The organism is Pseudaminobacter soli (ex Zhang et al. 2022) (assembly GCF_014595955.1).
In the GTDB taxonomy this organism is placed as follows: Bacteria; Pseudomonadota; Alphaproteobacteria; order Rhizobiales; family Rhizobiaceae; genus Kumtagia; species Kumtagia pseudosoli.
Map to the genome: position 1 here is coordinate 223,106 of NZ_JABVCF010000003.1, position 114,175 is coordinate 337,280.

The following is a 114,175-nucleotide window of genomic DNA, read 5'->3' on the forward strand; positions in this document are numbered from 1 at the left end:
GCGAATGGAGGTTGTCTCGTGCTCATCATACCGGTTCTCGATCTGAAGCAAGGGGCTGTGGTGCGCGCGCAGAGAGGCGATCGCGACAACTACAGGCCGATTGTCACACCGCTTGCCTCGAGCGCAGATCCGGTCGCGGTCGCTGCCGGACTTCGTTCGCTCAATCCTTTTCCAACGTTCTATGTCGCCGATCTCGACGCAATCGCGGGCGAGGCGCCGAACCGGACCGCCATCTCGGCGCTCGCAACGATGCAGCCGCCCCCGGAACTCTGGATCGATGCCGGGATCAAGGACGACAACACGCTTACGGAGACGCTGAAGGACCCGCTGGTGCACGCGGTGATCGGCAGCGAGTCGCAGCCGGACTTATCGGTGCTGCAGCAGTTTCGCGGCCGTCCGCGACAGATCCTATCGCTGGATTTCTTCGCCGATGGTTTCCGCGGACCAGCATCGCTCCTCGATTCACCCGATCTCTGGCCGGAACGGGTCGTCGTCATGACCCTGGCGAAGGTCGGATCGGGCGCGGGACCCGACCTCGAAAGGCTTGGCGAAGTGAAGGAAAAGGCCGGAGACCGGGCAGTCTTCGCCGCCGGCGGAGTCCGCAACGAGGCGGATCTCCGCGCGCTATTCGAACTCGGAATCGCCGGCGCGCTAGTGGCGACATCGCTTCATGACGGAACGATCACGCCCGAGCAACTGGCGATGCTCGGCGCATAAGCCGTGCCGTCATATCCGAAGAGCCTACAAGCGCTCCGGTACCACCAAAATCAGAGGCCCAGGATGTCTTTCAGCCGGCGCAGCAGACCCGCCTGCTCTGCCGGGGGTGTCGCCTGTGCGGGGCTGTTTCTTGTCTAGGCCGCAAATGGATGCTTCGCGCTGTCACGCTGAGCGGTGACTTCGGCAGCGGTCGGCTTGCCCTCGACGGCGCGCTGGATCGCTTCCTTGGTCGCCTGGTAGTTGTACTGCTGGATCTTGGCGTCGTCGGCGGCATCCCAGTGGATGAAGACGCCCACGCAGAGGAACAGGTCGTCGGCCTCATTGGCGGGGATGATTCCGTCGGCGACCGAATCCTGCACCGCTTTCGCAACGGCGTGCTGGGCGGGGCCGAACATCTGGACCGCCTGCTTGGCGCCCTTGATGGTCACCTTGTTGAACATCACCGTGTTGGGCTTGCAGGGCAGATTGGGCGCGATCACCGCCAGCAGGGTCGTAAAGCCGTCCTTGTTGTTGGTGAGCGCGTTGCAGAACGCCGTTTCGACGGCACTTCCGCGAGGTCCGATCAAAAGGTCGATGTGGGCAACTTCGTTGCCATCACCGACCAGGGATTCACCGACGCAAACTTTAGAGATTTTCGCCATGCCAATTTCCTCCACACAATTTCTTAAGCCCACGAGCGCCGCAAATAGAGCGGGTCGCCCCAATGGGCGACTATCCTTGTTGGCAGCATCCGGTTGCCCGGACCGGTTTGCAAGATAGCCGCGGAGGACGGACTCCGCTGAAAAATTCAACCATCGGCAATGTGTTTATGCAAGGCGCTCGCTAAGAAGGTGGACTAAAAGACAAGCCACCGTCAGATCGGCGGATGTACCGGGGTTGATGGCCCGCTGCTTCAACTGCTGGTCGAATTCCGTCAGGATCTGGACTCGCCGCTGGCTTTCCGCTGCCGCGAGCGCCGCGCGCACTTCACGGGCCTCCAGCATCACCTGCTCTGCGGTCGCGGGACCATACTTGCGCGCCACATGGCTGTCGGGGAAAGCGGAGAGGAAGGCCATGTAGGCGGAGACGGCCGGCCACATGCCCCCGTGCCGCTGCGTTTCCTCCACCGCCGGCAGACCGACTTCGAACACATCTTGGAAACCGGTCACGTATTGGCGGGCGATGCGGTCCCTGTCCGCCGCGGCAGCCATCGCCTCCAGCAAGCCGACCTTCGGCTCTTCGCGGACATCATGTTCGCCCGCTGAACCCAGGCCGCCGGGTTGCGCCAGCAGGATCGCTTCGAACACCGCGCGAGTGTCCTCCATCCCCAGCGCTTCGAGTACCCGGCCAAGATCTTGGCGGAGGTCTTCCCCGCCACTCGCCGCGGCCGCTGCAATCGGTCCACACAAGAGAATGATGCCGAGATTGGTGTTCGTCCCGACGGCTTCCCTTGTCGCTCGCACCGCCTCCAACACACGGCGGCCGATCGGCAAGTCGAGGTCGGTGAGCGGGCCCGACGACACCCGCGCGCTGAGAAGGAACTGCTCGGCGGTCATGTCGTGGCCGGCCGCAAAGACGTGCACGTTGCCGGGCTTGAGCGCCTCGATCTCCAGCCGGCAGGCCTGCTCGTAGGCCGCCCTGATCTGGTCGCGGGTCAGAGCCATCAAACCCGTCCCGCATCGGCTGGGACCCGAGGTGCCAGTGCTGCGCCCTGGATGCTCGCCTCAAGAGACCTGAGCAGCGCGGCAGCAATCGCGTCGGCGATATCGACCGTAACCACCGACTGCAGGCCAGACCAGGCAGGCATGCTGTTGATCTCCAGCACGAGTACCCCGCCATCCGCTTCGCGTATGATGTCCACCCCGGCAAGATTCGCACCCACTGCCGCGGTGGCCGCGACGGCGAGCCAGGACAGTTCCTCGTGGTGGCGCGCCGACAACCCCTCGGGAACGGCGCCGCGATTGACGTTGGTGATCCAGTCGTCGCCGCGGCGGCTCATCATCGCCACCGCCTCTCCGGCACAGACGAAGACGCGATAATCCCGAAAAGGGGGGCCAGGCCGGCGGATATATCGCTGCAGGTAGTAGACATCGCCGACCTCCTCCGGTGCGGGAAGATCGTCGGGCGCCTGGATCAGGCGGAGCCCCCTGCCCTGCGCGCCGAAGAGTGGCTTGAGCACCAGCGGGCCAGAGGCGAGTTCGCGCGCCGCAATCTCCTCGGCATCGGCCCTGCCCTCCACCGCGAAGGTCGCCGGGGTCGGCAGTCCGGCCTGCTGCAGCAGGAAAGTGGTCATCGACTTATCGACGCAGCGTTCGATCGCCTGGGCGGAGTTCCACACCGGCACGCCTAGGCGCCCGAGCGCATGCAGCACGCCGAGACGTCGCGTGATCGCCTCGAAGGAGCCGGCCGCAATCGAGCGGACGAGCACCGCATTGGGCAAAGCCTCCCCAAGCCCCGGGATCGCGAGCCCGCTCGGCGAGTTGCTGTCAAACGCTATCGCTGCCAGCGGCGCAACCACCACCTCCGCCCCGCGCCACCGCAGGCGCGAGGCAAGTGCGCCGGTACGGTCGGCTCCGTCGTTGACGATGAGGATACGCGGGGTCACCGGGCACGCCTCCTGCGGCCTAAAGGTGCGTTCTTCAAGGCTCGCCCATTCGAGTTTAGGTCAAGGTCGGCGACGACGAAGAGGGCTCGCACCTCAGGATGAGGACCGTTGGCGCCAAGGTGCCCCGTCCTGAGGTACGAGCCCTCTAGATCGCTGGCTAGTATGGTTTCAGCTTGAATGGGCGAGCCTCGAAGGAAACACGCCCTTTGCGAAAGCGATCTCAGCAAAGGCTACCCCAAGCTCCGCTCGAGCATCCCAAAATCTCGGCCCCCGGCCCTGAAGGTCTCGCCGTAGTCGATTGCGGTGACGATCACCTCCGCAGGGCTGAAGAGATGCGGGTCGATCGCGTAGAAGTCGCCCTTGACCCTCTTGAACACCTCCCTGAACGGCTCGCCATAGTCGCGCGAGGCGCGGCTCGGCAGTTTTTCGGCGAGCTCGTGCGCGGCATCGGCCTCGCCGCGCACGAAGAGCTGCACCGTGCCGCCATAGATGATCGCATCGTTGGTGCGGCCCATGGCCGCCAGGAAATCCGGATGCGGGGCCGGAATGGGCGCGGATCCGGCACCATCGACGATATCGTCAAGCGGAAACTTGAGCTCGTGAGCCTTGTGCAGCGCGACCTCGAGGACCCGGGCGACGATCTGGACACTGCCCGCGAGGCTCTGTGTCGGCGCATAGATGAAGGTCAGGTTCTGCGGTTGCACGCCGGTCGCCTTGGCGACCTTCTCGACCACCTTCGGCGGCGGCGGCTCGGCGGTTTCGAGCACCAGCACAGCCGAGGAGGACTGGTCGCGGTAGGTCAGCGTCTTATGCAGCGGCTCGGCATGCGCGAGCGCGCGGCCTGGGCCGGAGCCCATGGCGAAATAGCCTTCGGTGGAAAGATTCCAGCCGGCATATTGCGATCCGAGGCAGGCGAGCACCGGCTGCGACGATCTCACCTCGATCGTGTAGGGCCATTTCTCCGCCCCCTGATTGAAGCTGGCGGCAACGCTGCCAAGGCCTCCCATGCAGATCTCGGCAATGCGGATACCGGCCTCGATGCCGCCCGTGACGCGGGCGCCGGCGTCGATGAGGCGCGCGCCGGACGGTCCGACCGAAACCGCGATGCGAAGCCGCTCGGCGTCGCGAACCATGGCGTCCGCGATGCTAAGTGCGTTGTCGTTGAGGAAGGCGGAGCCGTCCTTCATGTCGGAACTCCAGTCCAGTGCCGCTCGAGTTTGGCGGCGAGCGCGCCGGCCCTGCGCCTGGCCGAGGCGGCGCTCGGCCCGCGGGCGAATATGGTGCACACCGGATCGCCGGCCATCAGTCTTGTGCCCGACGGCTGCCGATCGGCCGTCCATTCCGGCCAGACGATGGCGGGGAAGCTTTCCACCGGGCGAGCCGCATAGGCGATCATCGAGGCCATAGAGTCGGCGAAGCGTGGCAGGATGAACTCCTCGCCACGACAGGCGCGCAGATGTGCCTCCATCAGCGGCGCCTCTGCAGAATCGAAGATGTCGAGCGTGGCGCCCGGTCGGGGATTGATTTCGATCAGACACCAGCCCTCGGACGAGCAAATGAAATCGGCGCTGCAGAGCCCGACGAGACCGGCCTTTTCCGCTAACCCTGACAACCGGTCGGCAATCATCTCAACGTCTGCACAATCCAGCCGGCGCAGCCGTGCCGCTCCGCCATAGCGATAGGGCGCGGTCGGAGAAGGCGACGTCCACTGCCGGCTGAAGCCGACCATGCGCGCCTCGCTACCATCCGCCAGAAAAAGGGCGGACAGGCTCGTGCCGCGTACAAGCTGCTGGAAGTAGCGGCCATGCCCGATCGGAGTTTTCTCGGCGCGGCCTACATGGGCTCCTCCGGCGCTGCCGATCGCCTTGACCACCCAGTTCTCCGGGTCCGGCGGCGGTTCGAAGCGGAATTTCGGGTGCGGGATGCCCAGGGCGGCGCAATCCTCGGCGAGGGTCAGCGGATCCTTCACGCGGCGGATCGCAGCAGTACGGTTGCCGGCGAGCGGTAAGTGCCGGGCGATCTCGTCTACCACCTCCGGGATGCGCTCAAAGCCCGATCCGAGGATGACGGCGGAGACCTCGTCGCCATCGGCAAGACTTCGGAGCGTGTCCAAGACTGCAGCCGGGTCGATGCCAGCGCGCAGATCACCCGGCAGCAGCGAGGTACGTTCCGCCAAAGCCTTCGTGTCGTCGTCGCAGAAGAAATCGGCGACACGCGCGCGATAGCCGGCGCACCGGGCCGCGGCGGCAAGCGCGCGCCCGGATACCGACGCGATCAGCAGAAGGCCGGCGCTACTTTGCGATGTCTCGTGCAAGGGAGAACGCATCCTGGAAGTCGAAGGTGACCGGCTTCTCGGCCTCGATCATCTTCGTGAACAGGCCGAATTCGACCTTGTATTTCACATTGCCGATCGCCAGCGGGCCGATTCCGACAGCCGATGTCGACTCGAGGGGATCGGCATTGGCGTGGACAGCGAGTCCCTCGATGCCGGCAGGCGGCACGGCGTTCACGTCCGCCGCGATCAGCAACTGCTTTGCTTCGGCGAGTTGCGACTTCGATATGACCCGGATGCCGGCCTTGGCGGCCGCCAGGATGACTTCCGCCGATTTCACCAGTTCTGTCTTTTTCTCTTCAGTCGATCCGTCGGCTGCTTCCACCTCGACGCCGAAGCGCTCCTTGATCTCGGTCGCCACCTTCTGAATACGCTCCAGGCGATCATGCGCGACGACGGTGACCTTCGCGCCCTGCCTCGCGGCGATCACCGCAGTGCAAAAACCGACCACGCCGGTGGCTCCGAAGATCGCAATGCGGGTGTCCCTGAGATCCCGTTGGTATTTTGCTGCCAGCGCCTTCTCGACCTTGGCCAGCATCGCTGCCGCCGTGGTGAACGATCCCGCCGGATCGGCGAAGACGGAGACCTTGAACGGCGGCACCATGGCCCTATTGGCGCCGTCGAACATGTCGAGCGCGAGCGACACGTCCTTGCCACCGATGAAGATGCCAGTATCGACGCCCGCGTCCGGCGGGCGGGAGAAGATTGCATCCTGGACCAGCCCGGTCACTTCGGGGAGGGTCACCTCGGTGTGAGGGATCACCGCGTCGAAGCCCGCATCGAGCGCCATGTTCACGTCGAACGGGCTCATGTGCTTGAGCGGGGTCAGCATGTGCAGGATGTGTTTGCGTGCCATCGTCTTTTCCCTTCCTGCCGTCGGCCAACCCGCTTAGCTGCCTACCATATCGAGATGGTTTTCGGCGATCTTCGCGCCGAAATTCCTGCCGCGCACTATCCTGACCTCGGTTTCCGGAACAAGCTTATCCTCAATCGCTTCAAGGAACGCCAATGCCGCCTCCTCCGAGGGTGCGAAGGCAAAGCCGGTTGGCCCCCAGGAGCTCTGGCCGAGCCCGGCGACGCCCGCGTCGGCGAGCCCGTGCACCAGCGCGTCAACGCGACGGGAGGTAAAGGCGCCCCCCTGGGCCGGCGCAAAATGGGCTCCCACCATCTGCTGGATGGCCGAGATCGCGCTCGCAAAGGCATGAAAGTCTTGCTGGATGAGACCCGGCATCACGCCCATCACCACCTGAGCGCAGATCTCGCCGACGCCTTCGCGCGGGAATGGCGGCAGCCTGCGGAACGCCTCGATTTCGTCGTCGCCGTGGAGCCCCTCATGCCCCTTGTCGAGGACGAGGATGACCCGCCACTCGTCCGGGAACGGGATTCGCGCGATGACAGGCGGCGGCCCGCCGTCAGGCCCCTTCCCGGCGTCGATGATGACGCCGCCGTCGGAGAAGCTTGCTATCCCTATCCCCGAGCGGTTACCGCGCGACAGCAGCAGCGCGTCAGCGCCAGGATCAAGCGGCAAGCCGTGGAGGGTCCGCAGCGCCGCGGCCACGGCCAGCGCGATCTGGGTGCCGGAGCCGAGACCGGCGTGGCTGGGAATCGCTTCTTCGACGACCAAGCGATGCCGCGCGCGGATACCGAGGTGGTCGCAAAGCGTGGCAAGGTGTCTTCCGGCACGGTCAGAATCAGGACCCGTAACGCTCGTCTCGCCGGCGCGCGAGAGCGTCACCGCTGTCTCCGGCTCACCGAGAGGAAGTCCGATACTACCGAAACGACCTCCAGCATCCCCGCTGGGATCGAGGAAACCGAGATGAAGCCGGGAGGGCACTCTTATCTTAACTGTGTTCGACATCTGCCCCCCGATGGGTGCATGATAAGCGGGAAAATCAAGGTGCCCGGTGACATGATAACGGGAATCGGCGACGGGGCAAGAAGCTGACAGGCGAGGCTTAGGCCTTGGATGGTGCCAAGGTGGAAAACGAGCGGAGGCGGCAATGAGCGAGACGGCCAAGGAGCGGGTGTATTCCGAGCCCGAGATCACCGAGAGGCTCCAGAAGGAACTGCCGAAATGGACGTACGAAAAAGGTTGGATACGCCGCAAGTACAAGACCCATAGTTGGAAATCGACCTTGATGGTCATCAACACCGTCGGTCACCTTGCCGAAGCGGCCTGGCACCATCCGGACATCACGGCTTCCTATGCCTGGGTTGAGGTGCGGCTGATGAACCACGCGGCCAGGGGTATCACCGACAAGGATTTCGAACTGGCCAAGAAGATCGAGGAGATCGTCCACTGGCAGCCCGGAAACGAAGGCGGGGCGCTGGAAGGGACGCCGCAGACGGACCAGCGTTTTGCCTACATCAAGTACGATTGAGGCGGAGCACGGCCTGCGACCGGTCAACTCGGCTTTGGGGTTCACCGCCCGCACACTTTGACCTAAACTCCCTGGAAGGCACCAGAAAGTAGTACGGAATGGCGGTTGCTTGGATCGGCAACCGGGAGGCTTCGTTGGAGCAGGCAGTCGAGCAGGCCGCCTCGCTCCTTAAGGCAAGCAGGTGCCCGGTTTTCACTCTCGATACGGATATCCACGGCACGCGCGCCGCAATCGCGCTCGCGGAGCAGGTCGGCGGCGCCTATGACGTCGCCGGCGGCGAGGTCATGGCCCGCGAGACGGCGCTTTACACGGACAAAGGCGGCATCTTCGCCGATGCCAGCGAGACGAGGCGCCGCGCCGACGTGATCGTGGTCGTCGGCAGCCTGCCAGACTACGCTTGGCCGCTCATAGCGGAACTGGCCGAGACCGTCCCGGACCTTTCTCCATCCAATATCCGCCGCTTCTTCGTGATCGGGGACGTGGACAATCTCCCTCCAAATAGCGGCACCGCTACCAACCTCTCCTGCGGCAGCAGCGGCCTGGGGGCGACCCTTGCGGCACTGCGGGCAAAATTCGCCAAGCGGAAGACCGCCGCGCCGGTCGAGAATTTCGACCAATTCGCGGCCGCTCTCGCCGAATCCCGTTTTCCCGTCTTTCTGTTCTCCGGAAAGGGGTGCGATCTCCTGGAGATGGAAATGCTCCAGGGCCTCGTCTCCGATCTCAATTTGAAATCGCGCGCCTCGGCGCTCCACCTGCCCGCCAGCGAGAGTGGCTGGGGCAGCATGTTCGCCTCGGGCTGGATGACCGGTTTTCCGCCGCGGACCGGCTTCGGCTCGGGCCATCCCGAATATGATCGCTGGCGATTCGATGTTGCGCGCATGATCGAGGCGGGCGAAGCCGACGTGCATGTCTGGGTTGCGGGACGGCCCGACGCGCCAGCGCCCAGCCATGCTGGTCCCTCGCTCATAGCACTGGCGAAGACGCCCGAGGCGGTTCCAGGCGCCGCCGTGACGATCGCGGTCGGCACGCCGGGCATCGACCATGACGCTGTCGTCTTCACGTACCGTACCGGCACGTTCAGGACGGTCGATGCCACGGAGCCGTCCGAGGCTCCCGCAGCCGCATCGATCCTGCGCTCGATCGCCGAAGTCATCACGCCTGGGGTGCCGCTGCCATGCTGACCAGAATCACGGGCGGCGAGATCATCGATCCCGCGAATGGGCGCGCCGGCATCGGCGACGTCTGGATCGAAGACGAGAAGATCGTCGATCCGCCTCAATCCGGGCAAGCCGACCGGGTCTTCGACGCGTCGGGCTGCATCTTGATGGCGGGCGCGATCGACATCCATTCCCATATCGGCGGCGGCAATGTGAACACCGCGCGCCTGCTCCTACCCGAGCAGCATAAAGCCCATCTGCCGAGGCCGGACGCAACGCCGCTCTCCAATGCCGGCTGGTCGACCTTCCAGACCGGCTGCCTCTACGCGAAAATGGGGTTCACCACGGTGATCGAGCCGGCGATGCCTCCGGGATCGGCGCTCCACACGCATCTCGAACTTGCCGACATCCCGATCATCGACAAGGGAGCGCTGGCGATCCTCGGCAATGACGACTTCCTGCTGTCGATGATCCGCGACAACGCCTCGTCCCAGGCGATCGACGACTACGTCACCTGGACCGTCGCCTCGTCGCGAGCGCTCGGCGTGAAGGTGATCAATGCCGGCGGCTCGATGGCCTTCCGGGAGAATGTCCGCACCTTCTCCTTCGATGACGTCGTTCCGTCGTACGGCATCACCTCCCGCCAGATCGTCAAGACGCTGCAGGCCTCGGTCAACCGGCTCGGCATTCCCCACCCGCTTCACGTCCACTGCAACAATCTCGGAGTTCCCGGTGCGCCGGATACGGCGGCCGAGACCATGAGCGCGGCGGAGGGGCTGCCGCTCCATCTCGCCCACCTCCAGTTCTATGGTTACGCGAAAGAAGGAAAGCGGGATTTTGCGTCGGCCGCAGCGCAACTCGCCCATGTCGTGAATACCACGCCTGAGGTGACCATCGATGTCGGCCAGGTGATGTTCGGCCAGACGGTGACGATCTCCTCCGACGAGATGCGCCAGTTCTTCGCACGCGTCTCGGCAAGTCCGCGCAAGTCGGTCATCTACGATTGGGACGGCAATGGCGGCGGCATCGTGCCCTATCGCTATCGCCCCGACTATTACGGCGCCGTGCAGTGGGCAATCGGCCTGGAGCTCTTTTTGCTAATCGACGATCCGTGGCGGGTCTTCTTCACGACCGACCACCCGAATGGCGCGCCTTTCACCGCCTATCCGGAGTTGTTCGAACTGTTGATGAGTCGCGACCGGCGCGCGGAAGTCATCGCGGAACTGCCGCGGTCGGCCATGAAGCACTCGACCTTGCCGACGCTCGCCCGCGAATACACGTTCGAGGAGATCGCGATCATGACGCGCGCCGCGCCGGCGCGTCTTCTGGGTTTCGCCGACCGCGGTCATCTCGGCGCCGGCGCGCTTGCCGACGTCGCGGTCTACCGCCGCGATGCCAGCATCGCAAAGATGCTCGGCTCGGCAGCACTCGTGTTCAAGAACGGCGATCTGGTGGTCAAGGACGGGGAAATCACCCACTATCGGTGGGGCAAGGCTTTGCGGGTCAATCCTCCGGTGGAGGCGACGATGAAGCGGCGGCTCGATGAATATCATCAGAGCCGCTACGGCCTTTCACTCGACTGGTTCGATTTCCCAGATTCAGCGATCCATCGCGAACAGCCCTTCGGCGAGGTGCCATGCCGGACCTGAACGTCAACGGCGTCGCGATCGACGACACGTTCGCGGAGGCGTTCGGGATGCGCGCCACCGCCATCGTGATCACCGGTCCGAACCGGAAGTGGGCGCGGCAGGCGGCGATCACCATGACCGGCTTCGCCACCTCCGTCATCGGCTGCGGCTGCGAGGCCGGCATCGACGTCGAACTGTCGGAGGACGAGACGCCCGACGGTCGTCCGGGCGTGCGCGTCATGGTCTTCGCCATGAGCACGGACGAGTTGCAAAAGCAGCTCCAGAACCGCATCGGCCAATGCGTGCTGACGTCGCCGGGCAGCGCCTGCTTCGCCGGCCTCATCGGCCCAACCGAGCTCAAGATGGGCGCGGCGCTCCGCTATTTCGGCGACGGCTATCAGATCTCGAAGAAGCTCGGCGGCCGGCATTTCTGGCGCATCCCGGTCATGGATGGCGAGTTCGTCTGCGAGGCGACGACCGGCCTGACCAAGGAGGCGGTCGGCGGGGGCAATCTCCTGCTGCTCGCCCGCTCCAGCGCCCAGACGCTGGCCGCCGCCGAGGCCGCGGTCGAGCGCATCAATGCGGTTCCAGGCGTCATCATGCCGTTTCCGGGGGGCGTTGTCCGTTCCGGCTCGAAGATCGGCGGCAAGTACAAGGGCATGATTGCTTCCACCAACGACGCCTTCGCGCCCACGCTCAAGGGGACCGTCAAGAGCGCGCTGGATCCCGACATCAATGCCGTGCTAGAGATCGTCATCGACGGCGAGACCAGCGATGCCGTTGCGGCTGCCATGCGCGCCGGCATCCAGGCCGTCGTCGAACTCGGGCCGGAACAAGGCGCGGCTCGCATCAGCGCCGGCAACTACGGCGGCAAGCTCGGCAAGTTCCTCTATCATCTGAAGGACCTGCTGCCGTGAGCGTGCTGACCTTCACCCTGACCTCCGAGCCGCCGGAGCGGCTCGACCTTTCCGACTTTACCCCGCAAGCCCTCGCCGGCCTCTCTGTGAGCGAGATCGAAACGATGCGGGTCGGGCAGTCCCGGCGTGCTCTCCGCGTCGCCGACGTCTTCCGCATATCCGGCGAGCCGGGCGACACGATCATCTTCGAGGGAGGCAGCAGCAGGCTCGACGGCGTCGGCACCGGCATGAGCGAAGGCGCCATTCGCGTGATCGGCGAAGTCGGCGCGCGGGCCGGGCGCGCGATGCGCGGCGGAACATTGATCGTGGAAGGCGATTGCGGGCCGCATGCCGGCTCCGGAATGCGCGGCGGCCGGCTGAGCATTTCAGGCAATGCCGGCGATTACCTCGGCGCGCCCCTTGCCGGCGAGCTCGCCGGCATGGCGGGTGGCGTGCTTACCGTCGCCGGCCGGGCGGGCGATTTCGCAGGTGACCGCATGCGGCGGGGATTGATCGTGGTCCTCGAAGGCGCTGGCGACCACGTCGGCTGCAGGATGATCGCGGGAACGCTGGTCGTATGCGGCGGGGCCGGCGCGATGCCCGGCTATCTGATGCGGCGCGGGTCGATCCTGCTCGACCACGCCCCTGCCAGCCTTTCACCCAGCTTCGTGGAATCCGGCGCGCCCGACAGCGTGTTCGCCGCCCTCATTGACCGCTATCTTGTCCGGGAGGGCATACTGGACCACCCCATCCTCGGCTTGGCGCCGCGGCGGTTCAGCGGCGACAACGCCGTGCTCGGACTGGGTGAGATCATGTTTCCGGGGTGATTGGCTAACAAAACCTCGCGGCGCTACTGGCGAGATTTTGGGCTACTCGGCGAGATGTCTGTAAACTCAGCCTACTGGCCGATGCGTCGCTCCAGCGCTTCCAACCGCCCCCGAAACTCTTGGATCTCCGCGATACTCATGAGACCGGATTGCAGGGCATTCAGAATCTCGTTCTGCAGGCCGACGATCTCGATCTGCGATGCCTTTATTTCGGACCCGTTCTGATCGACAGCATGCTCGACCTCTTCAAGCCTGCTGCCCAATGTCCATCCTGCTGCCAAAGGCGTCCAGCCTCCCACCTATTGCATCGATCCGGCTAGCGATCGCAGCAAGCCTTGTTTCAAGGCCATCAAGTCGAGAGTTCGTCTGCAGCACGTCTCCTCGCTCCTCGGCGAGATCACCCTGGAGCTTCAGGCCCTGCCGAGAGATCTTGGTCAGTTCACTCTCGACCTTGTCGTACTTCGACGTGGCGGTGCCGAGCGCCTTCAACAATTGCTTCTGCATCTCGATCATCGAATTGAGCGTGTGCAGCAATTTCGGGTCGTGCTCGTTGTTCTGCTGGCCTTCTGCGCTCGCACACAATATGGCGGGGACGTGCGCGCCTGGCAATACTGCCCGCAAAGTCAAGCTGTTGCGGCTTTTAGTATGAACACTACCCCGAAATATGCGTGGTCGAGCGCTCGTAAAGCGTGGAGCCCGTGTCTGCGTCCACGCCCCTTATGCTGACCTCATAGCCCCAGAGATTTCGGATGTGCCGTAGCGTGGAATCGCGGGTCGCCTCGTCGAGAAGGACGCCGTTTTTGACGGTGTGCTGAAGCCGCAGCCGCCGGTCGCCCAGCAGGTCGACATCCATCACCTGGATGTCCGGCCGGGTCATGCCGATGTCGTAGCTGTTGGCGAGCGCGGTGCGGATTTTCTCATAGCCGCGCTCGTTATGGATCGAGGCGACCTCGTAATGCGGTTCGTGCGCGGAGTCGTCGAGCACAAAGAACCGCCATTTGCGGACCATGGCGGGGCTCAGGTACTGGCGAATGAAAGATTCGTCGCGGTGGTTGGCCCAGGCGTCCAGCAGCGTGCCGCGCCAGTCGCCATTGCCGGCTATGTCCGGAAACCAGTCCCGGTCCTCCTCGGTGGGCTCCGTCGCGATGCGGACGATATCCTGCATCATTTGGAAGCCGAGGGCATAAGGGTTGATGCCGCCGAAACGGGGATCGTCGAAACCCGGCTGCAGGACCACGTTGGAGTGGTTCTGCAGGATCTCCAGCATGGCGCCTTCGCTGATCTGACCCCGATCGAACAGAGTGTTCGTGATCGTGTAGTGGACGAAGGTAGCGCAGCCTTCGTTCATGACCTGCGTCTGCCGCTGCGGATAGAAATACTGCGCGATCACCCGCACGATTCGCAGGATCTCCCGCTGCCACGGCTCGAGGACGAGGCTGTTCTTTTCTATGAAATAGAGCAGGTTCTCCTCGGGCAATTTCAGGGACTTCTTCCGCTCCGCCGCAGCCTGTTTGACCGCCGACGTCTGCTCCCAGCCTTTCGGACGAGGCAGGGTGCGCCAGAGGTCGTCATAGGTGCGCTCTTCGTATTCCAGACGCTCGCGGATTCCCTCCCGCTCCTTCTCGGAGGACAGGCGCGGTGGCCGGCGATAGCGGAAGACGCCCTGTTCCATCAGGGCATGAGCAGCGTCCAGGACATGCTCGACCGCGGCCAGCCCGTGCCGCTCCTCGCAGCGGGCGATATAGCTTTTGGCGAAGTCCAGATAGCCAAGGATCGCGCTGGCATCGGTCCACTGCTGGAACAGATAGTTGTTCTTGAAGAAGTGGTTGTGCCCGAAGGCGGCGTGCGCGGTCACCAGGGCCTGAAGGGCCATGGTGTTCTCTTCCATCAGATAGACGATGCAGGGATTGGAATTGATGACGATCTCGTAGGCGAGCCCGCGTCTTCCCGTCCGATAGAGATTGTAGTGGTAGAGAAAGTGCTTTCCGAAGGACCAGTGCCGGTACATCAGCGGCATGCCGACCGACGAGTAGGCGTCGAGCATCTGCTCCGAGGAGATGATCTCCAACTGGTTGGGATAAGTATCGAGGCCAAGATCGTTGACGGCGATCTCCTCGATCGCATCGTAGACCACCCGGAGCTTCTCGAAATTCCAGTCGGAGCCCGTGAACAGAAGCGAGCCTTTCAACATCACCGCTCGCGCCCCTTCTGCTCGGGATGCTTGGCGAACAGCCGGCGGAAAACGGGATAAATGTCAGAAGGTTTCGCGATGCGGCTCATCTGGAAGTTCGACCACTTCTCGCTGATCGTGCGATAGGCCCGCCACAGCGAGGTCCCGTTGTCGGTCGAACCGAAGATATGGCGCTCGCGCTCGTCGATGATCTCGACATAGGCGAAATACTGACAGAGCTTCATGATCTCGTTCTGCAGGAGATCGATGCATCGCTCCGAGTCGCTCGCGAAATTGTCGCCGTCCGAGGCCTGCGCGGCATAGATATTCCATTCTCTGACCGGGTAGCGCTCGGCAATCACCCTGCGCATTTCCTCAAGCGCCGTGGAGACCACCGTTCCGCCGCTCTGGGTGCTGTAGAAGAAGGTCTCCTCGTCAACCTCGTGAGCCTCATGGGTATGACGGATGAAGACAATATCCGTGCGGTCGTAGCGCCGCTTCAGGAACAGGTGCAGCAGCACGAAGAAGCGTTTTGCGAGGTCCTTCTCCCGCTCTCCCATCGAGCCTGAGACGTCCATCAGGCAGAACATCACGGCGTTCGCCGTAGGCAGAGGCTGGGGGTCGAAGCGGTTGAAGCGGATGTCGATAGGGTCGACAAAGCTGATCACCTTGCGGCGGCGGACAAGCCTATCTAGTTCCTCGCGCAGTTCCGCTATGCGCGCCCGGTCGGGGTGAGGCTCGGCTTCCATCCGCGCGATCTCGGCCTCGAGCGCCTCCAACTGCTCGCGCTTCGGACGCTTCAGCGCGATCCGGCGGCCATGGCTATGGCGCATGGTGCGTCCGACATTGATGTTGGTCGGCGGCCCCGAAACCGTAAAGCCGGCCCGCCGCGGCTTGAAGGAGTGCGCCTCCTTCAGGTTCAGCTTGATCATGTCCGGAAGCTCGAGATCCTCGAAGAAGAGGTCCAGGAACTCCTCCCGCGACAGCACGAAGCGAAAATCATCCTCCGCGTCCTGCAATGACGCGCCCTGCCCGGATCCCCCACCCCCGCGGCCGCTCGGCTTCGGCAGCCGGTCTCCCGGCATAAATTCCTTGTTGCCGGGCAGCACGTGACCGCGCCGTCCGGTTCCGGGGGAATGCTGGAAGCTTGGTTCGCTGGTTCCGCGCATCGGGATCGAAACGGAATGATCGCCATCGACATCGACGATCTTGCCGCTTCTGATCTGGTCGCGAACGCTTGCCCGAAGCGCCTCCTTGGCCCGCCGCAGGAAGCGCTGGCGGTTTCCGAGGCTCTTGTCCTTCGGGTTGAGGCGGCGATCGATTACATTCGGCATGACCCCGTCCGCCGCGCCACCTCAGCCGGCCTTATTGACCCGCATGTACCAGTCGACGAGGCGCCGCACCTGGCGCTTGGTGTAGCCGCGTTCCACCATGCGCTGGACGAATTCCGTGTGCTGCTTCTCGGTGATGCCGTCCTTCTTCGAACCGAAGCTGATGACCGGCAGGAGATCCTCGACCTGGCCGAACATGCGCTTCTCGATGACCTCGCGCAGCTTCTCGTAGCTCGTCCAGGACGGATTGCGGCCGCTGTTCCTGGCGCGGGCGCGGAGGGTGAACTTCACTACCTCGTTGCGGAAGTCCTTCGGATTGGCGATGCCCGCCGGCTTCTCGATCTGCGAAAGCTCGCTGTCCAGCACATCGCGGTTGAGGAGTTGGCCGGTGTCGGGATCCTTGTAGTCCTGATCCTCGACCCAGGCATCGGCATAGGCGATGTAGCGATCGAAGAGGTTCTGGCCGTATTCGCTGTAGGATTCCAGATAGGCCTTCTGAATCTCGTGGCCGATGAACTCCGCGTAGCGGGGCGCGAGTTCGGACTTGATAAAGTCGAGATAGGCGGCCTCCGTCTCCTTCGGGAACTGCTCGCGCCGGATGGCCTGCTCCAGGATGTACATCAGGTGCACCGGATCGGCCGCGACCTCCTTCGTGTCGAAATTGAAGGTCTGCGACAGGATCTTGAAGGCGAAGCGCGTGCTGATGCCGGTCATACCCTCGTCGACGCCCGCAGCGTCGCGATATTCCTGCACCGACTTTGCCTTGGGATCGATCTCCTTCAGGTTCTCGCCGTCGTAGACCCGCATCTTGGTATAGAGCGAGGAGTTCTCGTGCGGGTGGAGACGGGTCGAGACGGTGAAGCGGCTGAGGATATCCAGGACCTCGGGTGCGCAGGGAGCGCCGTTAAGTTCGCTTTCGTGCAGGAGCTTCTCGTAGATGTGCTTCTCCTCGGCCACGCGCAGGCAATAGGGCACCTTCACCACGAGGATGCGGTCGAGGAAGGCCTCGTTGTTCTTGTTGTTCTTGAACTGCAGCCATTCCGACTCGTTGGAGTGCGCGAGCACAATGCCCTGATATGGGAACGAGCCGAAATTCTCGGTGCCGTTGTAGCTGCCTTCCTGTGTGGCGGTCAGCAAGGGGTGCAGGACCTTAATCGGCGCCTTAAACATCTCGACGAATTCGAGCAGGCCCTGGGTCGTGCGGTTCAGGCCGCCGCTGTAGGAATAGGCGTCGGGGTCCGACTGGCTGTAGTTTTCCAACTGGCGGATATCCACCTTACCGACCAGGGCCGAGACGTCCTGGTTGTTCTCGTCGCCGGGCTCGGTCTTGGCGATCCCGATCTGGCGCAGCCGCGAGGGCATCAGTTTCACGACGCTGAACTTGGAGATGTCGCCCTTGAGCTCGTCCATGCGCTTCGTCGCCCAAGGCGAGATGAGGCCGTTCAGGCGCCGTCGCGCGATGCCGTACTTGTCTTCCAGGAGGTCGCCCATGCTGTCCGGATTGAAAAGTCCGAGCGGGGATTCGAAGATAGGGCTGATCTCGTTGCCGACCTTCAAGGTGTAGATCGGGCGCATCTCCATCAGCTTCTTCAGCCGCTCGGCAAGCGACGACTTGCCACCCCCGACCGGCCCGAGCAGATAGAGGATCTGCTTGCGTTCCTCGAGCCCTTGCGCGGCGTAGCGGAAGTAGCCGACGATCCGCTCGATCGTGTCTTCCATGCCGAAAAATTCCGAGAAGGTCGGATAGATCTTGATCGTGCGGTTGGCGAAGATGCGGCCAAGCCGCTCGTCGTTGCTGGTGTCGATGAGGGTGGGTTCACCGATCGCATCAACCATACGCTCTGCGGCGCTTGCGTACATGGACCGGTCTTCGCGACATGCGAGGAGGTACTCCTGGAGAGTCATCTCCTCTCGCGCAGTATGTGAGTATATCTGCGAAAACAGTTCGAAGACGTCGGAGTCTTTCCCGCCCATCGGAAACCTCGCAAAGAGTGGGCTTGAACGCCCAACCCTACCGGAAGTGAACTGACAAGGAACCTTATGGTTCCCTCTCATCGGGCCGATGCAGTCCGATTTCGTTCTGCAATGACCGGCTCATCTGATGGCGATTATATGGCGAAATCACTCGCATGTCCGTCATCCCTTCGCAGGGATTGAGAGCTTTCCTCCCCACTCGCAAAGGTTTGATCTGCACGGATCAGCAAGATATGCACGGATCGGCGACGGCGGACCGGAATTTCTGGCGAGACTGCGGTGCGCATCGCCTGCATCACAATGAAGTGTCACGTGAGAGAAATGATCATTTCGCACCTGATTCCCTCTCTGGCGGGGATCAGTTCCACACTGCCCAACTCGGTAGCCAGAGTTTGCGTGATCAGCCGCATCCCGAACCCGGCCAGAGCACGTGAATTGCGCTGGCCACCCTTCGCGCCTACCACCTGAACGTGCTAATCACCGTTCAGTGGACCGCAGACGACGTTCCGGAGGGCTTCCGATGGCAGAGCAAGTCGTGAAAATCCGTGCCGCGAGTACGGCCGAGCCCGTTGCTGAACCAGCGCCCGCTTCCGCTCATGGCGCCGAGCTGGCTCGGAACGCCGGCACGCCGCTCAAGCCCGAATGGTTCGACAACGCACGCGTCAACCTGAGCGCCGTCGACCGACGCGCCGCGACGCTGATGACGCGCCGCACGGTCAAGAAGGAATGGCAGGCGGCGTGGCTGCTGAAGGCGATCACGCTGATCGATCTCACCACGCTGGCCGGCGACGATACGGAAGAGCGCGTCGCGCGGCTCTGCGCCAAGGCGCGGCATCCGCTGCGCGACGATCTCGTCGAGGCGCTCGGCCTCGATTTCGAGCTGAAGGTCGGCGCGGTCTGCGTCTATCCGACCATGGTCCCGACGGCGGTGCGCTCGCTCAAGGGCAGCGGCATCCCGGTCGCATCGGTGGCGACCGGCTTCCCGACCGGCCTGATGCCGCTCCGGCTGCGGCTGGAGGAGATTCGCTATGCAGTCGAGGAAGGCGCCGACGAGATCGACATCGTGATCACCCGAGCGCATGTGCTGGAGCAGAACTGGCAGGCGCTCTACGACGAGATCGCGCAGATGCGCGAAGCCTGCGGCAAGGCGCACCTGAAGGCGATCCTCGCCACCGGCGACCTCAAGACCCTGCGCAATGTCTACAAGGCCTCGATGGTCGCGATGCAGGCGGGCGCAGATTTCATCAAGACCTCCACCGGCAAGGAGGATGTGAACGCCACCCTCCCCGTCGGCCTTGTCATGGTGCGCGCCATCCGCGACTATCGCGAGCTTGCCGGCTTCGACGTCGGCTTCAAGCCGGCCGGCGGCATCCGCACGGCAAAGGACGCGCTCGCCTGGCTGACGCTGATGAAGGAGGAACTCGGCAATGAATGGCTGCAGCCGGACCTGTTCCGGCTGGGTGCCAGCGGCGTGCTGGGCGACATCTCGCGCCAGCTCGAGCATTTCGTGACCGGGCGCTACTCGTCCGCCGACCGCCACGCCGTCGCTTGAGGGAAAGAACGATGCCGCAGGTCAAGGAAATCTTCCGCACGATGGATTACGGCCCCGCACCGGAAGCGAACCAGGACGTCATCGCATGGCTCGCCGCCAAAAAGGATGGCTTCGGGCACTTCATCGGCGGGGAGTTCGTGCCGTCCAAGGACGGAGCCGCGTTCGACGTGTTCAACCCTGCCACGGGCGCCAAGCTGGCGCAGGTCGCGCAGGGAGGCAAGGCAGAGATCGACGCGGCGGTCGAAAGCGCGCGGAAGGCTTTCGGCCCATGGTCGGCGCTGCCCGGCGACACGCGAGCACGCTATCTCTACGCGCTGGCAAGGCTGCTGCAGAAGCGCGAGCGCTTCTTCTCCGTGCTAGAGACCATGGACAACGGCAAGCCGATCCGCGAGAGCCGCGACATCGACATCCCGCTCGTCGTCCGACACTACTACCATCACGCCGGCTGGGCCGAACTGATCGAATCCGAGTTCCCCAACCACAAGCCCGTCGGCGTCTGCGGCCAGATCATCCCGTGGAACTTCCCGCTGCTGATGCTGGCATGGAAAGTGGCGCCGGCGCTTGCTGCCGGCAATACGGTCGTGCTGAAGCCTGCCGAGTTCACGCCGCTCACGGCGCTCGCCTTCGCTGAGCTTTGCCGCGAGGCGGGGCTGCCGGCGGGCGTGGTCAACATCGTCACCGGCGACGGGCGCACCGGCGCGCTGATCACCGAGCATCCCGGCATCGACAAGGTCGCCTTCACCGGCTCCACGGAGGTCGGCCGCATCATCCGCAAGGCGACTGCCGGATCGGGCAAGAAGCTGTCGCTCGAACTCGGCGGCAAGTCGCCCTTCATCGTCTTCGATGACGCCGATCTCGATAGCGCAGTCGAGGGCATAGTGGACGCCATCTGGTTCAACCAGGGGCAGGTCTGCTGCGCCGGCTCGCGGCTCTTGGTGCACGAGGCGGTTGCGGAGCGGATGCACGCCAAGCTGAAGGCGCGGCTGGAAACCCTGCGGGTCGGCGACCCGCTCGACAAGGCGACCGACATGGGCGCCATCGTCGACGCGGTCCAGTTGGACCGCATCCGCTCGCTCGTAGAGCAGGGCCGGACCGAAGGCGCCGCATGCTGGCAACCGTCGATCGCAGTGCCTGAAAAGGGGCTGTTCTTCCCGCCGACGCTGATGACGAACGTGGCGCCCGCCGCAACGATCGCGCAGGAGGAGATTTTCGGGCCGGTCCTGGTCTCCATGACCTTCCGAACACCCGACGAGGCGGTGCAACTAGCCAACAACTCGCGCTACGGGCTCGCCGCATCCATCTGGTCAGAGAGCATCAATGTCGCGCTCGATTGCGCCGCGCGGCTGAAGGCCGGCGTGGTCTGGGTGAATTCGACCAATCTCTTCGACGCCGCCGCCGGCTTCGGCGGCTATCGCGAGAGCGGGTTCGGTCGCGAAGGGGGCCGCGAGGGCCTCTACGAATACCTTGCACCTGCATGGGAGAAGAAGGCCGAGGAACCTGCTCCTGCCCGAAAGGTGGATTTCTCGGTGACACCCGCAGCCGAGACGCCGGCCGTGGTGTCGGGCGTGCCGCGCTTCGATCGCACGGCAAAACTCTACATCGGCGGCAAGCAGACCCGCCCCGACGGCGGCTATTCCTACACGCTTTACGCCGCGAACGGCGCGGCCGTGGGCCAGGCGGGGCTGGGCAACCGCAAGGACATCCGCAATGCCGTGGAGGCGGCCGGCAAGGCGACCTCCTGGTCGGGCGTCGCCGGCCACAACCGTGCGCAGGTGCTCTACTACGTGGCCGAGAACCTCGAGGCCCGCACCGACGAGTTCACCCACCGCATCGCCTCGCTGGTGGACGGGAACGAGGATGCAGCGCGCGAGGAAGTCGCGGCCTCGGTGCGCCGTCTCGCCTTCTATGCCGCCCACGCCGACAAGTATGACGGGCAGGTGCATTCGACCCGCTCGCGCCATGTCACGCTCGCCATGAACGAGCCGTGGGGCACTATGGCGATCTGCTGCCCGGACGAGGCGCCGCTTCTCGCCTTCGTCTCGCTGGTCGCCCCGGCGATCGCGATGGGCAATCGCGTGGTCGTCGTCCCCTCGCCCGCCCATGCGCTGGTCGCCACTGACTTCTACCAGGTGCTGGACACCAGCGACGTGCCCGGCGGCGTCGTCAACATCGTCACCGGCGATCGCGAGAGCCTGGCCAAGACGATCGCCGACCACGACGACATTTCTGCCTTCTGGTATTTCGGCACTGCCGAGGGATCGAAGGAGGTTGAGCAGCGCTCGACCGGCAATCTCAAGGCGACGTGGGTCAACTATGGCCGCGCGGTTCGCTGGGCGGACGCGCAGCAGGGTCAGGGCCGCGAGTTCCTGCGCCGCGCCACGCAGGTCAAGAACATCTGGGTGCCGTACGGAGAGTAAGAGGCATCATTCGGCATAGACCCAGGACACACGCGACTTAGAGCTAGAATGAAGGTTGGCAGAACCGCGACGAGGAATTTGCCGAAATTAGATCTAGTTCAATAGACATTGGGATTCCTAGTTTAGCAAAGAGCCCTGTCGCTGGACCAGATCCGTGACAGTGGTCATGCTCGGACCCAATCCCAGTCATGAACAACGCGCCCGATCTCGATCAAGAGATGCAGAAGCTGGAGCGGCGCCTGCCACATTCACTGGCGCCTCTCATAAGGCGATTGCGTGATCCTGCAGCACGCTGGGTTCGAGTTCCCGTTGGCATCCTGCTAATAGCCATCGGGATATTGGGATTTCTGCCAATAATCGGATTTTGGATGATCCCTCTTGGCTTAGCGTTGCTTTCGCTTGATATCCGGCGGCTACGAGCGCCAATTGCGCGATTGATGCACTATATCAACGGAAAGCTCGAGAATAGGCAGTGACGCGCCTTCGCGGCCGCAGAGCCCTGCGGGTTGAGCAGCAGTTCCGGCGGGATCGAGACGATGTCGATGCCGGCGCGCTCGGCTACCTCGGCCTCCTCCAGGTTCATGACGCGCAGCATTGTCAGTCCTTAAGGGCGCGCAGGTCTGCAACGGTCGGTCTCTTTCTGCTCATTGTGGCCCCTCACGCGGCGAGCAACGATTTCAGTTTGGTCTCGGCAGCCGCGAGTTTTTCCGGCGGCGGGGCGGCACGGCGGGCGATCAGCATCTCGGCGAGCCTGATGTCCCGCGCGACGGTATTGCCAGGGCCAATTCCGGATGCGGCGACCAGCCGCCCGTCGGCAGCGAGATGAAAAAGGATGAAAGCGCCCTCGCCCGCATCGCGGCGGACCGTATGCTTCCCCTCGTCGACCAGGCCCGCGACCTGCAGGGTGAGATCGTACTGATCCGACCAGAACCATGGCACCGCCGCATGCGCCTCGCCACGGCTCAGCATGTTGCGGGCCGCGAGTGAGCCCTGATCGTTCGCGTTGCGCCAAGCTTCGAGCCGCACCCGGCGGCCGCCATAGACCTCGAGCGGAAAGGAGCAGCAGTCGCCGGCCGCCAAAATCGAGGGGTCGGCGGTAGCAAGCCTCTCGTCGACCCGGATGCCGTTCACGACGGCAAGGCCGGCACGTTCGGCAAGCTCGGTATTTGGGATTGCGCCGATGCCGATGATGCAGAGGTCGGCCGCTATCTCCGCCCCGTCCTGGAGGCTCACCCGAACTCCCCTGCCCTCGTCTCCGAAACTCGCCAGAGAGACGCCGCAGCGGATGTCGACGCCGTTCTGCCGATGCGCCGCTGTCATGACCGCAGCGATCTCTTCCGGAACAGCACGGGCGAGCAGGCGAGGCAGCGCCTCAAGCACCGTTACCGCGCCACCGCGCTTCCGGGCAGCGGCGGCCAGTTCGAGACCGATGAAGCCGCCGCCGATGATGACGATCCGAGCCTCGGGGCGAAGGCGCTTGGCGATTGCCTCGGCGTCGTCGTGGGTGCGCAGATAGACGCAGTGCCCCGAACCCTCCGCGAGCGGCAATCCGCGCGGGCGCGCGCCGGTCGCAAGCAGCAGTTTTTCGTAAGGCAGGCGCGACCCGTCGCCGAGCTCAACCGACTTGGCCTTACGGTCGATCGCCACCACCTGCGTCTGAAGCAGCAGCCGGATGTCCGCTGCGGCGAAGCGCTCCGCCTCGGCAATCGCCTTCATGCCCTCCGGCTCGGGAGCGAGTGCGGCCTTGGACAGAGGCGGCCGCTCGTAAGGCAGGTGCCGCTCGGCCCCAATCAGCGTGATCGGCCCGGCAAAACCTTCCTCGCGCAACGCGAAGGCGGCGCGCGTACCGCACTCGCCAGCGCCGACAATCACCATGCCGCGCTCGTTCATCACCTCAGTCCAGCTGGATCAGGACTTTCCCGGCCTCGACCTTCACCGGATAGGTCTTGAGGTTGACGCAGACAGGCGCGCGCAGCGCCTGGCCGGTCTTGTAGTTGAAGCGGCCATTGTGCTTCGGGCACTCGATGACATCGTCCATGACGAGCCCATCGGCGAGATGCACCTTCTCATGCGTGCACAGCCCGTCGGTCGCGAAATACTCGTCGTCCGGCGAGCGATAGATGGCGAAGGTCCGTCCCGCGTGATCGAACCGGATCACGTCCTCTTCATCGATATCATCGGCTGCACAGGCTTCGATCCACTCGGCCATCTTCCACTCTCACTTCAAAATGACGGCGGGACCTGCCGTCGGGACTCATTTCCGGCTCACCCCCGGCGTGAGGGTGGTCGGCGCTGCAATTCAGCGTACGAGGCTTACTCCGCCGCGGTGGGGAGCACGAAATTGTGGAACTCCTCCCGATATGGACGCGCGGTCGGCGGCAGCTCCCGCTTCAGATAATGGTCCTCGTACTTCAGCTGCCGCTTAACCACCGGCCAGACCTCCTTGTAGGCGTGCCACATCGAGGGATTGGCCTCGGGCAGGTCGTGCTTGATCAACTCGTGCAGCTTCGGCAGCGCGTGGTACGGCACCATCGGGAACATGTGGTGCTCGACGTGATAGTTCATGTTCCAATAGATCCACCGGCTGATCGGATTCATGTAGACGGTGCGCGTGTTCAGCCGGTGGTCGGTGACGTTGTCGGCCAGGCCGATGTGCTGCAGCAGGCCGGTCAGCACCATGTGCCACATGCCGTAGAGGCGCGGCGTGCCGATCAACATCAGCGGCAGGAACGACCAGGTGTAGAGCGCCACGACCACGGTCGCGATGTACATCGCGACGTGCCAGCGGGCCGCGGCCACAGCCTTCGGCTGCTCACTTTCGGGGATATAGCTCTTCTCGTCATCGCTCAGCTTGCCGAAGGCCTGCCGGAACAGGCCCGGTAGCGCGTAACGGAAATCCATGATCCCGACGAAAGCGAACCCGGTTCTCAGGAGGTCGGGCGGACGCATCACCGCGATCTCGGCGTCGCGGCCGACGATGATCGTGTCGGTGTGGTGGCGGGCATGGCTCCAGCGCCAGGCGACCGGATTTCGCATCAGCATGAAGCTGGCGATCTGGTAGACGACGTTGTTCATCCAGTCGGTCCTGAACGCCGTGCCGTGCCCGCATTCATGCCAGCGCGAGTCGCTCGAGGAGCCATAGAGCACGCCGTAGACGAAGAAGAACGGCACGCACCACCAGGTCCCCCAGAAGTAGATGGCGCCGGCCGCGGAGCCGAGGATCAAAGCAATCCATAGAACGGTGTCGCGGATGGCCGGGCCGTCCGTCCGCTTCATCAGCTCCTTCATGGTCTTGCGCGGCACCTCGGTGTGGTACCACTCGGCCGAGGCCAGGCCCGTCTCGACTGCCCAGCGGGTGCTTTCCCCGACCAGGCTATAGTCGCGCTTCGGCCTCTTCGCCGTATCGAATGCGGCGATGGTCATGCCATCCTCCTCGATCGTCCGCCGGGCAGGATCCGGTCCCTGCAGGTCAGGGAGCTCTTGTCAGCTCCATCGATCATACACGCGCTTGGGACGGCGGAGATCATTTCCGATCCCTCAAGCGCGCGAAGTTTCCGGACAGGGCCGGATAGTCATCCTCGGGCTGCCTGGCGATGGCCGTGATCCGCCGTTCGGCCTCGGCAATCGCCTCGGCGCCGTCGAGGACGCGGAACGTCGCCCCATAGGCGCGGGACTCGTCGTGCTCCAGCCAGATCATCTCGCCGCGCTCGCGGGCGAACCTGTTGCCGAGCACATGGTGCGTCGAGGGCTCGATACCCATCGCATACATGCCGGGCTGAAAGTTCTGCCACTGGTACATGCAGGGCAGCTGGTCCTTGCGGGTGGTGATCTCGAAGCCGAGGCCGATCCGGTCGTTGGCGACCATCACAGGCACTCGGCCATCCGCACCACCGGCAAGTTCGTGCTCCCAGACCTGCTCCCGAAAATTCATCGTCGGTGCGGGAAGGCGGCGATAGCCCACACTCTGCGCCCGATAGGCATCGCCCGCATGGTTGGCCCAGACCGCGTCCTTCACCGGCGCGACAAAGCGCGAGCCCTCGTCGAGCAGCGGATGGCCGACATTGATGTGGTAGAAATACATGTGCGGCGTCTGGTAGAAGCCGTGGTTCACCACGCGGTCGGAGATGCGGATCTCGCTGCCGCCGACATCCGCCTCGATGCGGCGGATCAGATGCAGGTCCTCGCCGAACACCGTCGACTGCTGGACGACGCCTTCCGCCCACAGCACGCACTCGTCGCCGTTCCAGCTTTCGCCGTAGCCGGTGAGCCGGGCGGGGATGGTGCTGACGCGGCCATGCAGGGTGTGGATGACAGTCGACTTGCGGGGATAGTTGTATTCGGTCGCCGGCACTTCCTCGCTGCCGAGGATGTGGTCGAGGCCGCAGGTCAGCAGCAGGCCCGAGAAGGAGCGCGTCCAGGCAATGCCATCCTCGCCCTCGCCCTCGTGCAGGCCGGGGTGGCGGAAGCCGGTCGGCGAGTGCCAGCCGATGGCGCGGCCGTTGTGTTCGCAATCGGCGATGTCGAGGGCGCGGTCGACCAGCACCGTAAAGCGCAGGCCGCTTCCCGTCCGGAACTCCAGCATGCGGATGCCGCGCTCCACGCCGTCGCCGAGCGTCATCAGCCGCACGCCCGCGAACTGCGACAGCATGCCCGAGCGCTCGGACACCTGCCGCCGGGTCAGAGTCTGGCCGAAGAGCTTAACCATCAGTGCGCCTTTGCTTCCTTGACCAGCGTGAGACGTCCACACCCGGCGACATCGCGGATCAGTCGATCGAGATTTCGGTAAGCTTGACGGTCCGGCGCTCGGCGATCGACCTGTAGGCCGCCTCCACCAGCGCCATCGTCTTGACGTTGTCGGCGACGGGGAGCGCGGGCTCGGTTGCGGTCGCGACGGCATGCTGCAGTTGCTCCATCACGCCGATGAAGGCGTGCGGGAACCACATCGTGTCCCAGGTCGGGGTCACCCATTCGCCACTGGTCGTCTTGGTCGAGGCGTAGGTCAGGGTCGAGGCTGCGCCTGTCGGCCAGCCGATCGTACCCTTCGCCACGCCATGGGTGCCGTCGACGCGCCAACTGATGTGCTGATCGTCCTTGTAGCCGGGCTCGCGCGGACCGGACCACACGTCTTCCAGCGAGACGGCGAGCACGCCCGAGGGAAAACGCAGCGTCGAGACGGTGATGCCGTCAGTATGATCGAACGTGGTGCGCGGATCCTTGCGGGTAAGCGTCGTGATCTCCTCGGGATCGCCGAACAGGAAGCGCAATACATCCAGGTGGTGCACGGCCATGTTGGAAAGCGCGAGACGATCGTAGTCGGCGAGAAAAGTCTGCCAGTGCGGGATCGCATGCATGTCGATCTGGGCAAAGACGATCTCGCCGAGCGCGCCCGAGTCGATGATCTGCTTGAGCACGCGCATCGACTGGTCGTAGCGCATGTTCTGGTTGACCGAGAGGATCTTGCCCGAAGCCTTCGCCTCGTCGCGCAGCCTGCGCGCCTCATCCACCGACAGGGCCAGCGGTTTCTGGGCGAGGATCGCCTTCACGTGCGGCTGCTTCAGCGCGTGGCGGATCAGCGCCGGCTGCTGGTCCGGCGGGAAGGCGAGGTCGATGATCTCGACAGTCGCGTCCTCGATCAGCTTTTCGGGCGTGTTGTGGACAAGGGGAATGCCCCAGCGGTCGGCTACCTTCTGTGCATTCGCCTTGGTGCGCGAGGCGATTGCCGCGACCTGGAAGCCGGCCTCCTTGTAGGCAGCCAGATGGCACTCAGCCATGATCATGCCGGCGCCAATGCACCCTATTCTGTACTGCCTTGTCCGGATTTTTACGTCCGGCTCGAAGCCCTTGGCATCCGCCATGCATACTCCCTGGACTCTTCCCGCATCCCGTCCATCACAGCGCAACTCCTGTGGCGAGGCCGCTATCCGCTTCTCCAGCGCCGAAACAGGGCGTCGCGCCATGTGCCTCCTCACGGGGAACATTGACGAGAGGGGTTGATGCTGTCAACATCATTTCCAATCAAAAACAATCATCAACCAGGGCAATCGCAGGGTACCGACACAGGGAGAGCCAGCTTTGTCAGCCACATCCCGCATCGCAATCCGTCGCAAGCCCAGGGAGCATGATGTTTTTTGATGTGACACTATGGATAAGGCCGCCGAGTCGCGTTCCGTCAGGAGCTTTCCCGCCGATGCCGGTTCCCCCATCCATTCAACCTTCATGGTCGATCAGAATCGCCCGTCCCAAGCCGTTCCAAAAGTGCGGGCTGGGACCGCTCCGTAAAACGCTCGTCTAAGGCCCGCATGCGCTCGACACTCCTGGATATTGCCAACGAAGCCGGAGTCTCGTCGGCAACGGTCGACCGCGTGCTGAACGATCGCCCCGGCGTCCGCGACCGGACCCGAGAGATCGTGCTCGATACGGCCCGCAGGCTTGGCTATATCGGCCCGGGAACGAGTGGAGCGGCGAACGGAACCGGCAAGCCGATCCGGCTCGACTTCCTGCTCCCCGTCGGCACGAACACTTTCATCCGCATGCTGCACGAGCAGTTCGCAGCCCAGGGCTCGGCCCGTCCGGAGCTCGACGTGCACATCCATTCGATCGAGGGCTTCAACCCCGACACGCTGGCGACGATGATGCATGGGCTCGAAGGCAGGACGCATGGCATCGGCCTGATCGCGCTCGATCATCCGACGGTCCGTGAAGCGATCCGCGCCCTGTCGGCCCGGGACATCAAGGTCGTGACGCTCGCCACCGACGTGCTGCACGTGCCGCGCGCCGCCTATGTCGGCATAGACAACCGGCAGGCCGGACGGCTGGCAGGCTATCTGCTCGGCCGCCTGCTCGGCACCAGAGTGCCGCGGAAGGTCGCCATGTTCGCCGGCTCGCTCTCCTATCGCGGGCACCAGGAACGCGAGATGGGATTTCGTCACGTGCTCGCCGAGGAGTTTCCGAACATTTCGATCGTCGAGTTGCGCGAGATGCTGGACGACCGTGAGCGGGCCTATGCGGAAGCCGCCGCCCTGCTCGACGCGCATGAGGACCTCGCCGGCATCTACAACATAGGCGCCGGCAACCAGGGCGTTGCCAAGGCGCTGCGCGAACGGAACCGAGCGGGGTCCATGGTGCTGATCGGGCACGAGTTGACCGAAGGCACCAAGCGCCTGCTGCTCGACGGCACCATGGACGCCGTGATCGACCAGAACCCTCGGGTGGAGGCGCGGGAGGCGCTGAACATCCTGACGCATGCCGTGCGTGGCATTCCGTATGAGGCCCACCTGCCGCGGCTGCATCTGATCCTCAAGGAGAACATCCCGGAGGTTTAGTAGGAAACGGGCCGATCCTCGGCTCGAACTGAGGCCTGCTGGCAAGGCCCTCGTCTCAAGTAGTCCCGATTTCAGGTGCAGGCTTCTGCGATCTCGCGACGATGATGATGCCGATAAGGGACACGATCAAGCCGCACGCCATCGCCCATGACAGCGGTTCATCGAACATCAGCCAAGCCCAGATCATCACGACCGGCGGGCTGAGATACAGAACCGCCGTGACGCGCGCCGGAGACGACTTGCGGAGCGCCAGATAGTAGAGACTCCATGCGCCGAGCGTGGCGACGAAGACGAGCCATAGGATGCCGCCGATGAACCCCGGCTCCAGGATCGGAGCCAAGCCGCCCTCGTGCCAGGCGAACACGGAGAAGATCGCCGCCGCCGACAGGCACTGGATGCAAAGGCTTTGATGCACTGGCATGAAATTGGTCGGGCTGCGCTTCTGCAGCAGGGTTGCCATGGCCAGAGACAGCGTCCCGAGAACAGGTAGGCCATAAGCCCATAGCGGCACATCGCCCATCTTCAGCGACCAGCCGGACGCGATCAGGACACCTGCCAAGCCTATGAACGAGCCAATCCACTGACGCCCGGTAAGCGCTTGTCCGAGAACCGGCCAGGACAGGACCGCAACCATCAGGGGCAGCATGTCCGTAATGAGAGCGACAAGGCCCGTCGGCACCCCATAGGAGATCGCGAGCGCGAATGCGCCCAGATAGGCGGACATTGCCAGAGCGCCGAACAAGATCTGCGGGAGTACGTGTTTCCACTGCAGCCTGGGTCCGACAATCAGAGCAAAGGGCAACAGCACGAGCCCGGAAACCAGGCTGCGCCAGAGGAGTATCAGGAAGATCGGCGCGTGGTCGCTCGCAAAGCGGATGCCGATAAAGCCGGCGCTCCAGCAGACAACTAAGGCCGCTTCCAGCAAGACCAGAACAACGAGCCCAACAAGCCGGCTTGCCGAGCGGTTAGAAAGAGCTACAGCCAGGCTCATTCGGGCCGGCTTTCGAACTGGTCCAGCATGGAAACCGCGATCTTGCGCGCGGTTTTCAGCCGCGCATCGTGTCCATCGAGGCCAGCCCGAGACATGGCGCCTTCGAGAAGAAACGAGAGGTGTTCGGCAACCTCATCTATCGCGTGATTGGCGGGCTGCATTGCGTGGAGGTGTTCCTTGAACAGTTCCTCCACCTCGTCCTTTTGCGCCGCGACGGAGGCACGAGCGGGATCCCCGATGGGAAGCTCGGCCGCGGCATTGAGCAGGCCGCATCCGCGAAACCCCCACTCATAAGCACACGCCGCATGATCCACGTAAGAATCGAACACGGCAAGGATGCGCTCCCTCGGCGTCGACGCCGCTTTCAGCCGGACATCGAGAAGTTCGTGCCACTCGGTGCGGCGGCCTTCGATATAGGCGTTCACCAGATCGGCCTTCGATGCGAAGTTGTTGTAGAGGCTCATCTTCGCAACGCCTGCGTGAGCGGTGATCGCATCGATCCCGGTCGCCCCAACGCCATCGCGGTAGAACAGTTCGGCCGCGGCATTCAGTAGTCGCTGCCGCACTGGAACTTTGTCGATCACGGCGGCCCTCCCGAAATAGATAGGCCGATCTACCTAATGCGAGGCGCCGATGCCGGAAGTTGTGCGACCGCTTCTGCCGCAATAGCGGCATTGGAAGGCATCGAAAGGGCCTGCCCCGCCACAGCGGACAGCAGTCCTCATGCTAGCGCCGCCGCAAACGCCGCCCAGACAGGCTCTAACCTCGATCACGCGTCCTCCATCTCAAAACTGCGCGTGTCGTCGTCGTAGGCAAAGAGCTCCGCATAGCGTCCCCATCTGATCGCGGCGCGAAGCGTGCTCTCCGAATCGGCCTCGCTCAGATGATCCTCCAGTTCGAGCTCGAACCGCTCGCGCGGCGCCGTGTGATCCTCGCGCTCTTCGAGAACCTGGCGGATGTGGGCCACGAGCGGCACGAAGCGAAGGAGATGCTCGCTGAAGAGGCGCTTGCGGTCGTCGATATCGCTGTCGGCAAATGCCCGGCCTGCCGCCGTCAACCGGATCACTCCGTCCTCAAGTTCCGCGAATTCCAGCATGTGCAGCGCCGCTGCGATGGCGAATAGATCCTTCATGCCCACGCCGAGCGGCGCCGCGAGATCGGCCAGTTCGGCGCGGCCGTCATGATCGGAGTGCATGATCTCGATGAAGCCGATCAGACGGCTGGTCGAAACGTCCGGCAAGGGCCTGGCGAATCCGGTGAGAAGCTCGCTCTGAGTGCGGATGAACTGCGCCATCCTCGCCGTCAGCATGGCGTAGATCTGATCGACCAGGACCTGAAACGCAGGGTCGAGCCGGTTGCGCGGCTGCGGCAAGGGAACGGGTATCTCAGCTGCAATGTGCCCGGGATTGGTGCCGAGAACCAGGATCCGGTCGCACATCAGCACCGCTTCCTCGATGTTGTGCGTTACCAAAAGCACTGCCCGCGTGGGAAGCTCGTGACACATCCACAGGTCCAGGAAATCCGTTCGCAGCGTTTCGGCGGTGAGTACGTCGAGAGCGGAAAACGGCTCGTCCATCAGCAGCAATGTCGGGTCGCCGACGATCGCCCGGGCAAAGCCGACCCGCTGCCGCATGCCGCCCGACAACTCACGCGGATAGGCGGACTCGAAGCCGTCGAGCCCGATCAGGTCGATGGCCGCGAGAGAGCGCCGTCGCTCCTCCTCGCCAGGAAGAGAAAGTGCGTCGAGGCCGAGTTCGACGTTCTCCAGCACGGTGAGCCAGGGGTAGAGCGCAAAGGTCTGGAAGATGACGGCGATGCCTTCCGCCGGTCCGGACAGAGGGTTGCCCCGATAGCGGACCTCGCCGGCGGTCGGCCGGATCAGGCCTGCCGCAAGACGCAGCAGCGTCGACTTGCCTGATCCGGAACGGCCGAGCAGGCCGAGGATCTCGCCTTCCCGCAGAGACAGGCTAACGTCTTTCAGAACCGTCAAGGGCTCTCCGGATGGGCTGGCGAAGAGCATGCCTACCTTGTCGAATTCAACGATCGGGGTGACGGCGTCCTTCGGCATGTCGCCTCTCAACCGAGCCGCGAACGGCGTTCCGCCATGACATAGAGGGGCCGCCACAGCAGCTTGTTCGTGGCCGTGACAAGGATCGACATGACGATCACGCCGAGAGCGATGCGGGGATAGTCGCCCGCTTCGGTCATCTGAGCAATGTATGCGCCAAGGCCGGACGCGCTGAGCTTGATCGGCCCCCAACTGACCGCCTCCGAGACGATGCTCGCATTCCAGGCGCCGCCCGCCGCGGTGATCGCGCCGGTCACGTAATAGGGGAAGATCCCGGGCAGCATCACGTCACGCCACCAGCGCCAGCGCCGGATGCGGAAGCTGGCGGCGGCCTCGCGCAGGTCGCTCGGAAAGGCGCTCGCACCGGCGATGACGTTGAAAAGTATGTACCACTGCGCACCGAGGATCATCAGCGGACTGAGCCAGATTCCCGGGGTCAGGTGGAACTCGATGATCGAATAGACTGCGATGGGGAAGAAGAGGTTTGCGGGGAATGCTGCAAGGAACTGGGCAATAGGCTGCACGCGCTCCGTGAGTACCGGATGCAGCCCGATACCTACGCCGACCGGCACCCAGATAGCCGAGGCTATGGCAATGAGGATTGCGACCCTGAGCAGCGTGAGGAAGCCGTTCGCCGCGGCTATCCTCACGTCATGAAGCGATAGCGCCGAGCCGACAATGCCGATGATCCGGTAGACCATATAGCTGCCGAAGTAGAGCAGAAGGGCATACCAAACGACGTTGATCAGAGGGCCTGTGAACGAGACGCGTTTCCCGCCCTTGCGGCTCCAAGCGACTGAGAATCGCATTCGGACACCCTTGCGCATGACCGCCGCGATCGGCGCAACGGCACGGTTGAGCAAAGGCGAGCGACGGAAGAGATCGAGGACCCAGCTCCGCGGCACCACCTGAGCCGCGGTCTGCTCGAAGCGGAACTTGTCGGCCCAGGCGACCATCGGCCGAAACAGCAGCTGATCGTAAAGCAGGATCGCGACCGCCATGGCCAGGATCGCCCAGCCCACCGCGGCGAGGTCCCGCTCCTCGATGGCGCGGGCGACGTAGGAGCCGACGCCGGGCAGCGCGATTTTTAGATCCCCGACGGATATCGCCTCTGCGGCAACGACGAAGAACCAGCCTCCCGACATCGACATCATCATGTTCCAGACGAGGCCGGGCATCGCGAACGGCACTTCGAGCCGCCAGAATCGCTGCCACGCTGTCTCGCGGAAGCTGCGGCTGACCTCGTCGAGATCGGCCGGAACGGTCTTCAGCGACTGGTAGAAGCTGAAGGCCATGTTCCATGCCTGGCTGGTGAAGATGGCAAAGATGGCGGCAAGTTCCGGACCGAGGATGTTGCCCGGAAACAGCGAGACGAAGAAGAGGACCGTAAACGACAGATAGCCGAGGATCGGCACCGACTGGAGCACGTCCAGCACGGGGATAAGCACCTTCTCGGCCCGCCTGCTCTTGGCGGCAAGGGTCGCATAGGTGAAGGTGAAGACGAGCGAGGCTACGAGCGCCGCCAGCATGCGCATGACGGTGCCGAGCGTGTAGAGCGGCAGCGCTGCCGGCGAAAGCGAGATCGGAACCTGCTGCGCCGGGACGAAAGGACCCACCATCTCCCGGGCGCCGAGACCGAGCAGGAGCACGATGCCGAGCAGCAGCAGCATCGCCACTGCGTCGCGCCATCCGGGGATCCGCTGTTGCCAGACGCCCCCGCTCAGCACCTCGGCATGGTGCTCCACGACCTTTCTCCCGAGCAGTCGGAAACCACCCTCCAGCGGAGGGTCGGCTCCTGGCCATTGACGGTGGTCTAGAGAGCTGTCGGCTGGCTTGAGGAGTTGCAGCCGCTTTGCGGCCCTACCCCTCTCAAACGGGGAGTGTCAAATCACTCCCACTCGATTGTGCCGGGAGGCTTTGAGGTCACGTCGTAGACGACGCGGTTGATGCCGCGGACCTCGTTGATGAGGCGGGTCGCGGTGGCGCCTAGGAAGCCCATGTCGTAGTGGAAGAAATCGGCGGTCATGCCGTCGACCGAGGTGACGGCGCGCAGCGCGCAGACGAACTCGTAGGTGCGGCTGTCGCCCATGACCCCGACGGTCTGGACGGGCAGCAGCACGGCAAAGGCCTGCCAGATGGCGTCGTAGAGCCCCGCCTTGCGGATCTCGTCGAGATAGATCGCGTCGGCCTCGCGAAGAATGTCGAGTTTTTCGCGCGTGATGCCGCCCGGGCAGCGGATGGCGAGACCGGGACCCGGGAAGGGATGGCGGCCGATGAAATGCTCGGGCAGGCCAAGCTCGCGGCCGAGTTCGCGCACCTCGTCTTTGAAGAGCTCGCGCAGCGGCTCGACCAGCTTCATGTTCATGCGCTCGGGCAGGCCGCCGACATTGTGGTGCGACTTGATGGTGACCGATGGCCCGCCGGTGAACGAGACGCTCTCGATCACGTCCGGATAGAGCGTGCCCTGGGCCAGGAAATCGGCACCGCCGAGTTTCTTCGCCTCTTCCTCGAACACCTCGATGAAGAGCCGGCCGATGGTCTTGCGCTTCTTCTCCGGGTCGACCTCGCCTTCCAGAGCGGAGATGAAGCGATCCGAAGCGTCCACCAGGATCAGCGGCAGGTTATAGTGTTCGCGGAACATGGCGACGACGTTCTTGGCCTCGTCCTTCCGCATCAAACCGTGGTCGACCAGGATGCAGGTGAGTTGATCGCCAACCGCCTCGTGGATGAGTAGCGCCGCGACCGATGAATCGACACCGCCGGAAAGCGCGCAGATCACCTTGTCGGTGCCGACCTGCCGGCGGATCTCGGCGACCGCCTGCTCGCGATAGGCCGCCATCGTCCAATCGCCTTTCAGGCCGGCGATCTTGTGGACGAAGTTCGCAAGCAGCCGACCGCCATCCGGCGTATGCACCACCTCGGGGTGGAATTGCACGGCATAGAACCGGCGGGCCTCATCGGCGATTGCAGCGAAGGGCGCGCCGGTCGACGTGCCAATGACTCGGAAGCCGGACGGGATCGCCGTCACGCGATCGCCGTGGCTCATCCACACCTGGTGGCGAGTGCCCTTGGCCCAGAGCCCCTCGAACAACGGGGAATCATCCTGGATGTCGAGAAAGGCGCGGCCGAATTCGCGATGGTGGCCGCCCTCCACGCTGCCCCCTAGCTGCGCGCACATGGTCTGCTCGCCGTAGCAGATCCCAAGGACCGGAACGCCGGCCTCGAAGATGGCCTGCGGCGCGCGCGGGCTGCCGATCTCGGTGGTGGAGGCTGGGCCGCCAGAGAGGATGACCGCCTTCGGCTGGAGCCGGCGGAAGGCCTCCTCGGCGGACTGGAACGGCACGATCTCGGAGTAGACGCCGGCCTCGCGCACTCGCCGCGCAATCAGTTGCGTGACCTGGCTGCCGAAGTCGATGATCAGGACATTTTCGGAAGGGGTGTTCGTCATGGCGGGCGTTTAGAGAAAGTTGGGGTCGGGCGCAATGGGAAACGTGCCCCCTCACCCCGCCTCCGCAACGCTCGGCGGACCTCTCCCCGAGGGGAGAGGAGGTCGCCGATCTCGGCGCTGCCCTCTTCTCCCCCACGGGGAGAAGGTGGCCGCGAAGCGGCCGGATGAGGGGGCTGTTCCGATATGATGTTGCCCCTTCAGTAGGGCCTCATCATCACCCCGACCTAGGTTGCAGTTCCCCACTCGCCAAGGCAGCAGCCATCTTGTCGACCGCATGCGCCAACTTCTCGTCGATCACGTGCAGGTATTCCGTCCAGTCGCCGACATGGCGCAGTTCGGCCTTGCCGTCGGAGATACCGCGCAGCGCCACCAGCGGAACCGACAGATGCTGGCAGGCTCGCAGCGCGGCGAAGGTCTCCATGTCCACCATGTCCTCGGGGATCGCATCGTAGGCGGCTCCGGAGATGATGTTGGCGCCGGTCGACAGGCTCGCCTCCCGAATGCCTGGGATGCGCAGCGGCAGCGGCAGCGTGGCCGGCAAATCGAGGAGGGGTGTAACGCCTTTGGGAAATCCGAGCGGCGAAGCATCCATGTCGCGATAGCTGACAGAGGAGGCTTGGTAGACTTCGGTCTGCTCGAGGCTGCGGCTACCGGCCGATCCGAGCGAGACGACGAGGTCCGGCTTGCGGCCGGCCGCCTCCAGGAGCGCAAGTTCGGCTCCGAGTCTCACTCCAGCTTCGACGGGGCCGACGCCCGTCATCAGGGGCCTGAACATGCGCCTGAGATGAGGGCCGTATTCCGGCTCCGCCGCCATCACGAACAGCACCTGATGTCCGGCGAGATCAGTCAGCATGCCTGCCTGCTCCGTTGCGCCAGTGAACTGGTCCGTATACCCGGGGAAAACGGCAATCCGTCAACCGGCTCAGCCCTCGATCCCCTCCCGCCCGGTGACCGCCATCATGGTGCCTGTCATCGTCGCGATCAGCCGGGCCTCTCCATTCGCCCCAAAAGCGTAGGCCTGCCCGTCCGCCACCACGATCGTCTTGCCCGGCTTGGTCACCGAGCCGCGGAAGAGGAAGCGTTCGCCCTTGCCCGGTGCGAGAAGGTTTACCTTAAACTCGATGGAGAGCACGCTTGCATTCTCCGGCATGAGCGAGAAGGCAGCATAGCCGCAGGCAGAATCCAGCGCCGCCGAGATGATGCCGGCATGCAGGAAACCGTGCTGCTGGGTGAGCGCGGGCGAAAAACCCATCTCGATCTCGACGATACCCGGCGTGACGCGCGTGAGTTCGGCACCGATGGTCTTCATCGCTTCCTGGCGCGCGAAGGAGGCGCGAACGCGCTCCTCGAAATCGGTGTTCGGAATGGCGACTGCCGGCATGTGATCCTCCCAGCGGAGGTTATGGCAAAACCTGAGAAGATCAGCAATCATTTTTGCTGCACTGCAACAAAAGATGATGCAATGCGCAATCGGATGATTACCCTGCTGCGCGCTGCAGCGACGCGAAATAGAAGCCGTCCGTGCCGGTGCGCAGAGGCGTCAGCACGATGCCCCGGTCCAGCTGAATCCGCGCGACATCAGATTGCCCCGGATGGGCTGCCTCGAACAGCACGCCATGATCGACGGGCGAGAACTCCTGGTTGTTCTCAAGGAAGTTCGAGATCTGGTCCTGGTTCTCTTCGCGGAATACTGAGCAGGTGATGTAAACCAGCCGGCCACCCGGCTTCACAAAAGCCTTCGCGGCTTCGAGGATGTGGGCCTGCTCCGCCTTTCGCGCGTCGAGCTGCTTCTGCGTCAGACGCCATTTCGCGTCGGGCCGGCGCCGCCAGGTGCCGCTTCCCGTGCAGGGCGCGTCGACCAGTACGAGGTCCATCCTTTCCCGAAGATCGCTTAACTGCTCCAGTCTCGAAAGAACCTGGATGTCACGGACGCCAGCACGGCGGATGCGGTCGAAGATGGGGGCGAGCCGAGGCTTTTCCGCATCATAGGCGAAGATCTGCCCCCTGTTTCCCATGTCTGCCGCAAGGGCCAGGGTCTTGCCGCCAGCGCCGGCGCAAAAATCCAGCACCTGCATGCCCGGCCGGGCACCGGCCAGATCGGCGGCAAGCTGCGAACCTTCGTCCTGGACCTCGAACCAGCCCTTCCGGAAAGCCGGCTCGGCCTGCACGTTGGGATGGCGACCGTTGCCGCGAATCGGCGGGATGCGAATGCCCTCAGGCGCCAGTGCCGTCGGCTGCGCGCCGGTCTCGCGGATTTCGGATAGAACGCGATCCCGATTCGAGAGCAGACCATTCACCCGCAGGTCGAGCGGCGGGCGTCCTGCTAGGGCGCGACCCTCCTCGGCCCAGTCTCCGTCGAAACTTGCTTCGAACAGCGGCACGCACCAGTCCGGCACGTCGGCGCGTATTTCTGAAGGAGCTTCCTCCAGCCGCCTCGAAGTCGCAGCCGTCACTTCCTCATCGCTCAGCGGCGGCGGAGCGAAGCGGTCGCCCTCGAGTTCGGCGTTAATAGCCTCCGGCGTCTCGCCCCACTCCAGGAGCAGCGCACCGAAGGCGAGTGCCCTTGGGCTGTCGCTGCCAAGCAGCCAGCCGGCCGAGCGTCTGCGCCGCAGCGCGTCATAGACGATGTTGCCGATCGCCGCCCGGTCGCCGGCGCCCGCGAAGCGATGCGAAAGGCCCCAGTCCTTCAACGCATCGGCTGCAGGGCGATGCCTTCGCTCGATGTCTTCGAGCACCTCGATGGCTGCCGCCAGCCTGCCGCCCAGTCGCATGTCGGTAATCCCGTGTTCGGTTGACCCGTCGGCGTTCTGCTACAGGCGCGCCGCTCCCGCGGCAAGACCCGGCTGCACTAACGCTCCAAACCGCGACATTGATATGTGAGACTTGAATTCTACGGCTGATCGACCCTATATTCCGGGCTGAAGTGGAGACGCTTTCCATGATGACGTCGGGACAATTGAAGGCTGCACGCGCGCTGCTGGGCATCGACCAGTCGCAACTGGCCGAAATGGCCGGCGTGTCGCTCGCCACCATTCAGCGCATGGAGGCCAGCGAGGGCACCGTGCGCGGCGTTGTGGATACGCTGACGAAGGTCGTCGACGCCCTGTCCGCCGCCGGGGTCGAGCTCATCGGCGAGCGCCAGAAGAGCGACGACGGCGGCCGCGGCGTGCGGCTCAAGTACCCCGCCTCACAAACATCAACCCGATAGACGAACCGCCGACGCACGCGCCGACGATCCGCCTCTCCTACAGGATCGCATCATGACCGCTCAGACCGCCGACCACGGAGGCCAGACCACCCCCAGTTTCGCCGACCTATACACACCGAAGCTGGTGACCGTTCTGAGAGAGGGCTACGGCTTCGAGCAGATGCGGCGCGACCTGATCGCCGGGCTGACGGTCGCCATTGTGGCGCTGCCGCTGTCCATGGCCATCGCCATCGCCTCTGGCGTGTCGCCCGATCGCGGGCTCTACACCGCCATCGTCGGCGGCTTCATCGTCTCCCTGCTCGGCGGCAGCCGCTTCCAGATCGGAGGCCCGGCCGGCGCCTTCATCGTGCTGGTGCTGGCGACGGTGCATGCCTACGGCGTCGATGGCCTGATCCTCGCCACCATGCTCTCCGGCATCATGCTGGTGGCAGTCGGCTATCTGCGGCTCGGCACCTTCATCAAGTTCATCCCATACCCCGTCACCGTCGGCTTCACGGCGGGCATCGCGGTGATCATCTTCGCCAGCCAGTTCAGCGAACTCTTCGGCCTGTCGCTGCCGGACGGCGAGCCGGGCGAGTTCCTGCCTAAGCTGGTCGCGCTTCATGGCGCACTGCCGACGCTGAACCCAGCCACGATCGGCATTTCGCTGCTCACCATCGCGGTCATCATCGGCCTGAAGCGAACAAGGCCGCACTGGCCGGGCATGCTGATCGCGGTGCTGGTGGCATCCGTGGTCGCGGCCGTGTTTGCCCTGCCCGTGGCGACGATCGGGACCAAGTTCGGAGGAATACCGCGCACCCTGCCGGCCCCTGCCCTGCCGGATTTGTCGCTCGAACGGATCATGGAGGTGATGCCGGCGGCCATTTCCTTCACCCTTCTCGGCGCGATCGAGTCGCTGCTATCGGCCGTCGTAGCGGACGGCATGACGGGGCGGCGCCATCGTTCCAACTGCGAACTGGTCGCGCAGGGCTTCGCCAATATCGGCTCGGCGCTGTTCGGTGGCATCTGCGTCACCGGCACCATAGCGCGCACGGCAACCAACGTCCGCTCCGGCGCGCACGGCCCGGTCGCCGGGATGGCGCACTCGGTCTTCCTGTTCCTGTTCATGCTGCTCGCCGCGCCGCTGGCAAGCTACATCCCGCTCGCTGCGCTCGCCGGCGTGCTGGCGGTGGTCGCCTTCAACATGGTCGAGCGCACCGCTTTTGCCGCCCTGCTGCGCTCCTCCTGGGGCGATGCGGCGGTGCTCCTCGTCACCTTCCTGCTGGTGGTCTTCCGCGATCTCACGGAAGGCATCGTCGTGGGCTTCTCGCTCGGCGCGCTGCTCTTCATCCACCGAATGTCCGAGGCGGTGGAACTGGAAGCCCATCAGCCGCTCGCACCGGAAGACCAGCGCGACGAAGGACGCCCCTATGATTCCGGCTCGGCCAGCGATCCGGACGTCGTCGTCTATCGCCTCTCCGGGGCCTTCTTCTTCGGCGCCGCCTCGACGGTGGGCGCGACGCTCGACCGCATCGCCGACCAGCGCAAGAGTTTTGTCCTGGACTTTTCCGCAGTGCCTCTTCTCGATTCCACTGCTGCCAACGTCATCGAGCGTATCGCCCGCAAGGCCGAGCACGCCGGCATCCGCTTCTTCGTCACCGGGGCATCGCCAAATGTGCGGCGCATGCTTTTGACCCATGGCGTGCGCCCGCCGCACGTGGTGTACGCGGCGACGATTGCTGACGCCACGTACGTGTTGAGGCAGCCAGAGCCGGTTGCGTAACCCATAAGCGAGAATCACCACGAGGCTGTTGTGGCAGTCCTGCCAAGGCAATAAGGTCGTTGCCGCTCGTCGAGTCTTCTCCGGGCACAATCTTCCCCGCAAAATTCGGGACTGCTGACCGCCATTTCCGCGGTCGCGCAGCCGATTCGACAAAGGACTGCTCCTTGCACACGCATTTCGTGACAATTTCCGGCTGTTCCGGTGGCGGAAAGTCGACCCTGCTCGCGGAGTTGCGCGCCCGCGGCCACTCCGTGGTCGAGGAGCCAGGCCGCCGCATCGTGCAGCAAGAACTGGCAACGGCCGGAAGCGCCCTGCCCTGGGTCGACGCGACGGCCTTTGCGCGACTCGCGGTCAGGACCGCGCTTGCCGACCGGCGGGCGGCGGAGGCGCATCGAGGATGGGTGTTCTTCGACCGCGGACTGATCGACGCCGCTGCCGCCCTTGAGCATCTCACTGGAGAACCCGTGCTGCAGGAGTTGGGCACGCTCCACCGCTACCATCGGCGCGCATTCCTGGCGCCGCCATGGCCGGAAATCTACGTCGCCGATGCGGAGCGGCGGCACGGCTTCGAGGCCGGCGTGGAGGAGTACCAGCGTCTGGAGAAGGCTTTTCGTGCGCTGGACTATGATGCCGTGTTGCTGCCGAAGGCCCGCGCCTCCGAGCGCGCCGATTTTGTGCTGGCCAGCTTGCAGAGCTGACGCCAACATCTCCCGACTTAAAGGGCCAGCCAGTTTACCCTTGCCGGCCAGCCGAGCCTCCTGGGTCAAGTGGCGAATCAGAAAGGCCGGGGACAACGCCCCGGCCTTTCCCGTTCAGATGCGAAGCCTGCCCTCAGGCAGCAGAACTGCCTAAGCGGCCTTGCGCAGGGTCTGAGCGAGGTCGAACCGATCGGCGTTCATGACCTTGACCCACGCCGCGGCGAAGTCCTTGACGAACTTCTGCTGCGAGTCAGCGCAGGCGTAGACCTCCGCGAAGGCGCGGAGCTGCGAGTGCGCACCGAAGATCAGGTCGATGCGGGTGCCTGTCCAGTTCGCCTCGCCGCTCTTGCGGTCGCGGCCCTCATAGAGGGTCTCCGAGCCGGGGAACGCCTGCCATACGGTGTCCATGCTGAGCAGGTTGACGAAGAAGTCGTTCGTCAGGACGCCGGGGCGGCTGGTGAGGACGCCGTGCTTCGATCCGCCGGCATTGGCGCCAAGCACGCGCAGCCCGCCGACGAGCACCGTCATCTCCGGCCCGGTCAGCCGCAGCAGTTGCGCCCGATCGACCAGCGCCTCCTCCGGCTGCATGAACTGCTGCTTGCCGGGGTTGGTGTAGTTGCGGAAGCCGTCGGCCCGCGGTTCGAGCGGGGCGAAGGAGACGACGTCCGTCTCGTCCTGCGAGGCATCCGCACGTCCAGGCGTGAAGGGCACCGTCACATCCGTGCCGGCATCCTTCGCCGCCTTCTCGACCGCGGCGCTGCCGCCGAGCACGATCAGGTCGGCCAGCGAGACTTGTCTGCCGCCGGCCTGCGAGGCGTTGAACTCCTGCTGGATCGCTTCGAGCTTCTGCAGGACCTTCGCAAGCTGGGCCGGCTGGTTGACGTCCCAATCCTTCTGCGGGCTGAGACGGATACGTGCGCCGTTTGCCCCGCCGCGCTTGTCGGAACCGCGGAAGGTCGAGGCCGACGCCCAGGCGGTCGACACCAGATCGGACACCGAGAGGCCAGATGCCAGGATCTTCGCCTTCAGCGCGGCGACATCCTTGTCGTCGATCAGCCGATGATCGACAGCGGGGATCGGATCCTGCCAGATCAGCGTCTCCTTCGGCACGAGCGGGCCGAGGTAGCGCGCCACCGGGCCCATGTCGCGGTGCGTCAGCTTGAACCAGGCGCGGGCGAAAGCGTCCGCGAACTGGTCCGGGTTCTCGAGGAAGCGCCGCGAGATCTTCTCGTAGATCGGGTCGAAGCGCAGTGACAGGTCGGTGGTCAGCATGGTCGGCGCATGCTTCTTCGACTTGTCGTGAGCGTCCGGTACGCTGGCTTCCGCGTTCTTGGCGCGCCACTGCTTCGCGCCGGCCGGGCTCTTCTCCAATTCCCATTCGTACCCGAACAGGTTTTCGAAGAAGTAGTTGCTCCACTTGGTCGGCGTCTGCGACCAGGTGACTTCCGGGCCGCCGCCAATGGTGTCGGCGCCGAAGCCTGTGCCGAACTTGCTCTTCCAGCCGAGGCCCTGATCCTCAAGCGCTCCGGCTTCCGGCTCCGGTCCGACCAGCGACGGGTCGCCGGCGCCGTGGGTCTTGCCGAAGGTGTGGCCGCCGGCGATCAGCGCGACGGTCTCCTCGTCGTCCATGGCCATGCGGAAGAACGTCTCGCGGATGTCCTTGGCCGCAGCGACCGGATCCGGGTTGCCGTTCGGGCCCTCCGGGTTGACGTAGATCAGACCCATCTGCACAGCGCCGAGCGGCTCGGCCAGCTGGCGCTCGCCACTATAGCGCTCGTCGCCGAGCCAGGTGCCCTCGGGACCCCAGTAGAGTTCCTCCGGCTCCCACACGTCCTTGCGGCCGCCGGCGAAACCGAAGGTCTTGAAGCCCATCGACTCCAGCGCGACGTTGCCGGCCAGGATCATCAGGTCGGCCCAGGAGATCCTGCGGCCGTACTTCTGCTTGATGGGCCATAGCAGCCGGCGCGCCTTGTCGAGGTTCACGTTGTCCGGCCAGCTGTTCAGCGGCGCAAAGCGCTGCTGACCGGCCCCGGCGCCGCCACGGCCGTCGGTGATGCGATAGGTGCCGGCGCTGTGCCAGGCCATACGGATCATCAGGCCGCCGTAATGGCCGAAGTCGGCCGGCCACCAGTCCTGCGAGTCCGTCATCAAAGCATGCAAGTCCTTGATCACGGCGTCTAGGTCGAGCTTCTTGAACTCCTCGGCGTAGTCGAAATCTTCGCCCATCGGGTCGGACAGGTCGGAGTTGCGATGCAGAACCGAAACGTCCAGCTGGGTCGGCCACCAGTCGCGGTTGCCTCGCCCACGTCCGCCGCCGCCGTGCGCGACCGGGCACTTGCCCGTGCTTTCCTTGTTTTCTGTATCCATGTCTGTCTCCGATCGTGCTCTTGAGTCTCTGGAGCTGTTGATGGGCCGCTGGCGCCCGGTCAAAGCTCCACGATTCTGGAATGATTCCAGACTAGACGCTTTCTTCGATAGGCGCTAATTTTCTTTACTGATTTTGCTGATAGCTTTTTCTTATGATCACCCTCTCCACCCGGCAGATGCTCTATTTCGATGCGCTGGCAAGGACTCGCCACTTCGGACAGGCAGCCGAGTTGGTCGGCGTCACCCAGCCGGCGCTTTCTTCACAGATCGCCGAGATGGAGGCCCGGCTCGGCTGCCGCCTGTTCGAACGCGGCGGACGCTCCGTGCGTCTGACGGAGGAGGCGGTCGCGTTGCAGCCGCGGATCGAAGCGATCCTCAGCCAGATCCGAGAAGTCGAGGCGCTCGCCCGGCGTGGCCGGCTCCCCATGGAGGGCCGCTTCCGGCTCGGCATGATCCCCACCATAGCACCCTATCTGCTTCCGCAACTGCTGTCGGAACTGAAGGACCGTTTTCCGCAACTCCAGGTCGAGATGCGCGAGGCCATCACCGACACGCTGATCTCGGAAACGACGGCTGGGCGCCTCGACGGCTTCATTGCCGCGCTGCCGCTCGATCACTCAGCGCTGGAGACCGAGTTGCTCTTCCAGGACCGCTTCTTTTTGGCGGTGCCCGAGCACGACGCCGCATTCATCGACCCGCCGGTGGCGCCGGAAAGTCCGGCCCTGGAACGCCTGATGCTGCTCGAGGAAGGCCACTGCCTGCGCGACCAGGCGTTAAAGCTCTGCAGCCATATCCGGCCGACCGCCATGGCCAATTACGGCGCCACCAGCCTGACAACGCTGTTGCAGATGGTTGGGCATGGCCTGGGCGTGACGCTCCTCCCCGAAATGGCGGCGGAGGCTAGCCGATCGATTCACGACCTCAAGATCGTGCCCTTCGCCGAGCCCGCGCCATCGCGGCAGATCGCGCTGGCCTGGCGCAGGAACGGCTCGCGTCAGGAAGAGTGCCGCGAGGTCGCAGGCATCATCCGCGAATTGAGTCCGACACTGTTTGAATGATCCCTGCCAGCGCCGCCTCCTCGGCGGCCGTGCGGGAGCGCAGCGAGGCGACCAGGCATGCCTCCGAGCGGAGGATCACGCCGTCGGCCAAAATCTTCAGGTGATTGGCCTTCAGCGTCGAACCGGTCGTCGTGATGTCGACGACGATGTCCGCCAGGCCGGCGGCCGGCGCCCCCTCGGTGGCACCCAGGCTTTCCACGATCCGATAGACCTGGATGCCGTGCTTGCCCGAGAAGAACTGCTGGGTCAGCCGCCAATATTTCGTGGCGATGCGCAGCCGGCGGCCATGGCGCTGGCGGAAATCGGCGGCGACGTCATCAAGATCGGCCATGGTGTCGACGTCGAGCCAGACCTCCGGCACGGCGACCACAACGTCGGCATGGCCGAAGCAGAGGCGCGCGGCGACCGTGGCTCGCTTCTCCCAGTCGGCGCGGCTTTCGCGCAGCAGGTCCTCGCCGGTGACGCCGAGGTCGACATTGCCTGCGCCCAGTTCCCCCGCGATCTCCGATGCGGAGAGGAAGGCGATCTCGACGTCGTCGCGACCTTCGACGCGGGCACGGTAGTTCCGCTCGCCGGCGAGGCTGACTTTCAGCCCTGCCTTCTCGAGAATTTCCAGCGACTGCTCGCGCAGCCGGCCTTTGGAGGGGACCGCAAGAGTCAGCATGGGCGAGGGCCTCCAAGGGAAGCACCGGGGGCGTCTGCTCCACTCACTCGGGAATGCGCCATCACCCCTGCCCTCCCCGCAGCGCCTCGATGCGGTCGAGCCACACGGAGAAGCCGACGCCGGGGATCGGCGCGGTGGCGCCGAGCATGGTGAGCAGCCGGTCGTAGCGGCCGCCGCCGGCAAGCGGCCGCGCCTCCCCCGGTGCCGCGATCTCGAAGACGAGCCCAGTATAATAATCCAGTGGCCGGCCGAAGGCGGCATCGTAGCGGATCGACGCCGCCGGCAGGCCCTCGGCCAGGATCGCAAGCGCCCGCTGCGAAAACGCGACCAGCGCCCGGTCTATGACCAGTCCCGCCTCGTCCGCGAAATCCTGGAGCCGCCGCGGCGCCTCGGCCAGCGGCGCGTCGATATCCAGGAAGGTTTTTAGTGCGCTCAGGGCTTCGTCGGGCAGCCTGACCTTCTGAAGTTCCGTCTTCTCGATCAGGCGGCGGGCGATTTCTTCCGGCGTGCGCGACGCGCTCGTCGAAAGGCCAGTCTTCTCCATCTCGGCGGCGATGTGGGCCGTCAGCGCGTCGAGGCCGGAGGCAACGATGTCTGGCCGGGAATTTTCCGCCTTTTCTTTTGCCGGAGGCCCGGAAAGGTCTGCGAGTGCGGCGGAAAGCTGCTCCGGTGCGCCGAATGCCCGGGCCAGCCGCTTCTGCCAGCCGGGGGGCAGCCCGAGCGCCGCAAGCACGGCTTCGAACACCGCATGGTCGCCCACCGTCACCGAGAGTTCTGCATCGGGCAGCGCATGCGCCAGCAGCGCATGAGCGTCAGCGATGGCGCGGGCATCGGCCCGCGCGATCTCCGGATCGCCCAGATCCTCGATGCCCGCCTGCATGAACTCCGCGGGACCATCGCGGCGTTGGCGGAACACCTCGCCGACATAGCCGTAGCGGCGCGGGGTGCCGGCCCGGCTGGCGATGTGATCGAGGCAGACAGGGATGGTGAACTCGGGCCGCAGGCAGAGCTGTTCTCCCGTCTCGCTCTCGGTGAGGAAGATGCGGCGTCGCAAATCCTCGCCCGCCATGTCGAGGAACGGGTCGGCCGGCTGCAGCACCGGCACGTCGACCATCACGGTTCCACGCGCGGAAAAAAGCGTGCGGATCTGGGTGGAGAGGGTGGTCATGGGAGCCAGACCGCGCGGTTTGTCGTTCCTTCGGGTGAAAGCGCAATCACTTATGCGCCCCTTCCCCGCTCCGCCTTCTGCGCCTCCAGCACGCCCCGGACCGCCTCGACCAACTGCCCCTCGCGCACCGAGAACTGCGCCGGGCGGCTTTCGCGCCATTCCTTGTTGTCGGTGACTTCTTGCGCCAGGCGCGCGCCTTCGACGAGGTCCTTGACCTGTACCTCGCCGGCCTCGCGTTCGGAGGAGCCCTGAATGATCACGCAGGGCGCGCCGCGCCGGTCCGCATATTTCATCTGCGCCTTCATGCCCGCGCCACCGAGATACATCTCGGCGCGGATGCCGGCCTGCCGGAGTTCGCCGACCATGCGCTGATAGCGGCCGAGACTCTCCGTATCCTTGTCCATCGCGAGCATCACGACCGGACCGGTCACGTTCGAGGTGTCCAGCTTGCCAAGGTTCTTCAGCGCCGTCATCAGGCGCGACACGCCGATCGAAAAGCCGGTTGCCGGCACCGGCTCGCCGCGGAAGCGCGAGACCAGGCCGTCATAGCGCCCGCCGCCGCCGACCGAGCCGAAGCGAACGATCTGGCCTTCCTCGTTGGGGATTTCGGCGAGAAGCTCGGCCTCGTAGACAGGGCCGGTGTAATATTCGAGGCCGCGCACGACTGAGGGGTCGATCTTGATACGGTCGGGGCCGTAACCAGCAGCGCGACACAACTCAGCGATCTCTTCGAGTTCGGTCACGCCTTGCATGCCAATCGGTGTGTCAACGACGGTCGAGCGCAGATCTTCAAAGAATGCAGAAAGATAGTCTTGATCTGACTGACCAGCGTTCGGCCGCAAATGCATGAACGAGCCAACTAGGCGGTTTATCTGCTCTTCGCTGAGCCCCGCGCCCTTGGTAAAATCCCCCTCGCCTTCCTTGCCGCCGTCCCAACGGCCCGCGCCTAGCAGCAGGCGCACGCCTTCCGGCCCGAACTTGTCCAGCTTGTCGATCGCCCGCAGCACGGTGAGCCGGCGGCCGGCATTCTCGTCGCCGCCGAGCCCGATTGCCTCGAGCACGCCGTCGAGCACCTTGCGGTTGTTGACGCGGATCACATAGTCGCCGCGCTTGATGCCGAGCGCCTCCATGACGTCGGCCATCATCATCGCCATCTCGGCGTCGGCCGCCACGCCCGGTGTGCCGACCGTGTCGGCGTCGAACTGCATGAACTGGCGGAAGCGGCCGGGGCCGGGCTTCTCGTTGCGAAACACCCAGCCCGAGCGATAGCTGCGGAACGGTTTTGGCAGCCTCTCCCAGTTCTCGGCCACGTAGCGCGCCATCGGCGCGGTGAGGTCATAGCGTAGCGACAGCCACTGCTCGTCGTCGTCCTGGAAAGAGAAAACGCCCTCGTTCGGCCGGTCCTGGTCCGGCAGGAATTTGCCGAGTGCGTCGGTATATTCGATCAGCGGCTGGTCGGCGGGCTCGAAGCCGTAGAGTTCGTAGACCTCGCGGATCGTCGCCATCATCTTCTCGACGGCGCGGATGTCCTCGGGCGAACGATCGATGAACCCGCGCGGCAGACGCGCTTTCATTTTTTCCGATCTGTCGGCCATGTTCTTTCGTACTCGCGACCTGGAGGAGAGCGGCCGTGTCCTAGACGATGGAGGGCACAGCAGCAAGTGTAACGGCTCCGCCGCGTGCGCGCAGCATATTGGCAACAAGGGCGTAGACCGCGGGTCGGATTCGACGGCCTGCATCTGCTGATTGCGCCGAACTGCCACGCCTCAACTCACGGCTCGAGGCGATCGTGCGCAAGCTCGTCCAGGAGGGAGCAGCGGACCGGCGTGCTTCATTTCTCTGTTCCTCCATCGCAATGCAGCCGGAGCCATCACCTGCCTTGCGTAACAGCTGGAAACTACACGGAAACATACAACGGAACGGTCCGGCACCGGTCGGTTGCCCGATCATACGATCTTCCGGGCATGCAAATCGGAAAGGCAATTATCGTGTCTACCCTGACTACAAGCGCCGGCGAGAAGCTTCGGGACAACCGTCTGGCGCGGCGGCCAGAGCGGGCGACGGCTGGCGGCATACTTCCCGGCTTCGGGTCCCGCGGCCAAACGGCAAATGCGCACGACCCGCTCGGAGGAACCGCGCTCACCATGCTCCTGGTGCTCTATCCTGCCCTCGCCTGCGCGATCGTCACGGTCGCGGCATTCCTGTTCTGCAGCCCGTGCGGAGCAGCATAGGGCTTGGGATGAGATCGCATCTCTGAGCCGTTATCTGGCGGGGGTGCCAGAGCCTCGCTCCCCTAACCGCGTACGAGCGAGGCAACTGGGGCCTGTTCCGGCACGGTGGTGCGTCCGGGGCGGGTCCCAGCCTCTTTTTGGGGCTGCTTCCAGCCCTCAAATGCGAGGGATAGGCCGCTCGAATGCGGAGCGCTGCGCTTCGACGGAGGCGCGGCAATGGCAGCCCTCGATGTGGTCGTTGACCAAACCCATCGCCTGCATGAAGGCGTATACGGTCGTTGGCCCAACAAAACTCCAGCCGCGCTTCTTCAGCTCCTTGGAGATCAAGGTCGAGGTCTCGGTTTTCCCCAAGCGGATGAGTGCGGCATGATCGAGCCGCTGCGGGCGCTGCGCGTCCGTGGGCTCGAACTGCCAGAACCAGGCCGCCAGCGATCCAGCCTCCACCACGAGTTCCTTGGCGCGCCGGGCATTGTTGATGGTCGACTCGATCTTGCCGCGGTGGCGCACGATGCCGGGATCGTTCAACAGGCGCTCCACGTCGGCCTCGCCGAATTCGGCGACCCGCTCGAAAGCGAAGCCGGCAAAGGCGGCGCGGAAATTCTCGCGTTTGCGCAGGATGGTTAGCCAGGACAGGCCGGACTGGAAGCCTTCCAGGCAGATCTTCTCGAAGAGCCGGCGGTCGTCCTTCACCGGGCGACCCCATTCCTCGTCGTGATAGCGGCGATAGTCGTCCTGGTCGCCTGCCCAGAAGCAGCGCACGACCCCATCCGATCCTTCAAGCAGTCCGTCCACCCAAGACTCCGTTCGTTAATGCCGCCCGGCGCTCATTGACCGCGCCTTTACCAGTCCGCTGAACCGGCCGGTAACCACACCGGAAGGTTTAGGGACACCGCCGCTTTTTAGGCAACCCGATTCACGATTCCGATTCCGTTCGCGCCACAGGCTCCTGACAGGACGGGGCGGGGAAGTCCCGCGCCGGATCCGATCGGAAGGTCAGTCGAGTACGCGTATGATGAAGCACAGATTTCTTGTCATGACTGCAGCCAGCTTGATGGGCCTTGCTGCGGCAGCCCCGGCGCAAGCCAATGATCGCTATCGCGAGCGGCCCCCCGTCGTGGTCAGTCCCGATCTCTCCGCCCCTTGGGTGATGCAGCTTGGCCGTCAGCCGGGCCGGGTGGTGAACGGGGGCTATGCCGTGCAGGTCCAGCCCGCGCTGCAGCGCAGTTCGCTCCGGGGCGATCCGCAGCCTGCGCGCCGCGCCGAGCGCAGAAGCCTGTTCGGTCAAGATCCGATGCGCACTGCCGCCGTGCCGGCCCCGCGAAAGAAGCAGATCGCGCCGCAAATGGACCCGATCTACCTGCCGCAGCACGTGGAGTATTCCGGCCCGGAGAAGCCGGGCACGATCGTGATCGATACGGCGTCAAAATTCCTCTACCTCGTGCAGCCCGGCGGGAAGGCGCGCCGCTACGGCGTTGGGGTCGGCCAGGAGGGGATGGTGTGGACCGGAACGCAGACGATCACCCGCAAGGCGGTGTGGCCCGACTGGCGGCCCCCGGCCGAGATGATCAAGCGCGAGCGGGCCAAGGGCCGCATCCTGCCGGTCCACATGGCAGGCGGGCCTGAAAACCCGCTCGGCGCCCGAGCGCTTTATCTCGGCTCGACGCTCTACCGCATCCACGGCACCAATGCGCCCTGGACGATCGGCACCAACGTCTCCTCGGGCTGCATCCGGCTGCGCAACGAGGACGTGGTCGATCTCTATGAACGCGTCGGCGTCGGGACCAAGGTGGTCGTGATGTAGCGGACTCCCTCGGACCGGGCCGCAGCAAGGGGATGGGGCGCGGCTGTCGAAGCGGTTGAGGAACTTGGTTCCGCACCGGAGACAAGGGCAGCGCGGGCAACCGCGCTGCCCTTTGCTATTGGATGCAACTGCCTAAGCGAGTTCCTTGGAAGCGATGGGAGCGACCGAGGTCAGTTCCCTGGGCTTCGGCCCGCCATAGGCCCAGTCCAGCAATTCCACCGTGTGGACAATCGGCAACCGGGCGGCGCTGGCGATCTGGGTGATGCAGCCGATATTGCCCGTGGCGATAAGTGACGCGCCGGTGGCCTCGATATTCTTCACCTTGCGGTCGCGCAGGCGGGCCGAGATCTCTGGCTGCAGGATGTTGTACGTGCCGGCCGAGCCGCAGCAGAGATGCCCTTCGAGCGGCTCCTTCACGAGGAAGCCGGCACGCGCCAGAAGCTCCTTCGGAAGCCGGGTGATCTTCTGGCCGTGCTGCATCGAGCAGGCGGAATGATAGGCGACCGTCAGGCCGGGCCTGATCGTAGGCTCGGGCAGGTCCAGTCCGCCGAGATATTCGGTGATGTCCTTCGCCAACTCCGATACACGCTTGGCTTTCTGGGCGTATGCCGGATCGAGCCGTAGCATGAAGCCATAGTCCTTGATGGTGGTGCCGCAGCCCGAGGCGGTGATGATGATGGCATCGAGCCCGCCGTGCTCGATCTCTCGGGTCCAGGCGTCGATATTGCGGCGTGCGAAATTGAGCGCCTGCTCCTCCTTGCCAAGGTGATGGACCAGCGCGCCGCAGCAGCCTTCGCCCTCGGGCATCACCACCTCGACGCCGAGGCGGGTGAGCAGGCGCACCGTCGCCTCGTTGATGCCCGGGTCGAGCACCGGCTGGGCGCAGCCGGTCAGCAGCGCCACGCGGCCGATCCGCTTGCCTGTTGCGGGTTGAACGCCCGGCCGCGACACCGGCGAGGCGGTCGGAATTGCGCCGGGCGCCAGCTTCAGCATGGCGGCGAGCGGCTTCAGCCCGGTGATACGGCCGAAAACCGCGCCGAGAGGCCGACCGAGCTTCGCCAGCTTCAGCGCTGCTCGGAAACGCTCGGGATAGGGCAGCGTGGCCGCAAGCACCGCGCGGATCGCGCGGTCGAGCGGCGGGCGCCGATAGGTCTTTTCGATGTGGACCCGCGCATGATCGACCAGATGCATGTAGTTCACCCCCGACGGGCAGGTGGTCATGCAGGAAAGGCAGGAAAGGCAGCGGTCGATGTGGGTGACGGTCTCGCGATCGGCTGGGCGGCCGTTCTCCAGCATGTCTTTGATCAGGTAGATGCGCCCGCGCGGGCTATCGAGTTCGTTGCCGAGGACCACATAGGTCGGGCAGGTCGCGGTGCAGAAACCGCAATGCACGCATTTGCGTAGGATCTTTTCGGACTCCTGCACATGTGGATCGGCAAGCTGCTCGGGGGTGAAGGTGGTTTGCATTCGTCTCGATCACACTTTGCCCTGGTCTGCGATGACAACCACCTGTCCCGGCCGGATATTGGCGATGGCTGAGGCAATCTCTCCAAGAAGAGGCAGGAGATCTTCAAAACGCTGCCTTGGCAGCACGACAAGCGCAATGCCATAGCGCTCCAGATTTTGCTGGTACTGCAGGTTCCTGTCGCATGTGACGAGGCATTCGATACCAGATTCGTTCAGTTTATTGAGCAACCGGCCGTTCTTGAGACCCTTCCATTCGTTGGGAAAGCGTATGGCGCGGCAGCCAATCGCGGCTAGCGCCCTCCCGAGTCGCGTCGGCACACTCTCATCGAGCTGCGCGATCAAGCCGCCTTCTTTCCGGCCAGTCGTTCGATGTCGGCTGCAGCCAGCCTGATGACCGCCTCGGCCTGAAGGCGATCCACCGTCGGAAAATCCAGCAAAAACTCGGCCAGACTGTCGCCGCTCTTAAGATACTCGAACAGAGTCGAAACCGGCACGCGGGTTCCCTTGAACACGACTGCACCGGACATGACCTCGGGATCGACGCTCACAACATCATCGATATCCATGAACATCTCCTGTGCTGCCCCTCTTCTACCCCATCCGCCCGGGGTTCAGAATGCCCTTCGGATCGAACTGCTCCTTCAGTCTTGCGGAAAGCGCGGCGAGTGCCGGCGGCTGCGGCTCGAACGCGGGAACGGCCGCGCGCACGGCAGGGCTGGCCCGCACCAAGGTGGCGTGGCCGCCGCCGAAGCGCCTCATGAGCCTGCGCAGGAAGTCCACTTCCGAATCGTCCTCCATGCGCAGCCAGGCGAGCCCGCCGGCCCATTCGTAGTAAGCTTCGACCGCCGTCTCCATGCGCAGCGCCATCACCATCTCGTGCGCCTTGCTCGGCGCCATCGAGACGCGCCATACCGGCTTCTCGCTGCCATCGGCGAAGGCCGTGACGTCGCGGATTACGCGCCAGAGGATTTTCGAGGCTTCCGCCGGAACCTCGGACAAGCCCGCTCCGGAGCCGAACAGGTCACGCAGGTGTCGAACCCGGTATTCCACCGATGGACCAAAACCCTCGATGCGCAGCAGGGTTGCCGCACCGGATGGAAGTGTCCCTGCTCCGATGCGCGCCGCGACCGTCTCCGGCAGATGGGCCGCTCCGGACACTTCGGCGGGCGAGCCCATCGCCAAAGCCATGGCCGACACGGCGGCATCATCCAGGAGACCGGTCAGCACGAGCGTGGTTTCGGTCTCGGCAGCCGGCAGCACCTTGAAGGTGACGTTGGTGACCACCGCCAGCGTGCCCCAGGACCCTGCCATGGCCTTCGAGAGATCATAACCGGTGACGTTCTTGACGACCCGCCCGCCGGACTTGAACGCCTCTCCCCGGCCCGAGACGGCGCTTACACCGAGTATGTGGTCGCGCGCCGCGCCTGCCTTGATCCGCCGCGGGCCGGAGAGGTTCGCGGCGAGCGCCCCGCCGATCGTGCCCCTTCCCTGAGGCGCGCCGAGGAGCGGGCCGTAATCCATCGGCTCGAAGGCAAGTTCCTGGTTGTGCTCCGCCAGAAGCCTCTGGATCTCGGCGAGCGGCGTGCCGGCGCGGGCGGAAAGGACCAATTCCTCCGGCTCGTAGAGTGTCACGCCGGTTAGGCCCGAGAGATCGATCGCATGCTCCGTTTGCGGCGGGCGGCCGATACTGCGCTTGGAGCGGTGGCCGACAACTTCGACCGGGGCTTCCTCGGCTACGGCCCAGGCGACGGCGTCCAGAACCTCGGCAGCGGAAGAAGGCGTGAAGGTGGTCATTGGAAGGTGTCCGCTAGTTTCGTCGACATGCCCGTCCGACCGACTCGCGAAACGGCGCGGCGATCGAACGACACGAACGTCTCGCCGCCCATACCTTGCCCGGCTCTGGCGATCACACCACCGGCGAAGTCCCCACCCGCAGCCAGGACTGCCAGGCCAGCTTCAACTGCTGCGCCGTCAGTTGCGACGTTTTCAGCGTCAGCGATGGCCCGGATCGCGTCTGCGATCCGCGATGGCGGATATCCGTAAACACTGTCGAGCACCCGGACCAACTCACACAAATATGGCAGAGAAACCGCAACAAGTTCGGCAGTGGAGAGGATGTCGAAGGCAATCCGGGCCTGAATTTCGTCATCGTGAACCACCACCCGAACCAGCAGATTGGTATCGGCGGTGATCCTCACTTCAATCCCGCCCAGCCCCTTCGGCTTGCCTCGTTCATCTCCTCGATTGTGGCGACCTTTTCGGTCTCACCGGCCAGCATGCCGAATACGTCGTCCCAGGTGCCCTTCGGCCGCAGGGCCCTGATGGTCAACTGACCGCCTGGCAAAGGTTCGACCTCAAGGCGCTGTCCCGGTTTCACGCCGAGATGCTGCAGCAGTTCCTTCTTGAGCGTGGCCTGGCCCTTCGATGTCACCGTCAGCGTGGTCATCGTCATTCTCCGCGAGCACCGGCCCAATGTAAGGCAATTCTGCCTTACTCAAAATCAGGCTCGCTCAAAACCTCGGAATATCTGGAAACGCCACCTGCCCGCGATGAACATGCATCCGGCCGAGTTCGGCACAGCGGCGCAATTGCGGGAAAACCTTGCCGGGATTGAGCAGATGGTTCGGGTCGAAGGCGCATTTGACCCGCATCTGGTGGTCGAGATCGGTCTCGTTGAACATCTCCGGCATCAGGTCGCGCTTCTCGACGCCGACCCCATGTTCGCCGGTCAGCACCCCACCGACCTTCACGCAGAGCCTCAGGATGTCGGCGCCGAACGCCTCTGCCCGCTCGAGTTCGCCCGGCCGATTGGCGTCGTAGAGGATCAGCGGATGCAGATTGCCGTCGCCGGCGTGGAAAACGTTGGCGACAGCCAGGCCGTACTTCTCAGACAACTCGCGCATGCCGGCCAGCACGCGCGGCAGTTCCTTGCGCGGAATGGTCCCGTCCATGCAGTAATAGTCTGGCGAGATGCGCCCGACGGCCGGGAAGGCGGCCTTGCGGCCCGCCCAGAAGGCGAGGCGCTCCTCCTCGGAGGTCGAGATGCGGCAGGTGGTGGAGCCGTTCCGGTGCGCGATCGCCTCCACCCGTTCGATCAGATGGTCGACCTCCACGCCCGGGCCGTCGAGTTCCACGATCAGCAGCGCCTCGCATTCGAGCGGATAACCGACGTGGAGGAAATCCTCCGCAGCGTGGATGGCGGGGCGGTCCATCATCTCCATGCCGCCTGGGATGATGCCGGCGCCGATGATGTCGGCGACGCACTGGCCACCCTGCTCGTTAGTGGGAAAACCGATCAGCAGGGCGCGCGCGGTCTCCGGCTTCCGCAAGATGCGGACCGTCACCTCGGTCACCACGCCGAGCAGGCCCTCCGAGCCGGTCATGACGCCGAGCAGATCATAGCCCTCGGCGTCGAGATGCTTGCCACCGAGGCGCACCACCTCGCCGTTCATCAGCACCATCTCGATGCCGAGCACATTGTTGGCAGTCAGCCCGTACTTCAGGCAGTGCACCCCGCCCGAATTCTCCGCGACATTGCCGCCGATCGAGCAGGCGATCTGCGAAGAAGGATCCGGCGCGTAGTAGAACCCGTCTGCCTCCACCGCGTGCGTGATGCCGAGATTGGTCACGCCCGGCTGCGCGACCACGACGCGGTTCATGAGGTCGACCTCGAGAATGCGGTTGAAGCGGCTCATAACCAGCAGGACGGCGTCCTCGAGAGGCAAGGCACCGCCCGACAGCGACGTGCCCGAGCCGCGCGGCACCACCCGGATGTTCCGTTCGTTGCAGTAGCGAAGGATGCGCGAGACCTGTTCGGTCGTCTCCGGCAGAACGACCACCAGCGGGATCTGCCGGTAGGCGGTAAGACCATCGGTTTCGAATGCTCGCATCTCGTTGATGGCGTCGACCACCCCCTCGCCCGGCACGATCAGCCGCAAATCGGCCACGATTTGAGCCCGCCGCGACAGTGTCGCTGCATCCGGCTTGGGCATCATCAATCCCGACATGGCGAGCCTCGGTGTGGTCAACAAGGTTTACCAGTCAGAAGGATCAATGGCAATTCGCCGGTCGGACGCCTTGGAATGCTGCGTTGCGATCTATGTTGCATTGCAATATATTTATTGTGCAACGCAATAGCACTATCTCTTGGATTCAACTTCAAGCCCCGCCACAAAGGCAAACCTGCAGCATCTCGGGAGAATATCGGTGAGCATCGAGCCGTCCGCGCTGGAAATCGCGACACCGGTCGCCGGCACGGTGATGGGTTTTAACGCCTATCCGGCGCGACCGGGTGCGATCGGCGAAGTGCATGCGCGGCCGCATCCACTGATCGACTCGCCGCGCGTCCTCGTCCAACTCTCCTTCATGACGGAGACCGGGAGTTCGAAGGATTGGGCGATCCTGGCCGAGTTGGCGCGCACGCTGGGCGTCGCTGCGCCGGACCAGCAGGCGCGTCATTATGCCATGAAATGGGGTAAGGGGACGCTGCGCTGGGAACGCCACACGGAGTTCTCGACTTACCTCTGGGAAGGACCGCTCGGCGAGCCAGACGGCAAGCACGGCGAGGATACGCCCTTCGGCAACGGCTTCTCCGCGCCCGGGCCAGTCATTTCCGGCATCCGGCTTGAAATCAGGGACTGGACCCCAGAGACCGAGAAGCTCATCGCGGATTTCGATCCGGAGAGCCTCTGCTATTCCATCGTCGAGAGCGGCCGGGCGGCCGCCATCACGGATTTCCGCCAAAACGGAGAGGGCCTGACGCGCATCCTCATCCTGGACCGCGGCTTGTCGCCGTCGCGCCGCGGTGCGCTAGCCCAGCGCCTCCTAGAAATCGAGACCTACCGAACGTTTGCAATGCTCGGTCTGCCACTGGCACAGTCGCTGTCGGGACGCCTGACGCGCATCGAGGAGCGCTTGGCCGAACTCACCGGGGCGATGCGGGCCTCGGGCAGGCGCGACAGCCAGGTCCTGCTCACGGAACTGACGGAACTCGCCGCCGAACTGGAGGCGCAGGCGGCCGCCAGTCTCTATCGGTTCGGCGCCAGCCGCGCCTACGACGGCATCGTCGGCGAACGATTGGCCGCGCTGGGCGAAGAGGCCGTGCCAGGATATGAAACCTGGTCCGGCTTTCTCACGCGACGGGTCGCGCCGGCGATGCGAACCTGCCGCTCGGTGGAAGAGCGGCAAGACAATCTTTCCCGAAAACTGTCTCGCGCCACGAACCTATTGCGCACCTGGGTCGACGTGGAAATGGAGCAGCAGAACCGCGACCTGCTCGCCTCGATGAACAATCGTGCCCGCCTGCAGTTGCGCCTCCAGCAGACGGTGGAAGGTCTCTCCGTCGCAGCGGTTTCCTACTACGTGGTCGGATTGGTCGCATATCTCACAAAGGGAACGAGCCTCTTTCATGGATGGATAAAGCCGGAGGCGCTCACGGCGATCCTGGTGCCCGCGGTCGTGCTTTCGGTGTGGCTTTTCGTACGCAGGATCCGAAAGTCGCATAGTGACGAGTTGCCCCACGCAAAATGATGCAGGTCACATCACTGAAAAGACTGAGGCTCACACTGGATAATTAGTTTGACCAGTCGCCTGCAGCCCTCCTATTGTCCGCGGGGACAGGCCATGGGCCACAGCTTGGGCGAAATCTTCTCCCCGATCGAGCACTCCCGGACTGCTGACGAAGTGGTGCAGCAGATCGAGAGACTCATTCTCGAAGGCGTGCTTCGCACCGGCGACCGACTTCCGGGCGAACGCGAACTCGCGCAGCGCTTCGAGGTGTCGCGTCCAATCCTTCGAGATGCCCTGAAGGCTCTCGAGGCACGCGGCCTCCTCTCCACCCGGCACGGCGGCGGCACCCAGGTGGCCGATGTCGACGGACAGATCTTCGCTGCCCCCGTTGCCGAACTCATGGCCAGCCATCGCAAGGCAAGGGCGGACTACCTCGAATACAGGCGCGAGATGGAAGGGATCGCTGCCGAATATGCGGCGCGCCGCATCACCGACGACGATCGGGCGCTGTTCGAGCGCATCATGGCCCGCATGGAGGAGGCGCACCAGCGCGGCGATTTTCGCGATGAAGCCGAGATTGACGTCGAGTTCCACAATGCCATCGGCGAGTGCTCGCACAATATCCTACTGCTGCACACGCTGCGCTCGTGCTATCGGCTGCTGTCGGACGGCGTCTTCGAGAACCGGCTGATCCTGTTTTCAACGCCTGGCGCGCGCGAACAACTGCTGGATCAGCATCGCGCGATCCACGACGCCATCGTTGCTGCAAACCCCACCGCCGCCCGGAAAGCCGCCATGGAGCATATCACCTTCGTCGAGCAGGCAACGTCCGAAGTAGAGCGCACCGGCGATTGGCTGCGCGTGTCACGGCTGAGGCTGCAGCAGCGGATCGACTCCGATAATGGCGTAGCACGCAAATCACCCCGCAAGACCAGGAAGACGGTTTCAAATTGACCACCCAAGCAAAGAAGCCGCCCCGCGTCGGCCTGTTCGTCACCTGTCTCGTGGACCTGTTCCGGCCGAGCGTCGGCTTCGCGGCGCTACGCCTGCTGGAGGACGCCGGCTGTGTCGTGGAAGTGCCCCGCACCCAGACCTGCTGCGGCCAGCCTGCCTACAATTCGGGTGACCGAGCGGACAGCCGGGAGATCGCCATCAACACGATCCGCGCCTTCGAGGATTACGACTACATCGTCGCGCCGTCGGGTTCGTGCGCCGGCATGCTGAAGAAGCACTATCCCGGCCTGTTCGCCGGCGACCGCGAGTGGGAAGCGCGCTGTGCCGCCTTCTCGGCGAAGGTGCATGAACTGGTGAGCTTCCTGACCGACGTGTTGCAGGCGAAGACGGTCGCGGCGCGGGTGGAGACGTCGGTGACCTATCACGACTCCTGTTCAGGGCTTCGCGAACTCGGTATCCAGCACCAGCCAAGGCAGCTTCTCGGCTCGGTGGGAGGCCTGTCGCTGATCGAGATGCAGGAGGCGGACGTCTGCTGCGGATTCGGCGGCACATTCTGCGTAAAATACCCGGAGATCTCCAACGCGATTGTCGGCAAGAAGATCGGAAACATCGCAGCGACCGGCGCGGAGACGCTGCTGGCCGGCGACCTGGGCTGCCTGATGAACATGGCCGGAAAGCTGAAGCGCGAGGGGTCGCGCGTGGAGGTCCGGCACGTGGCCGAGGTTTTGGCCGGCATGACCGACACGCCGCCGATCGGCGGGAGGGCCTGAGCCATGCAGGTCACCTCCCCGCAGTTCAAGAAGCATACCCGCGCAGCCCTCGCCAATCCTCATCTGCAGCAGGCACTCGGGAACGTGCGCGCCGGCTTCATCGACAAGCGCAAGAAGGCAGTCGACGCGCTGCCCGAGTTCGACCAGTTGCGGGACTCGGCGCGCGACATCAAGAACCACATGCTGGACCACCTCGACCTCTATCTGGAGGCCTACGAGGCGAAGGTCCGCGCATCCGGCGGTTATGTGCATTGGGCCGAGACCGCCGAGGAGGCTCGGGCGATCATCCTCGACATCTGCCGCTCGGCGGGCGCGCGCACCGTCACCAAGGGCAAGTCGATGATCACGGAGGAGATCGAGCTCAACGATTTCCTGCAGAAGAACGGCATCCGCCCGGTCGAGACCGACCTCGGCGAGTACATCATCCAACTCCGCGGCGAGCACCCGAGCCACATCATCGCGCCCGCCGTCCATCTGACTAAGGACCAGGTCGAGGCAGACTTCCGCCGGGTGCACGATCATCTGCCACCGACCCGCGACCTCACCGAGCACGAGTCGCTGCTCTACGAGGCGCGGCGCGTGCTGAGGCCCGCCTATTTCGACGCCGATGTTGGCATTACCGGCGCGAACTTCCTAGTCGCCGAGACCGGCACCTCGATCATCGTGACCAACGAGGGCAATGGCGACCTCACGCAGATCCTGCCCAAGGTACATGTGGTGGTGGCCTCGATCGAGAAAATCGTGCCGACCCTGGAGGACGCCGCCCAGATCATGCGCGTGCTGGCGCGCTCGGCGACCGGCCAGGAGATGAGCGTCTACACCACCATGTCGACTGGGCCACGCCGGCCCGGCGATCCCGACGGGCCCGAGGACTATCACGTCGTGCTGATCGACAATGGCCGGTCGGCCATGCTCGGCACCGAGTTCCAGGACATGCTGCGCTGCATTCGTTGCGGCGCCTGCATGAACCACTGCCCGGTCTATCACTCGGTCGGCGGCCACGCCTACGGCTCGGTCTATCCCGGCCCGATGGGCGCGGTGTTGACGCCGTCGCTGGCCGGCCTCGCCAAGTCCGGACACCTGCCAAACGCCTCGACTTTTTGCGGCCGCTGCGAAAGCGTCTGCCCGATGCGCATTCCATTGCCGAAGATGATGCGGCACTGGCGCGAGCGCGAATTCGAGCGCGGCCTCAATCCGGCGACACAGCGAACCGGTCTCAAGCTCTGGGCGATGTTTGCCCGGCGCCCGGCGCTCTACAGGTTTGCGACCTCGGTCGCAGTGCCGCTGCTTTCGATGTTCGGGCGGCGCACCGGCCGATTCAGGCACTTGCCGCTAGCCGGAGGCTGGACCCGCTACCGCGACTTTCCGGCGCCGGAGGGAAGGACATTCATGCAGCAACTCAGCGAACGCGACGCCGTCACGATGCAGGGGGCGAAATGAGCGCGCGCGACGCAATCCTCGGCAAGATCAGGCGCTCGCTCGGCGCCGACGCGAGCGACCCGGCTCGGCGCGCCGCAGTGACCAGCCGGCTGGAACTTGCGCCCTTGGGCGTGATCCCGGCGCGGGGGCAACTGCCGCAAGCCGAGCGCGTGGCGCTGTTTTGCACAATGGCGAAGAAGCTGCTGGCCAGTGTGGAGCGGGTCAGCGGCTACGATGCCGTGCCGGAGACCGTCGCCGGCTATCTTCGCAACAACAATCTGCCGGCCGCAGTCCGGATGGGGGCAGACGAACGCCTTTCGTCCATGCCGTGGGTTGAGCAGCGGGCACTGGAGATCAGTCGCGGCCCTTCCGACGGCGACGATGCGGTGGGCGTCAGCCATGCCGGAAGCGGCGTGGCGGAGACAGGGACGTTGGTCCTCACCTCTGGAGGCGACAATCCGACCACGATCAATTTCCTGCCCGACCACCATATCGTCGTGGTGAGTGCGGCAGACATCGAAGGCGACCTGGAATCGGCGCTGGCCAAAATCCGCGAGCGCTACGGCAAGGGCGAGATGCCGCGAACCGTCAACCTGATCTCCGGCCCGTCGCGCTCCGGCGACATCGAGCAGAAGCTAATTCTTGGGGCGCACGGACCGCGCGCGCTGCACATCATCGTGGTAGATGAGCCAGGCGTGTCATGAATCCCGATGAGTAAGGGCATCAGCCTGGCCGAGGCGTGGGCGCCCGAAGGCATGCGCCTCTACGCCATTGGCGACATCCACGGCCGACTCGACCTGCTCGAACGGATGCATGAGCGGATTCGCACGGAGATCGAGCGCGACAGGCCGGCCGATTGGCGGGTGATCCATCTCGGAGACTATGTCGACCGCGGCCCCGATTCGCGCGGGGTGATCGACTTCCTCATTGGCGCGAAAGCTTCCGATGCGCGCAACATCACGCTCGCGGGCAATCATGACCACGGCTTCCTGGAGTTCCTTGGCCTACCGTCGATGGAATCCCTGTTCATGCAAAATGGCGGCGTCCAGACCGCAGCGTCATACGGCGTTGCAGACCTCTCCTCGGGGCTCGTCCGCTTCCATTCGGAGTTGTTGCAGGCCGTACCTGTGGCCCATACCAGCTTCGTCTTGTCCTGCGGGTACAGCGTATCGTTCGGGGATTTCTTCTTCTGCCATGCCGGCATCCGCCCCGGCGTGCCGCTGTACGACCAAGACCCGGACGACCTGCTGTGGATTCGCTACCAATTCCTGCTCTACCCCGGGCTCCACCCGAAGGTGGTCGTGCACGGCCACACCATCACGCCCAAACCGGAACTGCTGCCGAATCGCGTGAATGTGGACACCGGGGCCTTCGGCTCCGGTGTGCTCACGGCATTCGTTGTGGAAGGGGCCGCGAAGCGGCTCCTCACCGTTGAAAGATAGATTCGATCAGTGGCGGGCGACGACGCCGTAGCCGTCGATGACGATCTGGTCGCCGGCATCCACGGAATAGACGCCAAGTCCACACATCAGGATGGCAATGAGCATTGCAAAGGAAAGCAGCGCGGAACGCAAGGGGGGACTCTCAGGGGTTTGACTGCTAGAGTTCTAACAGTACGCGGTTACTATAATGTTGCGGTTCGGAGCTCCGAGCCGCGGGCTTAGACCGCCTGAACGGCTCACGCCACAGTAATATCCGTCGGATTGGAAGAGTTTTCCCGTCGTGGCTTTTCCGCCACGGCTTCCGCAGGGGCTTAGATCAGGCTGACCCAGGTGCGCGCGATCGCAAGGCCCACGGCATCGGCCTGCGGACCGTGAGAGGCGGCGTCGCGCTCGAGCCGCTCCGGCCAATCCGGATGGCGATTCGCTATGGTGGCGGCAAAGGCAGTCGACCAGTCGCGGACGAGCTTCCGGTCGGCCTCGAAATGGAACTGGATGCCATAGATCGCGCGTCCGATTCGAAAGGCCTGGCTCTCGGCGACGCCGTTGCGCGCCAGATGCACGGCGCCGGGTGGCAGCGAGAAGGTATCGTCATGCCACTGGAAGATCGGGAATTCCTTCGGAACATCCTTCAGCATCGGGTCTGCGCCTCCGGGTTCCGTAAGCGTCACCTTGCACCAGCCGAATTCGCTGGATCCGCCGATCTGGTTGCGTCCACCAAAAGCCCGGGCGAGCAGTTGGCTGCCGAGACAGATGCCGAGCACGGCCTTGTCGCGGGCGTGGAAATCGCGCGCCAGCTCGAGCAGACCCGGGATGTAGGGATATTCCTCGTCGGCCAGCGCGTTCTGGCCGCCGCCGAGGATCACGGCTGCGTCGTGACTTTCCGCTGTCGTCGGCAGCGCGTCGCCCCGGTGCGCCATGCGCAGGTCGATCTCGGCACCGGCTTCGGCCAGCGCCGTCTCGACCTGGCCCAGCCCGGTGCCGTCGAAATTCTGAACGACCAGAACACGCATGCCCCGCCCCCGCCGTGACTCGTCTTTCGGGTGGCGCTTATCATGACCTTCGGGCAGATGAATAGAGTGGGACAGTTCGGGGCCTAGCCATGCCGCTTCAGAACCGCGTCGATCCGTTCGGGGACGTCCATGCCGTGCCCTTCCGGGGCCTCTTCACCGGCAACCGCGGCGTGATCCACGATCCCGAGACGAAGACGCTGCTGGAGCGCCGCTGGACGACCAAGGCCTGGATCATCTGCGAATGTGCGTTCAAGGGGCGGCACCGCGAGGTCATGGGCCGCAACACGCCGTCGGGCGCTGCCGGCTGGACCGAACTGTTCTTCCTGGACGAGGTCACTGCGCTCGGGGCCGGCCATCGCCCCTGCTTCGAGTGCCGGCGCGAAAAAGCGAAGGAGTTCGCCGACTGCTTCGGCAAGGCCTTCGGCATCGCGCGGCCAAAAGCGGGGGAGATCGACGAACGGCTGCATGCCGAGCGTCTCGCTTCCGGTGGCGGCCTCGCGGATCTCAAGCAAAAGGACATTGACGATCTCCCCGATGGCGCGATGCTCTTCCAGGGAGAACGCTGCTTCGCCAAGAAGGGCAAGGACCTGCGCGCTTGGAATTTCTGGGGCTACGCCAATTCCTGGGACTACTATGATCTTGTCCTCTACGACATCTGGCGGCTGACCCCGCCGACCACGATCGCCATCCTGCGCGCCGGCTATCAGCCGGTCTGGCATCCGAGCGCTTGATGAACCGCACTTGACCCCTTGCCCGGCTTCGTCGCATCCATCCCGACATGCGCGCCAACTATAGAATGCAGCGGCTGTTCGTGCCGCAGGACCTCGGCCCTGATGCCAGCATCGAGCCCAGCCCGCAGCAGAGCCATTATCTCCTCAACGTCCTGCGGATGACGGATGGCGCGGAGGTGCTGATCTTCAACGGCCGCGACGGTGAGTGGCGCGCGGCGGTGGAGGCCAAGTCGAAGAAGTCCGCACGCTTGCGGCTGGTCGAGCAGACACGGCCGCAGCCGCCGCGTCCCGATCTGATCTACTGCTTCGCTCCGTTGAAGCAGGGACGGCTCGACTACCTGGTCCAGAAGGCGGTCGAAATGGGCGCCGGCATCCTCCAGCCAGTCATCACCCAGCACACGCAGGTCACCAAGCTCGGGACCGACCGGCTGAAGGCCAATGCGATCGAGGCGGCGGAACAATGCGGCATCCTCGCCTTCCCCGAGGTAACCGAGCCATTGAAGCTCGACCGGCTGCTCGCCGGCTGGGAGAAGGACCGGCGACTGATTTATTGTGACGAAGACGCAGCAACGAACAATCCCCTGCCCGCCCTGCAGCAGGTCACGGAGAAGAAGCTCGGCCTGCTGATCGGGCCGGAGGGCGGATTTTCCGAGGAGGAACGGCGGAAGCTACGTGCCCTGCCCTTCGTCACCGCGATCCCGCTAGGCCCGCGCATCCTGCGGGCCGACACCGCAGCCGTCGCCGCGCTGGCGCTGGTGCAGGCGACGGTGGGGGACTGGTAGGGTCGGCTGGCTACTGCAGTTTCAGCCCTTCGAGATAGCGCACTTTGTCGCTGCCATCGTACAGAATGAAGAAGGCGCCCGGACGGGCAGGGTCGGCAGCGATGCCTTCCAACTTTGCCGGCGATAGCTCGTTGTCAGCGTCCATCTCCGTGACCGTCGCGAAGGTGATCCTCGGTTCGGTCTCAAAGAAATCGCCCTTCGCGGGCCTCCATACGCGCAACTCGAATGGGCGAGCCGGATCCTCCTTGTACAGGTTGGTAGCGCACGCGCTGTCATCCTTGAGGTCTGAGACACCGGCATCGCCGGTAACCACCAATACGGCGTCGCCTACCGTCTCCATTGCGCGAATGCCGATCAAACTTTGCTGCGTTGGCAATGGGTGCGGCTTCGCCTCGGAAAAATCTTCCTTGAGTAGGCCCGCATAAGGCGTCGATACTACAAGGGTCGCGGGACTGGGGCCATCTGCCTTCGTCGGAATGCGGATGCCGATCAGCAGTCTGTCGCCGAGAACCGTCGCTCCCTCGATGTTGAGCCCGCCGCACTGCAATGGCTTGTTCAGCACCTCACCGATGAGGTCGCGTCTAAAAAGCTTGTCGAGACTCGCCCACTTCGCGGGCACCACGTCTTTGGACTTCAGATCCGAAACCGATGCGATAGCGACCAGGTGAGACCCGGGATTGATCTTTCCACTCATTCTCTTGTTTCCGTGCGAGCCTAGGAAAAGGAGCGTGTCCCCGGTCGAGGCGATGGCCTCGAGATCGAGTTCCCTGGGCTTGTCGTCGAGGCCGTGCGCTTTGAGGAATTTCTTGGACGGCCATTCCAGCTTCAGGCTCGTGCCAAACGTGACCTGCGGCCGGCTTTCCGCGCCGCGCGTAACATTCAGCCGATGAATCCCGCGCCGCTCATCTGACACAACAATGCACCAGTCGGGGGCAGGACAGAACATCCCGCTCAGATTGTGGCTCTGCTCAAAGCGCTTCTTTTTGCTGTCATAGGTCGCGGAGTCATGTGGCAGCACGATCGTGCCCACTTCCTTCAGTTCTGCCGCGATGGAATGAAACGGTGCGCCGCACAGGAAAGTCGTCAGCATTGCTGAAAATATCCGCATACCACCATCCTCCCTCTCTTGAGCCTTCTTGACAAACTTCAACTATACATTGCACTTCTATCTAATACTAATCCCGCGCAGTATACGAAAAGACACTCGTGCTCCGCCATAGGCAGCTTCCGTCGGAGCGATGCCGCGCCCGGACCTCCGCAGTTTCGCGCTGATCGAACCTGCAGTGAGGGAGTTCGGCGGTCCATTGTTGTTCCAGAAAGAGATTCCACTCAGCGGAGTTGGCGGAAAATCACCTCATCAACTCTCCTGACAATCCGGTCAGGATTTTTCGCTTGATCCACAAGGGCCAGTTCGCCATCTAGCCGCCACGGCCAGCACGCCGTCGGAGAAAGAAGCATGGCGCGCGACACAACCGATTTTCGGCCGATCGAGACAGTGGACGAACTGGTGGACTATGTCGCGGCCGGCAATAAGCCGCGCGAAAAATGGCGGATCGGCACCGAACACGAAAAATTCCCCTTCTATGTCGACGGCCACGCCCCCGTCCCCTACGGAGGGGACCGCGGCATCCGCGCGATCCTGGAGGGCATGCAGAAGACGCTCGGCTGGGACCCGATCCTCGACGACGGCCGAGTGATCGGCCTGGTCGAACCGACCGGACAGGGCGCCATCTCGCTGGAACCCGGGGGACAGTTCGAGCTTTCGGGCGCCCCGCTCGAAACCATCCACCAGACCTGCCGCGAAGGCAACGCGCACCTGGCGCAGGTACGAGAGATCGCCGAGCCGCTCGGCATCCGCTTCCTCGGGCTCGGCGGCAGCCCCAAATGGACGCTGCGCGAGACGCCGAAGATGCCCAAGTCGCGCTACGAGATCATGACCCGCTACATGCCGAAGGTCGGCACCAAGGGTCTCGACATGATGTACCGGACCTGCACGATCCAGGTGAATCTAGACTTCTCATCGGAAGCCGACATGCGCCGCAAGATGCAGGTCTCGCTGAAGCTGCAGCCGCTGGCGACAGCGCTCTTCGCCAACTCGCCGTTCACGGAAGGGCGGCCGAACGGCCTGCAGTCCTGGCGCGGCGAGATCTGGACGGACACCGACAACCAGCGGGCCGGGCTGCTGCCCTTCTGCTTCTCGCCCGATTTCGGTTTCGCCGACTATGTCGAGTGGGCGCTCGACGTGCCCATGTATTTCGTCATCCGCGACGGCCAATATCACGACATGACGCAGTTCACGTTCCGGCAGTTCATGGCCGGAGCCGCGCACAATTCGGTCCCGGACGGCGTCCCTACCATGGGCGACTGGGCTAACCACCTGTCGACGCTGTTCCCCGACGTGCGCCTGAAGCGCTTTCTGGAAATGCGCGGCGCGGACGGCGGCCCCTGGCGTCGCATCTGCGCCCTGCCGGCCTTCTGGGTCGGGCTGCTTTACGACGAGGAGACGCTCGACGCCGCCGAGACCATGACGGCCGATTGGACCTATGAGGAGGTCCGGGAAATGCGCGCCGCGGTGCCGGCGAAGGGTATAGGCGCGGAATTCCGTGGCCGCAGCCTGCGCGAAATCGGCCGTGAAGTGCTCGATCTCTCCCGCAGCGGGCTGAGGCGGCGGGGCCGCAAGAACCGCGACGGCTACGACGAATCGACGTTCCTCTCCACGCTGGACGAGGTGGTCGCCCGCGGAACCACCAGCGCCGAAGAGATGGTTCACGCCTATCACACACGCTGGGGCGGTTCGATCGAGCCGGTGTTTCTGGAGTATGCGTACTGAGAGGCCAGCCTCCGCAGCGCAGCGCGCTAGTGTGCCTTTGATGGCGTCCCGATATCAGGAGCCGCGATCTAGCGACCGCGCAGACCTACGGCTGGCGAAGTCATCCTCTAACAATGGCGAGTGAGTAAGGAGCCAACCCAGGGAGGGTATGTTGGTCAGCTTCTCATACTCGGCCCAGCCGATCATAACCGCTGTCTTGTGACCATCGCGGGCGACGACCACCGTCTCGCCCGCGGCCACCTCTTCAATGAGTTGCGATAGACGGGCTTTCGCCTCCCGCAAATCGACTTCCCGCATGGGAGTCCCTCGCAAGCGCCCAATTCTGCAGCATCATATAGCAGCCGCCGTTCTCGTTGGGACCTGCGTTTACAACAGTGGCCCCCTCTTCAGAACTCGGCTACCCTGCCGCTAGGTCAGGGAGGCGCATGAGGAGACGTCAGCGATGGCAACCCTGTTCGACATGATGATGGAAGCGCAGAACGGCCGGGCGATGGAGTTGGTTGCCCGCCAATTCGAACTCTCGCGCCAGCAGGCCGAGTTCGCCGTGGAAGCTCTGATGCCGGCCTTCAGCCAGGGGCTGAAACGCAGCGCATCCGATCCTTATGGGATCGCCGCGTTCATGACGGCGCTCGCCAGCGGACAGCACGCAAAGTATTTCGAGGACGTCCAAAAAGCGTTCTCGCCCGAGGGCATCGTCCAAGGCAACGCCATTCTCGCCAACCTTTTCGGCTCCAAGGAGCTGTCGCGCGCGATAGCGGCGCAGGCGGCGCAGGCGACCGGGATCGCCCAGGAGATCTTCAAGCAGATGCTTCCGGTCGTCGCCGCGATGATGATGGGCGGGTTGTTCAAGCAGGCCACAAAGCCCCAGTCAGATGCCGGCACACCCAGCAACCCGCTGGGCGAGATGATGGCCGAGATGATGCGGCGGGGCGCTGCAATGATGGGCGCCAGTTCTCCGCAAGCCGAGCAGCCGCGTTTCGATCCCTTCGACAATCCTTTCAGCAGAGCCATGCAGGACATGTTCGGCGGCGCGGCCCGCCAGACCTCCGGGCCGTCCGCGGCTTCAAAGGAAGCTCCGGCATCCGGGTTCGAAAATCCCTGGATGCGGGTCTTCGCAGACATGATGCGCGGACAACCCACTGATTCGAGTGCGCAGGAACAAGCCGCCACGCAAAAGTCGGGCCCGAAGCGCCAGCACAATCCCTATGACGACCTGTTCGGTCAGATGTTCAAGGCAGGCCGCAACATGCAGAACGAGTATCAGAAGAATGTGGAGGCGATCTTCGAGCAGTTCAGCAAGGGGTTCAATCAAGGCAAATCGTAGCCACTGCTCAAGGAAATGCCCGGTCCACTCAGGGACCGGGCAACGGGCAGGCATCCGGCAGGGGACCGGGTGGGGAGCGCCTGCCGAGAACTATTGCTCGACCCGAGCTTGCACGATTTCGCGTAGCCGCGTGGTGGGATCGATCCCGAAGGGCGATGAGGACGCGACGTGCAGGTCGGAGCGCGTCAGGCCGATGTCCTTGAGTTCGGAATCGCTCATGGCGCCAAGGCGGTGAAAGTCACGGCGGTTGCGCCACGTGCGGTAAAGCTTCCCCACCACCGCCCATCCGCGGTTCGGCAGATCGAAGGCGAGCGCAGCCGTTTTATCTGGCTTGGCGGAACCGAAGGCTATCATGGCAATCCCTCAATGATATCCGCGGGCGCAGTCCGGCAAAGACACGCACGCCATTAAGACGGCAAAGCCGATCTGACATGACCAATAATCCTGTAAGGAGATTGATTAATCAAACGCATGTTTCTAATCTTTGTCATCAAACAACCTGATGGATGATCGTGGATGAATGCTCCGCTCGATCTGGACCAGCTCCAGACTTTCATCATGATCGCCGACACCGGAAGCTTTACGCGCGCGGCCGACGAGGTTCACCGCACCCAGTCGGCGGTGTCGATGCAGATGCGGCGGCTGGAGGAGCGGATCGGCAAGCCGCTCTTCGAGAAGGACGGACGCACCAACAGGCTGACTGAAGAGGGCGAGCGCCTGCTCGGCTACGCACGCCGGCTGATCCATCTCAACCGCGAGACGCTCGCGGCCTTCGACGAGGCGCGGCTCGAGGGCACGATCCGGATCGGAACGCCGGACGACTATGCAGACCGGTTCCTTCCCGAGATCATGGCGCGCTTCACGCGCTCGAACCCGCGCGTCGAGCTCATCGTCATATGCGAGCCGACGCCTGGCCTTGCCGAACATATCAAACGCGGCAATCTCGATCTCGCGCTGGTCACCCATCACGACGCGCGCGGCCAGTCGGAGGTGGTAAGACGCGAGCCGCTTCTGTGGGTCAGTTCAGCCAACCATGCCACGCACGAACAGGAGATCCTGCCGATGGCCTTCGGCAGGCCGACCTGCATCTGGCGGAAGGCGCGTGCGAGGTGCTGGAGCAGGTGGGCCGCGAGTACCGCATCCAGTTTACGAGCTTTTCCGCCACGGTCATCGCCGCAGCGGTGCTGTCGGGGCTGGCGGTCTCGGTGCTGCCCGAATGCGCGCTGAGACCCGGAATGCGCGTGCTGGGCGAAGCCGACGGGTTCGGCGCGCTGCCGGATTGCAAGATCGGGATCATGCGCGGCCATACGAGCCGGCCTGATCTGGTCGAGGCGCTGGTGCGTCATATCTCCGAGAGTCTCGATAACATCTCGGTGCCGGCCGCCGAGGAGATCGGATCGTTCGACTTCGCCGCCCTGCCCTATTCCCGGACGAAGCGGCACAAACCGAGCCACATCCTGCCGGGCTGGTAACAGCGGAACGAGCACCCACCTAAAGTCAAGCGCGACAAGTTGCCAAACCTCCTGTTCTGCGGGCCAGACATCGCGGCTTGACCGCGAACCGCGAAAGCGGATCAATCCCTCCATGCACGACCTGATGACCGAATCGAGAACCAACGCCGCCGAATTCACGGTGAGCGAGATATCGAATGCGCTGAAGCGCACCGTCGAGGATGCCTTCGGCAATGTGCGGGTGCGGGGCGAGATATCCGGCTATCGCGGGCCGCATTCCTCCGGCCATGCCTATTTCTGCCTGAAGGATGACCGGGCGCGGCTCGACGCCGTGGTCTGGAAGAGCGCGATGGCGCGCCTGAAGTTCCGGCCCGAGGAAGGCATGGAGGTGATCGCCACGGGGCGACTCACCACCTATCCGGGCAAGTCGAACTACCAGATCGTCATCGAGAACCTAGAACCAGCGGGCGCCGGCGCGCTGATGGCGCTCTTGGAGGAGCGCAAGCGGCGGCTGGCGGCCGAGGGCATTTTCGATGCCGGACGCAAGCAGCGCCTGCCCTTCATGCCGCGCGTGATCGGCGTGATCACCTCCCCAACGGGAGCGGTGATCCGCGACATCGTGCATCGCATCAAGGATCGCTTCCCGCTGCACGTCATCGTCTGGCCGGTACGCGTACAAGGCGACACCTGTGCTGCGGAGGTCACCGCGGCGGTGAGCGGCTTCAGTGCGCTGCCGGTAGACGGGGCGATACCGCGGCCGGACCTCATCATCGTCGCCCGTGGCGGCGGCAGCCTGGAGGATCTCTGGGGTTTTAACGATGAGGCGCTGGCGCGCGCGGTAGCGGCCTCCAAGCTGCCGGTGATCTCCGCCGTTGGGCACGAGACCGACTGGACGTTGGTCGACCTCGCCGCCGACGTACGAGCGCCGACTCCCACCGGTGCCGCCGAAATCGCGGTTCCGGTGCGTGACGAACTGGCGGCGCGCCTCGCCAATGTCGCGGCGCGGTTGCGCGGCTGCACGTCCCGCGCAATCGAGCGCAAGCGCACGTCACTGCGTGCCGCCGCGAGGGCACTCCCCTCTCCGGATCAATTGCTAGCGCTTCCCCGGCGCCGCTTCGACGAGGCGACGAGTCGGCTAGGCCGGGGCCTCGAGGTCAACACGCACCGTAAACGGGCCAGGCTCTCGGCGGCGCGGCTCTCGCCCGCCACGCTGTCGCGGCGCATCGCGGAGGCGCGCCGCCACCTCGACCGGGACCTGGCGCGCATCACGGCTGCGTTCCGTGGAAGCGTCCGGGAAAAACGGTCGTCCTTCTCCCGCTGCGCGGCGCGGGTCTCCGTGGAACGAATCGAGCGACGGAACGGCGTTGCGCGCCAGACGCTCACGGCTTTTGCCGACAGGCAGGACAGGGCGATGTTCAGCCGGCTGGAGCGCGCGCGCGGCCGTCTTGGCAATGCCGATCGGTTGCTGACGACGCTCAAGCTCTCCCATGAGGCCATACTGGAACGCGGCTATGCGCTGGTGATGGACCGTGAGGGCAGCGTCATAAAGCAAGCGGCCGCAATAGCTGTCGGCGACATGCTTTCGCTGCGCTTTGCGGACGGAGAGGCACAGGCGGTCGCGACCAGCGGCGAGGCCGCCGGCGCTAAGCGGACCAAGCCGCAGGAAAAGAAAGTGGCCGCGGCCGGTCAGGGATCCCTGTTCTAAGCGATTTGATTCGTCCGCATCCCAATTAGCAGGTCGGGCCCGAACCGCGGCCATAGGAACGGTGGGCCAGCCAGCCGGATTCACCTCGCCTCGATCCACTGATTCAGATAGGCCGGGTCGAATTCGGCACGCTCGGCGAGCCGCTCGAAATCGATGATGGTTACGCGCCCCCCTTCCCACTCGACTAGGCCAAGCTTCCGCAAATCCTGGAGCGTGCGGTTGACGTGCACGGTGGACATCCCCAGCACGTCGCCGAGTTCGGTCTGGGTCGCTCCGAAGGCGAAGGAGTTTCCGCTGACGAGGCCGCGCCCGCGCAGGCGGACATAAAGTTCGCAGAGGAGATGGGCCAAGTGGTCGATGGCGGGCCGCCGACCGAGGGAGGTGATCCACGCCCGATCGATGGCCGCATCGACCAGCGTCGTCAGCCAGAACAGGCGCGACAGATGGCGATGCTCGTCGATGAGCGCGCGGACAGCATCGTGAGGGACGAATGCCATCTTGCAATCCACGAAGGCAATGACGCTGTGGTCCATCCGCTTGATTAGAAGGCCATGGAGATCGACGAAGTCGCCGGGGATATGAAGGTTGGTGATCTGACGCCGTCCATCGGAGAGCACCTGGGCTCGGGCGGCGAAGCCTTCCAGGAGCAGACAACTGTGGGTGGGCCGACTACCCTCACGGACGATCTCCGCATTCTTTCCGAAGATTCGGATTTGAAGGGGTAGCGCAGTGAGCGCGGCGCGTTCGGCTTCGTTCAGAACGTCGTACTGTTCAAGCGCTCGAATGAACGGGTGAATGGTCTCCGCCAAAGAAGCCTCCGATCGCGAAGAGCGGCCAGAAGAACCGCTCCAGAAACGCGCTATGGGCCTCCGGGTTTCGGAGCACTCACATATGTTAAACCAGAAGCCTATTCCAAAGAAGCTTGCACGGCGTGCCCGTAAATTGCGCTGCAGCCGGTCGCAGCGCACCCCAATGTGCCCGGAACGCATCATGAGGAGTGGTACGGTTGGCTGGGATCGAACCAGCGACCTCCGGATCCACAATCCGGCGCTCTAACCAGCTGAGCTACAACCGCATGCCTGAAGGCGCGTCCGGCAGGCATTGCCTGCCGCCATGGCTTCGGTGGGTGGTCCATACGGACAAACGGACAAGTTTTCAAGCCGCAAAAGAAAAGGCCGGCGGAAGGGGGCCGGCCTTTTCCAATCTAGGGCCAGCGGGAGGAGGTGCTGGCCGCTATCCCGCGAGGCAGAGGGAGGAGGAACCGCCCCGCGGATTGCTCCGATCGCCGGAATCAAGCGACCTTGAGCTCGTTGACCGCCTTCTCGAACACGTCCCTCATGGGCTTGGACACGTCTTCGTAGGCCTTGGTGCTTGCAGTCTGCAGGTCCTTCGCCTGCGCCACGCCGTTCTCGACGCTCTTGCGCACGAAGGACGTCTGCAACTCGATCAGTTCGGACATGGACTTGGCGCCGGCGAGCGCCTCGAGATGCGAAAGGCCAAGCTCGGTGTTGGCTCGCATGGCAGCGATGGTCTTCAGTGACAGATCGGTGCTGGCGGCGCGCGCCGTCTCGAAGGTGCTCTCGAGCGCCTTCTGCGTCGATTCGGCGCCGGACTTCAGCCGGCTGTAGACCTCCTTGGACTGTTCCATTCCCTTTTCGGCGAAGGCGCGGAACTGGTCAGTTGCCTTCGAAGCATCGAAGGCAGGATACTCGACATTGGACGTAAACTCGGTAGGCTTGCTCGCAGTCTTGGACATTTTCCATCCTTTCATCGGACGGGCCCTCGGCACCGCCTCATCGGTTTGAGTGACACCAATATACGAGATGTTTTGCTGCATTGCAACATTTTTGTTGCGACGCACCATTCGCGGGGCCGGGTTAACCAAATGCCCAGAATTTCGGTGTCTGAGTTCGACCACTGTGGACGCGGTGCCGGGCGGCTCCTATTAACGAACGATTAACCGCCAGGAGTCCGCCAGCAGAGGGGACGCTGCCTCAGCATGCCAACGGCTGCCTACTCGTTCATCGATATCGCGGTGCTCGATGCCGTCCGCTCGCGCTTTGCCGCGGGCGACGCGATCGTGATCCTTTCGCTTGACCTTGGGGAAGTGATCTGGGCGAACGGGCCCGGTGCAAGCCTGTTCGGCCACGATGACATTGAAGCGATCGTAGGCGCGCAAAGCGGCCTGAGTTCAGCGGCCAAGCGGCAGATCATGGCGAGCCGCGGCTATCCGGAAATCGGCAGCAACCGCGCCATAATGGTCCGCATGGCCCAGGGGATGGGCAGTCGGGCGGTGCTGTTCTCGGCCAGCGCGGTCTCGCTCCCGGACGGAGACCGCGCGATCATGCTCGTGATGCCGACCGGGATGTCGAGCGAAACCGAGAACGACACAGCCACGCGCGCGATCAGCGGCTTCACGCAGCCGGGTCACCTGGTCGCCTTCCTTGACGGTACCGGCAATGTCGCGGCTTCCTCACGCGGCTTCCCGGAGTTGGAGATTGCGCCAGCGGTCCTGCAGCAATTGGTAGCCGACGTGGCGAGCGAGCCGGACCGGCTGGTCAAGCGCATCATCCCGTCTGGATCCGGCAGCCTGCCGGCCGGGATCGCGCGGCTGCGCGAACACCCGGCCTGCCATCTGCTGGTAGTCGTCGACGAAGCACAGTTCTCCAGCGGAGAGCCCGAAACCCAGGCGCGGGCAGACGAGCCCGAAATAGCGCCGGTCCCGCTCGAATATCTTGAAGAGATTCCGGCGGAGGCAGCCGGGCGCTGGGAAGCCGGCTCGACTGCGGCAGAGACCGTAGAGGAAGCTCACGCGCAGACCTCCGATGGAGCACAAGTCCCGCCGCCCGAACCGGATACCGGCGAGCACCTCGACAGATTGGATACCGGCACGTCGGAGGACGAAGCCGGTAAGGATACAGCGGCTTCTCCGGTATCCCAGGCTGTATTCGAGTTGAGTCCCGACGGGACAGAAGAGCCGGAGCAGCGAGGCGACCTCGAAGTCTTGGCCGACTCGAAGAACGCAGCCGACACGCAACTCGAAACCGCCCCGCCTGAATCGCTCGGCCCCTTGATGCCGCAATCAGCGGAAACGGCCGAAGAAGCCATTCCCGCCGTGGAGGCGCGAACCGCGGACGAGATCACCGCTGGCGTGGCGGAGCCTTCGTGCCAGCAGGTCCCAACGCCGAGCGAGGAGCCCAATACCTCGGGCGAAGAGCCGCAGGCCATCGGAAAAACGCCCTCGATTGCTGAGGAAGTACCCCCCCAGGAGGCGGTCGCTGAAACTGATGTCGCGAGTCCCGACGAACCCGCAGGCGAGGTACCGGCGCCGGCCATCGATCGGGGTGCGGCGCCGCTGCGTTTTGTCTGGAAGACCGATGCCAACGGCCGCTTCAGCGCCATTTCTCCGGAGTTCGTCGCGGCTGTAGGGCTGACCGAATCCGAGATCCTGGGCCGCGCCTTCGCCGAAATCTCGGATGGCCTGCAACTCGATCCGGAACGGGAGATCGCAGGCCTGCTGGAGCGCCGCGACACCTGGTCAGGGCGCTCCGTGCTGTGGCCGGTCAAAGGGAGCAATCTAAGAGTTCCCGTCGACCTGGCTGCACTGCCGAGCTATTCCCGCGACCGCACATTCGAGGGTTTCCGCGGCTTCGGCGTGGCGCGACCGGCCGATGCGGTGATCGCTCCTGAAACGGAAGATCCGGCGAAGCCCCTGGCCGAAACCGAGGCGCCTTCGGCTGAAGCCGAGGCTGCGTCAGCCGAGCACCCGGGGCGCGGACCGTCATCTGGAGAAGGTCAACCGACCGACCCGTTCCGCGGCGAGGTTCCGGCACTTGCGATCGCTCCCCAGCCTGATCGCCGCGTCTCCGACAAGATCATCCGGCTCTACGAACACCGCCCGCCGGCCGCCGAAAAGGGCCTTTCGCCAGTCGAACGAACCACCTTCCGAGAGATCGGAGAGAGGCTGCGCAAGGACGGCGGGATAGACGAGCAGGACCGCTCCAAGTCTGCGGACAAGCCCGAGCCCGCGAGTTCTCCTCGTGCGCCGGCCGCGGCCAGCAGCCACGCCAAGCCCCATGAAGGGCCGTCGGCGGACGAGGTGATTGCGGCGGTAGCCCCACCGGAAATCGCTCAGACCACCGAAGCTGCCTTGCATGAGACTGCACCGACCGAACCGGCCATGGCAGAGGCCGAGGATCTGATCGCGGACGAAGCTCCCGCTGTCGTGTCGTCCGAATCCACCGATCAGGACGCCAGTTCTGGCGATGACAGGCCCGGCGAGGCAATCGCAGAAGAGTCTCCCCTGCCCGAGCCTGATAGCCTCCAGCCAATCGAAGAAGATCGGGAGTCGGATGCTGAGGCCGCGCGCAGCGACAGTGCCGATCGGCTTGCCGAGGATGTTGTCTCTCCAAGCCCCCACGCTGAAGGTGACGAGATCGAAGCCCCGGTCTCATCTCCCGAGGCCCGGTACGGAACGGAACCGGCAAGCGATCCTGTCGATGTGGCAGAAAGCGCCGCGCTGGAACAGCCGGAGCCGGCGAGCGTCCCCGACCAAGATGTCCCGCCTGGCGAACCCGCAACCGAGGCGGAAACCGCACGCGACGGTAGCGCTGGGCAAGAATCGATCCTCTCCCATCTGCCTGTGCCGATTCTCGTCCACGCCGCTGATGTGCTGCACTATGCAAACGAGGAATTCCTGACGCTCACCGGCTACACCTCCCTGGAGCAGCTTGAAGAGGCAGGCGGGCTCGGCACGCTCTTTGCGGAGCGCTATGGCGACGCGTCGGACGAGAGCGACCGGATGCTGCGCATGCGCACCGCCGACGGGCTCGAATTTCCGATCGAGGCGGTGCTGCGCTCGGTTCCTTGGAATGGCGGCCACGCGCTGATGCTGCTCGTCCGGCAGACGGGGGAAGAGGCTCCGTCCGGCCCGTCAGCGCATGAATCCGATCTGGATACGCTCAAGGCCCGTCTCGCCGAGATGCGCGCCATCGTCGATACCGCTACCGACGGCGTGATCCTCATCACCCGTGAAGGCGCGATCCGATCGATCAGCCGTCCCGCCGAGGCCCTGTTCGGCTATGATTCCGACGAGGTGAGCGGCAAGGCGTTCATTTCCCTCTTTGCGATCGAGAGCCAGCGCACGGCTCGCGACTATCTGAACAGCCTTGCGCAGCAGGGCGTCGCCAGCGTGCTCAACGACGGGCGCGAGGTCATCGGCCGCGAGTCGCAGGGGCGCTTCATCCCACTGTTCATGACGATCGGCAGTCTGCCTGACAGCAGCGGCTATTGCGCCGTGGTGCGAGACATCACGCCGTGGAAGCGGGCCGAAGAAGAACTCACGCAGGCACGCGCCCTCGCGGAGAGGGCGTCGTCGCAGAAATCGGAGTTTTTGGCGCGCATCAGCCACGAGATCCGCACGCCGCTCAACGCCATCATCGGCTTCTCTGAACTGGTCTTGGGCGAGCGCTTCGGCCCGATCGGCAACGACCGCTATCGGGACTACCTCCAGGATATCAACCGCTCCGGCAACCACGTGCTGGAGTTGGTCAACGACCTGCTCGACATCTCCAAGATCGAGGCAGGCGAGCAGGAGATGTCCTACGAGGCGGTCTCGCTCAACGAGACGCTGGCGCAGACCGTCGCGATGATGCAGCCGCAGGCCAATCGCGAGCGGGTGATCATCCGCTCGAGCTTCACATCCCGCCTGCCCGAAGTCGTGGCTGATCCGCGCAGCGTGCGCCAGATCGCGTTGAACCTGCTGTCCAACGCGGTGCGCTACACGCAGGCCGGCGGACAGGTCATCATCTCCACCGCGCACGAGCCCTCCGGCGACGTGGTGATCCGCGTGCGAGACACCGGGATCGGCATGTCGCCCGCCGAGATCGAGCAGGCGCTGAAGCCCTTCAAGCAGATCAATGCGCTCAAGCGGCCGCGCGGCGACGGGACTGGGCTGGGCCTGCCGCTCACCAAGGCGATGGTGGAGGCCAACCGCGCCCGCTTCAGCATCAACTCCACTCCCGGCGAAGGCACGCTGGTGGAAGTGACTTTCCCGGCGACCCGGGTGCTGGCGAACTGAAACTTTTTTTCTGATTCTTCTGGCCCGTTCGCTGCGGCCTTCATGAGCGCTCAACAAGCCGCTGAAAAGCTTCGCATTCTTGTCCAGTTTAGAATTCTTCTAAACTATTGATTTTATTGCGGTTCTCTTGACGGATCGGCGGGAATAGACGATAGGCGGGACTGCAACCTCAATCCGTCCCCGGGGCCTTGAACCCCTCGCCGATCTGGAGAGAACAATGTCCAAGCTAAACACGCGCTCGAGGATCGCCGCTTGCGCGGCGCTCATCTTCGGATCGCTCGGTGCGAATTCCGCCCTCGCCGACGAGGTCGTCAACATCTACTCCTATCGTCAGCCCGACATCATCAAGCCGGTGCTCGATGCCTTCACCGCCGAAACGGGCATCAAGACCGAGGTGCTGTTCCTCGACAAGGGACTGGAGGATCGAATCCTCGCCGAGGGACAGAACTCCCCGGCCGACGTGATCCTGACGGTCGACATCGCTCGTCTCACCACGGCTAAGGACAAGGGCGTCACGCAGGCATTCGACGATCCGACGGTGAATGCCAATCTTCCGGCCGAATATCGCGATCCGGAAGGACATTGGTACGGCGTCACCAAGCGCGGGCGTGTGGTTTACGCCTCGAAGGACCGCGTGAAGCAGACCTCGATCACCTACGAGGAGCTTGCCGATCCCAAGTGGAAAGGCAAGATCTGCACGCGCTCGGGGCAGCATGACTACAATCTCGGCCTGTTCGCCGCCGCGATCGCGCACTGGGGCCCGGAGAAGACCGAACAGTGGATGAAGGGGCTCAAGGCCAATCTGGCCCGCAAGCCCGACGGCGGCGACCGGCCGCAGGCCAAGGCGATCTATGCCGGCGAGTGCGATATCGCGCTGGGCAACACCTATTACGTCGGCCTGATGCGCACCAACGAGAAGGATCCCGAGGAGAAGGAGTGGGGCAACGCCATCAACGTCCTCTTCCCGACCTTCGAGAACGGCGGCACCCACGTGAACATCTCCGGCGCAGCCATGGCCAAGTACGCTCCGCATCGCGACAATGCCCTCAAGCTGATCCAGTTCCTGACCAGCCACAAGGCGCAGCAGACCTATGCCGAGCAGACCTTCGAATATCCGGTCGAGCCCGGTCTTGAGCCTTCGGAGGTGGTGAAGGCGTTCGGTTCGCTGACTTCCGACACGCTGCCGCTGGCCGAGATCGCCAAGAATAGGAAGGCCGCTTCCGAGATGGTCGACCGCGTCGGCCTGGACGACGGTCCGAGCAGTTGAGAAGCGCGACGCTGAGAATTAGGCCGGGCTGTCCAACAGCCCGGCCTTCTGCATTGATGATGACCGGCTTCGGCTGATCAGTTCACCACAACAAGGCGATGGAAATAGCGGTAAAGCATAAAGGGCGTGGTCATTGGGGAGCGCTGCCGGTGCGCCGCACCCGGCATCCGCTGGCCTTCGCATCCATGCTCGCCGTCTGCGCGATCGTGCTGCTGCCGATTCTCGCACTCGCCCTCATCGCGCTGACCGGTACGGGCGAAGACTGGCCTCACCTGGTCTCGAACGTGCTGCCACGGGCGACCATCACGACGGCCGCCCTGATCGCCATTGTGTCGATCGGGACGGCTGTCATCGGGGTGGCCACGGCCTGGCTCGTCGTCGGATACGATTTCCCCCTGCGTCGACTCATGTCCTGGCTGCTGGTGCTGCCGCTTGCGGTCCCGCCCTATCTCGCGGCCTATGCCTTCGGCGAGTTCTTCCTGTTCACGGGGCCGGTGCAGACGCTCTACAGGGCGATCTTCGGCTTCCGCACGCCGCAGGATTATTGGTTCCCTGACCTTCGCTCCACTCCAGGCGCGGCGTTCACGCTGATCTGCGTGCTCTACCCTTATGTCTATCTCACCAGCCGTGCCGTCTTCCTCATGCAGGGCCGCAACATCGCCGACGCGGCGCGGACACTCGGGGCCCCTCCGTTTCGGGTCTTCCGCAGGGTGCTTCTGCCGGTCGCCCGGCCGGCAATCGCCGCGGGCGTGTTTCTCGTGCTGATGGAAACCATCAACGACATCGGCGTCGCGGAATATCTGGGAGTTCGAACCTTCACCGCGACCATCTACACGACCTGGATCAACCGAGGCAGCCTCGAGGGCGCGGCGCAGCTCTCGATGCTGATGCTGATCCTGGTGGTTCTGCTGCTCTTCGGCGAGCAGGCCGCCAGGCGCAAGCAGCGTTTCCACAATGTGCGGGCAACGCAGGTCAAGGCGCGGCGGCCTCGGACGAAACTGACAGGCTGGAGAGCCGGCGTTGCACTCTCTACGGCCTCAGTGCCGGTGCTCCTGGGGTTCTGCATCCCGCTCTGGGTGTTCGGCCGCTACGCCTGGCGCCGGCTGGAGTATCTGCTCGATGCAGGCCTCGCCAAGGCGTTCCTGAACAGCTTGCTTGCCGCCAGCCTGACCGCATTCCTCGCGGTTTGCCTGGCATTGTTCATGATCTACGCCGTGCGCCTTTCGCGATCCGGCCCGACGCGCCTCGTGGCGCGGCTCGCCTTCACGGGTTATGCCCTGCCCGGAACGATCCTCGGCCTCGGCCTGCTCTTCGCGCTCGCCAGGTTCGACAATTCGATCGACGCTTTTGCACGCGCCCATCTCGGCTTCTCGACGGGATTGCTCCTGACCGGTTCGGCGGCCGCGGTCGTGCTCGCCTGCACGATCCGCTTCCTAGCACTCGCCGAAAGTGCGATCCGCGCCGGGCTGGAGAAGCTGCCGCCGAGCCTCGACCAGGCCGCACGGAGCCTCGGACACTCGCCGTGGCGCAGCGCTACCCTCATCCTGGCACCGCTGCTCAGGCCCGCCATCCTGACGGCTTTCGTGCTCGTCTTCGTCGACACGGTGAAGGAACTGTCGGCCACCATCCTGCTGCGCCCCTTCGGCTTCAACACCCTGGCCACGCTGGTCTACGAGAATGCGTCGCGGGCGAAGGTGGAGGATGGCGCCGTGGCCGCGCTTCTCATCATCGCGACCGCCACCGTGCCGGTCATCCTCCTCTCCCGGGCGCTGGCGCAGGATCAGGAGGCTTCGCTGTAGCGCCCAAGAAAAAGGCGCCCAAATGGACGCCTGAAAAGGGGGATGCTGTCACAACGGGCCTTGAGCAAAGCAGATGTCATCGCCAATGCAACGACGGGGATCTCCCTCAAGAACTGATGCGACTATCGCCACACGTTCCTTAACGAAACCTTGACGGAATGCCTCGAATGCCCGGGGACTGCATCGCTTCGGGAACAGGGTAAATTTCGACGTTACGTTCTGTTTACCTTGATCGCCGCTCTTCAAGCCTGCAACTGCGGCAGATCGCGATAGAGATCGAGCGCCTCCGGATTGGCCAGCGCTTCCTTGTTCTTCACCGGGCGGCCATGGATCACTTCCCGTACGGCGAGTTCCGTGATCTTGCCGGACTTGGTACGCGGGATGTCGGTCACGGCGACGATGCGCGCCGGTACGTGTCGCGGGCTCGCGCCCGTGCGGATCTTGGTGCGGATGCGCTTCTCCAGATCGTCGTCCAGAGCGACGCCGGGCGCCAGCCGCACGAAAAGGACGACGCGAACGTCGCCGTCGAAATCCTGGCCGACGCAGAGCGCCTCCAGGATCTCCGGCATCTGCTCGACCTGGTTGTAGATTTCCGCCGTCCCGATCCGCACCCCGCCGGGGTTCAGCGTCGCGTCCGAGCGGCCGTAGATGACGATGCCGCCGTGCTCGGTCCATTCGGCAAAGTCGCCGTGGCACCAGATGTTCGGGAAGCGGTCGAAATAGGCCGCGTGGTATTTCCTGCCATTCGGATCGTTCCAGAAGCCGACCGGCATCGAGGGGAAGGCCTTGGTGCAGACCAGTTCGCCCTTTTCGCGGCGCACCGGCTTTCCCTCCTCGTCCCAGACCTCCACGGCCATGCCGAGGCCCGGCCCCTGGATCTCGCCGATCCAGACCGGCTCGGTCGGCACGCCGAGGACGAAGCACGAAACGATGTCCGTGCCGCCTGAGATGGAGGCGAGATGCACGTCGGACTTGATGCCCTCGTAGACGAAGCGGAAGCATTCCGGCGAGAGGGGCGATCCGGTTGAGGAGATGGTCCTCACTGTCGACAGATCATGCGTCTCGATCGGGCGGAGCCCGGCCTTGCGCACCGAGTCGATGAACTTCGCCGATGTGCCGAAGTGCGTCATCCCCTCGCGATCGGCGAAGTCGAACAGGACGTTGCCGTCGGGATAGAAGGGCGATCCGTCATAGAGCAGCAGCGTCGCGCCGGAAGCCAGTCCGGAAACCAGCCAGTTCCACATCATCCAGCCGCAGGTGGTGAAGTAGAAGAGGTGGTCGCCATCTTCGATCCCCGCCTGCAGGCGATGCTCCTTGAGATGCTGGAGCAGCGTGCCGCCGGCGGAGTGTACGATGCACTTGGGCACACCGGTCGTGCCGGAGGAATAGAGGATGAAGAGCGGATGCGAGAAGGGCAGGCTGTCGAATTCCACTGGCCGCGTGTCGAACTCGGCGAGTGCGGAGTGGAGCGAGACGCCTCCGGGTATCTCCGCAGCCGCGGCATCGGCGGCTCCCAGATAGTCGACGACGAGCACTTTTCGCAAGCTCGGCAGCTTTGCCGCAACGGCCGCCACCTTGGCGCGGAAGTCCAATGCCTTGCCGTTGTACCAGTATCCGTCCGGCGCAATCAGCACGACGGGCTCGATCTGGCCGAACCGGTCGAGCACGCCCTGTTCGCCAAAGTCCGGTGAGCAGGAAGACCACACGGCGCCGATGGAACTCGCCGCTAGCGTCGCGGCGACCGCCTCCGGCATGTTCGGCATCATACCGGCAACCCTGTCGCCGGCCTTCACCCCGAGCGAGCGGAAGAGCTGCTGCAGTCTTGATACCAGAGCATGGAGATCGTCCCACGACAGACGCCGCGCGACTTTGTCCTCCCCCTGGAAAACGAGGGCATCGCCGCCGCCCTGCTGGCGCAACAGGTTTTCGGCGAAGTTCAGCCGGGCGTCGGGGAAAAAGGATGCGCCGGGCATCCGGTCGCCATCGACAAGGACGCGCGCGCCTTTCTCGCCGCGGACCTCGCAAAAGTCCCACAGCAGACTCCAGAAAGCTTCCCTGTCTTCGATGGACCAGCGATGCAGGTCGGCATAGCTCGGCAAGCTGCGGCCTGCCTTCTGCTCGGCACGGCGCCTGAAGGCCGTGACCGGGGCGCGTGCGATCCGTTCTGCATCCGGCGTCCAAAGCGGCTGTGCGGTGGTCATGTGCTGAAGCTCCACAATGAAGCGCTTATGCATGTCACCCCAAATTACCGCAAGGTAGTGGCCAAGCTTGTGCGCATGCGTCATTTCCAAGCCACAAAAGGTTGAAAAGACAGGCTGTTCAATTAAACCGATTGGAACGACCTCTGCCGCGAACCGGAACGGTATTGAAACGCATGCCATCAGTGGCTGGAAACCGTTGGATTTGGAGCGCGGTCCTGCTGGTCCTCGTCGCTGTTTCGCTCGCGCTGGCGACGCCCTACATCGCATCCACCCGACTGGTGCGGGATCGCATCGCCTCCGAGCTTAGCGCCTGGAGCGGCTACAAGGTCGAGATCGGCTCGCCGCCGCAGATCGCCATATGGCCGAGGCTGAGCGCAGTGCTCGATGACGTCACCTTCTCCGAATGGGGAAGGCCAGGCACGAAGCCGGTGGCGGTCGTCGACCGGCTCGAGGTCGAACTGTCGGCCTTGGCCGCCCTGCGGGGAGAGGCGGAATTCACCTCGGCAAAGTTCGTCCGTCCGACGCTCACCACACGCAATACGGCTGAAGCCGCCCCGATGCTGCCCAGCGGGCGCCTGCGCTCCGCAATCCAAGAGACGCGCTCTCTGCTGACCCGGATGCGTGAGGAGACGGCACGGAACCAACTTCCGGGTGACGCCTTCGGCCGCATCAGTGTTGAGGATGGCCGCATCCTTGTCGACGGGGCGCGGGCCCCGCTTCTGACACATGTCGACGGCACGCTTGAATGGCCCTCGCTCAATCAATCGGCAACGGTGCGAGCCAATCTGGTCTGGAACGGCGAGACGTTCCGGCTTGAGGCAAGCAGCGCGGCACCGCTGCTTCTGCTTGCGGGCGCGACCGCGCCGCTCAGCCTCGGCGTCGAGGCTCCACTTGCAAAGGCCTCGTTCGCGGGAAAGGCGAAACTTGCCGGCCCAGCATACCTGCAGGGAGCCACGACGCTATCGACCGATGCCTTCGGCCGGCTGGCCGACTGGTCCGGCGTCGACATCTCCAGGATCGACCGGGTCAAATCGGTGTCGCTGTCCGGCGATCTGTCCGGCAGCCTCGATCGGATGAAGCTGACCGGCGTGACGGTTCAGATCAACGCCGCCAAAGCAAGCGGCGCGCTCGACCTGGCCGTGGGAGCGGGCGATATATCGATTGCCGGATCACTGGCCTTCGACAGGCTGGCGTTCGATCAGATCATCCCTCCCCTGGTGGAGTTCAGCCAAGCAGATCGGACCAGGCCCGCGGGGGAAGAAAGCGTTCCTGCGCGCCCCTCACTCGATCTGCGTCTTTCCGCGACCGAGGCAAGCCTCGGACAGTTGGCGATATCCGATGTCGCCGCCACGCTGAAGGTCGGGCGTGACATGCTCGCCTTCAACATCCTTGATGCCGCTGCGCTGGACGGCGGTCTACAGGCGGATCTGCGGCTGGGGAACGGCAGCTCTGCGTCGCCTTCCCGGCTCGGCATTTCCATGACGGACATCGACGGAAAAGCACTTGCCTCCGTGATCGGCGTCAACACATTCGTTCCTGAGAGCCGTGGATCGACCTCGCTGGACCTCACGGGAGCGGCCCGAACCCTCGATAATCTTATCCTTTCCGGCGAGGGCACGCTGTCGGCCGATTTCCGTCCCGGCAAGCTCTCCAACTTCGATCTGACGACGTTCCTCGACCGAGCCAAGAAGGGAGGCTTCTTCCCCCTGGCGGAACACTCCTCGCGAAGCGTGAACACCGATGGCGTCGTCATGACCGCGACCATTTCACGAGGGGTCGCGCGAATTCAAAAGGCCGAAGCGCTGATCGAGGGAAAGCGCCTATGGCTGTCAGGCATCGCCTCCTACCCTGACAAGGGGCTGGCGCTGACCGGCAACATCGAGCCCGCTCCAACAGCCGGTTCGCAGAGGCCTGTGGCCCTGGAGGCTAGCTTCTTCGTGGGCGGCTCCTGGAGTGCCCCATTCATATCGCCGATCGGACAAGCCGCGGGCGGCGACTGAGCGACCCATTAGGTCAGGTCCGCTGCGCCGCCTGCTCGTCCCGAAGACGCTGGACCTCCCGACGCTTGTTGACGATCGATGCAGCGATGACGCCGATCGCGACCAAGGCGATCAGCAGGGTGCAGGCCGCATTGATCTCCGGCGTCACGCCCAACCGCACCTGACTGTAGATCTTCATCGGCAGCGTCGTCGCGCCTGGGCCCGACGTGAAGCTGGCGATCACCAGATCGTCCAGAGACAGCGTGAACGCCAGCATCCAACCCGACACGATCGCGGGCAGGATCACCGGCAGAGTGATCTGGAAGAACGTCCTGACCGGCGTCGCGCCGAGATCCATCGCGGCCTCCTCGATGGAACGGTCGAAAGTGAGCAGCCGGGACTGCACCACGACGGCGACGAAGCACATGCTGAACGTGATGTGCGCAAGCGTCACCGTGAGGAAGCCGCGATCGAGCCCGATCGCCACGAACAGCAGCAGCAGGGACAGACCCGTGATCACCTCCGGCATCACCAGTGGCGCGAACACCATTCCTGAAAACAGCACGCGCCCGCGGAAGCGCGTGTAGCGTGTGAGCGCCAACGCAGCCAGCGTCCCGAGCACCGTGGCGGCTGTCGCCGAAATGAAGCCAACTCGCAGCGTCACCCAGGCGGCGTCGATCAGTCCCTGGTTCTGGAACAGAGAATAGTACCACTTGATGGAGAACCCGCCCCAGACGGTTACGAGCTTTGATGCGTTGAACGAGAAAAGGACCAGGATGACGATCGGCAGATAGAGGAAGGCAAACCCCAGCACGATCGAGACGATGTTGAAGCGGCTCCACTTCCCGCTCATGTGCGCCCCTGTTCCTGGGCGCGCGCCTGCGCGCTCTGGAAGAACATGATCGGCACCACGAGAATCAGCAGCAGGATGACGGCCACGGCCGAAGCCACGGGCCAGTCGCGGTTATTGAAGAACTCGCTCCACAGCGTCTTGCCGATCATCAGCGTCTGCGAGCCGCCCAGCAGATCGGGGATGACGAACTCGCCCACGGCCGGAATGAAGACGAGCAGGCAGCCCGCCACGACCCCCGAAAGCGAGAGCGGGAAGGTGATCTTCCAGAAGGCGGCGATCGGACGGCAGCCGAGGTCCTGCGCCGCCTCGATCAGCGAATAGTCCATCTTCTCGAGCGCGGAGTAGAGCGGCAGCACCATGAAGGGCAGGTAGGAATAGACGATGCCGATGAAGATCGCGATGTTGGTGTTAAGGATGATCAGCGGCTGGTCGATAATGCCGGTGGCAAGCAGCACCTGGTTGAGCAGGCCCTCGGGCTTCAGAATGCCGATCCAGGCGTAGACGCGGATCAGGAAGCTGGTCCAGAACGGCAGTATGACCAGCATAAGCAGGGTCGGACGAATGGCAGTGGGCGCCCGAGCCATGCCGTAGGCTATGGGATAGCCGACCAGCAAAGTCAGCAAGGTCGAGACCGCCGCGATAAAGAGGCTGGAAACATACGCCCTGAAATAGAGCGCATCCTCAGTGAGCCAGACGTAATTGTCGAAGCTCAGATCTCGAACGCTCTCCAGGAAATTGTCGAAGCCGAACACCGGGGTGTAGGGCGGCATCGATATCGCCGTCTGCGAGAGCGAGATCTTGAAGACGATTGCGAACGGAACGAGGAAAAAGAACAGCAGCCAGAGATAAGGGACGATGATCACGAGCCGGTTCGTGATCGCACCCAGGATCGAGCGCCCCATGCCCGAAGTCTCGGATTGGACCGACCCCACGCTAGCTGTATTCGCGGTCGTCTCTGCCATGACGAATCCTAGCGCGTCAGGATGACGCCGGCGTCGGGCCGGAAGGATATCCAGGCGCGGTCATGCCAGGTCAGTGGGTCCTGAACGACCCGCGAAGCGTTCAACGAGGTCGTCTTCACCATCTGCCCGTTCGCCAATCTGACGTTGTAGACGGTCATGTCGCCGAGATAGGCGATGTCATAGATCTCGCCTTCGGCGGCATTGAGCCCATCGGCCGGCGGCCGCGACGACACGGCGATCTTTTCCGGACGGATAGCGAAGGCCACCTGCGTTCCGGCCGGCACGTTCGCACCGCTTTCCGAGCGGATCACCATGCCGTCGGCAAGCCTGATCTCGGTGCCGTTGCCGTCGTGGCGGGCGAGCGTGCCCTCGAACATGTTAATGTTGCCGACGAAGCTCGCCACGTAGCGAGAGCCGGGAGCCTCGTAGATCTCGGCGGGCGTGGCGACCTGCATGACTTCGCCTTTCTCCAGGATGGCGATGCGGTCGGCCATCGTCATGGCCTCCTCCTGGTCATGCGTGACGATCACGAAGGTAAGCCCAAGATTCTGCTGCAGGTCCATCAGTTCGAACTGGGTCTCTTCACGCAGCTTCTTGTCGAGTGCTCCGAGCGGTTCGTCCAGCAGCAGCACCTTCGGCCGCTTCGCCACCGAGCGGGCAAGCGCGACACGCTGGCGCTGCCCGCCGGAAAGCTGGTGCGGCTTGCGCTTGGCGAACTGGGTCAACTTGACGAGCTTCAGCATCTCGGCGACGCGCTGCGCGATCTCGGGCTTCGCCATGCCTTCCTGCTTGAGCCCGAAGGCGACGTTCTGTTCCACCGTCATGTGCGGAAACAGCGCGTAGGACTGGAACATCATGTTCACGGGGCGGCGGTAGGGCGGAATGCCACGCAGGTCTTGCCCGTCGAGCAGAATGCGCCCGGCGGTGGGATCGTCGAAGCCGGCGAGCATCCGCAGAAGCGTCGACTTCCCACAGCCGGAAGCGCCCAGCAAGGCGAAAAACTCGCGCTCATAGATCGACAGCGACAGGTTGTTCACCGCAGTGAAGTCGCCGAACCGCTTCGTGACATTCTCGAAGACAATGTAGGGCCTCACCTCGGGATCGGCCCAAGGCGCAAAGTCCCTGCGGATGCTTCCAAGTGATTGCATGATGCGGATTTCAGCTCGAAAGAAGCGGCCCCGGCACGAGGCCGGGGCCATATGATCACTGGCCCGTAACGATCTTCGTCCACGAGCGCGTTATCAGGCGCTGCGTCTTCGGATCGTAGGGCGCAACGGTGAACAGGTTTGCCATAGTCGCTTCGTCCGGGTAGATCGCCGGATTATCTAGGATTTCCTTGTCGATGAACTGCTGCGCCGCCTTGTTGCCGCTCGCGTAGAACACGTAGTTCGAGGCCTTCGCCGACACTTCCGGCTTCATCATGTAGTTCATGAACTCGAGCGCCTCAGCAACATGCGGAGCGTCGGCCGGGATTGCCATCTGATCGAACCACATCTCGGCGCCTTCCTTCGGCACCACATAGTCGACCTCCACCCCTTGGCCAGCTTCCTCCGCACGATCGCGCGCCTGGAACACGTCGCCCGACCAGCCCACAGCCAGGCAGATGTCTCCGTTGGCAAGTGCGTTGATGTACTCGGAGGAGTGGAATTTCCGGATATGCGGGCGGATTGCCATCAGCACCTCTTCGGCCTTGGCAAAATCCTCGGGCGACTTCGCTTCCGGGTCCATGCCGAGATACTTGAACAGACTCGGGAAGATGTCCGTGGGCGAGTCAAGCACGTAGACGCCGCAGCCGGCCAACTTCGAGACGTTCTCCGGCTTGAAGAGGACATCCCAGCTGTCGATCTCATCGACGCCCAGTGCTTCCTTCACCTTCTTCTTGTTGTAGCCGAGGCCGACGGTGCCCCACATATAGTTAATGGAGTACTCGTTGCCGGGGTCGTACTTGGCCGTGCGCTCGGTGATGACGTCCCACATGTTAGAGAGGTTCGGCAGCTTGGACTTGTCCAGCTTCTGGAAGACGCCGGCCTCGATCTGGCGGGCAAGGAAGTTCGCGGTCGGCACGACGACGTCATAACCGCTGCCGCCAGCCAGAAGCTTGGTTTCCAGGATCTCGTTGGAATCGAAGACGTCGTAGACGACCTTGATACCGGTCTCCTTGGTGAAGTCTTCTAGAATCGAGCTGTCGATGTAATCCGACCAGTTGTAGACGTTTACGACACGTTCCTGGGCAGAGGCGCCAACGGTCAGCGACATGAGGATGGCCGCCCCGGCGGACATCAAGAACGTATTTCGTGTCATGATCTTCTCCTTCCCCTTCGGGCAATCAATGGCCGGATCGGCGTCCCGTATGCTTAAAAGACTATTGATGACGGGACGATGCAGCAAGCGCTATCATCTGCTCGTGCCACGCCGACGACTTCGCAAATGTGACAAATGAAATCGGCCGTCCAGAAGCCTGGCTGGGATTTCCCCTGCCAAACGGCTCTGGTGATAAGCTGGCATCCAGCAGGCAGGACCGCAGGCAATCAAAACTCGCCTGCCCACGATCCCGACACAGCACTGCTCCGACCCCACACGACTCCCCCTGCCCTTTGATCGCCGATCTGCAAAGTTTGGCGCTGCATTCGAAGCTGTCAATGGGGAGACGGAATGCCCGTCACTCCCGGACGGGATGGGCGCGGCTTCCTTGCGAACTGCATGCCGATATGGACGAGCAGGGCGGCGAACACGACGGTTCCGCCCACGATGGTGCGAAGCGAGGGGACCTCTCCATGGATCAGCCAGACCCAGACCGGGCCAGCGATCGTCTCGAAGGTCCCAAGCAGCGCGGCGATCGAGGCAGGCACCAGGCGCGCGCCGCTGGCGAACAGCGCCATGCCGAGACCGAGATTGAGCGCGCCGAAGGCGAAGAGCAGTCCGACGTCCACAAGCCCGACCGCCAGCGGTCCCGACAGCATGAACGCCACCAGGCAAGCGGCAATGGTGCCGAAACAGACGGCAGACGTCATCCTGACTTCCGAATAGCGTCGGGTGACCACGGTCGCCACGGCGAAGGAACAAGCGATCGTCACAGCCAGCATGTCGCCGAGCGGCGAGACGATGCCGCCGAAGGAGCCGGAAACCATGATGGCGACACCGGCGAGCACGGCCGCGATCGCCGCCCAGGTGGTCCGAGAAACGCTCTCACGAAAAAGGATCCAACCGAGCAGGGCGGCGAGGAGCGGCACGCCCGCATTGATCAGCATGACATTGGCGACAGTCGTATAGGCGATCGCCAGCACGAAGCAGGTCGAGGCCGAGGCGAAACACAGGCCGACAATGACGCCCGGCACCCCCATCGCCCGGAACTGGAGAGCCGTGCCGCGCGGTCCGTCACGGACCAGCAGGAAACCGACGAGGAAGAACGCGGCGAACAGAGAGCGCCAGAACACCACCGTCCAACTGTCGTCGACCTCCAGGAAGCGGGCGATCGCACCGCCCGTGCTCCACACGAAGGCCGACAGGAAGACCAGTAGAAGTCCGAGCCTCTCGTCGCGCTGCTTAACGCCGATATCGATAGCGGGACTCTGAACGGCCATATTCCTTCCCCGCACGTGCGCAAGCGCCGGATGTCCCGGCCCGAACAAGGCCTAGCGAACGGAGATGCACCGCGCCTGATCCAGCGAGGTCGTGCGGTTGTGGCAAAAGTCGCCTCGGTTTTCTGGTCGCGGTCCATACGACTTCTACACCTTCGAGCAGAACCCCGATGTCGCACGAAGCGCAATGGTCATAGATGGCCGAAGGGACTTGGCTCGGATCGTTGATCCAGAGGAACGACTAGGTCGCTCTATCGCCTCACTGAAAATCGAATGCGCTCAACCCGGTCACCATCTCGTCCAATCCCAGCGGACGGGTAACCGGCGGCTCGGCGCGGGCGAGGCACCCGGTTCGCTCGCACAGGCGGCATGCGGGACCGATCGGCGTCGCAGGCATGCTTGCCGCCTTTCCGAGCGAAGCCGAAGGAATGCCAGGCAGGGCCGTGCCGTAGACGATCTCATCCTTGAAGCCGATATCGCAGCCGAGAAGCAACGCCGTGCGGCGCGGCCGTTCGTTGAAGGCGCCCTGCGGCCCTTCGAGCGTGCGGGCGATGGTCAGGAATTCGGCACCGTCCGGCATCTCGACCGCCTCGACAAGGATCTGGCCGGGCTGACCGAAGGCGGCATGGACCGCAAGCTTCGGACACTCCCCGCCAAAGCGGCTGTGGGGAAAACCCTGAGCGCCGGCCTTGCGGAAGCGATGGCCGGCATTGTCGATCTCCAGCATGAAGAACGGCACGCCGGATGCCCCCGGGCGCTGCAGCATGGTGAGCCGATTGGCCGCCTGCTCGAAGGAAACGGAGAAGCGGGAACGCAAGACGTCGATGTCGTAGCGGGCGCGCAGGGCCGCGGCCTGAAATGCCGGATAGGGCATCATCAGCGCATGCGCGGCGTAGCGGCCGAGATCGAAACGGGCCAGCCGGCGGGCTTCGTCGGACGACAAGCGGAAGGCCTCGATCTCGGCCGCGACGGCCACGCTCATGCGCAGCAGGCATGCCTCCGTCGCGACTTCGCGAAGCTGATCGAAGGGTGAAAGCCGCTCGGACAGGAACAGCCGCTGCGAGTGACGATCGTAGCGGCGACGCCAATTCGGCATGGTGGCGACGGGCAGCACCTTGACCACGATGCCGTATTCGCTTTTCAGCCAGGCCTTCAGCGCGCCGAAAAGATCGTCGCCCGCATCGAGCAGCCTGCTGAACGCCTCGGCTTCCTCCTCGATCCCCGGGAAATGGTTGGGGCGCCGCTCGAATGCCTCGCGCACCTCGTCGATCGGCAGACGTGCCGCGGCAACCGCGGTGCCTCGCCCTTCCCGCGCCAGAAGTTCCGAAAGATCGGAAAGCCGCCCCGCCTGTTCGCGATAGGCGCGATAGAGTTTTACCATCGCGGCCGAGGCGTTCGGCGCGACCTCAGATAGTTCCAGCAATTCCTGCTCGCCCGGCAATTCTCCTGCAAGCAGCGGATCGGAAAACACCTCGCGCAGCGCGGCGACCGCACCCTTGCTTTCGGCATGAAGCTCCTGCGGCTCCACTTTGTAGACCGAAGCAAGCCGCAGGATGAGTTGCACGGTCAGCGGCCGCTGATTGCGTTCGATCAGGTTGAGATAGGACGGCGATATGCCAAGCCCCTCCGCCATTGCCGTCTGGGTCAGGCCCTTGGCTTGCCTGATGCGGCGGATGCGGGGGCCGGCGAAGATCTTCGGATCAGCCATTGTCAAACGCTTTTACATCTCTGCCAGACCTCTGATCCTGTGTGATATTTTACAACTTCACAAGCCACACCGTCAAAGGCCTCACAGGTTTTCCCGAATTCCGCTCCAGGATTCCGCCCAAACCCTAGCCTTCTTCGCACTGCAATGTAAATCCTGTCACAGACGCCATGGCGCACGCCAATGGATCGGCAACAGCGGAGAGAACCAGAGATGACAGACTTTTACAACCTTGTCCCGTCGGCGCCGGAAGGCCGGTTCGAGGGGATCGAGCGGCCCTACTCGCCCGAGGACGTGGCGCGGCTGCGCGGCTCCGTGCAGATCAGGCACACCTTGGCCGAAATGGGCGCCAACCGGCTGTGGAAGCTGATCCGGGAGGAGGACTTCGTCAATGCGCTGGGCGCGCTCTCGGGCAACCAGGCCATGCAGATGGTGCGCGCCGGCCTGAAGGCGATCTATCTCTCGGGCTGGCAGGTAGCTGCCGACGCCAACACGGCCTCGGCCATGTACCCCGACCAGTCGCTCTATCCCGCAAATGCCGGGCCGGAACTGGCGAAGCGCATCAACAAGACCTTGCAGCGCGCCGATCAGATCGAGACGGCCGAAGGCAAGGGCTTGTCGGTCGACACCTGGTTCGCGCCGATCGTGGCGGATGCCGAAGCCGGCTTCGGCGGGCCGCTCAACGCCTTCGAGATCATGAAGGCCTATATCGAAGCCGGCGCTGCCGGCGTACACTTCGAGGACCAACTCGCCTCCGAGAAGAAGTGCGGCCACCTGGGCGGCAAGGTGCTGATCCCGACCGCAGCCCATATCCGCAACCTCGATGCCGCCCGCCTCGCAGCCGATGTCATGGGCGTGCCGACGCTGATCGTGGCGCGCACCGACGCGGAAGCCGCGAAGCTGCTCACCTCCGACATCGACGAGCGCGACCAGCCCTTTGTCGACCATGAAGCAGGCCGCACGACGGAGGGCTTCTACCAGGTGCGCAACGGCATCGAGCCGTGCATTGCACGCGCCATCGCCTATGCGCCGCACGCCGACCTGATCTGGATGGAGACATCGAAGCCCGATCTCGGCCAGGCGCGTCGCTTCGCCGAAGCCGTCCACAAGGCACATCCCGGCAAGATGCTCGCCTACAACTGCTCGCCTTCGTTCAACTGGAAGAAGAACCTGGACGATGCGACGATCGCCAAGTTCCAGCGCGAACTCGGCGCCATGGGCTACAAGTTCCAGTTCATCACGCTCGCCGGCTTCCATCAGCTCAATCACGGCATGTTCGAACTCGCTCGCGGCTACAAAGATCGGCAGATGGCCGCCTATTCGGAGTTGCAGGAGGCAGAGTTCGCATCCGAAGCCAACGGCTACACCGCGACCAAGCATCAGCGCGAAGTCGGAACCGGCTACTTCGATGCCGTCTCGATGGCGATCTCGGGCGGTCGCTCCTCGACCACCGCCATGCACGGCTCGACGGAGCACGCGCAGTTCACGCCCGCGGCCGAAGCGTTCCGACCAGCGGCCGAATAGCTCAACGACAAGCGAGGAAACACATCATGCTCGAGACGCCCGAAAAGACCAAAACGCCCAAGACCAGGGTGAAGGAACGCGCCGAGGAACAGGCCTCGACCATGTCCAGTGAGCAGCAGTCAGCGATCCGCATGCTCGCCAACGACCTGCACCGCCTGAACCAGTCGGTGATGAAGGCGGTGGAGGCCGGCGTGTCCGTCGAACTGGTGCGCTCGGCCCGACACCACGGCGGCGACGGCAACTGGGGTGATTTGCTCATCCCGGTGGTCGTCACGCAGGCGGAACACTGAGGGTTCACGAGGGAAGGCCAACTAAAGACTGACACAGGGCTCAACTCAGCGGCGGACCGGACAAGCCGATCCGCCGCTTTTTTGGCCAAGACAATATTGTGAGGCTGAAGAAATTCAGTTTCCGCCCTCGGCCGTTTGCTTTCGATAAACCATAATCCTCTACGGTGGCCTCATATTCATGATCTTCTCGCCTAGTATTCTGGCGAGGGAAGACTGGACACGGGTTGCCTGAATGAGTGCGATGCCCTCCGGCCTGGAGGAATGGACGGCTCGAATAGGCGGAGCGGCGGGCGCCGAAGAGGTGCTGACGACGGATCCCGCGCTTGTGCTCGTGGTCGGCAGGTCGCGCATCAACACGGTTGTCGTGTCGAGGATCGTCGAGCGCTCGGGCCTCCATCCGATCACCGAGCAGCCGGAAGACGCAGCGCGCTCATTGGCTGCAATCAAGCCCGCTCTCGTCATACTCGACGGCGGCGCGGCGAACGCCGATTGTGACGCGCTCGTTTCACCGCTGTCGCGCATGCGGCAGGCTGCCGGCCGCATGAAGCCGGCGGTGATCCTGCTATCCACCGGGAACTTCGACGACATCGGCCCGGCGCATGCGGCCGTGATCGATGCCGTGGTGTCGAAGCCCATCCTTCCCGAAGTGCTGCAGCCGGTCGTCGACAAGCTGCTTAGCAATGCCGACGCCTGACCCCCTTCCCTTCCCCGCATCCGAATGGCTATATCTCAGGCATTCAACGCAAATTGGTGATTGATGCCACCCGCAAAGAAGGAAGCCCGCCCCAATGGCCGCGCGGGGCGTACCCGTGTTCCAGCCTACGTCAAGAACAAGCGCGGTGTGAACACCTGGAAACAGGTCGGCGAATGGCTCGAATGGCGTGAGATCGAAGATATCGAGTGCATAACGCCCGACCAGGCCGGTGTTGCCCGCGGCAAGATGATGCCGTCGAGCAAATTCACGTCGAACACTTCGCTGGCGCTGCCCTCGGCGCCGTTCATGATGACGATCTCGGGAGACTATCCCGAGGATGGCAACGGCTTCGCCTATCCGGAGGACGACGGCGATCTCAAGCTGATGCCTGACCTTTCGACGCTGTCGGTCGTGCCCTGGGAGGAGGATCCGACCGCGCAGGTGATCTGCGACCTCGTGCACCAGGACGGCCGGTCGGTGGAATTCACGCCCCGCAACGTGCTGAAGCGGGTAATCGCCGCATACAACAGACGCGGCCTCAAGCCGGTCGTCGCCCCCGAGATCGAATTCTACCTGGTGCGCAAGAACCCGGACCCGGACTATCCGCTGGTCCCGCCCGTCGGCCGCTCGGGCCGACCGATCGGCGGCGGCGCGGGATATTCGATCGCCGGCGTCAACGAGTTCGACGAGTTGATCGACGACATCTACCATTTCTCCGAGAGCCAGGGACTGGAGATCGATACGCTAATCCACGAGGAGGGCGCCGGTCAGCTCGAGATCAACCTGCGCCATGGCGATCCGATCGAACTGGCCGATCAGGTGTTCATGTTCAAGCGCACGATCCGCGAGGCGGCGCTGAAGCACGACACCTACGCCACGTTCATGGCGAAACCGATCCAGGGACAGCCCGGCTCGGCCATGCACATCCATCAGTCGGTCATCGACAAGAAGACCGGCAAGAACATTTTCACCGGCGAGGACGGCGAGGAAACCGAGGCGTTCCGGCACTTCATCGGCGGCATGCAGAAGCATGTTCCGAACGCGCTGGTGATGTTCGCGCCATACGTGAACTCCTACCGCCGATTGACCCAGGCCGCGTCGGCTCCCGTGAACACGAAGTGGGGCTACGACAACCGGACCACCGCGTTCCGCGTGCCTCGCTCAGACCCGTCGGCGCGGCGCGTCGAGAACCGCATCCCCTCGTCCGACGCCAACCCGTATCTTGCGCTCGCCGCGTCGCTGGCCTGCGGCCTGATCGGAATAATCAAGCAGATCGAGCCGGACGCGCCGGTTGGCACGACCGTCAACGAGGACGAGATCGACCTGCCCCGCGGCCTGCTCGAAGCCGTCGACCTGTTCGAAACCGATGAAGAACTGCGCGAGATGCTCGGCTCCTCCTTCGCCTCGACCTATGCGGCCATCAAACGCGCGGAGTTCGAGACGTTCATGGAGGTGATCAGTCCATGGGAGCGGGAGTATCTGTTGCTGAATGTGTGACGGGAGGCAGTGCGTTCTCCCTACTCCCTACTCCCTACTCCCTACTCCCCTAACCCCCTACTTTCTTTCCGCCATGCCCTACCAATCCCCCATCTCCCCCGGCGTCTCCTGGTATGAAGATACCGTCGGCGAGCGGCCCGAATATCCGGCGCTCGACGGGGACCGGCGCGTGGACGTCGCAATCGTCGGCGGCGGCTATACGGGGCTGTCGGCGGCGGTCCATCTGGCGAAGGCCGGTACCTCGGTTGCGCTGATCGAAGCGCATCGTTTCGGCGACGGGGCCTCGGGCCGGAACGGCGGCCAACTCGGCACCGGACAGCGCGCCGGAGCGGAGGAACTGGAGGCGGAACTCGGCTTCGAGCGCGCCAAGGCCCTGTTCGACCTTGCCGAGGAGGCCAAGGCGCATCTGCTCGAATTCGCGCGCGTCAACGACATAGACATCGAGTTCCGGCCGGGTCACCTGAACGTCACGCACAAGACGCGCGAGTTGCCCGAGTACGTTGCGCATGCGGAAGCGATGGCGACGCGCTTCAACTACCCGCACCTGTCGATCATGGATGCTGCCGAAACGGCGCAGCGTATGGGTTCGACGCATTACGTCGGCGGCGTCCGCGATGCCGGCACGGGCCACATCCATCCGATGAAGCTTCTTGTCGGAACGGCGAGAGTGGCCGCGGCGGCCGGAGCGGCGCTGTTCGAGAATACGCCCTCAACCGGCATCGCCTCGAGCGGCGGAAAGGTCCAAATCTTCACGCCCAGAGGAACGATCACGGCCGACAACGCGCTCGTCGCCACCAATGCCCACGGCAACGTCCTCGAGCCGGTCAGCGCCTCGCACATCATGCCAATCGGATCCTTCATCGGAGCGACCGTAGCGCTGGGCGACGACAGCCCCGTCCTTCCCGGCGGGGAGTCGGTTTCGGATTCGCGTTTCGTCGTCCGCTACTTCCGACGCGTCAAGACCGGTGAGTTGCTGTTCGGCGGCCGCGAGGTCTATGCGGTCAATGATCCGAAGGACATCCATATCCACATCCGCAGGCAGATCGCCGAGATCTACCCGGCCCTGAAGGACGTGAAGATCACACATGGCTGGGGTGGGTATGTGGGCATCACCCTGCCCCGCAAACCGTTCGTGCGCGAGGTGATGCCCAATGTCATCTCCGCCGGTGGCTATTCCGGGCATGGCGTGATGCTGGCGAACTTCGTGGGCAAGCTCTACGCCGAAACAGTGACCGGCAATCGCAACAGGCTGAAGCTTTTCGAGGAGTTGAGGATACCTCCCTTCCCGGGCGGCCGGCGCTTCCGCGCTCCCCTGCTATTCCTTGCGCTCAACTGGTACGCGCTGCGCGACAGGTTCTGACCCGCTGCGCCATCATCGCGCATTGCTTCCAGGAGAAGGAGCCGCTCCCCAAAGCCGAGGCCGGAGCGCGCCGCGTCTCGCATCCGGCGTGACCCATATCCGCCCTAGGGTGTAACAGGCAAAACCCACAGCGCATAGGTTGCACTCGGGCGGCGAAAAGGGCTAAATGGTCTATTCGCCCCAGATTTTCGGTGGGAAATCCCAATTCCGGGCTCAGAGTAGCCACATTCTGTGCCCACGATGTTACAGTCAACAGGTTCTTCGGAGGGAGCCCCGTTGATATTGCCGAGGGCAATTCTGGTTGAGGTGAGTAGAGCGCAAAGCCGGTAAAAAATCGGTACGGCGCAGGAGAGGTATATTTTGAAGGGGTGGTTTGGCTCCAAGTCGAAGAGCCGGCGCGTATCGCTGGACCTTCACTATAGCCCTAGACCTTCGGTCTGGAGTGAATTGCGGGTGCGCTCGCACCTGATCGTCGCCGGCGTGGGCAGCGCAGCTCTGGTCGGCCTCGCTGGTACGGCCATCTGGATGGTCATGCCTTCCGAAACTGGGCGTGAGATACTCAGCAGAATGGAGAGCGCACCGCGCATTGCGTCAGCAGTCGCCGCACCGGCGCCTGCCGCCGATGCAGAGGGCGCAGTTCCCACCACAAAGGCGCGGGGGACCGCGCCAGCGGCCGAGGCTCAGGTAAGCGATTCCAAGGGAGATCGACCATTCTCCGTACAGCGGCCCAAACAGGCTCCTGCGGTGAACCCTGTGCTGCTGGACCCGGAGCCGCTCGCATCTTCCGATCCCCGCTGGAGCCAGTCGGCAGGCAAGAATGTGACTGCGCCTTCGAGCGAACTCGCCGCGGCCCAGAAGATACAGGCGCCCGTCCCGGGCAGCGATCTCGTGGCGGCCTATATCAGCGAGGAGCCGGCCGAAGAGAAGCCTGCAAAGGCGAAGCAGGCGGCCAAGACCGACGAGGCGACTACGGTAGCCAGCGTGAGGCCGGAGAAGCCTTCCAGTGACAAGCCGAAGAAGGCCGCCGCGAAGGCGGACGACGACGACACGAAGAAGGCCGGAGAATCTGGCACCCGCGTGACGCAAGGCGTAACCATGCGGGCCAAGCCGGACAATGACGGCACCGCCCTCCTGACGATCCCAGCGAAGGAGCAGGTGCAAGTCGTGTCGTGCAAAGGCTGGTGCGAGATCGTCTACAAGGGCAAGCGGGGCTACGTTTACAAGAAGTTCCTGCAAAACGGCGGGAAGTCGTAAGTCCGGCTCCCTACACGGCAGCGGGCGGCGCTTGTAGGCTGGCATCTGCAGACCGATAGGTTGGCGTTCGTTCGCATCCTCCTCTCCGCTCGGCACCTCTCCCCCCAAAGGGGAGAGGGAAAAGGGCCGCGAATTCGGCGCCCTGCCTCACACGCACCGGCCGCCGTCGACCTCCAGCGCGACGCCGGTGATGAAGGTCGCCTCGTCGGATGCCAGCCACAGGGCGGCGTTGGCGATGTCGAGCGGGGTCGAGAACCGCCCGAGCGGGATCACCGACTTGAACTGCGCGCGCCGTTCCGGCGTGTCCTCTCCCATGAATTGCGCCAGCATCCCGGTCTCTCCTGCAACAGGGCAGAGGCAGTTGACCCGGATGTTCTTGGGCGCAAGCTCCACCGCCATCGACTTCGTCGCGGTGATCGCCCAGCCTTTCGAGGCATTATACCAAGTCAGGCCCGGGCGCGGTCTCAGCCCGGCGGTCGAGGCCGTGGTAATTATCACGCCGCCGCCCTGGCGCTCCATAATCGGAACGACGGCCAGCGTCGAATAGTAGATCGCCTTCATGTTCACTGCGGTGATGAGGTCGAAGCTCTGCTCGTCGACGTGAAGAAGAGCGCCGTTGGCATGGGTGTAGCCCGCGTTGTTGACCATGATGTCGACGCGGCCGAACGCGCTCCTGGCCGCATAGACCATCTCGTCGATCTCTGAACGCTGCGAGACGTCCGTGGCGATGGCGATCGCGCTCTCACCGATCTCCTGGGCGACCCGCTCGGCGCCTCTGGCATTGAGGTCCGCGACGACGACCATTGCGCCCTCTTCGGCGAAGCGGCGCGCCATGCCCTCGCCAAAGCCCGATGCGGCGCCGGTGATAATCGCAACCTTGTCTTTCAGTCGGCTCATGATGCCATTTCCCCCCAAGCTGCAGTCCGCTCGATCAAGACGAGAGCGCGTAAGTCACCCATGCCTGAACACGACGGTCTTCGTGGCCGACATGTCATGGAGCGCCTCCAGCCCCTTTTCCCGGCCGTGGCCGGATCTACGGAAACCGCCGAACGGCAGTTCGACCCCGCCGCCCGCGCCATAGGCGTTGACGAAGACCTGCCCTGCCCTCACCCGTTTGGCGAGCCGGTGCTGGCGCGCGCCGTCGCGTGTCCAGATGCCTGCGACAAGCCCGTAGTCGGTTCCGTTGGCGAGCCGCACCGCTTCGGCCTCGTCTTCAAAGGGAAAGAGGGTCAGCACCGGGCCGAACACCTCCTCCTGGGCTATCTCGGCCCTCGGATCGGTCGCTCCGAAGAGCAGCGGCGCGAAATAGTAGCCTCCGTCGGGCGCGCCCTTCGCAATCGAGCCGCGCGCCAAAACCGGTGTGCCGGCCTCCTCGGCAGCGGCCACCATGGCGGCAACGCGGCTCCTCTGGCGCTCGTTGATGAGCGCACCAAGGTCGAGGTCGGCATCGTGCGGCCCCGCCACAAGAGCGGAGAAGCGCTCCGCCAGTTCGCTAGCGACACAGTCGAAGACGCTGCGTTCGATCAGCACGCGGCTGCCGGCCGAGCAGGTCTGGCCACCGTTCTGGATGATGGCGTTGACGAGCACGGGGATTGCCGCCTCGAGATCGGCGTCGGCGAAGACGATCTGCGGCGACTTGCCGCCGAGTTCCATCGTCACCCCGCGATTGTTCCCGGCCGCCGCCTTCTGAATGGCAGTGCCGGTAGCGGGCGATCCGGTGAAGGTGACGTAGTCTACGAGCGGATGGCCGGCCAAGGCCGCGCCGGCTTCTCGCCCGTAGCCGGTGACGACATTGACGACGCCGGGCGGAATGTCTGCCTCCAGCGCGAGTTCAGCCATGCGCAGCGCGGTCAGCGAGGCGTCCTCCGCCGGCTTGATCACCAGCGTATTGCCCATCGCCAAAGCCGCACCGAGCACGCGCGCAAGAATCTGGAGCGGATAGTTCCAGGGGATGATGCCTGCCACCACTCCGTGCGGTTCGCGCAGGGTAAGTGCCGTGTAGCCGTCGAGGAAGGGTATGGTGTCGCCGTGGACCTTGTCCGCAGCGCCTCCATAGAATTCGTAATAGCGGATCGTGGCGGTGACATCCGCCCTGCCCTGGCGTGCCGGCTTACCGGTATCGCGCGACTCCAAGGCAGCGAGTTCATCGCCGTGCAATTCGACCAATCGGGACAGAGCCGTCAGTCGACGCCCCCTCTCGTAAGCCGGCATGCGTCCCCATGGGCCCTCATCGAAGGCGTGGCGGGCCGATCGCACGGCGCGGTCAACGTCCTCCGCTCCGGAGGCCGGGAACGAGGCGAAGACGTGGCCGTTGGACGGACATGCGACTTCGATTCGAGCACCCGAAACGGCATCCACCTGCCGGCCGTCGATCCATTGAAGAAAGGCCTCGCCCGCAGGCCCCGCAGCGGATTGCGGCACTCCCATCAGCAACTCCTTTGCCCTTGCGCCGAAACGCCCACTATGGTGCATGCACGCTGAATTCGAAAGAAGCCGCGCCATATTCCGCGTATCGCAAGATCACGTGCCGTTGTTTGACATTCGGCAGGCGCTTGGCTAAATCGATTGAAATTCTGGTGCTGCGGCAGCGCCATTGCGGACGAGGCTCCCTTCCATGACAAGTCAGATCATCCCCGTCGAGCCGTTTGATTTCGTCATTTTCGGCGGGACCGGCGACCTCTCAGAGCGCAAGCTTCTGCCCGCACTCTATCACAGGCAGCGCGATCACCAGTTCTCCGAGCCCACCCGAATCATCGGCGCATCGCGCAGCAAGCTCACGGACACGGATTTCCGTGAATTCGCCAGCAAGGCGATCCGGGCACATGTGGCGGAATCGGACATCGAAGAGGGCGAACTTAACAGGTTCCTCGACCGGCTCTCCTACATCTCGATCGATGCCTCCTCAGGCGAAGGCTTCTCCCGGCTGAAGAAGGTGCTCGGCGACAGCGACGCCGTCCGTGCCTTCTACCTTGCCGTGGCGCCCGCCTTGTTCGGCGAGATCGCGCAAAAGCTTCGCGACAACGGACTGATCACGGAACAATCCCGCATCATCGTGGAGAAGCCGATCGGCCGCGACCTGGCCTCGGCGCGCCAGCTCAACGATACGATCGGCTCGGCTTTCGGCGAGCATCAGATCTTCCGCATCGACCACTATCTCGGCAAAGAGACGGTCCAGAATCTGGCAGCGCTGCGCTTCGCCAACGCGCTCTACGAGCCACTCTGGAACTCCGCGCACATCGACCACGTGCAGATCACCGTCGCCGAGACGGTGGGCCTGGAAGACCGCATCACCTACTACGACAAGGCCGGCGCGCTGCGCGACATGGTGCAGAACCACATGCTGCAGCTCCTCTGCCTCGTCGCCATGGAGCCGCCGTCCTCGATGGATGCCGATGCCGTCCGGGACGAGAAGCTGAAGGTCTTGCGCTCGCTGAAGCGCATCAACGGCCAGGAGGCGCCGAAGCATACCGTGCGCGGGCAATACAAGGCTGGCGCTTCGGCCACCGGCGCGGTGAAGGGCTACCTGGACGAGCTTGGCAACGCCAGCAGCCGGACCGAGACCTTCGTCGCCATCAAGGCCGAGATCGGCAACTGGCGCTGGGCAGGCGTGCCGTTCTACCTGCGCACCGGCAAAAGGCTGGCCTCACGGGTTTCCGAGATCGTGATCGAGTTCAAGCCGATCCCACACAACATCTTCGGCGAGTCGGCGGGTAACGTCAGCGCGAATCAGCTCGTCATCCGGCTCCAGCCGAACGAGGGCGTGAAGCAGTTCATCATGATCAAGGATCCCGGCCCCGGCGGCATGCGGCTGCGGCCGATCTCGCTCGACGTCAGCTTCGCCGAGGCCTTCACCGGGCGCAATCCCGACGCCTATGAGCGGCTGATCATGGATGTCGTGCGCGGCAACCAGACGCTGTTCATGCGTCGGGACGAGGTCGAGGCTGCCTGGAATTGGATTGATCCTATCCAGAACGCCTGGACCGAGAACAATCAGGAGGTTCAGAGCTACACAGCCGGCACCTGGGGCCCTTCCGCCTCGATCGCCTTGATCGAGCGTGACGGCCGCACCTGGCATGAAAGCTGAAGCGTCGGCCATGGCCGCTGTCACGGTTGATCTTCACGAACTGCCGACGCGGGAAGCGCTCGCCGAGGAGCTTTCGCAGAAGGTGGCGTATGTCCTGACCGCCGCGATCGAACGGCGCGGCAAGGCCCTGCTTGCCGTGTCCGGCGGAACGACGCCGGCCCTGTTCTTCCGCACCCTGTCGGATGCGCATATCGACTGGCCTCGCGTGACGGTCACGCTGGTCGACGAACGGTTCGTGCCGGAGGACTCACCGCGGTCGAACGCACGGCTTGCGCGCGAGAACCTCCTGCAGGGAAAGGCGGCGGCTGCCGGTTTCACCGGACTTTTCCGCGAAGGCATGACCATTGAAACGGCGGCAGCCGAAGCGGATGGCGTGTTGCGCAAACTTGGGTTGCCCATCGACGCCGTCGTGCTCGGCATGGGTGGGGACGGCCATACAGCTTCGTTCTTCCCCGATGCCGATCAGTTGCCGGCCCTGCTTTCGCCTACAAACGAGGCGGTTGTCGCCCCTGTTCACGCGACAAGCGCCGGCGAGCCGCGGCTGACGCTGACCATGCCGGCGATTATCGGCGCGCCGTTCGTCGCGCTCCACATCGAGGGCGAAGCCAAGCGTCAGGTGCTGGCCTCGGTGCTGCGCGGCAAGGATCTGCCGATCCGCGCGGTCTTCGAGCACGCGCGAAAACCTGTCGAGGTTTTCTGGGCTCCCTGAATTCCGCAGGTCACCGTCCTCCCACGGAAGACCCGCACCATAGAGGAAGGTTTGCAATGGCCGTCAGGAGAGAGATCGAGTCCGTCACAGAGCGAATCCGCGAGCGCTCGCGCGCTAGCCGGGAAGCCTATCTGCAGCGGGTCGACGAGGCAGCATCGCGTTCGCCCCACCGGTCCACGCTCTCCTGCGGCAATCTCGCTCACGGCTTTGCCGCCTGCGCGCCTGGCGACAAAGCGGCGCTAAGTGGAGAAGTCATGCCGAACCTCGGCATCATCACTTCCTACAACGACATGCTTTCGGCGCATCAGCCGTTCGAGAGCTTCCCTGCCCTGATCAAGCAGGCCGCGAAGGAGGCGGGTGGCGTGGCGCAGGTCGCGGGCGGCGTGCCTGCCATGTGCGACGGCGTCACGCAGGGCCAGCCCGGCATGGAGCTTTCGCTGTTCTCGCGCGACATCATAGCGATGGCGACGGCCGTCGGGCTCTCACACAACATGTTCGATGCCGCGGTCTATCTCGGCATTTGCGACAAGATCGTCCCAGGCCTGGCGATCGCGGCGCTCACCTTCGGCCACCTGCCCGCCGTCTTCATCCCGGCGGGACCGATGACCTCGGGCCTGCCTAACGATGAGAAAGCGCGCGTCCGGCAGCTCTTTGCCGAAGGAAAGGTCAGCCGCGCCGAACTGCTCGAAGCGGAATCGAAATCCTACCACGGACCGGGCACCTGCACCTTCTACGGCACCGCGAACTCCAACCAGATGCTGATGGAGATCATGGGCCTGCACATTCCCGGCACGTCCTTCGTCAATCCCGGCACGCTCCTGCGCGACGCCCTGACCAGGGAAGCCGCGAAGCGGGCTTTGGCGATCACCGCGCTCAGCAACGAATACACGCCCGTCGGGCGCATGATCGACGAGCGCTCGATCGTCAACGGGGTGGTCGGGCTGCATGCCACCGGCGGTTCGACCAACCACACCATCCATCTGATCGCGATGGCTGCGGCAGCGGGCATCTCGCTGACCTGGCAGGACATCTCCGATCTGTCAGACGCGGTGCCGCTGCTGGCGCGCGTCTATCCGAACGGCCTGGCGGACGTGAACCATTTCGAGGCCGCCGGCGGCCTCGGCTTCCTGATCCGCGAACTGCTCGACGCTGGCCTGCTGCACGAAGACGTGCAGACCGTGTGGGGAGAGGGCCTACGCGCCTATACGGTGCAGGCCAAGCTCGGCGCCGACGGCAAGGTGGTGCGCGAGCCCGCCCCGGAAGCGAGCGGCGACGAGAAGGTGCTGGTGCCCCATTCCAAGGCGTTCCAGCCGACCGGCGGCCTCCAGGTGCTTCGTGGCAATCTGGGCCAGGCGATCATCAAGACGTCGGCGGTGAAGCCTGAACGGCATGTGATCGAGGCACCGGCTGTCGTCTTCGACAACCAGCAGGGACTGAACGACGCCTTCAAGGCGGGTCTGCTCGACCGCGACTTCATCGCGGTGGTGCGCTTCCAGGGACCGAAGGCCAACGGCATGCCCGAATTGCACAAGCTCACTACCGTTCTCGGCGTTCTCCAGGACCGCGGCCGGCATGTCGCGCTGGTCACGGATGGCCGCATGTCGGGCGCATCGGGCAAAGTGCCGGCCGCAATCCACGTCACGCCGGAGGCGCTCGACGGTGGTATGATCGGCAAGATCCAGGACGGGGATGTCCTCCGGCTGGATGCGGCATCCGGAAAGCTCGACGTGCTGGTGCCTGCGGCGGAACTGGAAACCCGCGAGCCTGGCAAGACAGACCTTTCTGTGAATGAATTCGGTCTCGGTCGCGAACTGTTCGCTGGCTTCCGAGCGATGGTCGGCCGTGCAGACCAGGGCGCGAGCGTTTTTGGGGCAGTTAACTGAGCTGCGGGTGTTCCTCTCGCGCAGCAACCCCGCCTCGAAAAACGCGTTAAGCAACTGCGCGCAGCGGCTGCAACCCGCTCCGCAGTTGCGCGTCTTTGCGAGAGCGCATAGTTAAGCCGAAAGCCCTCCGATTGCGACGCCGACATGGACCTGCTCAAACTTGTCGCCCTCGACGAACAGGATCTGAACATCGTGTCGGCCCACGTCCAGGATGCGATCATCAGGACGGGCGACCTCAGGTTCATGCCCCATGAACGACGGTTCGTCGTCCCGATGAACCGCTTCGCCTGGGAGACGCAGAAGGGGTTCTTCAAGCCCACGCCACAGCGGCGGAACAGCGTCCTGCACTTCGAGCGGGTCGTCTCCGCGAAATCGGCGGGATTGGCGAAGGACAAGCCCGAAGAGGTCTTGGAACTGCTGGCCGTCCGCTTCTATGCCGCCGATCTGCCCGGCGGGGAACTCGAGCTCGACTTTGCCGGAGGCGCCACGATCCGCCTCACGGTGGAATGCATCGAGGCGAGGCTTGCCGACCTCGGCGGCGCGTGGGAAGCAGCCTCCCGGCCGAAACACCCTATCTGAGGAGCCATCTTGGCGATCACCCTGCACGCATCGGATGCCGATTTCGAGGACCGATTTTCCCGTTTCCTGACGACGAAGCGCGAGGCCTCCCCCGACGTCGAGGCCGCCGTGCGCGAGATCATCACCGCCGTGCGCGAGCGCGGCGATGCGGCGCTCCTCGATTATACTCTGAGGTTCGACCGCGCCGATCTCACGCAATCCTGCCTGGCCGTCACCCGTGCGGAGATCGAGCATGCCTATGTGGAGGCAGACCCGACAACCGTTGAGGCGCTGAAATTCGCCCGCGACCGCATCCTGGCGCATCACTCGAGACAGCGGCCGGCGGATGATCGCTACGCCGATCCGATTGGGGTCGAACTCGGCACTCGCTGGACGCCGATCGAGTCGGTGGGACTGTACGTTCCAGGCGGCACGGCGGCCTACCCCAGTTCAGTGCTGATGAACGCCGTCCCGGCAAGCGTCGCCGGCGTCCCGCGGCTTGTCATGGTCGTGCCGCCCTCCGGGGGCACGATCAATCCGCTGGTGCTAGTCGCTGCCGATATCGCCGGGGTGGACGAGATCTATCGCATCGGCGGGGCCCAGGCAGTCGCGGCACTCGCCTACGGCACCGAATCGATCCGCCCTGTCGCCAAGATCGTCGGGCCGGGCAACGCCTATGTGGCGGCCGCCAAGCGCGAGGTGTTCGGGACCGTCGGGATAGATATGATCGCCGGCCCCTCCGAGGTGCTGGTTATCGCGGACGCCGCGAACGACCCGGACTGGATCGCCGCCGATCTGCTGGCGCAGGCGGAGCATGACAGCGCCGCGCAATCGATCCTCATCACCGACGATGCAGCATTCGGACAGGCGGTGAGCGCGGCGGTGGAGCGCCAGTTGGCCATGCTGCCGCGCGCCGAAACTGCGGCCGCGAGTTGGCGCGACTTCGGCGCGATCATCTTGGTGAGTTCCCTCGACGAGGCCGTCCCGCTCGCCAACCGCATCGCCGCCGAACATGTCGAACTGGCCTTCGACGGAGCCGAGGCCTTCCTGCAAAAGCTGAACAACGCGGGCTCCGTGTTCCTCGGCCGCTACACGCCGGAAGTGATCGGCGATTATGTCGGCGGTACCAACCACGTGCTGCCGACCGCCCGCTCGGCGCGGTTCTCGTCTGGCCTTTCGGTGCTCGACTTCATGAAGCGCAGTTCCATCCTGAAGCTCGGGCCGGAGCAACTGCGTGCGCTCGCGCCGGCGGCGATCCGGCTGGCGCAAGCCGAGGGGCTGGACGCGCATGCCCGATCGGTCTCGATCCGGCTCAACGGCTTGCCGGGATGAAGGCACGCGACCCGAGCAAGGCCCGGCTTGTCGACATCGAACTCGATGAGTCGATCGGCCGCTCGACTCCAGACATCGAGCATGAGCGGGCGGTCGCTATCTTCGACCTTCTCGAGGAGAACAGTTTTCAGCCCGCCGACGACGCCGCTTCCGGACCCTACAGGCTGAAACTGTCGCTGGTCGATTCCCGCCTTGTCCTCGCGGTGTCCCGGGAGGACGGCCGCGAAGTCATCACTCACATACTTTCGCTCACGCCCTTCCGTCGGATCGTGAAGGACTACTTCATGATCTGCGAGAGCTATTACGAGGCGATCCGCTCCTCCACGCCCAGCAAGATCGAAGCGATCGACATGGGGCGAAGGGGGCTTCACAACGAGGGCTCGCAGACGCTCAAGGACAGGCTTGCCGGCAAGATCGAGATCGACTTCGACACCTCGCGGCGGCTGTTCACGCTGATCTGTGTGCTTCACTGGCGAGGCTGACGCGGGATTTGAGCGCCCTGCCCCGATCCATCCTGTTCATGTGCCGCATGAATGTGGTGCGATCGCCGATTGCCGAGGCGCTGGCCCGCAGCATGCTGCCGCAGCGGATCTACATCGCCTCGGCTGGAGTGCGCAGGGGCGAGCGAGATCCCTTTGTCGATGCGGTGCTGGCTGAGGATCGTCTGACGCCGCCCGTGCATGCGGCAAAGACGATTACCGACCTCGAGGACGATTATTTCGACCTGATTGTCACCTTGGCGCCGGAGGCGCACCATGCCGCACTGGAACTGACTCGAACGCTTCAGGTCGAGGTGGAATACTGGCCCACGCCCGACCCTACCGGGGCGACGGGATCGCGCGAGCAGATCCTGGACGCGTATCGCGACGTCCGCGACAGGCTCAAGGCGCGGATAGCGGGCCGATTCGCCGTTTGAGTCGCGGTCAAATAAGCCGTATGCGTGTTCACAAAGCAGGCGCGATCATATAGGTTCCGCGCGATTTCGGGCCCGGGTGGAGCCCTGTCCAGCAAAGGTAACGAATGCCGAAGGAAGAAGTCCTCGAATTTCCAGGTGTGGTGACCGAACTGCTCCCGAACGCGATGTTCCGGGTGAAGCTCGAGAACGAGCACGAGATCATCGCCCACACCGCCGGCCGCATGCGCAAGAACCGCATCCGCGTGCTCACGGGCGACAAGGTTCTTGTCGAGATGACGCCCTACGACCTTACGAAGGGCCGCATCACCTATCGGTTCAAGTGACCGACCCTGCCGCGGCAGGCTTTCCCTCATGAGCGCCCTCCAGAAACTCGTGCTTGCCTCGGGCTCGCCGCGCCGGATCGAGCTCCTGCAACAGGCCGGCATCGAGCCGGACCGGATCTTTCCCGCCGATGTCGATGAAACGCCGCTGCGGGCCGAGCATCCACGTTCGCTGGCCAAGCGGCTGGCGCGCGAGAAGGCGGAGAAGGCGAGAAATGCACTGTCGGCTGAACCGGGCTTCGACGGCGCCTTCATCCTGGCCGCCGATACGGTGGTGGCGGTGGGGCGGCGCATCCTGCCCAAGGCGGAACTATCCGACGAGGCAGCCGACTGCCTGAGGCTGCTCTCCGGACGCACGCACCGGGTCTATTCGGGCGTGTGTTTGATTACCCCTGGGGACAAGGTGCGCCTGCGCCTCGTCGAGACGCGGGTGCGCTTCAAGCGGCTTTCGCGCGAGGAACTGGAAGCCTATCTTTCCTCGGGGGAATGGCACGGCAAGGCCGGCGCCTATGCCGTCCAGGGGCTGGCGGGCAGCTTCGTGGTGAAGCTCGTCGGCTCCTATACGAACGTCGTCGGACTGCCCCTCTATGAGACCTTGGGGCTGCTCGATGGCGACGGCTACAAGGTCCAGGCGAACTGGGGCTCGGGACGAATCCCGTGAGCGAACGCAAGTCCGGAACGGTAGAACCGCTGAGGCCGAAGCGCCCCTGCCCGGAATGCGGCCAGCCATCCAGCCGCGAGACCTATCCCTTCTGCTCGGTCCGCTGCAAGGAGATCGACCTCAACCGCTGGCTCTCAGGTGCCTATTCCATCCCGGCGACGGAAGAGGAAGACCAAGGCGAGGATGACCAGGAGCCACGGTGAGCGCAGCGACCCGCCCCTTCGTCGCCGTTCCGCGCACCGATTGGTGACCCGGAGAGAAAAATGGGCGGCGGCGTTACTTAGCCCCGGCAGGGCTGTTGCCCCGAAGCAATCGTGGCAATGCCAATTGCCCCATCTGGTCCGAGATCCATCTGAACTCCAGGAATCCCCAGCGTCATGAGTTTTCGCATTCGCAGACGCTGGACAGGGCGCAATCGCATGCTATAACGCCCGCGCTTTCGCCGGTTCGGACCGGCGTCGTGGGCCGGTGTTGAAGCCGGTCTTCGAAGGGGCCCAGGTAGCTCAGTTGGTAGAGCAGCGGATTGAAAATCCGCGTGTCGGTGGTTCGATTCCGCCCCTGGGCACCATTCACAATGGATTGCGCCACCAACCGGATGATTCCGGGAATCTCTGTCGGCGGCCGGTCCGTCGGCTCCTCCAAACCTTACCCATACCTTTCGGATTGCGAGCAGGGTGCGATCGGTGAAGAAGCCACGCAGGGGGGCGCGCCTGACGATTCTTGCGAGTTGGTCCCCGGCCGCGGGTTCTTCAGCCCGATGCCGCCCCGCCCTTCGGAAAGCGTGATGGACTGCCGCGGCAGGCCGGCATGCCGCGTTAAGGCTTCCCAGGCGCGCGCTGGCGGATCATCGCAATGTCCCCACCGGGGGGAGTGGGTTCGATTGAGGCACGCCCGCTTGCAACATTCGACGCAGTCAGGCGCGTTCCGGCTTTTCGAAAACTCAAGGCCTGCTGCGCAGGTCCTCCCCCGGAGATACGCGCCAGCGATGGCTGATCCCCGACGCTGATGCACGAGCAATGTCATTCCTGCAGACCCAAGTGAACAGAAAAATCATTCTAGGATGATCTGATCCCTCGCCAGTCGGTTCTGTGACTCTGCGTGGGTCGAAGAGTATGATCCCCCGAAATGGCCTAGGGCCGAAGCCGTGACAATCAAACCTTGGGAGTCTCTTCAATGCGCATCGCTTTGTTGGCGTTTACGCTGTCGTTACTCGCTGTTCCCGCATTCGCCGACGAAATCCGTCCGCTCGTCGATGCGGAATGGTTGAAGGCGAATGCCGGCAAGGAAAACGTCGTTGTTCTCGACATCCGCGACAATGTCGCTGAGACCGACCTCGGCGACAAGCCATATATCCAGGATGCCGTCGTCGCCCCTTATGCTACCGCCGGCTGGCGCACCGAAGTGAACGGCATACCCGGCATGCTACCGCCGCTCGACCAGATCACCAAACTGATCGGCGATCTCGGCATCGACGATGACGACCATGTTGTCATCGTGCCCTGGGGCACGGATTCGACGGAGTTCGGAGGCGCCACCCGTGTCTATTGGACCTTCAAATATCTCGACCATGACGAGGTCTCGATCCTCGATGGCGGCTGGCGCCAGTATGATGCCGCCGGAGGGGCCCGCTCGGCCGAGCCGGCGAAGCCGGAGCCGGCAAAATTCTCAGCCGAGCCGCGCGACGATCTGCTGGCGACAACCGAGCAAGTGGAGGCCGCGCTGAAGCAAGGCGTGAAGCTCGTCGACGGGCGCCCGGCCGAGCAGTATGAAGGCAAGTCGAAGAGCCCGGTCGTCCGCGCCAACGGCACCATCCCCGGCGCGATCAACATCGAGCACTCCAAGCTCTACAGCGCCGAATATGCGCTCTTCGCCCGGCCCGAGACGGTCAAGGCGCTGACCGAGGCGGTGGGCCTCGGCGCGGACGAGAAGAACATCACCTTCTGCAATACTGGCCATTGGGCCTCGGTCGCCTGGTTTGGGCTCTCCGAGGTGCTGGGGAACAAGAACACCAGCATGTATGACGGCTCGATGGCCGAATGGACGGCCGATCCGGCGCGTCCGGTCGAGAACAAGTCGGGCAGCTGACGGCACCCGGCGGGCTCCGCCGGAGGCGGGCTCGGAAAGAGGCAGGTGGACGTCCGGAGCTTTCCGGACATCTCTTATTTTGAAGCATGCCGCATGAGCGGCCGAAATCGCAAATGTCCGACATCACCGTTTCCCCTCCCAAATACCTGCCGCCGGCAGTGATCGACCGCGCGCCGGCTCTCGTCGCGGGCGGCGCCCTGCTGGTCGGCTGCCTTGCGATCGCCCACTTCGTCGACCTGCGGCAGGCCGCGCTGTTCGCCGTCGGCGGCCTGCTGGGGGCCGCGCTCTACCACGGCTCATTCGGCTTCACTGGCGGCTGGCGCCGCATGGTGGTGGAGCGTCGCGGGCGTGGCATCCGTGCCCAGATGCTGATGATTGGGGTTGCCGCGATGGCGATGATCCCGCTTTTGTCTGCCGGCAGCCTCGGCGGGCAGCCGCTGGTCGGCGCACTGGCGCCGGTCGGTGTCTCCGTGCTGATCGGCGCGGCCATGTTCGGACTAGGTATGCAACTCGGCGGCGGCTGTGGCTCAGGTACCCTGTTCACGGTCGGCGGCGGCTCCTCCCGCATGCTGGTGACGCTCGCCTTCTTCATCGTCGGCGCGGTCGTCGGCACGGCTCACCTTCCCTGGTGGCTGGAGTTGGCTTCCTACGGGACCATCGACATGGGCCGGCAGTTCGGCACCGGTACGGCCATTTTCGCCACGCTCGCCGCGCTCGGCCTGGTCGCGCTGGTGACGGCGCTGATCGAGCGTCGCACGCATGGCGACGTCGAGCGCGAACCGGCGCCGTCCCGTCCGGGCTGGACCTGGCTGCTCAATGGACCATGGCCGCTGGTCGGAGCCGGGCTGCTGATGGCCCTGCTAAATATCGCCACGCTGCTGCTCGCCGGCCATCCATGGTCGGTCACGTTCGGCTTCGGCCTGTGGGGCGCGAAGGCGGCGCAGGTCGTCGGGGTCCCGGTCGAGAGCTGGGCCTTCTGGAACTGGCCCGGCCCGCAGAAAGCGTTGAACTCCAGTGTGCTCGCCGACGTGACCTCGGTCATGAACTTCGGCATCATCCTGGGCGCGGCACTCGCTGCGAGCCTCGCAGGCAAGTTCGCGCCGAGGGCGAAGATCCCGCTCGGCTCCTTCCTGGCGGCGGTGGTCGGCGGCCTGCTGATGGGCTACGGCGCGCGGCTTTCCTTCGGCTGCAACATCGGCGCACTATTTTCCGGCATTGCTTCTGGCAGCCTGCACGGCTGGCTGTGGTTCGCCGCCGCCTTCGCCGGCTCCTTCGTCGGAATCTGGGCGCGCCCCTTTTTCGGCCTCGACGGGTTCGCGAAGAAATGACGGCCAGGAATTCGCTCCTCTTCGGTGCCGCCCTCGCAGCGGCAACGGCCGCAGTGGCAGTCGACCACTATAATCATCCCGTCCCACCCGCGTCGACACAGGCTGCCGCGCCGGCCTCGGCCGGCAGTGCTCCCTGCGCGGCCGCAACGCCCACCGCCGCCGCGCCTTGCGCTGCCGCCGCACCTTGCGCCGCCGGTGCGCCTTGTGCCGCCGCTCCAGCCAAGCTGGCGGCGCCTCCGCCGCCTGCCGCCGCACCTTGCGCCGCCGGTGCGCCCTGTGCCGCCGCTCCAGCCAAGCTGGCGCCACCACCACCCCCTGCTGCCGCGCCGGCCAAGCTGGCGCCGCCTCCCCCGCCGGCAAAGCCCAAGCTTGCGCCTCCGCCGCCGCCAAAGCCTCTGCCGGAAGGATAGGAGTAACGATGGTGGAAGACGCGAGAGGCCGCGCACTGGCAGAAATCGCCTTCTGCCAAAGCCTGCTCGCCAAGGGCGGACTCAACATGCTCAGCGAGATTTTTCGGGAGACGAGCGAAATCACAGCTTGGGAGCACTATCCGCCCGGCGACGTGTTCGATCCGGCGAGCGGCGCGCAGTGGTTCTATCATTGCCACCCGGCAGCGGAAGGTGCCCTCGAGCATGGCCACTTTCACTGCTTCCTACGTCCGCAAGGGATGAATGGACCGATCCATCATCTGGCGGCCGTAGGCGTCGATTCCTATGGACGTATGCTGCGGCTCTTCACTGTGAACCAGTGGGTCGTTGGCGACGACTGGCTGGATGCGGAAGGCACGATCGCGCTCTTGCCGCGCTTCGACGTGCAGATGCCGCGGCCGTCCTATCTCGTGAATCGCTGGCTGACGGCGATCTTCACCGGCTACGAGGGCGAAATAGCCGAACTGATCCGCGAGCGCGACAGAGTGCTTACCGCACACCGCCCGCCCGAAGGTGTCGAAGCGCGCCAGGACCGTGGGCTGGAGGTTACTTCGGAGTTCGATCTCCCGCACCCATAGGTGTGTCGGACCCGGCGGTTCCTTCCCTGTAGGGCGTGTCCGGCAGGGCGCGCAGCGCCCTGCCGGACACCAGAACTTTGGTCAAGGACCTTGCGGTCATCCCTGT

103 protein-coding genes, 2 tRNA genes and 2 pseudogenes are annotated in these 114,175 nt (G+C 64.2%); 51 read left to right on the forward strand and 56 right to left on the reverse strand.

The window, feature by feature from the left end; translation table 11 throughout:
• The first annotated feature begins 18 nt into the window (after window positions 1-18).
• The gene (locus tag HUI96_RS06990; protein ID WP_188253929.1) at window positions 19-717 is read left to right on the forward strand and encodes a HisA/HisF-related TIM barrel protein; all 699 of its coding nucleotides are present in this window, start codon (window positions 19-21) and stop codon (window positions 715-717) included.
• Window positions 718-851: 134 nt separating this feature from the next.
• Here HUI96_RS06990 and fae read toward each other — a convergent pair whose 3' ends face one another.
• The 7 genes from fae to HUI96_RS07025 form a co-directional block, all read right to left on the reverse strand.
• Window positions 852-1,358 (reverse strand): formaldehyde-activating enzyme, encoded by a 507-nt coding sequence (fae, locus tag HUI96_RS06995; RefSeq protein ID WP_188253930.1) that lies wholly within the window; start codon window positions 1,356-1,358, stop codon window positions 852-854.
• Between the two features lie 165 nt (window positions 1,359-1,523).
• Complete coding sequence (locus HUI96_RS07000; RefSeq protein WP_188253931.1) at window positions 1,524-2,360, reverse strand: triphosphoribosyl-dephospho-CoA synthase; 837 nt, start codon at window positions 2,358-2,360, stop codon at window positions 1,524-1,526.
• Entirely contained in the window at window positions 2,360-3,301 is a 942-nt protein-coding gene (locus tag HUI96_RS07005; RefSeq protein ID WP_188253932.1) for a RimK family alpha-L-glutamate ligase, read from the reverse strand. The genes HUI96_RS07000 and HUI96_RS07005 overlap by 1 nt, the downstream gene beginning before the upstream one ends.
• A gap of 230 nt (window positions 3,302-3,531) precedes the next feature.
• The gene (mch, locus tag HUI96_RS07010; protein ID WP_188253933.1) at window positions 3,532-4,488 is read right to left on the reverse strand and encodes a methenyltetrahydromethanopterin cyclohydrolase; all 957 of its coding nucleotides are present in this window, start codon (window positions 4,486-4,488) and stop codon (window positions 3,532-3,534) included.
• Complete coding sequence (locus HUI96_RS07015) at window positions 4,485-5,615, reverse strand: ATP-grasp domain-containing protein (RefSeq protein ID WP_237683999.1); 1,131 nt, start codon at window positions 5,613-5,615, stop codon at window positions 4,485-4,487. The genes mch and HUI96_RS07015 overlap by 4 nt, the downstream gene beginning before the upstream one ends.
• Complete coding sequence (locus HUI96_RS07020) at window positions 5,593-6,489, reverse strand: NAD(P)-dependent methylenetetrahydromethanopterin dehydrogenase (protein ID WP_188253935.1); 897 nt, start codon at window positions 6,487-6,489, stop codon at window positions 5,593-5,595. The genes HUI96_RS07015 and HUI96_RS07020 overlap by 23 nt, the downstream gene beginning before the upstream one ends.
• Before the next feature lie 33 nt (window positions 6,490-6,522).
• Complete coding sequence (locus HUI96_RS07025) at window positions 6,523-7,491, reverse strand: beta-ribofuranosylaminobenzene 5'-phosphate synthase family protein (RefSeq protein WP_188253936.1); 969 nt, start codon at window positions 7,489-7,491, stop codon at window positions 6,523-6,525.
• 142 nt (window positions 7,492-7,633) lie between these two features.
• Here HUI96_RS07025 and HUI96_RS07030 point away from each other — a divergent pair, with 142 nt between their 5' ends.
• The 5 genes from HUI96_RS07030 to HUI96_RS07050 all read left to right on the forward strand — a co-directional run bounded on the left by HUI96_RS07030 (window position 7,634) and on the right by HUI96_RS07050 (window position 12,522).
• Window positions 7,634-8,014, forward strand: a complete 381-nt coding sequence (locus HUI96_RS07030; RefSeq protein WP_188253937.1) for a 4a-hydroxytetrahydrobiopterin dehydratase — start codon at window positions 7,634-7,636, stop codon at window positions 8,012-8,014.
• A 98-nt stretch (window positions 8,015-8,112) separates the two neighbouring features.
• Window positions 8,113-9,195 carry a tungsten formylmethanofuran dehydrogenase gene (locus HUI96_RS07035; RefSeq protein ID WP_188253938.1) on the forward strand — a complete coding sequence of 361 codons (1,083 nt, stop codon included), beginning with the start codon at window positions 8,113-8,115 and terminating at the stop codon, window positions 9,193-9,195.
• Window positions 9,189-10,820, forward strand: a complete 1,632-nt coding sequence (locus HUI96_RS07040; RefSeq protein WP_188253939.1) for a formylmethanofuran dehydrogenase subunit A — start codon at window positions 9,189-9,191, stop codon at window positions 10,818-10,820. The genes HUI96_RS07035 and HUI96_RS07040 overlap by 7 nt, the downstream gene beginning before the upstream one ends.
• Entirely contained in the window at window positions 10,808-11,716 is a 909-nt protein-coding gene (fhcD, locus tag HUI96_RS07045; protein ID WP_188253940.1) for a formylmethanofuran--tetrahydromethanopterin N-formyltransferase, read from the forward strand. The genes HUI96_RS07040 and fhcD overlap by 13 nt, the downstream gene beginning before the upstream one ends.
• Window positions 11,713-12,522, forward strand: a complete 810-nt coding sequence (locus HUI96_RS07050) for a formylmethanofuran dehydrogenase subunit C (protein WP_188253941.1) — start codon at window positions 11,713-11,715, stop codon at window positions 12,520-12,522. Before fhcD ends, HUI96_RS07050 begins: the two co-directional genes overlap by 4 nt.
• Window positions 12,523-12,593: 71 nt before the next feature.
• Here HUI96_RS07050 and HUI96_RS07055 read toward each other — a convergent pair whose 3' ends face one another.
• The 5 genes from HUI96_RS07055 to HUI96_RS07075 all read right to left on the reverse strand — a co-directional run bounded on the left by HUI96_RS07055 (window position 12,594) and on the right by HUI96_RS07075 (window position 17,997).
• Window positions 12,594-12,785 carry a hypothetical protein gene (locus HUI96_RS07055; protein ID WP_188253942.1) on the reverse strand — a complete coding sequence of 64 codons (192 nt, stop codon included), beginning with the start codon at window positions 12,783-12,785 and terminating at the stop codon, window positions 12,594-12,596.
• Entirely contained in the window at window positions 12,769-13,104 is a 336-nt protein-coding gene (locus tag HUI96_RS07060) for a hypothetical protein (protein ID WP_188253943.1), read from the reverse strand. Before HUI96_RS07060 ends, HUI96_RS07055 begins: the two co-directional genes overlap by 17 nt.
• Window positions 13,105-13,174: 70 nt before the next feature.
• Window positions 13,175-14,713 carry a SpoVR family protein gene (locus tag HUI96_RS07065; RefSeq protein WP_188253944.1) on the reverse strand — a complete coding sequence of 513 codons (1,539 nt, stop codon included), beginning with the start codon at window positions 14,711-14,713 and terminating at the stop codon, window positions 13,175-13,177.
• Window positions 14,713-16,026 (reverse strand): YeaH/YhbH family protein, encoded by a 1,314-nt coding sequence (locus tag HUI96_RS07070; RefSeq protein WP_188253945.1) that lies wholly within the window; start codon window positions 16,024-16,026, stop codon window positions 14,713-14,715. Before HUI96_RS07070 ends, HUI96_RS07065 begins: the two co-directional genes overlap by 1 nt.
• A gap of 21 nt (window positions 16,027-16,047) precedes the next feature.
• Window positions 16,048-17,997: a PrkA family serine protein kinase gene (locus HUI96_RS07075; RefSeq protein WP_188253946.1), complete on the reverse strand. Its 1,950-nt coding sequence runs from the start codon at window positions 17,995-17,997 to the stop codon at window positions 16,048-16,050.
• A gap of 520 nt (window positions 17,998-18,517) precedes the next feature.
• Between HUI96_RS07075 and deoC the strand changes: the two genes are divergently transcribed.
• Together deoC and HUI96_RS07085 are read left to right on the forward strand one after the other, a co-directional pair.
• Window positions 18,518-19,549, forward strand: coding sequence for a deoxyribose-phosphate aldolase (deoC, locus tag HUI96_RS07080; protein ID WP_188253947.1), 1,032 nt, complete (start codon window positions 18,518-18,520; stop codon window positions 19,547-19,549).
• 11 nt (window positions 19,550-19,560) lie between these two features.
• Window positions 19,561-21,966, forward strand: coding sequence for an aldehyde dehydrogenase family protein (locus HUI96_RS07085; protein ID WP_188253948.1), 2,406 nt, complete (start codon window positions 19,561-19,563; stop codon window positions 21,964-21,966).
• Window positions 21,967-22,450: 484 nt separating this feature from the next.
• Here HUI96_RS07085 and HUI96_RS07090 read toward each other — a convergent pair.
• From HUI96_RS07090 to HUI96_RS07115, 6 genes and pseudogenes are all read right to left on the reverse strand, one after another.
• A pseudogene (locus HUI96_RS07090) lies at window positions 22,451-22,614 on the reverse strand (3-methyl-2-oxobutanoate hydroxymethyltransferase); the annotation flags it as partial.
• Window positions 22,615-22,623: 9 nt separating this feature from the next.
• A complete protein-coding gene (locus HUI96_RS07095; RefSeq protein ID WP_188253949.1) occupies window positions 22,624-23,856 on the reverse strand; it encodes an NAD(P)/FAD-dependent oxidoreductase in 1,233 nt (410 codons plus the stop codon).
• Window positions 23,857-23,860: 4 nt separating this feature from the next.
• Window positions 23,861-24,175, reverse strand: coding sequence for a MocE family 2Fe-2S type ferredoxin (locus HUI96_RS07100; protein WP_188253950.1), 315 nt, complete (start codon window positions 24,173-24,175; stop codon window positions 23,861-23,863).
• Between the two features lie 104 nt (window positions 24,176-24,279).
• A complete protein-coding gene (locus tag HUI96_RS07105; protein ID WP_188253951.1) occupies window positions 24,280-25,389 on the reverse strand; it encodes a fatty acid desaturase family protein in 1,110 nt (369 codons plus the stop codon).
• Between the two features lie 100 nt (window positions 25,390-25,489).
• Complete coding sequence (locus HUI96_RS07110; RefSeq protein ID WP_188253952.1) at window positions 25,490-26,671, reverse strand: aldose 1-epimerase family protein; 1,182 nt, start codon at window positions 26,669-26,671, stop codon at window positions 25,490-25,492.
• 58 nt (window positions 26,672-26,729) lie between these two features.
• On the reverse strand, window positions 26,730-27,821 hold the full coding sequence (locus HUI96_RS07115; RefSeq protein ID WP_188253953.1) for a Gfo/Idh/MocA family protein: 1,092 nt from the start codon (window positions 27,819-27,821) through the stop codon (window positions 26,730-26,732).
• A gap of 444 nt (window positions 27,822-28,265) precedes the next feature.
• Here HUI96_RS07115 and HUI96_RS07120 point away from each other — a divergent pair, with 444 nt between their 5' ends.
• A complete protein-coding gene (locus tag HUI96_RS07120; RefSeq protein ID WP_188253954.1) occupies window positions 28,266-29,288 on the forward strand; it encodes a LacI family DNA-binding transcriptional regulator in 1,023 nt (340 codons plus the stop codon).
• Window positions 29,289-29,343: 55 nt separating this feature from the next.
• On the opposite strand, the gene HUI96_RS07125 is transcribed toward HUI96_RS07120, so the two are convergent.
• The 8 genes from HUI96_RS07125 to HUI96_RS07160 all read right to left on the reverse strand — a co-directional run bounded on the left by HUI96_RS07125 (window position 29,344) and on the right by HUI96_RS07160 (window position 38,566).
• Window positions 29,344-30,279: a DMT family transporter gene (locus tag HUI96_RS07125; RefSeq protein WP_188253955.1), complete on the reverse strand. Its 936-nt coding sequence runs from the start codon at window positions 30,277-30,279 to the stop codon at window positions 29,344-29,346.
• The gene (locus HUI96_RS07130; RefSeq protein ID WP_188253956.1) at window positions 30,276-30,863 is read right to left on the reverse strand and encodes a TetR family transcriptional regulator; all 588 of its coding nucleotides are present in this window, start codon (window positions 30,861-30,863) and stop codon (window positions 30,276-30,278) included. Before HUI96_RS07130 ends, HUI96_RS07125 begins: the two co-directional genes overlap by 4 nt.
• A 185-nt stretch (window positions 30,864-31,048) precedes the next feature.
• Window positions 31,049-32,347 (reverse strand): nitrate/sulfonate/bicarbonate ABC transporter ATP-binding protein, encoded by a 1,299-nt coding sequence (locus HUI96_RS07135; protein ID WP_188253957.1) that lies wholly within the window; start codon window positions 32,345-32,347, stop codon window positions 31,049-31,051.
• A gap of 8 nt (window positions 32,348-32,355) precedes the next feature.
• Window positions 32,356-34,092: an ABC transporter permease subunit gene (locus HUI96_RS07140; RefSeq protein ID WP_188253958.1), complete on the reverse strand. Its 1,737-nt coding sequence runs from the start codon at window positions 34,090-34,092 to the stop codon at window positions 32,356-32,358.
• Window positions 34,093-34,235: 143 nt separating this feature from the next.
• Window positions 34,236-35,795 (reverse strand): glutamine-hydrolyzing GMP synthase, encoded by a 1,560-nt coding sequence (guaA, locus tag HUI96_RS07145; protein WP_188253959.1) that lies wholly within the window; start codon window positions 35,793-35,795, stop codon window positions 34,236-34,238.
• 214 nt (window positions 35,796-36,009) lie between these two features.
• The gene (locus HUI96_RS07150; protein WP_188253960.1) at window positions 36,010-36,648 is read right to left on the reverse strand and encodes a 5'-methylthioadenosine/S-adenosylhomocysteine nucleosidase; all 639 of its coding nucleotides are present in this window, start codon (window positions 36,646-36,648) and stop codon (window positions 36,010-36,012) included.
• Between the two features lie 69 nt (window positions 36,649-36,717).
• Window positions 36,718-37,176, reverse strand: a complete 459-nt coding sequence (locus HUI96_RS07155; RefSeq protein ID WP_188253961.1) for a PaaI family thioesterase — start codon at window positions 37,174-37,176, stop codon at window positions 36,718-36,720.
• 97 nt (window positions 37,177-37,273) lie between these two features.
• Complete coding sequence (locus HUI96_RS07160) at window positions 37,274-38,566, reverse strand: RsmB/NOP family class I SAM-dependent RNA methyltransferase (RefSeq protein WP_188253962.1); 1,293 nt, start codon at window positions 38,564-38,566, stop codon at window positions 37,274-37,276.
• Between the two features lie 167 nt (window positions 38,567-38,733).
• Between HUI96_RS07160 and HUI96_RS07165 the strand changes: the two genes are divergently transcribed.
• The 3 genes from HUI96_RS07165 (at window position 38,734) to HUI96_RS07175 (ending at window position 41,463) form a co-directional block, all read left to right on the forward strand.
• Window positions 38,734-39,003 (forward strand): helix-turn-helix domain-containing protein, encoded by a 270-nt coding sequence (locus HUI96_RS07165; protein WP_188253963.1) that lies wholly within the window; start codon window positions 38,734-38,736, stop codon window positions 39,001-39,003.
• A gap of 52 nt (window positions 39,004-39,055) precedes the next feature.
• Window positions 39,056-40,765 (forward strand): SulP family inorganic anion transporter, encoded by a 1,710-nt coding sequence (locus tag HUI96_RS07170; protein ID WP_188253964.1) that lies wholly within the window; start codon window positions 39,056-39,058, stop codon window positions 40,763-40,765.
• Between the two features lie 164 nt (window positions 40,766-40,929).
• A complete protein-coding gene (locus tag HUI96_RS07175; protein ID WP_188253965.1) occupies window positions 40,930-41,463 on the forward strand; it encodes an AAA family ATPase in 534 nt (177 codons plus the stop codon).
• A 150-nt stretch (window positions 41,464-41,613) separates the two neighbouring features.
• On the opposite strand, the gene katG is transcribed toward HUI96_RS07175, so the two are convergent.
• Window positions 41,614-43,830, reverse strand: coding sequence for a catalase/peroxidase HPI (gene katG, locus HUI96_RS07180; RefSeq protein WP_188253966.1), 2,217 nt, complete (start codon window positions 43,828-43,830; stop codon window positions 41,614-41,616).
• Between the two features lie 152 nt (window positions 43,831-43,982).
• Here katG and HUI96_RS07185 point away from each other — a divergent pair, with 152 nt between their 5' ends.
• Window positions 43,983-44,888 (forward strand): hydrogen peroxide-inducible genes activator, encoded by a 906-nt coding sequence (locus tag HUI96_RS07185; RefSeq protein ID WP_188253967.1) that lies wholly within the window; start codon window positions 43,983-43,985, stop codon window positions 44,886-44,888.
• Here the strand turns inward: HUI96_RS07185 and hisG are convergent.
• From hisG to hisS, 3 genes are all read right to left on the reverse strand, one after another.
• Window positions 44,854-45,552: an ATP phosphoribosyltransferase gene (gene hisG / locus HUI96_RS07190; RefSeq protein WP_188253968.1), complete on the reverse strand. Its 699-nt coding sequence runs from the start codon at window positions 45,550-45,552 to the stop codon at window positions 44,854-44,856. The genes HUI96_RS07185 and hisG overlap by 35 nt on opposite strands.
• Window positions 45,553-45,613: 61 nt before the next feature.
• The gene (locus tag HUI96_RS07195; protein WP_425299205.1) at window positions 45,614-46,729 is read right to left on the reverse strand and encodes an ATP phosphoribosyltransferase regulatory subunit; all 1,116 of its coding nucleotides are present in this window, start codon (window positions 46,727-46,729) and stop codon (window positions 45,614-45,616) included.
• A gap of 41 nt (window positions 46,730-46,770) precedes the next feature.
• On the reverse strand, window positions 46,771-48,315 hold the full coding sequence (hisS, locus tag HUI96_RS07200) for a histidine--tRNA ligase (protein WP_188253970.1): 1,545 nt from the start codon (window positions 48,313-48,315) through the stop codon (window positions 46,771-46,773).
• A 393-nt stretch (window positions 48,316-48,708) separates the two neighbouring features.
• Between hisS and HUI96_RS07205 the strand changes: the two genes are divergently transcribed.
• Window positions 48,709-48,951: a hypothetical protein gene (locus HUI96_RS07205; protein ID WP_188253971.1), complete on the forward strand. Its 243-nt coding sequence runs from the start codon at window positions 48,709-48,711 to the stop codon at window positions 48,949-48,951.
• Window positions 48,952-49,107: 156 nt separating this feature from the next.
• Here HUI96_RS07205 and HUI96_RS07210 read toward each other — a convergent pair whose 3' ends face one another.
• Window positions 49,108-49,743, reverse strand: coding sequence for a DNA-3-methyladenine glycosylase I (locus HUI96_RS07210; protein ID WP_188253972.1), 636 nt, complete (start codon window positions 49,741-49,743; stop codon window positions 49,108-49,110).
• Window positions 49,744-49,963: 220 nt separating this feature from the next.
• On the opposite strand from HUI96_RS07210, the gene HUI96_RS07215 reads away from it, so the two are divergent.
• Window positions 49,964-50,752, forward strand: a complete 789-nt coding sequence (locus HUI96_RS07215) for a L,D-transpeptidase (RefSeq protein ID WP_188254169.1) — start codon at window positions 49,964-49,966, stop codon at window positions 50,750-50,752.
• A 132-nt stretch (window positions 50,753-50,884) separates the two neighbouring features.
• Here HUI96_RS07215 and glcF read toward each other — a convergent pair whose 3' ends face one another.
• The 7 genes from glcF to HUI96_RS07250 form a co-directional block, all read right to left on the reverse strand.
• Window positions 50,885-52,219, reverse strand: a complete 1,335-nt coding sequence (gene glcF / locus HUI96_RS07220; RefSeq protein WP_188253973.1) for a glycolate oxidase subunit GlcF — start codon at window positions 52,217-52,219, stop codon at window positions 50,885-50,887.
• 9 nt (window positions 52,220-52,228) lie between these two features.
• Window positions 52,229-52,561, reverse strand: coding sequence for a hypothetical protein (locus HUI96_RS07225; RefSeq protein ID WP_188253974.1), 333 nt, complete (start codon window positions 52,559-52,561; stop codon window positions 52,229-52,231).
• Window positions 52,558-52,785: a DUF433 domain-containing protein gene (locus tag HUI96_RS07230; RefSeq protein ID WP_188253975.1), complete on the reverse strand. Its 228-nt coding sequence runs from the start codon at window positions 52,783-52,785 to the stop codon at window positions 52,558-52,560. The genes HUI96_RS07225 and HUI96_RS07230 overlap by 4 nt, the downstream gene beginning before the upstream one ends.
• A 25-nt stretch (window positions 52,786-52,810) precedes the next feature.
• Window positions 52,811-54,013, reverse strand: a complete 1,203-nt coding sequence (gene glcE, locus HUI96_RS07235; RefSeq protein ID WP_188253976.1) for a glycolate oxidase subunit GlcE — start codon at window positions 54,011-54,013, stop codon at window positions 52,811-52,813.
• Entirely contained in the window at window positions 54,010-54,417 is a 408-nt protein-coding gene (locus HUI96_RS07240) for a type II toxin-antitoxin system VapC family toxin (RefSeq protein WP_188253977.1), read from the reverse strand. Before HUI96_RS07240 ends, glcE begins: the two co-directional genes overlap by 4 nt.
• On the reverse strand, window positions 54,414-54,665 hold the full coding sequence (locus HUI96_RS07245) for an AbrB/MazE/SpoVT family DNA-binding domain-containing protein (RefSeq protein ID WP_188253978.1): 252 nt from the start codon (window positions 54,663-54,665) through the stop codon (window positions 54,414-54,416). Before HUI96_RS07245 ends, HUI96_RS07240 begins: the two co-directional genes overlap by 4 nt.
• A 64-nt stretch (window positions 54,666-54,729) precedes the next feature.
• Window positions 54,730-56,226 carry an FAD-linked oxidase C-terminal domain-containing protein gene (locus HUI96_RS07250; protein WP_188254170.1) on the reverse strand — a complete coding sequence of 499 codons (1,497 nt, stop codon included), beginning with the start codon at window positions 56,224-56,226 and terminating at the stop codon, window positions 54,730-54,732.
• A 199-nt stretch (window positions 56,227-56,425) separates the two neighbouring features.
• Here HUI96_RS07250 and HUI96_RS07255 point away from each other — a divergent pair, with 199 nt between their 5' ends.
• The 6 genes from HUI96_RS07255 to HUI96_RS07280 all read left to right on the forward strand — a co-directional run bounded on the left by HUI96_RS07255 (window position 56,426) and on the right by HUI96_RS07280 (window position 62,312).
• Window positions 56,426-57,748 (forward strand): DUF3422 family protein, encoded by a 1,323-nt coding sequence (locus tag HUI96_RS07255; RefSeq protein ID WP_425299203.1) that lies wholly within the window; start codon window positions 56,426-56,428, stop codon window positions 57,746-57,748.
• A gap of 105 nt (window positions 57,749-57,853) precedes the next feature.
• Window positions 57,854-58,681, forward strand: coding sequence for an FCD domain-containing protein (locus HUI96_RS07260; protein WP_188254172.1), 828 nt, complete (start codon window positions 57,854-57,856; stop codon window positions 58,679-58,681).
• Window positions 58,678-59,451 carry a (Fe-S)-binding protein gene (locus HUI96_RS07265; protein WP_188253979.1) on the forward strand — a complete coding sequence of 258 codons (774 nt, stop codon included), beginning with the start codon at window positions 58,678-58,680 and terminating at the stop codon, window positions 59,449-59,451. The genes HUI96_RS07260 and HUI96_RS07265 overlap by 4 nt, the downstream gene beginning before the upstream one ends.
• A 3-nt stretch (window positions 59,452-59,454) precedes the next feature.
• A complete protein-coding gene (locus HUI96_RS07270; protein ID WP_188253980.1) occupies window positions 59,455-60,891 on the forward strand; it encodes a LutB/LldF family L-lactate oxidation iron-sulfur protein in 1,437 nt (478 codons plus the stop codon).
• Window positions 60,888-61,574, forward strand: coding sequence for a LutC/YkgG family protein (locus HUI96_RS07275; protein ID WP_188253981.1), 687 nt, complete (start codon window positions 60,888-60,890; stop codon window positions 61,572-61,574). Before HUI96_RS07270 ends, HUI96_RS07275 begins: the two co-directional genes overlap by 4 nt.
• Before the next feature lie 51 nt (window positions 61,575-61,625).
• A complete protein-coding gene (locus HUI96_RS07280; RefSeq protein WP_188253982.1) occupies window positions 61,626-62,312 on the forward strand; it encodes a metallophosphoesterase family protein in 687 nt (228 codons plus the stop codon).
• A 6-nt stretch (window positions 62,313-62,318) separates the two neighbouring features.
• Here HUI96_RS07280 and HUI96_RS29830 read toward each other — a convergent pair whose 3' ends face one another.
• Together HUI96_RS29830 and HUI96_RS07285 are read right to left on the reverse strand one after the other, a co-directional pair.
• Window positions 62,319-62,444 (reverse strand): hypothetical protein, encoded by a 126-nt coding sequence (locus HUI96_RS29830; RefSeq protein WP_273032673.1) that lies wholly within the window; start codon window positions 62,442-62,444, stop codon window positions 62,319-62,321.
• Between the two features lie 179 nt (window positions 62,445-62,623).
• Window positions 62,624-63,322 (reverse strand): type 1 glutamine amidotransferase, encoded by a 699-nt coding sequence (locus HUI96_RS07285; RefSeq protein ID WP_188253983.1) that lies wholly within the window; start codon window positions 63,320-63,322, stop codon window positions 62,624-62,626.
• A gap of 89 nt (window positions 63,323-63,411) precedes the next feature.
• Here HUI96_RS07285 and HUI96_RS07290 point away from each other — a divergent pair, with 89 nt between their 5' ends.
• Window positions 63,412-64,053, forward strand: a complete 642-nt coding sequence (locus HUI96_RS07290; RefSeq protein WP_188253984.1) for a hypothetical protein — start codon at window positions 63,412-63,414, stop codon at window positions 64,051-64,053.
• A gap of 47 nt (window positions 64,054-64,100) precedes the next feature.
• Window positions 64,101-64,835 carry a 16S rRNA (uracil(1498)-N(3))-methyltransferase gene (locus HUI96_RS07295; RefSeq protein ID WP_188253985.1) on the forward strand — a complete coding sequence of 245 codons (735 nt, stop codon included), beginning with the start codon at window positions 64,101-64,103 and terminating at the stop codon, window positions 64,833-64,835.
• Between the two features lie 10 nt (window positions 64,836-64,845).
• Here the strand turns inward: HUI96_RS07295 and HUI96_RS07300 are convergent, their stop codons facing one another.
• On the reverse strand, window positions 64,846-65,925 hold the full coding sequence (locus HUI96_RS07300; RefSeq protein WP_188253986.1) for a DUF3616 domain-containing protein: 1,080 nt from the start codon (window positions 65,923-65,925) through the stop codon (window positions 64,846-64,848).
• Between the two features lie 366 nt (window positions 65,926-66,291).
• Here HUI96_RS07300 and HUI96_RS07305 point away from each other — a divergent pair, with 366 nt between their 5' ends.
• Entirely contained in the window at window positions 66,292-67,665 is a 1,374-nt protein-coding gene (locus tag HUI96_RS07305) for a glutamate--cysteine ligase (protein ID WP_188253987.1), read from the forward strand.
• A 54-nt stretch (window positions 67,666-67,719) separates the two neighbouring features.
• Here HUI96_RS07305 and HUI96_RS07310 read toward each other — a convergent pair whose 3' ends face one another.
• Window positions 67,720-67,962, reverse strand: a complete 243-nt coding sequence (locus tag HUI96_RS07310) for a type II toxin-antitoxin system Phd/YefM family antitoxin (RefSeq protein WP_188253988.1) — start codon at window positions 67,960-67,962, stop codon at window positions 67,720-67,722.
• 145 nt (window positions 67,963-68,107) lie between these two features.
• On the opposite strand from HUI96_RS07310, the gene HUI96_RS07315 reads away from it, so the two are divergent.
• On the forward strand, window positions 68,108-68,989 hold the full coding sequence (locus HUI96_RS07315) for a DUF937 domain-containing protein (protein WP_188253989.1): 882 nt from the start codon (window positions 68,108-68,110) through the stop codon (window positions 68,987-68,989).
• Window positions 68,990-69,079: 90 nt separating this feature from the next.
• On the opposite strand, the gene HUI96_RS07320 is transcribed toward HUI96_RS07315, so the two are convergent.
• The gene (locus HUI96_RS07320) at window positions 69,080-69,343 is read right to left on the reverse strand and encodes a DUF1127 domain-containing protein (protein ID WP_188253990.1); all 264 of its coding nucleotides are present in this window, start codon (window positions 69,341-69,343) and stop codon (window positions 69,080-69,082) included.
• A gap of 162 nt (window positions 69,344-69,505) precedes the next feature.
• Between HUI96_RS07320 and HUI96_RS07325 the strand changes: the two are divergent.
• Window positions 69,506-70,461 (forward strand): annotated as a pseudogene (locus HUI96_RS07325) (LysR substrate-binding domain-containing protein).
• A 112-nt stretch (window positions 70,462-70,573) separates the two neighbouring features.
• On the forward strand, window positions 70,574-72,145 hold the full coding sequence (gene xseA / locus HUI96_RS07330) for an exodeoxyribonuclease VII large subunit (protein WP_188253991.1): 1,572 nt from the start codon (window positions 70,574-70,576) through the stop codon (window positions 72,143-72,145).
• 80 nt (window positions 72,146-72,225) lie between these two features.
• Here xseA and HUI96_RS07335 read toward each other — a convergent pair whose 3' ends face one another.
• The 3 genes from HUI96_RS07335 to HUI96_RS07345 form a co-directional block, all read right to left on the reverse strand.
• On the reverse strand, window positions 72,226-72,954 hold the full coding sequence (locus HUI96_RS07335; RefSeq protein ID WP_237684001.1) for a Crp/Fnr family transcriptional regulator: 729 nt from the start codon (window positions 72,952-72,954) through the stop codon (window positions 72,226-72,228).
• Window positions 72,955-73,143: 189 nt separating this feature from the next.
• A tRNA-His gene (locus tag HUI96_RS07340) sits at window positions 73,144-73,220 on the reverse strand.
• A 216-nt stretch (window positions 73,221-73,436) separates the two neighbouring features.
• Window positions 73,437-73,901, reverse strand: coding sequence for a phasin (locus HUI96_RS07345; RefSeq protein WP_188253992.1), 465 nt, complete (start codon window positions 73,899-73,901; stop codon window positions 73,437-73,439).
• Window positions 73,902-74,144: 243 nt separating this feature from the next.
• Between HUI96_RS07345 and HUI96_RS07350 the strand changes: the two genes are divergently transcribed.
• The 3 genes from HUI96_RS07350 to HUI96_RS07360 all read left to right on the forward strand — a co-directional run bounded on the left by HUI96_RS07350 (window position 74,145) and on the right by HUI96_RS07360 (window position 81,290).
• Window positions 74,145-78,224, forward strand: a complete 4,080-nt coding sequence (locus HUI96_RS07350) for a PAS domain S-box protein (protein ID WP_188253993.1) — start codon at window positions 74,145-74,147, stop codon at window positions 78,222-78,224.
• A 217-nt stretch (window positions 78,225-78,441) separates the two neighbouring features.
• A complete protein-coding gene (locus tag HUI96_RS07355; RefSeq protein WP_188253994.1) occupies window positions 78,442-79,491 on the forward strand; it encodes a Fe(3+) ABC transporter substrate-binding protein in 1,050 nt (349 codons plus the stop codon).
• A gap of 185 nt (window positions 79,492-79,676) precedes the next feature.
• Entirely contained in the window at window positions 79,677-81,290 is a 1,614-nt protein-coding gene (locus tag HUI96_RS07360) for an ABC transporter permease (protein ID WP_237684027.1), read from the forward strand.
• 242 nt (window positions 81,291-81,532) lie between these two features.
• Here the strand turns inward: HUI96_RS07360 and HUI96_RS07365 are convergent, their stop codons facing one another.
• Window positions 81,533-83,491, reverse strand: a complete 1,959-nt coding sequence (locus HUI96_RS07365; protein ID WP_188253996.1) for an acetoacetate--CoA ligase — start codon at window positions 83,489-83,491, stop codon at window positions 81,533-81,535.
• Window positions 83,492-83,673: 182 nt separating this feature from the next.
• Here HUI96_RS07365 and HUI96_RS07370 point away from each other — a divergent pair, with 182 nt between their 5' ends.
• Window positions 83,674-85,491, forward strand: coding sequence for an AsmA family protein (locus HUI96_RS07370; protein WP_188253997.1), 1,818 nt, complete (start codon window positions 83,674-83,676; stop codon window positions 85,489-85,491).
• Window positions 85,492-85,504: 13 nt separating this feature from the next.
• On the opposite strand, the gene HUI96_RS07375 is transcribed toward HUI96_RS07370, so the two are convergent.
• The 6 genes from HUI96_RS07375 to HUI96_RS07400 all read right to left on the reverse strand — a co-directional run bounded on the left by HUI96_RS07375 (window position 85,505) and on the right by HUI96_RS07400 (window position 92,571).
• On the reverse strand, window positions 85,505-86,323 hold the full coding sequence (locus HUI96_RS07375) for an ABC transporter permease subunit (RefSeq protein ID WP_188253998.1): 819 nt from the start codon (window positions 86,321-86,323) through the stop codon (window positions 85,505-85,507).
• The gene (locus HUI96_RS07380) at window positions 86,320-87,225 is read right to left on the reverse strand and encodes an ABC transporter permease subunit (protein WP_188254174.1); all 906 of its coding nucleotides are present in this window, start codon (window positions 87,223-87,225) and stop codon (window positions 86,320-86,322) included. The genes HUI96_RS07375 and HUI96_RS07380 overlap by 4 nt, the downstream gene beginning before the upstream one ends.
• A gap of 68 nt (window positions 87,226-87,293) precedes the next feature.
• Window positions 87,294-88,433, reverse strand: coding sequence for an ABC transporter ATP-binding protein (locus HUI96_RS07385; protein ID WP_188253999.1), 1,140 nt, complete (start codon window positions 88,431-88,433; stop codon window positions 87,294-87,296).
• A 55-nt stretch (window positions 88,434-88,488) separates the two neighbouring features.
• A complete protein-coding gene (locus tag HUI96_RS07390) occupies window positions 88,489-89,586 on the reverse strand; it encodes a polyamine ABC transporter substrate-binding protein (protein ID WP_188254000.1) in 1,098 nt (365 codons plus the stop codon).
• A 335-nt stretch (window positions 89,587-89,921) separates the two neighbouring features.
• On the reverse strand, window positions 89,922-90,866 hold the full coding sequence (locus HUI96_RS07395) for a DMT family transporter (RefSeq protein WP_188254001.1): 945 nt from the start codon (window positions 90,864-90,866) through the stop codon (window positions 89,922-89,924).
• Between the two features lie 256 nt (window positions 90,867-91,122).
• Window positions 91,123-92,571, reverse strand: a complete 1,449-nt coding sequence (locus tag HUI96_RS07400) for a helix-turn-helix domain-containing protein (protein WP_188254002.1) — start codon at window positions 92,569-92,571, stop codon at window positions 91,123-91,125.
• 210 nt (window positions 92,572-92,781) lie between these two features.
• On the opposite strand from HUI96_RS07400, the gene aceA reads away from it, so the two are divergent.
• The 6 genes from aceA to HUI96_RS07430 all read left to right on the forward strand — a co-directional run bounded on the left by aceA (window position 92,782) and on the right by HUI96_RS07430 (window position 99,187).
• Window positions 92,782-94,092, forward strand: a complete 1,311-nt coding sequence (gene aceA / locus HUI96_RS07405) for an isocitrate lyase (protein ID WP_188254003.1) — start codon at window positions 92,782-92,784, stop codon at window positions 94,090-94,092.
• Window positions 94,093-94,118: 26 nt separating this feature from the next.
• A complete protein-coding gene (locus HUI96_RS07410; protein WP_188254004.1) occupies window positions 94,119-94,382 on the forward strand; it encodes a hypothetical protein in 264 nt (87 codons plus the stop codon).
• Between the two features lie 232 nt (window positions 94,383-94,614).
• A complete protein-coding gene (locus HUI96_RS07415; protein WP_237684002.1) occupies window positions 94,615-95,076 on the forward strand; it encodes a response regulator in 462 nt (153 codons plus the stop codon).
• A 63-nt stretch (window positions 95,077-95,139) separates the two neighbouring features.
• Window positions 95,140-96,573: a glutamine synthetase family protein gene (locus HUI96_RS07420; protein WP_188254005.1), complete on the forward strand. Its 1,434-nt coding sequence runs from the start codon at window positions 95,140-95,142 to the stop codon at window positions 96,571-96,573.
• 73 nt (window positions 96,574-96,646) lie between these two features.
• Window positions 96,647-97,933, forward strand: a complete 1,287-nt coding sequence (locus tag HUI96_RS07425) for an NAD(P)/FAD-dependent oxidoreductase (protein ID WP_188254006.1) — start codon at window positions 96,647-96,649, stop codon at window positions 97,931-97,933.
• A gap of 360 nt (window positions 97,934-98,293) precedes the next feature.
• Window positions 98,294-99,187 (forward strand): SH3 domain-containing protein, encoded by an 894-nt coding sequence (locus HUI96_RS07430; protein WP_188254007.1) that lies wholly within the window; start codon window positions 98,294-98,296, stop codon window positions 99,185-99,187.
• Window positions 99,188-99,334: 147 nt separating this feature from the next.
• On the opposite strand, the gene HUI96_RS07435 is transcribed toward HUI96_RS07430, so the two are convergent.
• Complete coding sequence (locus HUI96_RS07435; protein ID WP_188254008.1) at window positions 99,335-100,084, reverse strand: SDR family oxidoreductase; 750 nt, start codon at window positions 100,082-100,084, stop codon at window positions 99,335-99,337.
• Window positions 100,085-100,138: 54 nt separating this feature from the next.
• The gene (locus HUI96_RS07440; RefSeq protein WP_188254009.1) at window positions 100,139-101,614 is read right to left on the reverse strand and encodes an aldehyde dehydrogenase family protein; all 1,476 of its coding nucleotides are present in this window, start codon (window positions 101,612-101,614) and stop codon (window positions 100,139-100,141) included.
• Between the two features lie 187 nt (window positions 101,615-101,801).
• Between HUI96_RS07440 and zwf the strand changes: the two genes are divergently transcribed.
• The 13 genes from zwf to HUI96_RS07505 all read left to right on the forward strand — a co-directional run bounded on the left by zwf (window position 101,802) and on the right by HUI96_RS07505 (window position 113,063).
• Entirely contained in the window at window positions 101,802-103,271 is a 1,470-nt protein-coding gene (gene zwf, locus HUI96_RS07445) for a glucose-6-phosphate dehydrogenase (RefSeq protein WP_188254010.1), read from the forward strand.
• The gene (gene pgl / locus HUI96_RS07450; protein ID WP_237684003.1) at window positions 103,261-103,980 is read left to right on the forward strand and encodes a 6-phosphogluconolactonase; all 720 of its coding nucleotides are present in this window, start codon (window positions 103,261-103,263) and stop codon (window positions 103,978-103,980) included. The genes zwf and pgl overlap by 11 nt, the downstream gene beginning before the upstream one ends.
• 56 nt (window positions 103,981-104,036) lie before the next feature.
• Entirely contained in the window at window positions 104,037-105,863 is a 1,827-nt protein-coding gene (gene edd / locus HUI96_RS07455; protein WP_188254012.1) for a phosphogluconate dehydratase, read from the forward strand.
• A 144-nt stretch (window positions 105,864-106,007) separates the two neighbouring features.
• Window positions 106,008-106,442: a DUF2948 family protein gene (locus HUI96_RS07460; protein WP_188254013.1), complete on the forward strand. Its 435-nt coding sequence runs from the start codon at window positions 106,008-106,010 to the stop codon at window positions 106,440-106,442.
• A 9-nt stretch (window positions 106,443-106,451) separates the two neighbouring features.
• Entirely contained in the window at window positions 106,452-107,753 is a 1,302-nt protein-coding gene (gene hisD, locus HUI96_RS07465) for a histidinol dehydrogenase (RefSeq protein ID WP_188254014.1), read from the forward strand.
• Entirely contained in the window at window positions 107,750-108,235 is a 486-nt protein-coding gene (locus HUI96_RS07470; protein WP_188254015.1) for a UPF0262 family protein, read from the forward strand. The genes hisD and HUI96_RS07470 overlap by 4 nt, the downstream gene beginning before the upstream one ends.
• A gap of 38 nt (window positions 108,236-108,273) precedes the next feature.
• Complete coding sequence (locus tag HUI96_RS07475; RefSeq protein WP_188254176.1) at window positions 108,274-108,669, forward strand: low molecular weight phosphatase family protein; 396 nt, start codon at window positions 108,274-108,276, stop codon at window positions 108,667-108,669.
• 104 nt (window positions 108,670-108,773) lie between these two features.
• Window positions 108,774-108,992, forward strand: a complete 219-nt coding sequence (infA, locus tag HUI96_RS07480; RefSeq protein ID WP_006200926.1) for a translation initiation factor IF-1 — start codon at window positions 108,774-108,776, stop codon at window positions 108,990-108,992.
• Window positions 108,993-109,020: 28 nt separating this feature from the next.
• On the forward strand, window positions 109,021-109,650 hold the full coding sequence (locus tag HUI96_RS07485) for a Maf-like protein (protein ID WP_188254016.1): 630 nt from the start codon (window positions 109,021-109,023) through the stop codon (window positions 109,648-109,650).
• Complete coding sequence (gene yacG / locus HUI96_RS07490; RefSeq protein WP_188254017.1) at window positions 109,647-109,853, forward strand: DNA gyrase inhibitor YacG; 207 nt, start codon at window positions 109,647-109,649, stop codon at window positions 109,851-109,853. Before HUI96_RS07485 ends, yacG begins: the two co-directional genes overlap by 4 nt.
• 289 nt (window positions 109,854-110,142) lie before the next feature.
• Window positions 110,143-110,218: transfer RNA gene (locus HUI96_RS07495), tRNA-Phe, on the forward strand.
• A 605-nt stretch (window positions 110,219-110,823) separates the two neighbouring features.
• Window positions 110,824-111,735: a sulfurtransferase gene (locus HUI96_RS07500; RefSeq protein WP_188254018.1), complete on the forward strand. Its 912-nt coding sequence runs from the start codon at window positions 110,824-110,826 to the stop codon at window positions 111,733-111,735.
• A gap of 113 nt (window positions 111,736-111,848) precedes the next feature.
• On the forward strand, window positions 111,849-113,063 hold the full coding sequence (locus HUI96_RS07505) for a YeeE/YedE family protein (RefSeq protein ID WP_188254019.1): 1,215 nt from the start codon (window positions 111,849-111,851) through the stop codon (window positions 113,061-113,063).
• A gap of 73 nt (window positions 113,064-113,136) precedes the next feature.
• Here HUI96_RS07505 and HUI96_RS07510 read toward each other — a convergent pair whose 3' ends face one another.
• The gene (locus HUI96_RS07510) at window positions 113,137-113,358 is read right to left on the reverse strand and encodes a hypothetical protein (protein WP_188254020.1); all 222 of its coding nucleotides are present in this window, start codon (window positions 113,356-113,358) and stop codon (window positions 113,137-113,139) included.
• Between the two features lie 123 nt (window positions 113,359-113,481).
• Between HUI96_RS07510 and HUI96_RS07515 the strand changes: the two genes are divergently transcribed.
• Window positions 113,482-114,069 carry a DUF6969 family protein gene (locus tag HUI96_RS07515; protein ID WP_188254021.1) on the forward strand — a complete coding sequence of 196 codons (588 nt, stop codon included), beginning with the start codon at window positions 113,482-113,484 and terminating at the stop codon, window positions 114,067-114,069.
• The last annotated feature ends 106 nt before the right edge of the window (window positions 114,070-114,175 follow it).

Bases quoted from the DNA above. Each gene is read 5' to 3' on its own strand.
- HUI96_RS07215 (WP_188254169.1), top strand. From the start codon at position 49,964: ATGAAGCACAGATTTCTTGTCATGACTGCAGCCAGCTTGATGGGCCTT.
- HUI96_RS07385 (WP_188253999.1), bottom strand. From the start codon at position 88,433: ATGCAATCACTTGGAAGCATCCGCAGGGACTTTGCGCCTTGGGCCGAT.
- HUI96_RS07425 (WP_188254006.1), top strand. From the start codon at position 96,647: ATGCCCTACCAATCCCCCATCTCCCCCGGCGTCTCCTGGTATGAAGAT.
- deoC (WP_188253947.1), top strand. From the start codon at position 18,518: ATGGCAGAGCAAGTCGTGAAAATCCGTGCCGCGAGTACGGCCGAGCCC.
- HUI96_RS07160 (WP_188253962.1), bottom strand. From the start codon at position 38,566: ATGCGACTGGGCGGCAGGCTGGCGGCAGCCATCGAGGTGCTCGAAGAC.
- HUI96_RS07440 (WP_188254009.1), bottom strand. From the start codon at position 101,614: ATGGGAGTGCCGCAATCCGCTGCGGGGCCTGCGGGCGAGGCCTTTCTT.
- HUI96_RS07460 (WP_188254013.1), top strand. From the start codon at position 106,008: ATGGACCTGCTCAAACTTGTCGCCCTCGACGAACAGGATCTGAACATC.
- hisG (WP_188253968.1), bottom strand. From the start codon at position 45,552: ATGCTGACTCTTGCGGTCCCCTCCAAAGGCCGGCTGCGCGAGCAGTCG.
- HUI96_RS07065 (WP_188253944.1), bottom strand. From the start codon at position 14,713: ATGTTGAAAGGCTCGCTTCTGTTCACGGGCTCCGACTGGAATTTCGAG.
- HUI96_RS07100 (WP_188253950.1), bottom strand. From the start codon at position 24,175: ATGGCCGAGTGGATCGAAGCCTGTGCAGCCGATGATATCGATGAAGAG.
- HUI96_RS07380 (WP_188254174.1), bottom strand. From the start codon at position 87,225: ATGGGGCGCTCGATCCTGGGTGCGATCACGAACCGGCTCGTGATCATC.
- HUI96_RS07345 (WP_188253992.1), bottom strand. From the start codon at position 73,901: ATGTCCAAGACTGCGAGCAAGCCTACCGAGTTTACGTCCAATGTCGAG.
- HUI96_RS07400 (WP_188254002.1), bottom strand. From the start codon at position 92,571: ATGGCTGATCCGAAGATCTTCGCCGGCCCCCGCATCCGCCGCATCAGG.
- pgl (WP_237684003.1), top strand. From the start codon at position 103,261: ATGAAAGCTGAAGCGTCGGCCATGGCCGCTGTCACGGTTGATCTTCAC.
- HUI96_RS07150 (WP_188253960.1), bottom strand. From the start codon at position 36,648: ATGCTGACTGATCTCGCCGGACATCAGGTGCTGTTCGTGATGGCGGCG.
- HUI96_RS07125 (WP_188253955.1), bottom strand. From the start codon at position 30,279: ATGAGCCTGGCTGTAGCTCTTTCTAACCGCTCGGCAAGCCGGCTTGTT.
- HUI96_RS07500 (WP_188254018.1), top strand. From the start codon at position 110,824: ATGCGCATCGCTTTGTTGGCGTTTACGCTGTCGTTACTCGCTGTTCCC.
- HUI96_RS07470 (WP_188254015.1), top strand. From the start codon at position 107,750: ATGAAGGCACGCGACCCGAGCAAGGCCCGGCTTGTCGACATCGAACTC.
- HUI96_RS07135 (WP_188253957.1), bottom strand. From the start codon at position 32,347: ATGCCGAAGGACGCCGTCACCCCGATCGTTGAATTCGACAAGGTAGGC.
- HUI96_RS07290 (WP_188253984.1), top strand. From the start codon at position 63,412: ATGCCGCTTCAGAACCGCGTCGATCCGTTCGGGGACGTCCATGCCGTG.
- HUI96_RS07310 (WP_188253988.1), bottom strand. From the start codon at position 67,962: ATGCGGGAAGTCGATTTGCGGGAGGCGAAAGCCCGTCTATCGCAACTC.
- aceA (WP_188254003.1), top strand. From the start codon at position 92,782: ATGACAGACTTTTACAACCTTGTCCCGTCGGCGCCGGAAGGCCGGTTC.
- HUI96_RS07285 (WP_188253983.1), bottom strand. From the start codon at position 63,322: ATGCGTGTTCTGGTCGTTCAGAATTTCGACGGCACCGGGCTGGGCCAG.
- HUI96_RS07095 (WP_188253949.1), bottom strand. From the start codon at position 23,856: ATGAACGAGCGCGGCATGGTGATTGTCGGCGCTGGCGAGTGCGGTACG.
- HUI96_RS07435 (WP_188254008.1), bottom strand. From the start codon at position 100,084: ATGAGCCGACTGAAAGACAAGGTTGCGATTATCACCGGCGCCGCATCG.
- HUI96_RS07075 (WP_188253946.1), bottom strand. From the start codon at position 17,997: ATGGGCGGGAAAGACTCCGACGTCTTCGAACTGTTTTCGCAGATATAC.
- HUI96_RS07270 (WP_188253980.1), top strand. From the start codon at position 59,455: ATGCAGGTCACCTCCCCGCAGTTCAAGAAGCATACCCGCGCAGCCCTC.
- hisS (WP_188253970.1), bottom strand. From the start codon at position 48,315: ATGGCCGACAGATCGGAAAAAATGAAAGCGCGTCTGCCGCGCGGGTTC.
- HUI96_RS07410 (WP_188254004.1), top strand. From the start codon at position 94,119: ATGCTCGAGACGCCCGAAAAGACCAAAACGCCCAAGACCAGGGTGAAG.
- HUI96_RS07305 (WP_188253987.1), top strand. From the start codon at position 66,292: ATGGCGCGCGACACAACCGATTTTCGGCCGATCGAGACAGTGGACGAA.
- HUI96_RS07155 (WP_188253961.1), bottom strand. From the start codon at position 37,176: ATGCCGGCAGTCGCCATTCCGAACACCGATTTCGAGGAGCGCGTTCGC.
- fhcD (WP_188253940.1), top strand. From the start codon at position 10,808: ATGCCGGACCTGAACGTCAACGGCGTCGCGATCGACGACACGTTCGCG.
- HUI96_RS07295 (WP_188253985.1), top strand. From the start codon at position 64,101: ATGCGCGCCAACTATAGAATGCAGCGGCTGTTCGTGCCGCAGGACCTC.
- HUI96_RS07115 (WP_188253953.1), bottom strand. From the start codon at position 27,821: ATGGCGGATGCCAAGGGCTTCGAGCCGGACGTAAAAATCCGGACAAGG.
- HUI96_RS07170 (WP_188253964.1), top strand. From the start codon at position 39,056: ATGACCGCTCAGACCGCCGACCACGGAGGCCAGACCACCCCCAGTTTC.
- zwf (WP_188254010.1), top strand. From the start codon at position 101,802: ATGACAAGTCAGATCATCCCCGTCGAGCCGTTTGATTTCGTCATTTTC.
- HUI96_RS07035 (WP_188253938.1), top strand. From the start codon at position 8,113: ATGGCGGTTGCTTGGATCGGCAACCGGGAGGCTTCGTTGGAGCAGGCA.
- HUI96_RS07485 (WP_188254016.1), top strand. From the start codon at position 109,021: ATGAGCGCCCTCCAGAAACTCGTGCTTGCCTCGGGCTCGCCGCGCCGG.
- HUI96_RS07515 (WP_188254021.1), top strand. From the start codon at position 113,482: ATGGTGGAAGACGCGAGAGGCCGCGCACTGGCAGAAATCGCCTTCTGC.
- HUI96_RS07360 (WP_237684027.1), top strand. From the start codon at position 79,677: ATGCTCGCCGTCTGCGCGATCGTGCTGCTGCCGATTCTCGCACTCGCC.
- HUI96_RS07315 (WP_188253989.1), top strand. From the start codon at position 68,108: ATGGCAACCCTGTTCGACATGATGATGGAAGCGCAGAACGGCCGGGCG.
- glcE (WP_188253976.1), bottom strand. From the start codon at position 54,013: ATGACCACCTTCACGCCTTCTTCCGCTGCCGAGGTTCTGGACGCCGTC.
- HUI96_RS07105 (WP_188253951.1), bottom strand. From the start codon at position 25,389: ATGACCATCGCCGCATTCGATACGGCGAAGAGGCCGAAGCGCGACTAT.
- HUI96_RS07415 (WP_237684002.1), top strand. From the start codon at position 94,615: ATGAGTGCGATGCCCTCCGGCCTGGAGGAATGGACGGCTCGAATAGGC.
- glcF (WP_188253973.1), bottom strand. From the start codon at position 52,219: ATGCAAACCACCTTCACCCCCGAGCAGCTTGCCGATCCACATGTGCAG.
- HUI96_RS07020 (WP_188253935.1), bottom strand. From the start codon at position 6,489: ATGGCACGCAAACACATCCTGCACATGCTGACCCCGCTCAAGCACATG.
- HUI96_RS07300 (WP_188253986.1), bottom strand. From the start codon at position 65,925: ATGCTGACGACTTTCCTGTGCGGCGCACCGTTTCATTCCATCGCGGCA.
- HUI96_RS07355 (WP_188253994.1), top strand. From the start codon at position 78,442: ATGTCCAAGCTAAACACGCGCTCGAGGATCGCCGCTTGCGCGGCGCTC.
- HUI96_RS07375 (WP_188253998.1), bottom strand. From the start codon at position 86,323: ATGAGCGGGAAGTGGAGCCGCTTCAACATCGTCTCGATCGTGCTGGGG.
- HUI96_RS07390 (WP_188254000.1), bottom strand. From the start codon at position 89,586: ATGACACGAAATACGTTCTTGATGTCCGCCGGGGCGGCCATCCTCATG.
- infA (WP_006200926.1), top strand. From the start codon at position 108,774: ATGCCGAAGGAAGAAGTCCTCGAATTTCCAGGTGTGGTGACCGAACTG.
- mch (WP_188253933.1), bottom strand. From the start codon at position 4,488: ATGAAGGACGGCTCCGCCTTCCTCAACGACAACGCACTTAGCATCGCG.
- HUI96_RS07245 (WP_188253978.1), bottom strand. From the start codon at position 54,665: ATGACCACGCTGACGGTGACATCGAAGGGCCAGGCCACGCTCAAGAAG.
- HUI96_RS07420 (WP_188254005.1), top strand. From the start codon at position 95,140: ATGCCACCCGCAAAGAAGGAAGCCCGCCCCAATGGCCGCGCGGGGCGT.
- katG (WP_188253966.1), bottom strand. From the start codon at position 43,830: ATGGATACAGAAAACAAGGAAAGCACGGGCAAGTGCCCGGTCGCGCAC.
- HUI96_RS07025 (WP_188253936.1), bottom strand. From the start codon at position 7,491: ATGTCGAACACAGTTAAGATAAGAGTGCCCTCCCGGCTTCATCTCGGT.
- xseA (WP_188253991.1), top strand. From the start codon at position 70,574: ATGCACGACCTGATGACCGAATCGAGAACCAACGCCGCCGAATTCACG.
- HUI96_RS07085 (WP_188253948.1), top strand. From the start codon at position 19,561: ATGCCGCAGGTCAAGGAAATCTTCCGCACGATGGATTACGGCCCCGCA.
- edd (WP_188254012.1), top strand. From the start codon at position 104,037: ATGGCCGTCAGGAGAGAGATCGAGTCCGTCACAGAGCGAATCCGCGAG.
- HUI96_RS07110 (WP_188253952.1), bottom strand. From the start codon at position 26,671: ATGGTTAAGCTCTTCGGCCAGACTCTGACCCGGCGGCAGGTGTCCGAG.
- HUI96_RS07230 (WP_188253975.1), bottom strand. From the start codon at position 52,785: ATGGATATCGATGATGTTGTGAGCGTCGATCCCGAGGTCATGTCCGGT.
- fae (WP_188253930.1), bottom strand. From the start codon at position 1,358: ATGGCGAAAATCTCTAAAGTTTGCGTCGGTGAATCCCTGGTCGGTGAT.
- HUI96_RS07350 (WP_188253993.1), top strand. From the start codon at position 74,145: ATGCCAACGGCTGCCTACTCGTTCATCGATATCGCGGTGCTCGATGCC.
- HUI96_RS07120 (WP_188253954.1), top strand. From the start codon at position 28,266: ATGCGCTCGACACTCCTGGATATTGCCAACGAAGCCGGAGTCTCGTCG.
- HUI96_RS07475 (WP_188254176.1), top strand. From the start codon at position 108,274: ATGTGCCGCATGAATGTGGTGCGATCGCCGATTGCCGAGGCGCTGGCC.
- HUI96_RS07000 (WP_188253931.1), bottom strand. From the start codon at position 2,360: ATGGCTCTGACCCGCGACCAGATCAGGGCGGCCTACGAGCAGGCCTGC.
- guaA (WP_188253959.1), bottom strand. From the start codon at position 35,795: ATGACGAACACCCCTTCCGAAAATGTCCTGATCATCGACTTCGGCAGC.
- HUI96_RS07030 (WP_188253937.1), top strand. From the start codon at position 7,634: ATGAGCGAGACGGCCAAGGAGCGGGTGTATTCCGAGCCCGAGATCACC.
- HUI96_RS07365 (WP_188253996.1), bottom strand. From the start codon at position 83,491: ATGACCACCGCACAGCCGCTTTGGACGCCGGATGCAGAACGGATCGCA.
- HUI96_RS07185 (WP_188253967.1), top strand. From the start codon at position 43,983: ATGATCACCCTCTCCACCCGGCAGATGCTCTATTTCGATGCGCTGGCA.
- HUI96_RS07165 (WP_188253963.1), top strand. From the start codon at position 38,734: ATGATGACGTCGGGACAATTGAAGGCTGCACGCGCGCTGCTGGGCATC.
- HUI96_RS07250 (WP_188254170.1), bottom strand. From the start codon at position 56,226: ATGTCGGGATTGATGATGCCCAAGCCGGATGCAGCGACACTGTCGCGG.
- HUI96_RS07505 (WP_188254019.1), top strand. From the start codon at position 111,849: ATGTCCGACATCACCGTTTCCCCTCCCAAATACCTGCCGCCGGCAGTG.
- HUI96_RS07395 (WP_188254001.1), bottom strand. From the start codon at position 90,866: ATGGCCGTTCAGAGTCCCGCTATCGATATCGGCGTTAAGCAGCGCGAC.
- HUI96_RS07070 (WP_188253945.1), bottom strand. From the start codon at position 16,026: ATGCCGAATGTAATCGATCGCCGCCTCAACCCGAAGGACAAGAGCCTC.
- HUI96_RS07275 (WP_188253981.1), top strand. From the start codon at position 60,888: ATGAGCGCGCGCGACGCAATCCTCGGCAAGATCAGGCGCTCGCTCGGC.
- HUI96_RS07040 (WP_188253939.1), top strand. From the start codon at position 9,189: ATGCTGACCAGAATCACGGGCGGCGAGATCATCGATCCCGCGAATGGG.
- HUI96_RS07280 (WP_188253982.1), top strand. From the start codon at position 61,626: ATGCGCCTCTACGCCATTGGCGACATCCACGGCCGACTCGACCTGCTC.
- HUI96_RS07320 (WP_188253990.1), bottom strand. From the start codon at position 69,343: ATGATAGCCTTCGGTTCCGCCAAGCCAGATAAAACGGCTGCGCTCGCC.